The sequence below is a fragment of the Nocardia sp. NPDC046763 genome (assembly GCF_040645495.1).
GTDB lineage: Bacteria > Actinomycetota > Actinomycetes > Mycobacteriales > Mycobacteriaceae > Nocardia.
The window spans coordinates 1-114,194 of record NZ_JBEYYI010000031.1; the positions used below are offsets into that span (position 1 = coordinate 1).

Consider the following 114,194-nt stretch of genomic DNA (forward strand, 5'->3'; position numbering starts at 1 on the left):
TTTCGGGTGAATTCGTCGCGGTCGGCAGTGGTGACAGCATCGGTTGTGGGGTTGTTCGGGCACGACGGCCGATCTCCCGCAGACATACCTATTTCCGGGACTTGCCCTTTTCCGGCTCTTGCCTCGATCCGCCGGCACCGTGTCGGGCATGGCAGACGTTGTCACCCGGGAACCAGCAGCATCCTCGGAGTGCGGTCACGGCCGGTCGCGAGCATTTTTTCGCGATGGTCCGACCACCCGAGTGGAGATATTCTGGCTGGTGTCCGCTGCTGGCGATTTGCGAGTTATCGATGTCTGAAAGTGATCCGTTCGAAACGCAGCGTGATGCCGGTCCCGACGTCGTCACGGAGTTGCGTGCTGCCGGGTTCGACGACGCCCACCAGATCGGCCGGGGCGGTCTCGGGGCTGTTTACCGGTGCACCCAAGTTGCCGCTGACCGCACGGTGGCGGTGAAGATCCTCACCGGTGAACTGGAGGAGGACCGGGCCCGGTTCCTTCGCGAGCAGCGGGCGATGGGTCCTCTCACCGGGCATCCGAACATCGTCAGCATGCTGGAGGTCGGGCAAACGGGCAGCGGCCGCCCTTATCTGGTCATGCCGTACTTTTCCCGGGGCTCGCTGGGTGAACGTATCCGGGACGACGGTCCGCTGTCTCTCGCGGACACGCTTCACATCGGGGTGAAGATCGCGGGGGCGCTGGAATCCGCACATCGAGCGGGAGTTCTCCACCGCGATATCAGGCCGGCGAACATTCTGCTCACCGACTACGGCGAGCCGGTGTTGACCGATTTCGGCATCTCCCACGTCTCTGACGAGTTCGAGACGGAAGCCGAAATCACCACCGGCTCGCCGGTCTTAACCGCGCCCGAGGTGCTGGGTGGACAGGCCCCCAGCCGTGGCTCGGACGTCTACGGGCTGGGAGCCACATTGCTCTGTGCGCTCACCGCTCACGTCGCGTTCGATCGCCGCGGTGGTGGGCAGGCGGTGGCCGGGTTCGTGCGGATCACCACCCCGTCGAATCCCGACCTCTGTGAAATCGGTATCCCCTGGGACGTACGCGCAGTGATCGAGGCGGCCATGTCTCCCGACCCGCACAACCGCCCTGCCGCAGCGGTATTGGGCGAGCAACTGCGTCGAATACAGCTCCAGCACGGTTTCGCGGTCGACGAAATGGCGGTGCGCGACGAACCGGGCTCCGAACCCGAATCGTTGGTGAGTTCGGAACCATCGGTGCCGCAAGGAGTTCCGCGTATCCGCAGCGACGGATTGCATGAGGGCACCGGAAATCTGCCGCTCGAGCTGACCAGCTTCGTCGATCGACGGACCCAGTTGTCCGAGGTCGGCAATCTGCTGGCCGGGTCACGTCTGGTGACCTTGACCGGGATCGGCGGGATCGGAAAGTCAAGGCTCGCACTGCGAGTCGCTCACAAGGTTCGGCAGAAGTTCGTGAACGGGGCGTGGCTGGTCGAGTTGGCGGAGCTGCGCGATGACGCATTGCTGCCCGATGTGGTGGCTGCTGTCTTCGGACTACGAAGCCAAGGTGTCATATCCGTGCTCGACACGCTGGTGGAGGCGCTGGCGCCGTATGATCTGCTGCTGGTGCTGGACAACTGTGAGCACGTGATCGACGCGGCCGCGAAGCTGTCGGAGGCGCTGCTGCTGGCGTGTCCGAATGTGCGAATTCTGGCGACCAGTCGCGAAGCACTGGGGATCGGCGGGGAGGCCGTGTATCCGCTTCAGCCGCTCGGGATTCCCGATTCGACCAATGAGCGGGCGCTGGCTCACAGCCACGCAGTGACACTGTTCGTCGAGCGGGCTGCCGCGGCGGTGCCGGGGTTCGAGATGACCGAAGCGAACCAGCGCGGCATTGCCCAGATCTGCACCAGGCTGGACGGATTGCCGTTGGCGATCGAGCTGGCCGCGGCGCGTCTGCGCACGATGTCGGTCGAGCAGATCCAGACCCGGCTGACAGACCGGTACGCCCTGTTGACCCGGGGTGGCCGGGGAACGCCGAAGCGGCAGCAGACGCTGTGGTACTGCATCAGCTGGAGCTACGACCTGTGCACACCCGACGAGAAGCGGCTGTGGGCTTGCTTGTCCGTGTTCGCCGGCGGCTTCGAACTCGACGCCGTCGAGCAGGTGTGCGCCGATGACATGACCGAGTCCCAGGTGCTCGATACGTTGTCCGCGCTGGTGGACAAATCCATCCTGGTCCGGCAGGAAGCCGGTGGGGCGGTGCGTTTCCGGATGCTCGAGTCGGTGCACGAGTTCGGCCGGGAGAAGGCCGAGGAGTCCGGCCAGTTCCCGGGCCTGCACTGGCGGCATCGGGACTGGTGTGAACGACTGGTACGCGAGGCGGATGCCAATTTGATCGGTCCGCATCAACTGGATTGGGTTGCCCGGCTCGAGCGGGAACTGCCGAATCTTCGAAAGGCATTGGAATTCAGTTTGTCCGAGTCCGACGAGGGCGGGCTCGGGATGATCACGAACCTGTACCTGTTCTGGGGCTTGCGCGGGCGGCTCCATGAGGGCCGTCGCTGGTATGAGCGCGTGCTCGGCCATTCGGTCGACGGTCGGACCACGGATCGAGCCAGGGCGCTCTTCGCCGCCGGCAGCATCGCGGGTTTGACCGGCGACCTGCAGACCGCGAGCGACCGGTTCGCGGAACTCCGCGTACTCGCCGAGCAGACGGTGGAGCCGCTGGTCGGAGCCTTGGTCAACCACGCCGAGGCAAATCAGGCGCTCGCCCGCGGCAACGTCGGTGAGTCCGACGCGGCTGCCCTCCTGACCGATGTGGTCCGCAGCTACGAGGCGTGCGGTGAGCTCGGAATGCAGTTGGATGCCCGGCTCTCCCTCGGCTGGGCCTACGCCCTGGGGGGCGATGCTGCCCGGGCCGTCGCCTGCCACGAAAAGACGCTCGCCATGACAGCGGCCTGCGGCGAGACGATCTATCGATCATGGGCGTTGTTCGCGGCGGGCTTCGCCGTTTGGCGCTACGGCGACGTCGAACGCGCCAAGCGCCTCTTGGAGGAAGGCGTTCGACTGTCCGCTCTGCTGGCCGATCCGCTCGTCGCCGCGGGTTGTCTGGAGACGCTGGCCTGGATTGCTGCCGACGGGCACGAGGCCCGCCGTGCGGCTGTCCTGGTGGGCGCGGCGGACAAGTTGGGGCGCCTCGCCGGCACCGCGACGCTCATGGTCCCCGATCTGCTCGCATACCGCGCCGAGTGCATGCAGAGCAGCCGCAATGCGCTCGGCGTGCGTGCCTTCGATCGGGCCCGCCAGGAAGGTTCCGCGATGAGTCTCGACTCGGCCGTACGGCTCGCGCTCGGCGAACCTTCCCCCACGGCCGATACTGCGCAGCAGCAGCTGACGAAGCGTGAACGGCAAGTTGCCGACCTCGTCGCGGAAGGTCTGACGAACAGGGCGATCGCGACCCGTCTTGTGATCTCACAACGCACCGCACAGGGGCACGTCGAACACATCCTGGTCAAGTTGGGATTCACCTCGCGCGCACAGATAGCGGTTTGGGCGGCAGAGCATTCCGGCGGCAGTCCGGGATGACCGCCCGGCGTATCGCTGTGGTGTCGGTCGCGCCGAGTTGTCCCCCGAGCCGGTGGTGCAGCGAATAATTCGGCTGTGACACAAGGCGGTGAGGCCCCTCCGGACAATGCGAAGATCCTCGAACGGGTGATGGGCGCGGGTCGCCCACAGCGCGTCGGTAGCTTCCGCTTCTGGTTCGGTGACCAGCGGTGGGAATGGTCCGATGAGGTGGCCGTGATGCACGGGTACCAGCCGGGATCCGTGCTGCCGACCACTGATCTGCTGCTCTCACACAAGCATCCCGAGGATCGTGGGCAGGTCGCCGGTACGATCGCGGGTTCGGCGAACGATGCCCTGCCGTTCTCGAGCCGGCACCGCATCGTCGACACCGGTGGGAGCGTGCACGACGTGATCGTGGTGGGCGATCGGATGGTCGACGGCCAGGACCGGGTGGTCGGATCGGCCGGCTACTACATCGACGTGACCGAGGCTCTCGCCGAACACCGTCAGGAGGCCCTCGACGACAGCCTGCCCGAGCTGTATGCCGCGCGCGCGGTGATCGAGCAGGCCAAGGGGGCGATCATGCTGGTCTACGGTGTCAGCGCCGAGGCGGCGTTCCGCGTGCTCACCTGGCGATCGCAGGAGACCAATACCAAGCTGCGCACGCTGGCCGCGCAATTGATGGAGGACCTGCAGGCTCTGGCGGATGGGGCGAAGCCGATTCGCACCCACTTCGACCATCTGCTGCTGACCGCCCACGAGCGAGTACCCGGGCGATGAACCCCTGGCGGTTCCCGGGCCGCACCACGCGGTACGCGCACAATCGGTTGCTCGAACGGCGAGCGCGGGTTTACCGTCAGAGGATTCGGTGTGCGTCGATTGGCAGATCGTGGCATCAACAACGCAGCAGCGCAGGCCCTTTCGCTCGTTGACGAAGCGCCTGGCGCTGACCCGGCAGGAATCGCTGCGACTGGCGGCGATGGCCGGGGTGATCGTCGGCCTGCACGTGCTGGGCTGGTTCACGCTGGTCGCGTTCGTGGCCCCGCAGCATCTCAGCGTCGGTGACCGCACCCTCGGTATCGGAGTCGGCCTGACCGCATACACCCTGGGTATGCGGCACGCGTTCGACGCCGACCACATCGCCGCCATCGACAACACCACCCGCAAGCTCATGCACGATGGGCAACGGCCGCTGTCGGCGGGATTCTTCTTCTCCCTCGGACATTCCACGGTCGTCTTCGGGCTGGCCCTGCTGCTCTCGCTGGGCGTGCAGGTCGTCGTCGGGCCGGTCGAGAACGACTCCTCGGCGCTGCATCACTACACCGGACTGATCGGCACGACCGTATCCGGGGCGTTCCTCTACCTCATCGCGATCCTGAATCTCGTTGTGCTGGTGGGTATTCTGCGGGTCTTCGGGCGGATGCGCGGCGGCGGCCACGACGAGGCCGAGCTGGAGCAGCAGCTGGCGCAGCGCGGCCTGGTGAATCGGCTGCTCGGGCCGATGACGAGGTCGGTGACCAAGCCCTGGCAGATGTATCCGATCGGGCTGCTGTTCGGTCTCGGCTTCGACACCGCCACCGAGGTCGCGCTGCTGGTATTGGCCGGCACCAGCGCGGCGGTGGGCCTGCCCTGGTACGCGATTCTGTGTCTGCCGATTCTGTTCGCCGCCGGTATGAGCCTGCTGGACACCATCGACGGCGGCTTCATGAACTTCGCCTACGGGTGGGCTTTCGCCAAACCCGTGCGCAGGGTCTACTACAACATCACCGTCACGGCGCTGTCCGTCGCGGTCGCCCTGATCATCGGCACCATCGAGCTGCTCGGCCTGCTCGTGGGCCAACTCGGGTGGACCGGCGGCGTCTGGGATTGGGTCGGCGGACTCGACCTCGAGCTGGTCGGGTTCCTGGTGGTCGGCCTGTTCGTCCTCACCTGGGCCATTGCCCTGCTGGCCTGGCACTACGGCCGCCTCGAGGAGAAATGGACCACCGCGCGGCAACCTGGCGCCGAGGAATGAACAGCGAGGGCGCCGGTGGGCTCGGGTGGTGTGCGGGGTAAAACTCGGGAGTAGCTTGGTAGGGGTCCTTCTCGGTAGCGGTTCTTCTCGACGAGACGAGTTCGTTGTGCACGAGATGGCGATTACCCAGAGTGTCATCGATGCCGTCGGCGAACACGCGGCCGGCCGCACCGTTCACAGCGTGACGCTCGAGATCGGCGCACTCTGTGCCGTCGTCCCCGATGCCCTGCGTTTCTGCTTCGAGCTGGCCGCCGAGGGAACCGTCGCGGCGGGCGCACGTCTGGATATCCATCTCGTTCCCGGCACGGCCCGGTGCCGGGCCTGCGGCCGGGACTTCGTCCTGCCCGATCCTGTGCTGCTGTGCCGTTGCGGCAGTGCGGATGTCGAGGTGACCGCCGGGCGGGAGCTGCGAATCCGATCCATGGAGGTGAGCGACCCATGTGTGCTACCTGCGGATGCGGTGGCGAGACGGGCGGACTGATCACCGTCCCGCACCAGCACGGCCCGGGCGAAGACCACGCCCATCACGACCATGACGACCCTGCCCATCACGACCATGGGCACCCGGGGCACGACCATGCCGGCCACGAACACGGCGCGGACCATGTGCACCTGCCGATCACCGAGACCGTGACGCTGGAACAGCGGGTCCTGGCCAAGAACGACCGGCTGGCACAGGAGAACCGGGCCTGGCTGGCCGAACGCGGCATCCTCGCGCTCAATATGACGAGCTCGCCGGGCGCGGGTAAGACCACGCTGCTGGTGCGTACCATCCGGGAGTTCGGTGCGGGACCGATCGCTGTCATCGAGGGGGATCAGGAGACCCTGCTCGACGCCGAGCGGATCATGGCCACCGGATGCACGGTGGCACAGATCAATACCGGTGCCGGCTGTCATCTGGACGCGGCCATGACCCGGCGCGCCCTCGACATGCTCGCACCGGAGCCCGGCAGCCTGCTGTTCATCGAGAATGTCGGAAACCTGGTGTGCCCGGCGCTGTTCGATCTGGGGGAGAGGGGCAAAGTCGTGGTGATCTCGGTGACCGAGGGCACCGACAAGCCGCTGAAGTACCCGCACATGTTCTCGGTGGCGACCCTGGTGCTGATCAACAAGATCGACCTGTTGCCCTATGTCGACTTCGATCCGGTCCGCTTCGGTGAACTCGCGCGATCGGTGAATCCCGCAGTCCGGATCCTGGAGATCTCGGCGTCCACCGGGGCGGGTCTCGGGCAGTGGTACGAGTGGCTGTCCGGACAGCGCGTGCCGGTCCGGTGAACTCTTGAGGCGGTCTCGGGCCGGGCCTAAACTTACGTGATCAGGCTCACATCCCGGTCGGTCGTTTTCGAGAAAACGGCGACGTCCGATCGCCTGGCATTTCGCTTCGAAGGGTGGCACGTTTTCATGCCGACTAAAGAAGCAGTCAATGCGGAGCAGACGCTGATTCACGTTCTCTGGATCAACGCGGGACTCAGTTGTGATGGCGACTCGGTGGCCCTGACTGCCGCCACCCAGCCCAGTGTCGAGGAGATAGCTCTCGGATCCCTGCCTGGCCTGCCCAAGATCGCCGTTCATTGGCCACTCATCGATTACGAATGTGGCCCGGCCGGGGGAGCCGACGACTTCCTCGAGTGGTTCTTCAAGGCCGATCGGGGCGAGCTCGAGCCCTTCGTCCTGGTCGTCGAGGGGTCGATCCCGAACGAGCGCTTGCACGTTGAGGGCTACTGGTGCGGGTTCGGCAACAATCCCGAGACCGGCCAGCCCATGACCACCAGTGAATGGCTCGATCGGCTGACCCCGAAGGCGACCGCGGTGGTCGCGGCCGGCACCTGCGCGACCTACGGCGGCATTCACGCCATGGCCGGCAATCCGACCGGCGCCATGGGCGTCCCCGACTACCTGGGCTGGGAGTGGAAGAGCAAGGCCGGCATACCAATTGTGTGCGTGCCGGGTTGCCCGATCCAGCCCGACAATCTCTCCGAGACCCTGACCTACCTGCTCTACATGGCCACCGGCCAGGCCCCGATGATCCCGCTCGACGAGGCACTGCGCCCCAAGTGGCTTTTCGGTGCGACGGTGCACGAGGGCTGCGATCGCGCGGGCTATTACGAGCAAGGTGATTTCGCCACCGAATACGGCTCGCCGAAATGCATCGTGAAATTGGGCTGCTGGGGGCCGGTCGTGAAATGCAATGTCCCCAAACGCGGTTGGATAAACGGCGTCGGCGGTTGCCCGAATGTCGGTGGTATCTGTATCGGTTGCACCATGCCGGGATTCCCGGACAAGTTCATGCCTTTCATGGACGAGCCACCCGGCGGCAAGTTGTCCTCCACCGCGTCGGGTTTGTACGGCTCGGTGATTCGCAGTCTGCGGCACATCACCGGCCGCACCGTGGACAAGGAGCCGAGCTGGCGGCACAAGGGAGACAAGCTGGATTCCGGCGCGGTCCGGACCTGGTAGGGAAGGCAATCCGATGACCGAGATCATTCCCGAGCCCTCGCACCGCACGATCGAACCGGATTCTCTCGTCGAGATGGCATGGGATCCGATCACCCGCATCGTCGGCAGTCTGGGCATCTACACCAAGATCGATTTCGAGAACCGGGAGGTGGTCGAGTGCCACAGCACCTCCTCGATCTTCCGTGGTTACTCGATCTTCATGCGCGGCAAGGATCCTCGTGACGCGCACTTCATCACCAGCCGCATCTGCGGCATCTGCGGTGACAACCACGCCACCTGTTCGTGCTACTGCCAGAACATGGCCTACGGGGTGAAGCCGCCGAATCTGGGCGAGTGGATCGTCAATATGGGTGAGGCCGCCGAGTACATGTTCGACCACAACATCTTCCAGGAGAACCTGGTCGGCGTGGACTTCTGCGAGAAGATGGTGTCCGAGACCAACCCGGGCGTGCTGGCCCTGGCCGAGAAGACCGAGGCGCCGCACGCGCAGGCGCACGGTTATCGCACCGTCGCCGACATCATGCGGGCGCTCAACCCCTTCACCGGCGAGTTCTATCGCGAGGCGCTGCAGGTCAGCCGCTACACGCGAGAGATGTTCTGCCTCATGGAGGGCCGGCACGTGCACCCGTCGACGCTGTACCCCGGCGGGGTCGGCACGGTCGCCACCATCCAGTTGATGACCGACTACATGACGCGGCTCATGCGCTACGTCGAGTTCATGAAGAAGGTCGTGCCCATGCACGACGACCTGTTCGACTTCTTCTACGCGGCGCTGCCCGGCTACAACCGGGTCGGCCTGCGGCGCACGCTGCTGGGCTGCTGGGGCTCGTTCCAGAATCCGGAGGTGTGCAACTTCGCCTACAAGGACATGGAGAACTGGGGCAACGCGATGTTCGTGACCCCCGGCATCGTGGTGGACGGGAAACTGATCACCCACTCACTGCTGGACATCAATCTCGGTCTCCGAATCCTCTTGGGCAGTTCGTATTACGAGGACTGGACCGACCAGGAGATGTTCGTGAAGAACGATCCGCTGGGCAATCCGGTGGACCGCCGCCACCCCTGGAATCAGCACACCAATCCCAGCCCGCAGAAGCGCGACCTGGACGACAAGTACAGCTGGGTGATGTCGCCACGCTGGTTCGACGGCAAGGATCATCTCGCGCTCGACACCGGTGGCGGACCGCTGGCACGACTGTGGTCCACCGCCCTGTCGGGGCTGGTCGATATCGGCTATGTGAAGTCCACCGGCCACAGCGTGCAGATCAATCTGCCGAAGACGGCGCTCAAGGGTCCGGTCGAATTGGAGTGGACGATACCGGCTTTCGGCAGCAACACCATCGAGCGCAACCGCGCGCGCACCTACTTCCAGGCCTACGCCGCGGCGTGCGCGCTGCACTTCGCGGAGCAGGCGCTCGAGGAGATCCGGGCCGGGCGGACCAAGACCTGGGAGCATTTCGAGGTGCCGGACGAGAGCATCGGCTGCGGTTTCACCGAGGCCGTGCGCGGTGTGCTGTCGCACCACATGGTGATCCGGGACGGCAAGATCGCCAACTACCATCCGTATCCGCCCACACCCTGGAACGCCAGCCCGCGCGACAGTTTCGGAACCCCGGGACCGTACGAGGACGCGGTGCAGGGACAGCCGATCTTCGAGGAGAACGATCGGGAGCACTTCAAGGGCATCGACATCATGCGCACCGTCCGCAGTTTCGATCCCTGCCTGCCCTGCGGCGTGCACATGTACCTGGGTGGTGGCAAGTCCTTGGACCTGCTCCACTCACCCACCCAGGCGATGACCGCTGAGTAGCGGTCGAGCCGGTACCGGGAGGCGAGCGCGGTGAACGACCGATCCGAGGACCGCCGCGCTCAGGCCGCGGACACCGATCGCTGGCGCGAGGCCGGCGAGCGGATCGACACCCTACTGGGTGCGATTTCCGCCGCCGGGCCCGTGGCGCGGGAGCGCGCCGAGGAACTGGTCGGTGAGATCGTCGGCCTGTACGGTGCGGGGCTCGAGCGGACCATCCGGCTGCTCGATCCCGAGACCGTCGAACGGCTGGTGGCCGACGACCTGATCGCCAGCCTGCTGCTGGTACACGGACTGCACCCGCACGACACGCTCACCCGGGTGCGTGCGGCGCTGGACGGGGTGCGCCCGTACCTGGGCTCGCACGGTGGCGACGTGACGGTGGTGGCGGTGACCGACGGCGTGCTGCGGCTGGCTTTCACCGGCAGCTGCCGCAGTTGCCCGTCCTCCGCGGTGACCCTGGAGCTGGCGGTGGAGGATGCGGTGCGTGCCGCCGCGCCGGAGATCGAGACCATCGAAGTGGTTGCGTCCGAAACGGATTCGAATACCGGCGTGATTCCGGCCGAGTCGCTGCTGGCCCGCGTCCACGCCAACGGCGAGCACGGCGGACACTGGATCGGGGCGCCCGAGCTGGCACAGCTCGGCGCGGGTGAGGTGGGTGGTTTCGCGCTGGCCGGCGCGGCCGTCGTGGCCTGCCGGGTCGGCGACGAGCTGTTCGTCTACCGCGATCACTGTCCGTCGTGCGGGAATTCGATGGCGGGAGCGGCGCTGCATCGCCGGGCCGGGTTCGGGGCCGGCGCGGCCGTGCTGCGCTGCCCGGTCTGCCGGGCCCACTTCGACGTCGTGCACGCCGGCGCGCGCCTGGACGGCGACGGTCATCTGGAACCGCTCCCGGTCCTGATCCGTTCGGGCACACCGCAGGTGGCGGTGCCGATGGAGGCGGCCGGATGAATCCCGCCTTCGGCGTACTGCGCAGGCTCGCGACTTCCCGGCCCGTCCCGGCGCCGGCGGGGGAGCGGTGTGAGATGTGCGGTGAGGCCATCGCCGACACGCACGGCCATGTCGTGAATATCGAGGGCAGGCAGCTCATGTGCGTCTGTCGGGCCTGCTATCTGCTGTTCACCGACCGCACCGCGAACCTGCGGTATCGCGCGGTCCCGGATCGCTGCCTCGCCTTCCCCGGGGTCAGCATCGGCCCGGGGGAGTGGGATGCCCTCCAGATTCCGGTCGGCCTGGCCTTCTTCTTCCGCAACTCCGCCCTCGGGCGCACGGTGGCGTTCTATCCGGGTCCGGCCGGTGCCACTGAATCCGAGCTGCCGATGGACCAGTGGAGTGCGATCCTGGACCGGCATCCCGAACTCGCACAGGCCGACGACGATGTCGAGGCCGTGCTGATCCACCTGCCCGAGCATGGCGGCGCCCCGACCTGCCTGCTGTTGCCGATCGACGCCTGCTACGAATTCGTCGGGCGCATGCGGTTGCTGTGGCGCGGATTCGACGGCGGGCAGGAGGCCCGCCGCTACATCGAGGAATTCCTCGCCGCCATGACCGCCCGGGCCCGCGTCGCGGGAGGAACGTCGTGAGCCCGGCGTACTCGATCACCTTCGCGGTCCTGGGCATCCGGCCCGAACCGTATGCCGTGACGCCGACCCTGACGGCGCGGATCGGCATCGCCGCGCTGTCCGAGGAGCCCGTGCACGCCATCGCCCTGCGCGCACAGGTGCGTATCGACCCGAACCGGCGCTCCTACACCGACGAGGAGGGTGCGGGCCTGACCGATCTGTTCGGTCCCCGGGAACGCTGGTTCGACACCCAACGCTCCTTTCTGTGGATGCATTGCGCGACAATGGTTCCCGGCTTCTCCAGCGGTGGCACCGAGGTGGATCTGCCGATGCTGTGCACCTACGACCTCGAGGTCGCGGGTTCGAAGTACCTGCACGCGCTGCGCGACGGCACGATACCGCTGTCGTTCCTGTTCAGTGGCACCGTGTTCATCAGGGGCGCAACCGGTTTCGCGGTGCAGCAGGTGCCCTGGGACCGTGACGACAGGTTCGACATGCCGGTGTCGGTGTGGCGGGATCTGATGGCCGCGCACTTCCCGGACACGGGCTGGGTGCGGTTGTCGCGGGAGACACTGGATGCGCTGTCCGCCTTCAAATCCGGTCGCGGCCTGCTCGGATACGACCAGGCGGTGCGCGAGTTGCTCGCCGCGGGAGGTGCGTGATGAGCGTCGACGGCGACGCCCGGGCGGCGGCGCGCGCGGTGGCCGACGCGGTGCTCTACGAGGGGTACCTGCTGTACCCGTACCGGGCGAGCGCCCGGAAGAACGTGTGCCGCTGGCAGTTCGGTGTGCTCGGACCCGAGCGGGCGGCCGCCGACGGGCTCGGTGAGGATTCCGAGCTGGTGACGCAGTTCCCGGTCACGGCCGGCGAGTCGGCGCGGATCAGCGTCACGGTGCGGTTCCTGCACCGGCAGCGGCGCACGGTCCGCAGCCCGGACGGCGCCGCCGTCGCGGAACTCCATGCCGCCGGGCGGTCCTGGCTGAGCTGGGACGAGGCCGTCGAACATGAGCATGACATCGGCCCGATACCGCTGGTACACAGCGTTTTTCCGTTCACCGTCCCCGGCGCCGAAGAGAGTGCGGCGATCAGTGACGACACCGGCGGCGTGGTCGGCACGATGTCACGCACCCGGGAACCGCTCCGTGGCGAGCTCGAACTGTCGGTGGACGCCGTCGGCGGCTACCGCCGTGTGGGTATCGTCCTGCGCAATACCGGCGCGGCCGCCACGGATCCCGATGACGCGCTGGCCCGCTCGCTGCTGGGCGCGCACCTGATCGCCGAGCTCGACGGCGGGCTGTTCCATTCGCTCACCGATCCGCCCGCCGATGCCGAGGCTGTTGTCGAAAGCTGTTGCCAGCAACGCTGTTTCCCGGTGCTGGCGGGCCCGCCCGGCCAGCAGGAGCTGCTGCTGGTCTCCCCGATCATCCTCTACGACCATCCCGAGATCGCCCCGCAGAGCCAGGGCCCGCTGTTCGACTCCACCGAGATCGACGAGATCCTGGCGCTGCGCGTGCTGACCATGACCGACGAGGAGAAGCGGGAGGCGCGCGCCACCGACCCGCTTGCCGCCGAGATCATCGATCGCTGCGACAATCTCGACGCCGAGCAACTGGGATCCCTGCACGGAGTGCTGCGGGAGGACCCGTCCCCGCGGGTGCTGCCCACGCTGGCCGACGGTGTCGACTGGTGGGATCCGATGGCCGACAGTGCCGTCGCGCCCGACACCGACGCGGTGGCGGTGGCCGGGGTGCTGGTGCGCAAGGGCAGCCGGGTGCGGTTGCATCCCGGGCGCCGCGCCGACGCGCAGGACCTCTTCTACGCCGGCCGCACCGCCAGGGTGGTCACGGTGCACGAGGACGTGGACGGCGGGGTGCACGTCGGCGTGGTCGCCGAGGACGACCCCGCGGCCGAATTGCACGAATGGTACGGGCGCTACCTGTACTTCGCCCCCGATGAGATCGAGCCGCTGGACGGCTCGCCCGAGTGAAAGGAAGGGCCGGAGATGGCAACGGTAGGAGTGGTCGCGATAGTGATCGTCGCTGCGGCCGCGGTGGCCGCGGTCGCTGTGGGTGTCGTGTCCATCCCCGATATCCGCAGGTACTTCCGGATACGGCATATGTGAGCGGGTGATCGCACGACACGGGTGCTGGTCGCCGGGATCGGCAATATCTTCCTCGGCGACGACGGATTCGGACCGGAGGTGGTCCGGCGGCTGCCGCCGGACCACCACCCTGACGTGCGCGTCACCGACTACGGTATCCGGGGCCTGCACCTGGCCTACGACCTGCTCGACGGATGGGACGCGCTGGTGCTGGTGGACGCGATCCCCGACCGCGGCGCACCCGGACGCGTGGAGGTCCTCCGTGCCGAAACCGGCGGCGGCGCCGCCGGATTCGACGGCCACGCCATGCACCCGGAGGCCGTCTTCGAGACCGTGCGCGCACTCGGCGGCGCGGTGCCGCCGACGGTCGTGGTGGGGTGCCAGGTGTGCTCGGTCGCCGAGCGTATGGGACTGACCGAGGTGGTCGCCGCCGCCGTGCCCGCCGCGGTCGCCGCGGTCGGCGACGTACTGGCCGAACTGCTCGCCCGGCAGGAGGTGTGACCCGTGTGCCTCGGAATTCCCGGCCTGGTCGTGGAGCTCCTCGACGGCTACAACGACCAGATCGCGCTCGTCGACGTTTCGGGGGAGCGGCGGAAGGTGAATGTCGGCCTGCTGGACCAGGATCCGGTCCGGCCCGGTGACTGGGTGATCATTCACATGGGCCTGGCGGTGGAGAAGACCGACGCGGCCGGGGCGGCCGCGGCCCTGGACGGGCTGCGGCTGCTGCGCCAGGGTGACGCGCCGTGAGCGCCGGGCGCGGCCGCCGCCGCGTGGTGGTCCGCGGCGTGGTTCAGGGCGTCGGCTTCCGGCCGTTCGTGTACACCACCGCCGCCGAACTGTCCCTGACCGGATCGGTGTCCAACGACAGTTGCGGTGTGATCATCGAAATCGAGGGCGCGACAGCGGATCTGGCCGAGTTCGTGCGGCGGATGCGGTCGGATCCGCCGCCGCTGGCGGTCGTCGAATCCGTCGAGTGCCTCGAGATTCCGGTGCGCGGCGGCACCGGCTTCCATATCGCCGCGACCAGCCGGGACGGGACCGGGCGCACCCTGGCCTCACCCGATGTGGCGATCTGCGCCGAGTGCGTCGCCGATCTGTGCGATCCGGCCAACCGGCGCTACCGGCACCCCTTCGTGAACTGCACCAACTGCGGTCCCCGGTTCACCATCATCGCGAGCCTGCCCTACGACCGCGACCGCACCAGCATGGCGGGCTTCCCGATGTGCGCGCGGTGTGCCGACGAGTACGCCGATCCCGCGGACCGGCGCTTCCACGCGCAGCCCATCGCCTGCCCCGACTGCGGTCCCCGGTTGTCCTATACCGGCCCGGGCGCTGGCGAACCTGTCGCCGCCGCGCGAGAGCTGTTGCGCGACGGGGGAATTCTCGCCGTCAAGGGCATCGGCGGGTACCACCTGGCCTGTGACGCCGGGAACGAGACGGCGGTGGCCGAGCTGCGCCGCCGGAAACGCCGCGGGGACAAGCCGTTCGCCGTCATGACGCCGGATCTGGACACGGCACGGCGCATCACCGAGATCGACGAGACGGCCGCCGGGCTGCTCACCGGGCCCGCCCGGCCCATCGTGCTGCTGCCGCGCGCGGATCGCGCCATCGATACCGAAACCGGCGGGCGCACTCCGGATTTCGCCATCGCGCCGTCGGTCGCCCCGCGCAACCCCGATCTCGGTGTGATGCTCGCCTACACGCCGCTGCATCTGCTGCTCTTCGGCCTGCCCGGCGACCCGCCCGGCCCCCGGGTGCTCGTCATGACCTCGGCGAACCTCGGTGGCGAACCCATCTGCTACGACGACACCGACGCCCGGACCCGGCTGACGGGTCTGGCCGACGCCTGGCTCGCGCACGACCGTCCCATCCTGGTGCCCTGCGACGATTCGGTACTGCGGGTGGTCGACGGCACGGAACTGCCGTTGCGGCGTTCCCGTGGCTTCGCGCCGCTACCCCTGGCCCTTCCGCTGCCGGTCCAGCCCACGCTCGCGGTGGGGGCGGATCTCAAGAACACCTGTGCCGTCGGGGACGGGCGCTATGCCTGGCTCAGCCAGCACATCGGCGATATGGACGATCTGGCGACACTGCGCGCCTTCACCGAGGCCGAACACCACCTCGAGGAGCTGACCGGCGTGCGACCGGTCGTGCTGGCCGCCGACGCCCACCCGCGCTACCGTTCGACCGCGTGGGCCCGGGAACAGGCGGGCGAGCGGCCGGTGCGCACCGTGCAACACCATCACGCGCACATCGCGGCGGTCATGGGCGAACACGGACTCGATCCGGCCGCCGCCGTCCTCGGAATCGCTTTCGACGGCACCGGATTCGGGCCCGACGGCGCGATCTGGGGCGGTGAGGTGCTTGCCGCCGGGTACAAGGGCTACCGGCGGCTGGCGCACCTGCGCTACGTACCGCTGGCCGGCGGCGATGTGAGCGTGCGCCGCCCCTACCGCATGGCGCTGGCGCACCTGCGGTCCGCCGGAATCGAATGGACCGAGGATCTCCCCGCGGTGGCTGCGTGCCCGCCCGCCGAGCGCGCCGTGCTCGCCCACCAGCTGGACACCGGATTGGGCAGCGCGCCGACATCGAGCATGGGCCGGTTGTTCGACGCCGTCGCTGCACTGGCCGGGGTCCGGTTCGAGGTCGACTACGAGGCGCAGGCCGCGATCGAACTGGAATGGCATGCGCGCGGGGTCGATCCGGGGTCCGGGCGTTACCGGTTCGCGAGGCCGGATCGAGACGGGGACGGTCCGTCGGTGTTCGACGCCGCCCCGGTGATCGGCGCCGTGATCGGCGATGTGCGGGCGGGCGTCCCGGTGGGGATCATCGCGGCGCGTTTCCACGACGCGGTCGCGCGGCTGGTCCTCGGCCTCGCGGCCGACTACGCCACCCCGGCCACCCCGATCGTCCTGACCGGCGGCGTGTTCCAGAACGCGCTGCTGCTGTCGGCCACACGTGGACTGTTGTCGGACAACGGTTTTCGAGTCTTGACCGCTCATCGGTTGCCGCCCAACGACGGCGGCCTGGCATTCGGGCAACTACTCGCCGCCGAGGCGGGTTGAGCGAAGGGAGCAGCAAATGTGCCTGGCAGTCCCGGGAAGGATTCTCAGCCTGCAAGAACGCAATGGCACGCTGATGTCGATCGTGGATTTCGGCGGCGTGCAGAAGGACGTGTGTCTGCAATACATCCCCGACGCTGTGGTCGGCGACTACGTCGTGGTCCACGTCGGCTTCGCCATTCAGCGGCTCGACGAGGAATCCGCCCTGCGGACACTCGCCGAGTTCGAGCACCTCGGTGTTCTGAAGGAGGAATTCGGTAACGGATTCGCGATCGCGGCCGCGCAGGCGGGCCTGGCGAATCCCGAAACAGCGCAGGAATCGACGGGGCAGGAGTCGGATGAACCGGAGGTGGGGTCGTGAAGTACCTCGATGAATTCAGCAACCCGCAGCTCGCCCGGGTTCTCCTGGAGCGCATCCGGGAGAGCGCCACTCGCCGCTGGGCGATCATGGAAGTCTGTGGCGGGCAGACGCATTCGATCATCCGCCACGGCATCGACCAATTGCTGCCCGAGACGATCGAAATGATCCACGGCCCGGGCTGCCCGGTGTGCGTGACCCCGCTCGGCATGATCGACAAGGCACTCGACATCGCCGCGCAGCCCGGCGTGATCTTCTGCTCGTTCGGTGACATGCTGCGGGTACCGGGCAGCTCCAAGGACCTGTTCCGGGTCAAGAGCGAAGGCGGGGACGTCCGGGTGGTGTACTCGCCGCTGGACGCGCTCGAGTTGGCACAGGCCAATCCCGATCGGCAGGTGGTGTTCTTCGGCATCGGCTTCGAGACCACCGCCCCCGCCAACGCGATGACCGTCTATCAGGCGAAACGACTTGGCATACGCAACTTCTCGCTGCTCGTCTCGCACGTACTGGTGCCGCCCGCCATCGCCGCGATCATGGAATCACCGTCGTGCCGGGTGCAGGGGTTCCTGGCCGCCGGACATGTCTGCACGGTGATGGGTACCCGCGAATACCCGCCGCTCGCCGAGAAGTACCGGGTTCCGGTCGTGGTCACCGGGTTCGAGCCGCTCGACATCCTCGAAGGCATCCGGCGCACCGTGATTCAGCTCGAATCCGGACGCCACGAGGTGGAGAACGCCTACCCACGCGCCGTCGCCGAAGCGGGCAACCCGGTCGCGAAGGCGATGCTCGAAGACGTCTTCGAGGTCACCGACCGAGCCTGGCGCGGGATCGGCGTGATACCGAGCAGCGGGTGGCGGCTCTCGGATCGGTACAGCGAGTTCGACGCCGAACAGCGGTTCGCCGTCGGCGACCTGCACACCGCCGAGTCCTCGATCTGCCGTTCCGGTGAAGTGCTGCAGGGGCTGATAAAGCCGCACGAGTGCGCGGCCTTCGGCAAGCAATGCACGCCACGTAACCCCCTCGGAGCCACGATGGTCTCCTCCGAGGGCGCGTGTGCCGCCTACTACCTGTACCGACGCCTGGACCTGCCCGCGGAGGTGGCACATGCGTGAGGAGATCTCGACGCCCGTCGACCTGGCGAACTGGGTGTGCCCCATGCCATTACGGGATTCACCCACCATCGTCATGGGGCACGGTGGCGGCGGCGCGATGTCGGGCGAACTCGTCGAGCATCTGTTCCTGCCCGCCTTCGGCGCGGCCGCCGAGGCCGGGATGGGGGACTCGGCGGTGCTCACCGTCGCGGGGGCGAGGCTCGCCTTCAGCACCGACTCCTTCGTGGTCAAACCGATGGTGTTCCCGGGCGGATCGATCGGCGAACTCGCGGTCAACGGCACGGTCAACGATCTGGCCATGGTCGGTGCGCGACCGCTGGCGCTGTCGACGGCGTTCATCCTCGAAGAGGGCACCCCGCTGGCCGAGATCGCCCAGATCGCCGGGGCGATGGGTACCGCTGCCCTGGGCGCGGGCGTCACCCTGGTCACCGGTGACACCAAGGTGGTCGACGCCGGGCACGGCGACCGGGTGTACATCAACACCGCGGGTATCGGCGTGATCGACGAGGGTGTGGACATCCGTCCCCAGCGCGCGAGTGTCGGGGACGTGGTGATAGTGAGCGGCGATATCGGCTTGCACGGCGTCGCGGTGCTGAGCTGTCGCGAGGGACTGGAGTTCGGCACCACGGTGTGCAGCGATACCGCACCGCTGCACGGCCTGGTGGCTGCCATGCTGGCCACCGGCGCGGACGTGCACGTGCTGCGCGACCCCACTCGCGGCGGTCTGGCCGCATCGCTCAACGAGATTGCCCATACCGCGAAAGTCGGTGTGGCGCTGGAGGAGAACGATATTCCCATCCCGGCCGAGATTCGCGACGCGTGTGGACTGCTCGGGCTGGACCCGATGTACGTCGCCAATGAGGGCAAGCTGGTCGCCTTCGTCGCAGCCGAGGACGTGGACCGGGTGCTGGCCGCCATGCACGCTCATCCACTCGGGACGCGGGCCGCTGCGATCGGTGTCTGCGTGTCCGAGCATCCGGGCATGGTGGTGGCCAGGACCGCCCTCGGCGGTACCCGGGTGGTGGATCTGCCGGCCGGGGAACAGCTACCCAGAATCTGCTGAGGCGGACGGGGATTCGCCCGCCGCCGGGATGCCGGGAGGTGACGTCATGGTGGGCATGGGCCCGGACCGGATGGACATGGACCCGGTCCGCATGGATATGGACCCGGTCCGCATCGACGGGACCGAGATGTTCGCGCGCTACGCCTACGCGCCGAACGCGCTCGGCTACTGCGGGCCGCCCGACGCCGCCGGGCTGCGTGGCGGGTCGAGCGCGGCCGTGCGGGCGACGGCACCGCTGTTCTCCGGAGCGTGGCCGTACCTGTGCGTGATGGCCGCGCTCACCGGGATCGAGGATCCACTCGACGCCCGGCTCGTCGAATCCTATTGGCTCGGTGGCGGAGTCGGCGCGGCGCTGGATCCGGCCGAGTTCGGCGGCGCGCTGCTCGCACGCATCGGGCCGGTCGCCGGACAGTATTGGGCGCACCTGGGCGACCGTCTGGCCGCGGAGGCCGCCCCCAACCACGGCTTCCACGTGCTCGGCGTCTATCCCTGGTCCCGGCTGCTCGATGCGGCGGGTGCAGGCCCGGCTCTGCGCATTCTCGACGACTGCCGGATCAGCTGGGCGCGAGTGATCGACCGGAGCGGCTCGCAGGTTCTGGTCCGGTCCCGCCGGTTGAGCTGGAATGGCCTGAGCCTGGGCCTGTCCAGGACAGCGGACCGGAACCTGTCCGTCTGGCAGGACGGGTACGCCGCCGTGCCGGACGTCGAGGTCGGCGACATCCTCGCGGTGCACTGGAATCACCTGTGCGGGCGGCTGTCACCCTCGCAAGCCGCCGCGCTCGCTACCACGACCGTGCGCCAGATCAGGGTGACCAACGAGCGGCTGGCGTTCGACCGTTCCGCCGCGACGGTGGGCTCGAGGCCGGACGGGTGAATTCCCACCCGGACCTCGGCCACGTCGGCCTCCGTCGAAATTCGATGAGTGTCAGCGCAACTGGGACCTGATCAGAGTCGGCCGAGGCGCTCGGCCAGGATCGTGGCGCGGGCCAGCTGGACCTTGCGGGCCTGGCCGGAGGCGAAGGCCGTCAATCCAATTGGGGTGCGGAGTTGGAGCTCGTCCTCGATACGTGTGCCCTCCGAGTCGGCGGTGAACTCGAAGCGGTAGGCCATGTGAACGCCGCCGGGGCTCTCGACCTCACCCCACACCGCCTTGCCGGGTGTCCCCTGAAGCGACACCCGGATGCGGTTGTCGTATTTCAGCCCGAGGAGCCGGAACCGTTCGACGGCTACATACGAGCCCTCCTGGACGTCCTCGACCGCCACGACCAGCGGCGACAGACCGATGTAGTTCTCGGGCCGGATCAGATGCTCGAAGGCCGCTTCCACGGGAGCAGGGACGGTGAACGTGTTACGGAGAATCTTTTCCGGCATTCTCGAACTCTAGCGGTCAGGCCGGGATGGCAAGCACGGCAACATATGACACACTCATCTGGCGCGGAACCCTCTGCTGAAGTTGATATGTGGTAGGACCACTTCATAACACGGGGTACCGCGTTTCTCGTTACACCGCAACACATCCCCGACGTCGGCACACATCCGATAAGCGCCCGCCGACAGCAGCTACTCGTAAGAGTTCAGTGAACCACTGTGCTGAGTATGGTCGACACCATGAAGGTGTGATCCCCGGCCACAGGCCGGGCTCCCGAGAGGTACACAGCGGTGCGGATCAAAAACCCAGGCCCAGGAGCGCAATTCGCCGAGACACCGTGGAACGAGATCGTTCCCGGATTGTTCATGGGCGGCCATCATCGGCGAGACGAGAGTGGGCAAGTGGTCCCGGTGGTCGTCACGAACGAATTCGATGTCGTGATCAGCCTGTACTCCCGAGCCGGGCACGGCCCCGACCCCGGGGTGCAGCACCACATCGCGCACATGCCCGACGGCCCGCTGACCTCGGACCAACTCGCCGACGTGAGCCGCCTGGCTGACATCGCCTGGGCGGCGGTGATCGACGGCAAACGCGTGCTCGTCCGGTGCCATGCCGGCTATAACCGCTCCGGCCTGGTCACCGCTCAGGCCCTGCATCACCTCGGCTACTCGATCGACGACGCCATTTTTCTGGTCCGTTACCGCAGATCAAAGTACGCCCTGAACAACCCAACCTTCGTCGACTACCTGACCACGGGTGTCGACATCGCGCGCCTGCTGACCGGACTGGAGACCTGACACTGGTAGCTCAGCGCGGCCCGAGCAGCGAATGCCGCCGCCAGTAGCGGAAATACACCACCATCGCCACCCGTCAAGCAACAGATTCACCATGCAACCAGCAAGCCGCAGTCGATAGCCGCTACTCGGAAGGGCTCATTGGCCCACCGATTACCAACCGGCGCAACGAAAGACACCCTGATCAGAGCGCGAATGGGCGGGCAATTGGTAAGCGAGCTACCCAAAATGTCCACCAGAGACGGACATTCATCTCCGGGCCGAACGCCTCACGTCTGATCGCCCACACACCACATCGATGATGCAAAAGAACCCCGGGACGGATGCTGTTGGCCGAGGGGTCCTCGCGAAGCGCGCTGTCGAGAACGCGCGTGTCACCGTTGACACTGCCCCCACCAGCGCCCCGGGACATCGGCAAGATGCTCGGATAGCCGGATCTCGCCGTCTAGCCTAGATACGGCTCTGTCCGGTGCTCGGCATGATGCCGGAGTCGCAGCCGGACCGTGTCATGTACCCGCAGCGTCTCGAGCTCGTCCAAGCCGAGGAAGCAGACCGAGGTTGACTCACTACTGACCTCGATCTGACCACCGATCACCTTGCCGTAATACGTAATGGCAAACTCTTGCCGGACCTCGCCATCCGCGTATTCGATTATGTGTTCCGGGTCCGTATAGATACCGAGTAGCCCGGTGATCTCAATGTCCAGCCTGGTCTCTTCCTTGGTCTCCCGGATTACGCATTGCTCTAGCGTCTCACCGATCTCCATAATTCCACCCGGTAGAGACCAGTTGCCGGAATCGCCTCGGCGCTGCATCAATACCCTGCCCTCGGAATCTACGACAAGCGCAGAGCCGCCAGGGACCAAGCTGTTCGCTTTGGGCGCGTTCGGGTCGTTGTAGTAGTCACGCCGTGAGCCCATTGAATTCCGATCCTTGTGAGTAGGCGGTCGCATCGACAACCCGTTTCATATCCATACTCAGATTCCACGTCTGTCAAGTTTTCCCCAGGGTCATCGCTGCGATAGGGCATCCGGTAGCGGGCGCTGGTGTACACCCGGTGCCGTCGCGGTCGTGCAGCGGTCTGTTCCGGGGGTACGGTCAGAGCATGTCCGGGCGGCACGGCGGCTCGTTCGGGACCTATCGTCTCGAACGCTTGCTGGGGAGTGGCGGCATGGGCGAGGTATGGCTGGCGCGCAACCGTACCGGCAGCACCGTAGCCGTGAAGGTGTTGTCTGCCGCGAACTCGGCAGATCAGAGCTATCGGCGTCGCTTCGAGCGAGAGGCTCGGTTGGGGGCTCAGCTGCACCACCCGCATATCGTGCCCATACGCGCCTTCGGTGAAATCGACGGGCACCTGTTCCTGGAGATGGCCTACATCGAAGGCATCGACCTGGCCGCGCGCCTGCGGTCAGGCACCATGGCTCCGGCTCGGGCTGTGGAGGTCATCGCCCAGGCGGCCGAGGCGCTGGATGCCGCACACGCGGTGGGACTTATCCATCGGGATGTCAAGCCGGGCAACATCCTCGAGCACACCACCGGTTTCGTGTACCTGATCGACTTCGGTATCGCCCGCGCCGCCGACAGCACCGCACTCACAGCCACCGGTCTGGTCGTGGGTACGTTGGAATATATGGCACCGGAGCGGTTCACCGGCACGCTCGACGCGCGCTCCGATATCTATTCACTGGCCTGTGTTCTCTACGAAGCCCTCACCCGGCAGCCGCCCTTCAGCGGCAACCCGGCACAGCAGATGCACGCGCATTTGATGTCCGAACCACCGCACGCCTCGCAGTCTGCCCCTGCTGTCCCGCCCGCGCTCGACGGTGTCATCGCCCGCGGCATGGCCAAGAACCCGGACAATCGCTACGCAAGCGCGGGAGAATTCGCCGCTGCCGCGCGAGCCGCCCTGGACCTGCCTGCACCGGCACGACCGCCCCCACCGATCCTGGACTCGGCAGCCCCCGGCCCCAGCCCGCCGACCCGCGTCATCACTGCCACCGGTCCGGCGGCGACTCGCCCGGTGACGCACGCGCCCCACGCATCCTCACCTGCCCCTGCCGCACATTCCAATCCACGACGAAATCCTTTGGGACCCAGATGGATATTGGCGGCGGCCGGGATTGCACTCATCGGTGCGGTGATTGTGTGGCTGTTTACCAGCGGCCTCGATACCGGGTCGGGCCCAGGTGCGAACATCCCGGCGCAGCCCTCTTCCTCGGCGACAACAGCGTCCGGTCCGCCGCCGTCCACGATCGGCGGTCAGCCCGCAGACCCGGCGCACACGGTGTACGACGGCAGTTTCGCCTTCACCGTGAGCGACGTGGTTTCCGGAGTACTTATCACCGCCCCGGCGAATGCAGACCGCTTCTACACCATCGTGACACTGACGGTCACGAACATATCCGGACATCAGCAACTGTTCACCATCGCCGCTCAGCGCCTGATCACCGTCGACGGCCGCTCGGTAGCCCCCGATGCAACCGCCACAGCGAGGCTTCACCCGTACAACGGCGAGTCCCACCAGCTCGCTCCTGGCACCACTACCACGATTCCTCTGGCCTTCGAACTCCCCGATAAAAAAGGCAACAAGAATGACGATATGGGCAAAAAGAAAGACGTCACTCCGAGCTATCTGATCCTGCACGGGGAGCCATCATCACCCGGCGTGACAGTGCCGATCCGCTAGCCGCCGCAGATCGTAGGCACGGCCCGATCCAGCGTGTCCGAGTGCTGCGAACTGATCCAATTCTGCTGGCGTGTAAGGTCGTTCGCTGCTCGAGACCGTCCCTGTCCGGCATAGAACCATTGGTGAAGGTCGGGTTCAACCGTCTCGGCGAACGTCCAAGGAGTGCGTAATCGATATGTCACCCCGGTGAGTACGGCGGCCTCTTCCGCGCCGAAACTCGCCCAGTTCGTTGCCGGTCATCGCGGCCTACGTACCGCGCCGATCGGATCGGTCGTGACGCCACGCCACGGTTTCGATCACATGCCGGCGAGGCCGATGAATTCGTGCACGGACCGGACGCTACCGGCACCGTCGCCGACGGCGGCGGCGATGCGCTTCATCGATCCGGCGCGCATGTCGCCGACCGCGAAGATGCCCGGCACGCTGGTCTCGAACGGGAGGGGTCCGCGACCCAGCGTGTCCCACATGTCTTCCGCGGCGCCGGGGCCGAGCGCGATGTCGGTGAGAACGAATCCGTCGGAGTCGAGGCGGATGTCGGAGAGCCAGGCGGTCTCGGGGTCGGCTCCGATGAAACAGAACAGGCCGGAGCACGGGAATCGCTGCGGTTCGGGTGAGTCCTTGCCGGACACGGTGATCGCTGCCAGTCGATCGTCGCCGTGCAGCGCGGTGACCTGGGTGCCGAGCCGGACGTCGATCGCGGGGTTGGCCTCGATGCGGTGGGCGAGGTAGCTCGACATCCCGGCGGACAGGTCTCCCGATCGGACTACGAGGGCGACCATGCACCCGCGGCCGGCCAGGAACAGCGCGGCCTGTCCGGCCGAGTTCGCGCCGCCGATCACCGCCACCGGGGTGCAGGAGCAGGTTCGGGCCTCGATTTCGGTGGCCGCGTAATAGATTCCGCGCCCTTCGAAGTCCGTCCACCGTGGGAGATCCAGCGCCCGGTACTTCACGCCTCCGGCGAGAATGACCGCCCGCGAGTAGGCGACGGCGCCGTCGGACAGCGTCACCTCGAACAGCGCGCCGGTGCGTCGCACCGAGACGACCCTGCACGGAGTGTTCAGGGAGGCGCCGAACTTCTGCGCCTGCACCATGGCCCGGCCGGTGAGGTCCGCGCCGCTGATGCCGTGCTCGAAGCCGAGATAGTTCTCGATGCGGGAGCTGGAACTGGCCTGTCCGCCGACCCCGACCGCGTCGAACACGACCGTGCGCAGCCCTTCGGAGGCGCCGTAGACGGCTGCGGCCAACCCTGCGGGCCCGGCCCCCACGATGATCAGATCCGTTGCGGCCGAATCGGGTTCGGATTCGGCCGAATACGCGAGGCCGAGCGCTGCGGCGACCTTGGCCGGACTCGCGTCGGTGATCACCCCGGTCGGCGTCACCGCTGCGGGCAGCCGTTCGGCGGTGACACCGATCGTCCGCGCGAGCGCTGTGCCCGCGGTGCTGTCGATGTCGAACCAGGTATAGGCGATGCGTGCATGCGCGGCCCAGGAACGCAGCGCCAGGGACTCGCGTGACAGTTCGCTGCCGAGCATGCGCACGCTGAGCGCGGCGTCGCCGGACTGGAGTTCGCTGCGGCGGGCCAGGAATGCGGTGAGGATGAGGTCCGACAGTTCGGTGTCCTCGTCCATCAGCCGGCGGAACGCGGCCGGGTCGATCCGGATGATCGAGCCTGCGGCGGTGACACGCGCGGTCAGATATACCGACTGCCCGGTGAGCAGGTTCAGCTCGCCCAGGAACTGACCCGGCGTGCACGAAACCACCAGCGCCTCGGGCAGATCCGTGGTCGCCTGCCGGACTATCTCCGCGGCGGCGGTGGTCAGCACGATGAAGTCGTAGGTCCGCTGCCCGGTCCCGTACAGCACCGCACCCGCCTGCACGACCTCGACGCTGCCGTATCCGCGCACCCGCTCGAGCTGTTCATCGGACAGGATGGGGAAGCGGTCACCTTCGGGGTCGTGCGCGGGCGCGGCAGGGGTCATGGGGTCGACCCGTCGTTGTCGCAGAGGAAGTCGCCGACGTCGGCGGCGAATTCCCGGGCGTGCTGGAAGAAGAATCCGTGCGCTGAATCGGGGTAGATCTTGATCCGCGCCTGCGGAATCAGCCCGGCGAGCAGGTACGAGAAGTAGGGCAGGATCATCGGATCGCTGTCGCCGTTGGCGATGAACACCGGATGCGTTATCGCACTGACCCGTTGCAGCGCCGCGTGATCGGGAATACCCCACTCGCACACGGCATCGCACTGCGCCTGCCGGGTCTCCCAAGAGGTGGGCCGGTCGGTGTCGGTGGTGCGGCCGTAGATGCGGCCGAGGGTTTCCTGACCAGCTTTCCGGCTGGCGGGGGAGGGGGTGAAGAAGACATCGAGATATCCCTGCGAACAAGTCCAGCCGGTGCCGTGTCTACTCGCGCCTCGCAGCACCGCCAGTGCACGCCGCATCGGTTCGCTCCGGCCTCCCAACGGCTCGGAATGCACGGACACCGCCTTTCACCGCAGCCATCCTGGAATACCCATTTTGCGCGGCCGCCGGAACTCCGGCATCGCGAACTCGTGCAATCAGCGTTCGACGGGGCTGCCTCACCTGTTTGCGGTAGGCCGCCTCGGCGCGTCCGCAGGGCCGTGATGGTGGTTCCAGAGCCGGTGGATCGAATGCAGGCTAGTATGACCAAGCAGTTGCTTGGTTGAGGGAGAAGCGGTGAGCGATGACTTCCGGGGACGCGACGGTGCCGCGCTGGTCGCGGGTGGCACCGGCGGGATAGGTGCCGCGGTCGTCCGCCTGCTGGCGCAACGGGGCAGCGATATCGGACTCACCTATCGCGCGAATCGAGACGCGGCCGAGCTGCTGACGAAAGATGTTGAGCGGGGCGGACGTTCATGCTGCGCCTGGGCGCTGGATCTCTCCGATCCGAGTGCGGTCGCGGATATCGTCGCGCTGTTCGAGCAGCGATTCGGCAGTCTGCACACCGTGGTCTACGCCGCCGGACCCCATGTCCCGATGGTTCATCTGAGCAGCGTGTCGCCGGAGCAATACCGGGAGCAGTTGAATGCCGATGCCGCGGCGTTCTTCAACCTGTTGCACGCCACGCTGCCGCTGCTACGCCGGTCGCACGGCTCCGTCGTCGCGGTGACCACCGCCGCAACGCGACGTTACCCGGTCCGGGACGGGCTTTCCGCCGGCACCAAGGGCGCCGTGGAAGCCGTCGCCCGCGGTCTGGCGGCCGAGGAGGGTCGCTACGGCATCCGCGTCAACTGTGTGGGTCCGGGCATGCTGACCGACGGGATGGCCGAACGCCTGATCAATTCCGGCGACCTCGATCGAACCGCGCTCGACGTCGCCCGGCGCAATATTCCATTGCGCCGCTTCGGGAATGCGGACGACATCGCGGAAGCGGTCGCATTCCTCGCCTCGGACCGAGCGGACTTCATCTCCGGCCAGACACTGGACGTCGACGGCGGCTACACGGTCTGAGGGCCGCACCGACCGATAGCGGGCGGAACTACAGGGTCAGGATCGCGCCGGAGGTGACAGCGGACAGTTCGATGCGCGCTCGGCGTTCGACGAGCAGGGGCACGAATGTGCGCACCCTCGCGTCGGTCAGCGCTGCCTGGGCCCGGGCGATGATCTCGGCGATGATGCCCGGTGACACCTGCGGATAGTGCTCGGTGAGCCGGTCCCGCACGAATCGGATCTGAGTGGCCTCGTCGTTGCGCATGCAGAAATGGTCGGTCCGCGACGTATGGGCTTTGAAGGGGCGTTGTGCCCTAATCGGTCGGGAAGTCCGACACTGTTGATGACCGGTGTGTGGTTCGCGGTATCGGGCATCGCGCGGGTGGGGGAGGATGGCCCGTCGAGGGATGACGTTGTTCTCTGTGGCCGGGGTGCCCGTGCGCGATGCTCGGGGCATCGCCGAATCGGGAGACGTCATGGAAGAGAATGCTGTTCCCGCAACGGGTTTCGAGCACGGCGAGGATGCGGTCGGTCATCTTGGCGGTCGGTGCCCAATGGGCCCAGGTATCGCCACGGATTGAAACTTCGATTGTTGCAAGCGATTCGCTGCTGGTCACCCACGACGTAGGCAGATGGTGGGCCCCCGTCCAGAGGGAGCTCTCGGTGCGGGAATCGGGTGCCCACTGGACATCCGCTCATAGCCGCGTCCCGCGCTGTCCGAACCGGCCAGCGCGGTGCGGCCGGCGGTGGCCCGAGCGATACCCACGCCCGTCGCTGGGGTGGGTGGTCGTTCTGATGCGTGACTAAAACGCAAGTAGGGGAGCCGAAATGAGCCACCTATGCGGTTTTCGGACCGAAGCGCTTACTCGCCTCGAGAATCCGACGAAGGCGAATCCGGTTGTGAAATATCTCTATCGATGGCCCAGATGGAAAGCGCCAGACTATCGGGTTCTTGATTAGGGAAACGAAATTTCTGCCCCGCCGTACAGCCAAGCCGAGAAGCGCAGAGCCATAGCCACCCCGTTCCTGATGCGGAGACGGCTTGGATGCGCACCTGAGAAGTGTGGGATCCACACCGTCGATTTCGTCGATGGCGCTCGTTTCGGCGCGTTCCCCGGATCGTGTTCGACGGGCTGCTCGTCGGCATCTCGGCCCATCCGTCGCAGCTCTAGCCGACCGCCATTGTGAACTGTCACTATCAGTTGTCGACCACTCCTCCAAATATCACGTAACTCGGAGTAAACGGTTCTCGAGAATCTTGTTCTGGCTACGCTGGTGCAATAGTGCAGTTAACGGGGAGGGAAGGAAGTTCGACTATGTCCATCACCGCTCCACGCCGACAGGGACTCACCGTATCCGGTCGGCCCATATCGTGGCCACTGAAAGATGTGCGGGCCCTGTCACGGCAGATGGTCAGGCATTTCGTCGAAACCGTCGCCCCGTGCGGCACCTTGCCCGGCGACGCGATCCACGGCGACATCACCATCATCACCCGCGTGTGCTTGGAACTGGCAGTCAGCATGCTGGACGGCAGCAACATTCCAGAGAAGACCGAGCAGCTCCAGAATGCTGCGTGTCAATGGGCCCGCGAAGGCGTGCCCATCGACACCATTCACCACGCCATCCACGAGGGCTTCAAGATCGGCTTCGACCTAGTGGTGTCCGCCGCCTTGGCCCAGCAGCATGCCTCCGGCTCGGCCGAGCCGGAGGCGATGCTCACCCTCCGCACGGCCGACTATCAAAGCATCCTCGACAGCGCCAAACTCGTCGTCGAAATGCTCGACACCATGACCACGGCGGTCTCGATGGCCTATGTGCGCGAACTGCGCGCGGTCGTGTCCGAGCACCACACCGCGGTGCACACGCTCACCTCGGCGCTACTCGGGGGACATCCCACCTCCACCATGGCACGTGAATGTGGCATCGACATCTCCGACCGCTATCGCGTAGTAGCCCTCGCCATTCCGCCCCACCCGGACGAGTCCAACCCGATGCTGGACGCGAAAGTCGTTGCCCGCCGCAAACTCCGGCGCGTGCAGGCGGAGCTGGCCACCCGCTGCGGCGACGCCGTGCTGTCGCTGCTGTCGATCGACGGCGGCACCCTGCTCATCCCTGCTGACCACTTCACCGAGAGCGCCCTGAACGGACTGATCGGGCATCTGTCCAGTGCGGCCCGCGTGCCTATCACCGCCACGGTGGTCACCGCCCCCACCGACACCGTGCCTACCGCTGCCGATCAAGCCCATCAACTACTCGACATGGTCACCCGGTTGCGGGCGGTGCCGGGCCTGTATCACTTCGACGATCTGGCCCTGGAATACCAGCTCACCCGTCCCGGCCCCGCCCGCGAATACCTCGGGTCGCTGCTCGATCCGCTCGACGAGCATCCAGAACTGCTGGAAACCCTGCAGGTCCATCTCACGCACAACCTGAACCGCCAGCGCACTGCGCGGCTACTGCACGTACACGCCAACACCGTGGACCACCGGCTCAAGCGGATCGGTCAGCTCACCGGGTTCGATCCCACCCAGGCGAGCGGGCTGTGGCACCTGCGTTCGGCATTGGTTGCCCACACTTACCGCAGGTGATCCGAGTGCGGTCGAGCGGGCACGGAATTACTCCGGCTGATCGGCGTCCGCCGTTCCCTCCGCAGCACCGCGGCGCCTGCGCTGGGGAGCGCCACCAGATGCTTCCAATCACAGAACTCACAGACCCGCTACGCCTATGAATTGCGAATTTAGGGGCATGCCTGCGTTTTCGCCCCATGCCTGCACCCAACCCGACCGTCAGTACTCGCGAAATCAGAATCAGCAGGAGGTCGACATCGACAACGGTCGAAACGCTCTGGAACAAAATTCACAAGCAGGAACGAAAACATGGATGATATGCGACGAACCGAAGCCGACGGATTGTGCGCGACATGGCGGCTGTTTCAGGACGACCTGATCTCCATCGTCGCCGTCCACGACGAATCCGACGCCACGCCGATTGTATCCTTCGGCCCCAAAGAATTTCCGGATCTCGCCCAAGCGCGAGAACTCCTTCCGAAAATGAACAAGTTGTGGGACGCAGTACGCCACGACTTCTGGGCCAAACTCATTCCGCCGCAACGGCAGTGCCGACAATGGCGATGGATGTGAACTTGAAACCCCACGCCCACTGCTGCATTCGCATCCGAGCTGTCAACCAACGACCACCACCAACTGGTTTGACGCGACGCAGTCGCAGAGGGCCGGGGCTCTCAGCAACCCAACGCTGAAGAACTGGTCAGCAAGTCCGCTGATTCCGCTAAGCGCCGATATCGGCCGGAGCATGTTTCAGCGCTGCCGCTCCGGGATCAGCACGCCTGGCACGACGAACTAGCACCTGCGGCGTTGCCGCTGTATTCAGCCTCGGCGCACCGACCATGTCGATCGGAGCTCGGCCTTGCCCTTGGACCCTCCAGTTCGTGCGCATGACAGACCGATCGGAACTGCATACCGATCCAGTTCTTCCGGAATGCCCGTTTCAGGTGTGGGTGCTCGAGCCCCGCCGTCCGGCAACGCCGCCGATGACGGCCCACAATGGCGTGGACCTCGAAACGGGCCGTCGTCGTAGTTTCCCTGAGTCGACGTCATAAGCCCGCAGTATCAAATGGCCTTTACGCCTCCGCACTCGGACTCCTGATCAGATGAAACCGGTTCACGTGATGGACTACTTCTTTGTGTTTCCCTACCGTGACGGCCGATACAGGTATGCCTGCAGGTATTTCTGCCGCTGTGCACCTGCCTCTACTCGTTGAGGATCGGCCGGTGTCAGTTGTAGGCAGTGCTGCTGAAGGATCGACGTTGCGCCATGCAGAAAACCGGGGTCGTGCACCCATCCCATGCTGTTCGAAGTGTGCCCAGCGCTCGGGCGGCCTTGGTGTCCGGGCTGGATGCGAGTCGGCTTCGGCTGAGCCGGACCTGCAGGTAGCAGCGTCAACGCTGACCATCCAGCGGTTGTATCGGGCCAGTCTCGGCACCAGAATCGCTGAACCACTGCTGCGTGGCACGGTCGGGCTCGGGCTGGCGACGTGGGTGCGTGTTGTCGACCACGGTCGATTCGGGCACCTGCTGGGGCTCGGCGGCTTGCTCGATCTTCCGGCCGCGGCGCTGTCTGCTCCGAAGGGCACCAAACGACGGATGGTGCGCTTCGAGAAGTTCCGGGCGGAATGGTTGTGGCACGACGATCGTGATCCGCAGCAACGGCAGGACTCGGCGTTGCTGTATTTCCACGGCGGCGGGTTCGTGTGTGGCGGGTTGAACACCCACCGGCGTATGGTCGCCAAGATCGCGCAGGCCAGCGCGATGCCCGCGTTCAGTGTCGACTACCGGCAGTTGCCCAAGGCGCATCTGACCGAAACGCTCGACGACGCGGTCGAATCGTATCGGTATCTGCTGGAACAGGGCTTCGCGGCCGAGCGCATCATCATCTCCGGTGACTCGGCCGGCGGCGGGCTCGCTTTCCGGCTCGCGCTGGCGACTCGTGAGCGCGGGCTGCCGATGCCCGGCGGCATCTCCGCGATCGCACCGTGGGCCGATCTGGACTCGACCGTGCGCGACGCCCACCCGAATCGGCATCTCGATTCCTATATTCCGGCCCAGGCTCTGGAGCTCATCGCACGCCGGGGCTTCGCCGCCGACAGCGAACTCGACCCTGCCTGGTCACCGGTCAACAGTGATTTCACCGGCCTGCCACCGGTCCTGATCCAGGTCGGCTCCACCGAATGCCTGCTACCCGACTCGCAGATGCTGGCCCGCCGTTGCGCCGAAGCTCGGGTACCGACGCTGCTGCAGATCTGGGACCGCGCCTCCCACGTCCACCACATGGGCGCGGATCTGCTCTCGGATGCCCGCGCGGCGATCGATCACCTCGGGCAGTTCCACCAGCAGCTGATGACCGGCCCGATGTCATCGACCACACTTCCCGACGCCGGCTGATATATGGCGGATGACGTGGAGCGATACCCTTCACCCGAACGAGTGCCTGAGCGGCAGGCGTCCCGCGCAGGCGAGGAACGGTTCCGGATCATCTTCGACAACGCCGCAATCGCGATCGCCATCGCCGACACCGCGGGCACTGTCCTCGACGCCAACCCAGGCCTGGCCGCCATGATCGGCGTCCCGGTCGAAACATTGCGCGGGACCTCGGTCTTTCAGTTCGCCCACCCCGACGACCACGACGAGATCCGCACACTGATTTCCGGCACCCTGATCGCGACGCGCGAAGGCACCGCGAAACTGGAGCAGCGCTTCATCTGCACCGACGGCAGCACCGGATGGGCATCGTTCGCCATCACCTACGTGAAAGGATCGGATGGGCAGGCCGACTATCTCCTCACGGTCGGAGAGGACATGACCGAGCGCCACCGGCTACAAGCCGAACTGCACCGGCAAGCGCGCCACGATGTACTCACCGGCCTACCCAACCGGCGCCACCTTCTCGAACGGATCGAGGCGCTCACAACTACGGCCGCCGATCGCGACCGAGTAGGACTGTGTTTCGTCGATCTCGACGGATTCAAACAGATCAACGACCGCTACGGTCACGGAATCGGCGACCAACTCCTCATCGCTGTCGCTACCCGCCTACGCGACAACCTGCCCGCCGACAAAGGCATGATTGCCCGCATCGGAGGCGACGAATTCGTTGTCCTCGTCCCACCGCCGACCGACGACCTTCGCGTCACCGCCGCCGCCGACCGGCTGCTGTCCGCACTGGCCACCCCGATCGTCATCGGCGAGTACGAACTACGGATATCGGCCAGCATCGGAGCCGTGACAACCGTGGCCGACACCCCCGCCGCGGCCCTGCTCGACGCTGCCGACCGCGCGCTCTACCACGCCAAAACCAGAGGCAAAAACCAGTGGGTACTCCGCGCCCTCGACACCCCAGCAAACGAGTGACCCCAGCCGAAGCACAGGCACGTGATCCCGTCGGAGTGCAACCCCCCCAAAGAAAGAGCCGCCTGCACTCATGCCCGGGCTCGACCCGATGGTTCGCGGCGACGGGGTCGGGACAACTCACCCCCACACCCAGCCGGTCCGCGAGGTCGTCGCAGCAGGTGGTGTATCTGACCGAGCGCAAGGCGAAATCCGGTGTCGCACTCTGGGAATAGGCCACCGCGATCGTCGCCGACAACGCCGCACAACGCGGCGGTTCCCTGGCGGTATACCTCGATACCCCTGCGGGCTGCTGCTGCCCACCGACCGCGCCGACCTGACCAACACCGGATGGCAATTCGGCTACGACGACGGCGCCGCAACCCGACTCGTCTACGACCTGGCCACCCAGTAAGCCCGCCCCTACGAGCTGACCGACACCGACCACAGAGAACTGAGCGACTGGCTCGAACACCGGACCACCGGCCCTGCAACACATCTCGACATCCCTGTGGCCGACATCCGTGACTTCCTCACCAGCCCACGCCCCCGGACCCCTGCGAAGTCATCAGGATCGAGTTCGGCAGGAAGGAACAGCAGGGCTGAGGACCCGCCATCGCGGTCTATTGCCGAAACGTGAAACGCCCCCGGTTCTATGCCCGGGTGGTCTCGTCATCGGGGACCGTTGAGACATAGTCAGCAAGATATCGGCGGTGGGTTGTGAACCTGCCTAGAGCCTGGGGTGGCGGTTGCGACTGGTTACGCCGAGCCATGATGCTGCTGTTGAACTTCGATCCTCCTGTGGTCCCATCGACCGCAGCCACCGTCTGCGTACCCGAGGTGCAGCTCGCCACGGCGAGAGGGCCGTCGACGTTCCAGCACTACCCGTCCGCACGTATTTCTGGTGAACAAACATTTTGTGCACCAGATGTTTTCGGGAGGAAGAACCCTGTTGACGCAAGGCAGTTCACCGATGGCCGATCTCACAGAAAGATCTTGATTTTGAATGCGGCGTACACCGTGAAGGGTGTCGACACGAGGACCTTGCGGGCGGAGTGGCGTTTCCGTATAGGCGAGGTGACCGCCGATACCGAAGCGCTCGTTGTGTTCAATCGCGGTCGCGCGGAAGCTGTTCTGCTGTCGGGGGCCGCGTGGCTGGGTGGGTGTCGCAAAATTCCTGTTTCCGAGCGCGATCAACGGTATTGGGCGGCATCTGACGCTCGCAGCGGGTTGAGCGCTGCCCGTACGGCGGCCTATGTGTCCGGTCAGCACACGTTGATTCGGAAGCTCTACGGCACGCTGCTCGAGTCCGAGGCTGCCGCAGAGCCTGAGGCCGTGATCGCGCCTTACGAGTGGGCGTTGCGGGCGCTTCCCGAGCTGAGGGACCTCCTTGTCGAGCGGGCGAGCGCACGTCAGAAGAAGATTGCCGCCATGACGCCGTATCGACTGCGGCGGTAGCGAGCCGGGGAGCCCTGAGTGTGTTTGTGAGATCTACCAAAGAGTTCGGAGGTTTTATCCGCTGCGTCACGGAGGTGGCGGAAACTGTCCAACCCGCGAACCCGGCTCGATATCTTGGGCATCCAAGGAGTTAGCGGGAGAGGATCTGCGCCGATGACCGTCGATGTTCCACACCGGGCTGGTTTGACACTGTCCGGGAAGCCGATGTCATCGCCATTGCGCAACGTTCGTTCCCTGGCACGCCAGATGGTCGACTATTTCGTCGAAAATGTGGCGGTGTGCGGCACTTTGCCCGGCGATGCCATCAGTGGCGATATCACCGCAATTACGCGTACCAATTTGGAGTTCGCGGTCGCGATGCTGGATGGGCAGAACATTCCCGCGCAGACGAAGAAGCTCGAAGCCGCCGCGGCGCAGTGGGCGCGGGAGGGCGTTCCGATCGACACCATCCAGCATGCGATCCATGAAGGCTTCCTGATGGGTTTGGACCTCGTCGTCTCGGGCACCGCGCCCCGGCGAGCCATGCCCCGCGATGCGGCGAGCGAAGGCCCGATCGCCTTTGCCGATTACGAGAATCTGCTCAGCGGAACCCGGCTCGTCGTCGAGATGCTCGACACCATGACCACCACGATTTCCAAGGCGTACGTGCGTGAGCTGCGGGCTGTGGTCAGCGAGCACCACACCGCGGTACATACCTTGACCTCCGCGCTGCTGGCCGGCAAGTCGACCTCGACCATGGCACGCGAGTGCGGGATCGAGATCCTCGACGCCTATGTCGTTCTGGCCGTGTCGATTCCGCCTCACCACGATGAGCGCAATCCACTGATCGACGGCAAGGTGGTGGCACGTCGCAAGCTGCGCCGGATGCAGGCCAGGCTCGCCGATCTGTGCGAGGACACCGCACTGTCGCTGCTCAGCGTCGATGGCGGAACCATTCTGCTGCCGGCGGATTCGTTCGACGCCAAGGGTTTTGCCCGATTGATCGCTGAGTTGTCCGGGGCCGCGCGGACTCCGATCACGGCGGCGCTGGTCGAAGCCTCCCTGGATGCCATCCCTGACGCCGCTGATCAGGCGCACGAGCTGTTGGATATGGTGGCGCGGCTGCACTGTGAGCCGGGCCTGTATCGATTCGACGATCTCGCACTCGAGTATCAGCTGACTCGCCCCGGTCCTGGGCGGGAGTATCTGGGCGGGATGCTCGACCCGCTCGATGAACATCCCGAGCTGCTGCAGACGTTGCAGGTCCATATCGCCAACAACCTGCACCGCGCCCGCACGGCACGAATGCTGCATATTCACGCCAACACCATCGACTACCGGTTGAAACGGATCGGGCAGCTGACCGGTTTCGACCCCACCGAGCCGTCGGGCCTGTGGTATCTGCGTTCGGCGCTGGTCGCTCGCAGTTACCAAACCAGCCCGCAGCGACGCGGTCAGCGGAGCTCACCGATGCGACATGCCTGACCGCGCACGGCCGCTATCGGACAATAGTGTTCTTCTCCAACGGTCGGTGATCCGATCTGTGAAGCGCCCCAGACCATTCCGCGCCGACTCGGCCCCTGGATCGAATCGGCCATAGGCTGAGTTTGCCCGCACCTCCGCAGCGGGCTGTGGACAGCGTCGTCCGCGCCAGGTACACACCGGGTAACCCCGCCCGACTCCCTCCCGGTGTGTACCCACCCACGACGGCGAATCGACTTCCGCAGATGCGACCCGATTCGATCGGCCCGTCAGAACCGACGACCCGACCGCGGCATGAAACAACTCGGGGAAGTCGCGAAGTGGGGTTTCAATCTCGCGGGTGGATCGGATCTGAGTGGCCTCGTCGTTGCGCATGCAGAAATGGTCGGTCCGCGACGTATGAGCTTTGAAGGGCGTTGTGCCCCGATCGGCCGGGAAGTCCGACACTGTTGACGACTGGTGTTCGCGGTATCGGGCATCGCGCGGGTGGGGGAGGATGGCCCGCCGAGGGATGACGTTGTTCTCTGTGGCCGGGGGTGCCCGTGCGCGATGCTCGGGGCATCGCCGAATCAGGAGACGTCATGGAAGAGAATGCGGTTCCCGCAACGGGTTTCGAGCACCCCGAGCACGAGGATCTGGGGATTGTCGTCGGCACCGACGGGTCCGAGATCTCCTATCAGGCGGTGGCGTGGGCCGCCGTGGAAGCCGGCATGCGGGGCTGCCCGCTGCATATCGTCACCTCGTATGCGAGCCCGATCGTGCCGGGGGCCCCGGAACTCGGCCCTGACGACCTGCGTGATCTGCGGCTGCAGGGGCAACAGGTGCTGTCCGACGCCGCGAGCATCGCTGCCCACGCCGTACCGGACGAGGGCTTGCACATCGGAACCGAACTCATCTTCGACATGATCACCGGTGCGCTGATCGAGCGCTCCCGCCGGGCCCGGCTGCTGGTGGTCGGCAATCGGGGGCTCGGCGCGATTCGGCGCGCGGTGCTCGGGTCGGTGAGTACCGTGCTGGCCCGGCACGCGCACTGTCCGGTCGCGGTCGTGCACGGTGTTTCGGAGACGGACCCGGCGTCGGTGCCGAAACCAGTGGTGGTCGGGGTGGACGGGTCGCTGAACAGCGTGCCGGCCATCGAGCTCGCCTTCGAGGAAGCATCGCAGCGCAAGGTCGAACTGATCGCGGTGCACGCGTGGAGCGATACTAGCGGCTTCGACCTGCCCGTGATGGGCTGGGACGCGATCCGCGAGACCCAGGATGTGGTGCTGGAAGCGGCACTCGCCGGGTACGCCGAACGGTATCCCGATGTCACGGTGCGCCGGGTCGTCGCCTGCGATACGCCGGTGCGCGCGCTGCTGGAGCAGGCCGAGAACGCGCAGCTCGTGGTGGTCGGCAGCCATGGCCGGGGCGGATTCGCCGGGATGGTGCTGGGGTCGGTGAGCACCGCGTTGCTGCATCTGGCGCAGTGCCCGGTGCTGGTGGTCCGTCGGCCATCGCAAACCCGGGCCGAAGAACCCGCCGGACAGTGACTTTCGGCCGTCACCAACGGCCACCCATCGAGACATGCTGAACAGTACGAAGGTGCGAATCCCGAGGAAGGAATAGCGATGTCGAGGACGCATCCCGATGCCGACACCATCCGCGCGGCACTGGCCCTGGCTGTGCGCGCCCCGTCGATACACAACACGCAACCCTGGGAGTGGCGTATCGGGGAGAGCACCCTGCATCTGTACGCCGACGACACTCGCTGGCTGAAGCACACCGACCCCGACCGCCGCGAACTGGTGCTCAGCTGCGGCGCGGCACTGCATCACCTGCGAGTGGCGATCGGCGCGTCCGGATGGGAGACGATGGTGCATCGGCTCCCGAATCGCGCGGATCCGCGACATCTGGCCGCGATCGAATTTCACTCCGGGACCACCGATATCACGACGGTGCAGCTGGCGCAGGCCATCGCTCGACGCCGCAGCGACCGGCGGCACTTCACCTCTTGGGAGGTGCCCGCCGTGCACGCGGACAAAGTCATCGCCGCCGCCCGTGTCGTGGGCGTGGAAATTCGCGACGCCGACACCCTCGGGGCGCGTGAGGCACTGGAGCAGGCCTTCGAGCAAGCCTCGGCGAGCCACGCCCAAGACCCGGACTACATCGCGGAATTGCATGCCTGGAGCGGTCACCACGCCGCAGCATCCGGCGTCCCTGCCCGCAACGCCGTGGTCTCCACGGATCCGTCCGTCCGTCCGTTCTCCGACCCTCGGCTCCCCGAAGCCGTAGTCCGCGACACCGACGAATTCTCACGAATGCTGTTGCTCAGCACCGGATCCGACGATCCCCTCGCCTGGCTGCGCGCCGGCGAATCCACCAGCGCGGCCCTGCTGGCCGCAACCGTCCGCGGCCTGGCCACCTGCGCTCTCACCGAACCTCTGGAACTGCCGGCCATCCGAGAACAGATCCGCACGAACATCCTCGGCGGTTTCGGCCACCCGCAACTGATCATCCGAATGGGCTGGGCGGCGACCAGCGCCGACCCGGTCCCGCCCAGCCCCCGCCTCGCGCTGGACGAGGTGGTCCACCCGCTGCAACCGGCAGAATCGGCCGACTGATCGCACCGACCACGCCGGGATGGTCATGCCGCGCTGATCCGGTCGATCAGTGTGGGATCGACGATGTCGAATCCTGTGTCCGCGGGGCCGTCAGGGATGAATCGGAATGGTGTGCGGTGTGCGCAGATTCAGAGCCTGTGCGATGGAATCCGAAAAGGTGCTGATGGCGGTCCAGTCCCGCAGGTCGCCGTAGCGACCGCCGCCGAGCAGACGGTAGAGGATGCGTGCGCCGAGGGAGACGCCGACGCGCTCGTAGTGCCCGGCGAAGGCCTGATACCCACACGGGCTGATCGAGTCACGCACGCCGGCAATGCGTTTCGGCACCATGCGGCCGATGCGATGGCCGATCGGTCCGCGCAGCGCCGGTCCGATGCCGACACTGAAGAGCCAGACCGGCCGAGCGCTGAGTTCGTCGCGGTGGGATGCCACGTACTCCGCGACGGTGGGCAGCAGGGCCATATCGTGCACAGCGCTGCCGATGACCACGGCGTCGAAACGCGACAGGTCCGGTGCGTGCTCGACGTCGGCGACCTCGACGGTCGCGCCCCGGGCGGCGAGATCGTTGCCGATGTACTCGGCGATCTCCCGGGTCGACCCCTGAGCCGAAGCGAAAACGATGCTGACTGCAGGCTTGCGATTCTCCATATGCCGAGCGTGCGCCCCGTGGCGGTGCAGAATCAGAGGCCTCATACCCGGCCGGAGGGGACGATGGTCACCAGCCCGACGGCGGGACATGGAAGTCCCGCTCCTTCGGGAGCTTGGAGCCCTCATCGGGCGATCGAAGCAGGCACGTCGGCACCGGACCTCTGCGCACCGCCGCGTGCCCGGTGATCGTGGCGTGCCAGGGCTGACGGTCGTGGGCCGATCGAGGGCCGTGGACACATCGGCTGGGGCAGCGAGGTCCTGCTGGGCATGCACCGCAAGGCCGGGTGGGCGGCGGCATGGCGGAGGCTCGCCCCCAGCGGCACCGACCAGCGCAAACGAGGGTCCCCGCATAGGTGCGTGAGGCACCACCGCTGATTCGACGACATTGGCCCATGGCCGGTGCCGGGACCGGAGCCGAGAATGGGGGAGCATTCCATCGCTGGTCGGAGGTAAGGACCATGGGTGTCATCGAGGCGCACGCAGTTACCAAGCGGTACCAATCCACTCTCGCGCTCGATCGTCTCGAACTCGATATCGAGGCGGGGGAGATCTACGGCTTCCTCGGCCCCAACGGCGCGGGCAAGACGACGACGATCCGGCTGCTGCTGGGTCTGCATCGTCCGACCGCGGGCGCGGTGCGCCTTGCGGGCCGGGACGCCTGGGCCGATCCGGTTGCCGCGCACCGGCATTGTGCGTACGTCGCCTCGGAGGCGTTGCTGTGGCCGTCACTGACGGGCGCGGAAACCTTCGAATACCTGGAGAATCTGCGCGGCGGCTGCGATCGCGCATACCGCGACCGGCTGATCGAGCGCTTCGATTTCGATCCTGACAAGAAGGTTCGCGCGCTGTCGAAGGGTAACCGGCAGAAGGTGCAGCTGGTGGCGGCGTTCGCGACCCGCGCCGAGATTCTTGTTCTCGACGAACCGACCTCAGGGTTGGATCCCTTGATGGAGGCCGCTTTTCGCGAGACCGTCGGTGAAGCCCGCGACCGCGGGCAGACGGTGTTCCTGTCCTCGCACGTGCTCAGCGAGGTGGAGGCCCTGTGCGACCGGATCGGCATTCTGCGGGCGGGCCGGCTCATCGATGAGGGCACCCTGGCGCAACTGCGGCACCTGTCGGCGCGGACGGTGGAGGTGAGCTTCGCGCGGGACGGCGTCGATATCGCTCCGCTGCGCGCGGTCGCCGGGGTCGAGGTGGTCGATGCGGGGGATCACCATGTGGCACTGGAGGTCCGCGGTGAGATGGGACCGCTGCTGGCGGCGCTCACCAGGTTGCCGGTGACGACGATCGACAGCCGGGAACCGAGCTTGGAGGAGATCTTCCTGATCCATTATCACGATGGCGCGAGCAGCCGCACCCGGACCGGCCGGGCCGGGAGCACAGCGGAGGCACGGCGATGAACCTCGAGGCGGTGCACGGCTTCGTCGTCATGGTGCGAGCGCGATTGCGCGCCAATCGGATATCGCTGGCGGTGATGACGGTTTTGATGGCGGTGTTCTGCACGGCCGCGCTGCAAACCTATGTGGTGGTGTTCCCGAATCAGGCGACTCGGACCACGATGCTCGCGCCGCTGACGAACAATGGTGCGCTGCGCGCGCTGTACGGCTACCCCTACGACATCGCCTCGCCCGCCGGCTGGGTGGCGTGGCGCAGCATGACCAGCGTCGGGATCATCATGGCCATGTGGGCGGCGATCATCACGACCGGTGCGTTGCGCGGAGAGGAAGACGCGGGCCGAGGCGAACTGGTGCTCAGCGGCAGACAGTCCCGGCGGCGCTGGTTCGCGGCGGCGCTCACGGCCACGGCCGTCGAGACTCTCGTGATCATGGCGGTGACCGTGTCGGTGCTCGCCGCGGTCGGGGTGCCGCAGCATCTGCTCAGTGCCGCCAACACTGGCGAGCTCGGGCTGCAGCTCGCATTGCCCGCGCTGCTGTTCGCCGCGGTCGGCGCGTTGACCGCGCAACTGGCCGCCACCGTGCGCGGCGCGCGGTTGCTCGCGGCGGGAATTCTGGTGGCGGCCTTGATTATCCGCATGCCCGCCGACATCGGTGCGGGCATTCCGTGGCTGCGATGGCTCACGCCCCTGGGCTGGTTCGAGGAACTGCGCCCACCGGCCGCGCCACCGCTGCTCACGCTGGTGGCTATTACCGCCGGAACGGCTGTGCCAGTAGCGTTTTCCGCGTATCTGCTGCGAATCCGCGATATCGGCCGGGGCGTGCTCGGGGCCCGGGACAGCCGACCGCCGCGGCGACTCCTGCTCGGCTCGGCGTGGCAAGCCGCCCTGCGTGAGGAGATTCCGCAGCTGAGTTTCTGGTTCGCCGGGACCATCGCCTACACCCTGCTGATGGGCGGCCTGGTCAAGACCATTCTCGACTTCATGCAGCGCACCCCGATCTACACACAGTTCTTCGGTCGCCAGATCGCCGTCGACGGCTTTGTCGCCACGCTCTTTTCGCTGGTCCAGTTGCTGGCCGCGCTCTTGGCCGTGACATTGGTCGTGGCGGCCCGCAGCGAGGAATCGGCGGGCCGGCTGGAGGTCGTGCTGGCCATGCCGCACTCCCGGCTCCGATGGCTGTTCGGCCGCGCGCTGCTGGCGGTGTCCTTGGCTGCCGGTTTGACTGTGGTCGCATCGGTGGGCATTTGGACCGGCGCGGCGCTCACCGGCGAACACCTTCGATTCGGTTCCCTGCTGGCGGCGTCGGCGAACAGCCTCCCGCTCATCGTGACCACGGTGGGCGCCGCGACCGCGGTGCTGGCGCTCGCACCCCGAGCCGTCTCCTTCGTGCACGCTCTGGTCGCCACGGCATTCCTCTGGGACTCCGTGGGCACCGCGCTCGAAGCTCCGGCCTGGTCGCTGGAGGTCTCGCCATTCCATGCCCTCGCCCGGATGCCCCTGCAGCATTTCGCCGTCGCGCCTGTCGCCGTGCTCACCATGCTCGGCCTGGGGTTGTTCGCGCTGGCGCTGCTCATCTTCCGCCGCCGCGATCTGGCGCTCGCATGACGACCAGGCGGCGACGGAGGTCCTCACCGCGATGGACTTTGCGCACTGCCCGTCGCGGGGGTCGGCGTCGTTGACTGGCAGTGGGAGGTTTCCATGAAGACCGTCGACCACGAGAGCCCGCGGCAGTACCAGCCGATGCGCTGGGATCCGATCGACAAGTCCGCGCTCGAGCGCGCCGCGGCCAATGCCACCAACTATGAGCTGTCCTACCGGGAATTCACCTGGGAAGTGGCGCGATCGAGTCTCGCGGGATTGCCCGGCGGCGGGCTGAACATCGCGTACGAGGCCGTGGATCAGCATCTGGGCACGCCGCTGGAGAACGCGCCCGCCCTGCGGTGGCTGGCCGCCACGGGCGGTGACACCACCCTCACCTACGCCGAACTCGCCACGCTCGGCAACCGGTTCGCCAATGTGCTGCGCGGGCTGGGGGTGCAACGCGGGGACCGGGTATGTTTGCTACTCGGCCGGACCCCCGAGCTCTACATCGCGGCGCTGGGCGCGTGGAAGGCCGGATGCGTCGTCTCCCCGCTGTTCTCGGCCTTCGGCCCGGAACCGGTGCGGCAGCGCCTGGAACTGTCCGGCGCGACGACGCTGATCACCAGCTCGGATCTCTACCGCCGCAGAGTCGCGTCGAACCGCTCCGCGCTGCCGGCCCTGCGGCACGTGGTGCTCACCGACGCTGGAATCGACGACGACCCGATCGACGACACCGTTGGGCTCACCCTCGCCATGGCCGTCGCCGATGACGAATTCCCGATCGTGCGAACCGGTCCCGAGGATCCCGCCCTGTTGCACTTCACCAGCGGCACCACCGGCCGGCCCAAGGGCGTGGTGCATGTGCACGGCGCGGTGCTGGCGCACCGGATCACCGCCCACTACGCCCTCGACCTGCGACCCGGGGACGTCTTCTGGTGCACGGCCGATCCCGGCTGGGTCACCGGCATGTCCTACGGGGTCATCGCCCCGCTGTGCCTGGGTGTCACGGTGATCAGCGACGAGGCCGAATTCGACGCCCAGCGCTGGTACGACATCCTGACCGCCGAGCGGGTCTCGGTCTGGTACACCGCACCCACCGCGGTGCGCATGCTCATGCGCCGCGGCGATGAACTGCCCGCCGGCACCGACCTGTCGTGCCTGCGCTTCGTCGCCAGCGTCGGTGAACCGCTCGACCCCGAAGCGGTGGTGTGGGGCGATCGGGTGCTGGGCCATCCGATCCACGACAACTGGTGGCAGACCGAGAGCGGCGCGATCATGATCGCCAACCTGGCGGCGGAACAGATCCGCCCGGGCTCGATGGGCCGGCCGTTGCCCGGCATCGAGGCCGCCATCCTGCGCCGCGGGCCGGACGGGCGTGCGGTCATCACCGATGGCGATGTCGAGCACGCGGGCGTCGACGAGGTCGGCGAGCTGGCGGTGCGGGCGGGCTGGCCGTCGATGTTCCGCGGCTACTGGCACGAACCCGAAAGGTACGCACGAGCTTTCGCGGCGGGCTGGTATCTCGGCGGCGATCTGGCCCGCCGCGACCGGGACGGCTACTACTGGTTTGTCGGACGCGCCTGACGATGTCATCAGGTCCGCCGACCATTTGATCGGACCCTTCGAGGTGGAGAGCACGGCCGATTAGCGCGGCCCGGACCACCCCGGTTACCGGCCCTCGCACGACTCGGTGTCGGTGCATCGCAGCGCTTGGCCGGGGCGGGTGCCGGAACGGTAGACGGTGATGCCCTTCGCGCCGGCCTGCCAGGCGCGCTGGAAGGCCCGGCGTATGTCGTCCGGGGTGGCGGATTCGGGGAGGTTGACCGTCTTCGAGACGGCGGCGTCGGTGTGGCGTTGGACGGCGGCCTGCATCCGGATGTGCCAGATCGGCTCGATTTCGTGTGCGGTGACAAAGGTACGGCGGAGCTCATCCGGCAATCCGATCGCGCCGGAAGCTGTTCCGGTGGAGAGGATTTCGTCTTCCAAGACGGTGGACCACGCCCCTGCGGCCGTGGCGCGCGCCCGGAACAGGGGATCGATATGCGGGAAGTCGCGTCCGATGATGTGCCGCGTGTAGGCGAGGCCGTAGAGGGGTTCGATGCCGGCGGACGTGCCTGCGATCAGCGAGATGGTGCCGGTGGGTGCGATCGAGGTGACCTGCGCGTGGCGCATGGGGGACCCGGTGGCCCACCGGCTGTGGGGGAAGAGCGGGAACGGGCCGCGCTCGGCGGCCAGCTGCCGCGAGGCGGCGTGCGCCCAGCGGGCGATGCGCGCCATGAGCCCGCCGGTGAAGTGGACGGCGTCGGTGCTGTCGTACGGGAGGCCCAGGGCGGCAAGCATTTCCGCGAGGCCCATGACCCCGAGGCCGATCTTGCGGGTCGCACGCGCGGCGGCGGCCAGGTCGGGCAGGGGATACTCGGACACGTCGAGCACGTCGTCGAGGAAGCGGACCGCGATCGCGACGACCTGTGCGAGCCTCTGTTCGTCGAGTCCGTCGCCGGTGACGAAGTGTGCGAGATTCACCGATCCGAGCGTGCAGGACTCGTACGGGGCCAGCGGCACCTCGCCGCACGGGTTGGTGGCCCGCAGCGCGCCCAGCTCCGGCACCGGGTTGGCGCGGTTGACCGCGTCGAGGAACAGCAGGCCCGGTTCGCCTCCGCGCCAGGCGGATTCGGCGATCCGATCGAACAACTCGCGAGCCCGGGCCTCCCGGACGAGGCGGCCGGAATGCGGATCGATGAGCCGATGCGCGCGATCCTGTTCTGCGGCGTGCAGAAACTCGTCGGTGACCGCCACCGACAGATTGAACGTGGGCAGCGCCTCCGGATCGGATTTGGCCGCGACGAACTCCTCGATGTCGGGGTGATGCGCGTCGAGCACCGCCATATTGGCTGCCCGGCGCCGCCCTCCCAGCCGGACCACCTGTGCCGCAGAGTTATAGAGGCCGATGAACGACACCGGTCCGCTTGCGGTGCCGCCACTCGAGGTGCGTGCGCCGCGCGGGCGTAACTCGGAGAACGAGTATCCGGCGCCTGCCCCGCTCCGGTGCAGCAACGCGGCGGTACGCAAGGTGGCGAAGATGGACTCCAGCGAATCGGCGACGGGGAGAACGAAGCAGCCCGAGAGCACGCCGAGCGAGGTCCCGGCGTTCATGAGAGCCGGTGAGTTGGGCAGGAATTCGCGGGCGCGCAGCACCGCGGAGAAGCGCTCGGACCAGACGGCCGACTCTCCCGGTCGATATTCGTCCTCGGCGCGGGCGACATGGGCCGCAACGCGATCCATCATGCCGCCGGGGGTTTCGCGGACGACGCCGGCGTCGTCGCGGAGCAGGTAGCGCTCGGCGAGCACGGCCTGGGCCGCCGGATCGAGCCCGAGATCGTCGATCAGGGCATGCGGGTTCCCGGCTCGGAGGTCGCTCATCGCGTGACGATCCGGGGGAAAGCCGTTGCCGTATCGCGGGATACGACCTCGGTTCCGGGCGGGTCCGGGACCACCAGCACCGGGCAGGGCGCGTGGCGGACGAGATCCTGGGTGAGGCTGCCCAGACGCGCCGTACGGGCGGACTCGGGATCATGCCCGATCACCACCAATTGCGCAGTGGCGCCGAGGCGTTCGACCACCGCAGCGGCATCGCCGACCACCGTGACGGGCCGCACCTCCACATCCGGGAAGTCACGCTGATACTGCCGTAGCTGGGCGTCGGGGACGACCGAGGTCGCCGTGTGGTGATCGGGCGGAAGCCCCGACCACATCGCGTAATCGGATGGTGACGCCCACTGCCGCCCTTGCCACACCCGCGCCACGGTGACGCCTGTGCCGCGATCTCGCGCCGCACGGAACCCGGCGAGCAGGGCCGCCCGGGCGGTGTACCAGGTGCCGACCACGACCAGGATCGAACCGTGCTCGGCCGCGGGCCGTCCGACCAGCGCGACCGGGCAGCTCGCCTCCCGGGTCACCGCCAGCGCGGTGGATCCCAGCACCATGTGAGAGACGAACCCGACGTCCCGGGCGCCCAGCGCGATGAGCATCGCCGACCGCGAGAGCTCGACGAGTACATGATCGGCCTGCCCTCGCAGCACAGCGATGCTGATCTCGAGCGGGTCCGCATCCTCACCAGCGTGGTGCCGCGCGAGTATCGCGGAGCGCGCGTCCTCGAGCGCCGCGTGGGCCTCCCGGTACCGCTGCCCGCCCGGCCGGAATGCGGGCTTGTCGATCGCGGGCACGACGGAGACCAATCGCAGCGGGGCATGCCGGGCGACGGCCTCGGCCGCGGCCCACCCGGCGGCGGCGACGGCCACCCGGGAGCCGTCGATGCCGGCGACGACCGGCCCGGGTTCAGCGGTCACCGCAGTGGGGATGTTCGTCTCCATATAGCCAGGGTTCGCCGCGTTGCTCCCGTCGGCTAGGGACCCCGCACCCGGGATCGCGGGACCAAAGCCCTCGGAACCGGAGGCTGGGTGCCCCTCCGAACCGACTTTCTGACGAGGTCACCGACTGTCCCGAGTACAAGATCACCGCCGTCGCCCTGCCGCCGCCGGCCGTCCGAAGGACTTCCGTCACCGGCGAAAGGACCACCGTCCCCGGCAGCGACGACTCGATGCCCTACTAAACCGGCGGTCTGGAGCGTGAAATCTAGTGTGTCAGAACAGTTTACCTCTCGGAAAGAGGGGCCATGAGCCTGCTGTCCGTACATCGTCAGCCCGGTTCGCTGCTGCCCGACCTCGCCGAACTGTGGAACGCCGTGGCGCCGCCCGCTGTCCCGATGTTGGGCACCCACCTGCCGCATCGCCGAGCTGTACCAGCAAGAACGTGACACCCGGCCGAGGTGGTTCTCACCGGCGGTCTCGGGCAGCCCCGAAACGCCTGTTCCGCAGAGGAGGACGTGATGACATACGAGGCTTATGACGATCGGCACCAATTGGCCTCGGCCGGTGTCGTGGTCGGAGTGGACGGATCGCTCGGATCGCAGCTCGCGCTGCGCTGGGCCGCGAGCTATTCCGCCCAGCGGCGCCGGGAGCTCCAGATCGTGCACGCCCTCGATCTGGGCGGAGTCAGCAGTTCCGGAAGCCCCTCCGGGGTGGTGCCGTCGTCGGTGGTCGACGCGGTGCGGGCACGAGGGCAGCAGCTCGTTCGCGAGGCCGAGGAGATGGCGCTGCGGATCGAACCCGGATTGCGGACCGCGACACGGCTTTCGGTGACCAATGCGAGCAGACTGCTGGTGGAGCTGAGCGCGGCCGCCTACGCGGTGGTGCTCGGAGCGACCGGAAACGCCGGGACATTCGTCCATCTGGGATCCACGCTGTTCGCCGTCACCTCCCATGCCCACAGTCCAGTGATCGTGGTGCGCCCGGATCCGGATGCGCACGACACCCTCCGCGAGACCGGACCGGTCGTGGTCGGCGTCGACGGCAGCCCGGTCAGCGAGGCCGCCATCGCCACGGCCTTCGCCGAAGCCGCCGAACGCCACGCCGACCTGGTCGCCGTACATGTCTGGAGCGATTGGGATTTCGGCGAATACCTCGGTGACCGAGCCCCCGCCGACCTCGTCGAGGTGGACGGACTCGAGGCAGCCCTCCTGACCGAACGACTCGCGGGCTTCCAGGAGAAGTACCCGGACGTGCAGGTGACTCGCCGCATCTATGTCTCCGCCCCGGCCGAGAAGCTGCAAGGGTGGTCCAAACACGCGCAACTGGTCGTGGTCGGCAACCGCGGCCGCGGCGGCTTCACCGGCATGCTCCTGGGTTCGACGACGCACACGCTGGTGCAGCACGCCCATTGCCCGATCATGGTCGTCCATCCCGCGGAGCGAGCCGAGTAGCCGCCGAATCAGGAGACGTCATGGAAGAGAATGCTATTCCCGCAACGAGTTTCGAGCATTCGGATCACGATGATCTGGGAATCGTCGTCGGCACGGATGGATCCGAGATCTCCTATCAGGCGGTGATGTGGGCCGCGATCGAAGCCGACATGCGGGGCTGCCCGCTGCATATCGTCACCTCGTACGCGAACCCGATCGTGGCGGGGGCCACGGAACAGAACCCCGACGACAGGCGTGACCTGAGGCAGCGAGGACAGCAGGTGCTCGCCGACGCCGCGCGTATCGCTACCCACGCCGTGCCGGGGGCGAGTCTGCACATCAGGACCGAACTCATCTTCGACATGATCATCGGCGCGTTGATCGAGCGCTCGCGGCGGGCGCGGCTGCTGGTGGTCGGCAATCGGGGGCTCGGCGCGATCGGGCGGGTCGTGCTGGGGTCGGTGAGCACCGCGCTGGCCCGGCAGGCGCACTGTCCGGTCGCGGTCGTGCACGGTGTTTCGGAGACGGACCCGGTGTCGGCGTCGAAACCGGTGGTGGTCGGGGTGGACGGATCGGCGAACAGCGTGCCGGCCATCGAGCTCGCCTTCGAGGAAGCATCGCGGCGAAAGTCCGACTTGATCGCGGTGCAGGCGTGGAGTGATACGGGTGGCTTCGACCTGCCCGTGATGGGGTGGGACGCGATTCGCAAGACCCAGGATGTGCTGCTGGAAGCGGCCCTCGCAGGCTACGTCGAGCGCTGTCCGGAGGTCACCGTGCACCGGGTCGTGTCCTCGGATACGCCGGTGCGCGCGCTGCTGGAGGAGGCCGAGAACGCGCAGCTCGTGGTGGTCGGCAGCCACGGCCGGGGCGGATTCGCCGGGATGGGGCTGGGGTCGGTGAGCACCGCGCTGCTGCATCTGGCGCAGTGCCCGGTCCTGGTGGTCCGTCGGCCACCGCAAAACCGGGCCGAAGAACCCGCCGGACAGTGACTTTCGGCCGTCACCGGCGGCCTGTCGCACGGGCCATGCTGAGGGCACGAGAATTCCGAGGAAGGACAGGCGATGTCGGCTCTCCCCGATCACGACACCATCCGCGCCGCCGTGGCGCTGGCGGTGCGGGCGCCGTCGGTGCACAACACCCAGCCGTGGCTGTGGCGGGTCGGCGACACCACGGTGCACCTCTACGCCGATGACAGCCGCCGGCTGCCTTACACCGACCCCGACAGCCGGGAGCTGGTGGTGAGTTGTGGTGCGGCGCTGCATCATCTGCGCGTGGCATTGCGCGCGGTCGGCTGGGATACGGTCGTGCACCGGTTCCCGAACCCCGATGAGCCGAGACATCTCGCCGCCCTGGAACTCCACCACGCCGAGCCCGACGTATCCGCCACGCGTCTGGCGCGCGCTATTGCGCGGCGGCGCAGCGACCGTCGCCGGTTCACCTCGTGGGAGGTGCCGCCCGCGCAGGTATCCGCGGTCGTCGCCGCGGGCGCGGCAGTACCGGGGGTGCAGGTCCGGGAGATCGACACGACCGGGGAGCACGCGCGATTGATGCGCGCTTTCGTCGACGCCGCGACCGCCCACCGCGGTGACGCCGGCTACAACGCCGAGCTGGCGCAATGGAGCGGTCACCACGCCAGCGCGCAGGGCGTACCCGCGCGTAACGCGGTTGTCCCCCCGGATGCGACGGTCCGGCCGTTCGGTGACCCCCGCCTGCCCGAGGCGGTCGTGAGTGACACCGAGGAGGCCGCGCGAATGCTGTTGGTGTGTACCGCCTCGGATGATCTGTGGGGCTGGCTGCGCGCCGGCGAGGTGGCGAGCGCGGTATTGCTCGAGGCCACCGCGCGGGGGCTGGCCACCTGCGCGCTGAGCGAACCTCTCGAAGTCACCGGTGTGCGGACCCGGATCCGCCGGGATCTGCTGGGCGACTTCGGCTATCCGCAGCTGATCATCCGGATGGGCTGGGCGGCGACCAGCGCCGCACCGGTACCCACCACACCCCGGCTCCCGCTCGAGGACATCGTTCGTCCGGCCGAATCCCTGAGCCTGTCGGGTGAGCAATAGCGAAGACACCAGAGTCAGGAGCGAAAAAATGACTGAAAACCTTGTCCCGCAGGTGGATCCGAATCCACCGATCGTCGTGGCCGCGGACGGTTCGGCCGTCTCCTACCAGGCGGTGGCCTGGGGGGCGCTGGATGCCGCGCGGCACGGGACCCCCTTGCACATCGTCACATCGATTTGCACGCCGGCCGGGCCGCCGCCGACCGCCGTGCTCGATGCCCCCGACATGGCTTCGCTCGAACTGGACGGCGAACGCATCGTGGGTGAGGCGACCCGCATCGCGTCCGAGACACTGCCCGGCGAAGGGGTCGAGATGTCCTCGGAAGTCACCGTGGAGCCGATCATCGCGCGCTTGATGGACCTGTCGCGGGACGCCCGGATGGTCGTGCTCGGCAGTCGCGGGCTCGGCGCGCTCCGGCGTGGGCTGCTGGGATCGGTCGCCACCGCGGTGACCCACCACGCGCACTGTCCCGTTGCCGTCATCCATTCGACCGCGGCGGCGGACCCGATATCGGCGCGGCAGCCGGTCCTGGTCGGTGTCGACGGCACGTCGAACAGCGTTGCGGCGCTGGAGCTCGCGTTCGAGGAGGCGTCGCTGCGCAAGACCGGCCTGACCGCACTGCACGCCTGGAGCGACGTCAGCGGACCCTACCTGCCGATGTCGGGGTGGGAGACCATCGAGGAGCAGGAGCGGGCGACCTTCGGTGAGGAGATGGCCGGATACGCCGAGCGGTATCCCGATGTCCCGGTGCGGCGGATTCTGGTGAAGGATCGTCCGGTTCGCTCGCTGGTGGAGGAGGCCGAACACGCGCAGCTGGTGGTCGTCGGCAGCCATGGACGGGGCGGCTTCACCGGCATGCTCCTGGGTTCGACCAGCAGTGCCCTGCTGCACAGCGTCGACTGCCCGATCGTCATCGTGCGTGGCCAGTGACCGGATCACTCGGCGGCCGCCGCCGGTTCACCCCAGCGGTACCGCCCAGTGCAGCAAGGTTCCCTTTCCCTCGGGGTTGCGGCCGAAGGAGAAGGTTCCGCCCATCTCCTCGGCCCGGTGCTGCAGGTTCCGCAGCCCGCTCGGGGTGATGTTCGCGGGGATCCCGCAGCCGTCGTCGGCGACCAGCACGGTCAGATCGTCGGAGACGTCGATGGACACCGCGACCGTATCCGCGGCGGCGTGCCGCACCACGTTGGAAACCGCTTCGCGCACCACGGCTTCGGCATGGTCGGCGAGTTCGGCCGCCACCACCGACAGCGGCCCGGTGATGCGCAACGAGGTGCGCAGGCCGGTATCGGCGGTGTGCGTGCGGATCACCTCCTCGATCCGCTGCCGCAGCCGGGTACTGTTCGCCGCGCCGCCGTGCAGGTCGAAAATCGAGGTGCGGATCTCCTGGACCACGTCCTGCAATTCGTTGATGACGTCCGAGATCCGGTCGCGCACTTCGGCCGAGCGGGCGCGGGCGACGGTGCCCTGCAGGCTCAGGCCGGCCGCGAAGAGCCGCTGGATGACATGGTCGTGCAGGTCGCGGGCGATGCGGTCGCGATCGGTCAGCACGTCGAGTTCGCGCATGCGCTGCTGGGCTTCGGCCAGCTGGATCGCCAGCGCGGCTTGATCGGTGAAAGCGCCTGCCAATTCCTGTAATTCGTCCGCGAACGGGGGAGCGCCGGCCGGGCGGACCATGACCAGCACCCCGAAGGTCGACTCCTGGGCGTTGAGCGGCAGGATCAGCGCGGGTCCGGCGTCGAGCGCGGTGTCGAGGCCGAGTTCGTCGCTGTCGTCGAGGCGCAGGGCCACACCCTTGCGGAACGCCTGTCCGATCGCCGTCCCGGACGTGTGGACCATTCCGGTGTGATGGTGACCGTCCGGCCCGGCGCACTTGCTGATCCGCAGCCCCTCGGCGTCGGTGTGGTTGCTGTCGGGTTCCTCGTCGACGGCGAGGAATGCCCATTTCGATTCGGTGAGTGTGCGCGCGTGCGTGACCATGTGGGCGAGCACCTGCTCGGGATCCGTTCCGGCCAGGAATTCGGTGGCGATATCGCGGGTGGCTTCGATCCAGGCTTGGCGGGTGCGGGTGGACTGATAGAGCCGGGCGTTGTCGATCGCGGTTCCGGCGGCCGCGGCGAGGGCCTGCACGATGACCTCGTCGTCCTCGGTGAACGGCAGTCCGCCGGACTTCTCGGTGAGATACAGGTTGCCGAAGATCTCGTCGCGGATCCGGACGGGCACGCCGAGGAAGGTCCGCATCGGTGGATGGTGGTCGGGAAAACCGACCGACGCGGGATGGTCGGCGATATTGTCCAGGCGGATCGGCTTGGGCTGGCTGATCAGCAGGCCCAGCACGCCGCGGCCCTCCGGGAGATCGCCGATCCGGGCTCGCATCTCCTCGTCGATGCCCTCGTAGATGAACTGTTCGAGCTGATCGTCCGCGCGGACGCCGAGCGCGCCGTAGCGGGCGTCGACGAGGCTGATGGCGGTGTGCACGATGGTGCGCAGGGTTTGGTCCAGATCGAGCCCCGAGGTCACCGACAGCATCGCCTCGACCAGGCCGTCCATCCGGTCGCGAGCGTCGATGATCTGTTCGACGCGGTCCTTGACCTCGGTGAGCAATTCCCGCAGCCGCAGCTGGGAGAGGGTGTCACGTACCGAGTAGGAGCCGTCGGGAGGCTCAACGGTCATCTCGTGTTTTCCTGTACTCGTGTCGGGCGTGCGCGACTTGTTCTGTTACGGCTGTTCCAGTTTAGGCGCGCGCCCGAGAACGATAGTGCAGGTGAGTGGCCGGCAGCGTCACCGCCGGTCCGGCTGGGCAAGTGCGCGGTCCAGGAGCACGCGCCGTTCGGCGGCTGCGATGGCGTGCCGGGTGCGCTGGATCGCATCGGGCGAGACGGACACCGACGTGATACCCGCGCGCACCAGATGCGCCACGAATTCCGGATGGGTGGAGGGCGCCTGGCCGCACAGCGACGAGGTGATGCCGAGCGACCGGGCGGTGGTGACGATCTGCTCGATGGCGTTCAGCACCGCCGCATCGGATTCGTCGAACAGTTCGGCGCACTCCTCGGAATCGCGGTCCACGCCCAGCACGAGCTGGGTCAGATCGTTGCTGCCGATGGAGATTCCGTCGATCCCCAGTTCGACGTACTCGGGTAGCCGGTAGATCACCGACGGCACCTCGGCCATGATCCAGCGGTGCAGGCCGCGCTGGCGTCCGAGCGGGCTCGCGTCGACGAGCTCGAGGCACTGCTCGAGTTCCCAGCGGGTGCGGACGAAGGGGATCATCAGGTGCACGTTCGGGGTCTGTTCGCGCACGCGTGCGAGCGCGGCCAGTTCGAGCCGGAACATCTCGGGCTGGCGTATGTAGCGGTAGCAGCCCCGGAACCCGATCATCGGGTTGTGCTCCTGGGGCTCGTAGCGGCTGCCGCCCTCGAGTGCGCGGAACTCGTTGCTGCGCATATCGCTTGCCCGGTAGACGACCGGGCGCGGCGCGAAGGCGGAGCTGATCCGGTGGACGGAGGCGGTCACGCTCTGGATGAACTTCTCGTCCTCGCCGCGGGCGATGAGATCGCGAGGATGGCGGCCGCCGAGCGCCTGGGTCAGCAGGACCTCGGCGCGCAGCAGGCCCACTCCGTCGGCGCCGGTGGCCGCGACGCGTTCGGCGGCTTCGGGCAGCCCCAGATTCGCGTAGACGCGGGTCCCGGTGGCCTCGGGTGCGGTGGTCTCGGGGACCGGGCGCGGCACCGCGGTGATCGTGGCCGGAAGCGGGTTTCCGGCGTACACCTGGCCCGCGGACCCGTCGACGGTGACCTCCTGACCCGTGGCCAGTTGCGCCGTGGCCGTGCGCGCTCCGACGATGCACGGGATACCGAGTTCGCGGGCCACGATGGCCGCGTGGCAGGTCATGCCGCCGCTGTCCGTCACCACCGCGGCGGACCGCGAGAGGGTGGGCAGCCAGTCCGGGTTCGTCATGGGCGCGACCAGGATCTCGCCGTTGCTCAGCGTGGATCCCTCTGCGGGCGAGTGCAATACGCGCACCGGACCGGTGGCGCGGCCGGGCGCCGCGCCCAGGCCACGCACCAGTGCCCGACCTTCGACGGTGTGCGCCACCGGAGCTTTCGCCGTGGTGTCGCTGGGCAGCGTGGTGATCGGCCGCGCCTGGACCAGCCAGAGGTGCTCGTCGTCGAAGACCCATTCGACGTCCTGGGGGCGGCCGTGGTGCGCCTGCACCTCGAGCGCGAGCCGGGCCACGGCGACGGCCTGGTCGTCGGTGAGCGCCGGCGCCTCGGCCTCGGATTCGGAGAGCTGAATTCTCTGATCGCCGTCCGCGCCGGGCACGATGGCGAAGCTCTGGCGGCCGACCTGGGTGGTGAGCAGCGTCGGTCCGTCCGCGTCGAGGACGTAGGTGTCGGGTGTGACGGCGCCGGACACCACCACTTCGCCCTGACCGCGCGCTGCGTCGATGACGATGTGATCGAGCGAACCGGTGGCAGGGTCGGCGGTGAAGGCCACGCCGGCCGTGCGGGCGGCCACCATCCGCTGCACCACCACGGCCATCTCGGGTCGATTGCGCATGCCGCGCCGTGCCCGATAGGTCAGCACGCGCGGGGAGAACAGGGATGCCCAGCAGTCGGTCAGCGCGGTGATCAATTCTTCGTCGCCGTGAATATTGGTGTGGGACACGTTCATTCCCGCGAACGACGCCGTCGCGCTGTCCTCGCCGACGGCCGAGGACCGCACGGCCACGGTAACCGCGTCGCCGAGCCGGTGGTAGGCCGACAGCACGGCATCGCGGACGGCCGGCGACATCGGGGTGTCGTGCACGAATTCCCGCATGCGACGGCACAGCTCGTCGAGCTGCTGTGCCTCGTCGCGGGTCGCGCCCTGCGCTGCCGCGAGCCCTCGGGTGTGCAGATCGTCGAGTTCCGGGCCGCGCGCACCCGCGCAGATCACCTCTTCGTAGGCGGATTTGAGCACGACGAACCCCGGCGGCACGGGCAGGTGCGCCGCGACCAGTTCGCCGAGATTGGCGCCCTTGCCGCCGGCGCGGTCGGCGTCGGTCAATCGCAATTCATCGAAGGTGGCGACATAGTCACCCATGACGGCTCCAGTTCTTTTTCGACCCGGGCAGCATGAGCAGCAGCAGGATCGGGAAGGCGAGGATGAACAAGGCGGACAGCATCGTCAGCGGCGCCGCGCCGCTGAGCTCGAGGCCGGTGACCACGCAGGGGAGTGCAATGACGAACAGGGGAGCGTGCCGGATCGTCACTGCTGTGCCTCCGGAGTCTCGAAAATGCCTGCGGAGGTGAGAATGTCACTGAAATCGGTACCGAGTAGCACGCGCCGCAGGGGTACGGGAAGCTGTGCCAGCACGTGGTCGAGCTGGCCGGGGGAGAACAGCTGGGCCAGCGCGTCGGTGACCGCCGCCGACATCCGCCTCGCTTCCTCCGGCGACACGTCCGCCGTGCGGGCGAACTGGTGCAGGAACGACGGCGGATCATGGCGCACCGGAACACGTCCCGGCGTCCAGCCCTCGTAGAAGACGCCGCGCAGCAGCGTGGGCAGCTGGGCGCTCAGGTGTGCGGCCGCGCCGATGTCGAGGCGGTCGCGCACGGTGTGCAGCCAGGCGCGCAGGGCCCGATGCGCCTCCATCCGGTCGTCGGTGTCGAGCCGGTCGGCGACGGTGCGCAGCCAGATGTGGCCGGTATTGATCGCCGGGGCGAACGGATCGGTGTGATGGCTCATCGGCGTGCCTTTCGCGAAGACGGGATGACCGGGGGTGCGGGTCAGGGGTGGGTCGGAGTGGCCTGTGCCTGCTGCAGGTGTAGGGCCTGGGCGATGGTGTCGGTCCAGATCGTGATGTCGGACCAGTCGCGCAGGTCCCCGTAACGGGCGCCGCCGAGCAGGCGGTACAGGGCGCGCGCGGGCAGCGAGACCCCGGCGCGTTCGTAGTGGCCGGCGAACGCGTGGAAATCACGCGGGGTGATCGAATCACGCAGGGCGGCGATCTTTCTCGGGACGACATGGCCGATGCGGCGCCCGGCCGGACCGACCAGGGCCGGCCCCAGCCCGACGCTGAACAGCCACAGCGAGTGTGTCTGCAGTTCGTGGCGATGCGAGCGGACGAATTCGGCCATCTCCGGCAGCAGGGCCAGATCGTGCACGGCGCTGCCCAGCACGATGGCATCGAAGGGTGTGAGTTCGGGAGCGTGTTCGACGTCGGCGACTTCGACGGCCGCGCCGCGGGCCGTGAGGTAGGCGCCGATGAAATCGGCGATCTCACGGGTGGATCCCTGGGCGGTGGCGTAGATGACGGCGACGCGTGGAGTGGTGGTTCCCATGAATCGAGCCTGCTCGCGTGGCCGGATTTCGGTGAGAGGACTCCTACCCGTGGTGATCGGGACCATGGTCCTCGACCGCCTCAGCCGGCCGCCGCGGCGGGATGGGACAGGTCGGCCAGAGCGGCGGCGAGCAATCGACGGGCCTCCTCGGCCGGTCCGGCGAGCTCGGGCCTGGCCAGGACTTCGGTGAGCAGCGTGGGATCGGTGGCCTCCACGAGCACGCCGGTCCGGTCGGCCCGCACGACGACGTTGCAGGGCAACAGCAATCCTGCCTCCCGGTCGATGTCGAGGGCGCGACCGGCGAGCTGCGGGTTGCAGGCTCCGAGGACCAGGTACTCCTCGATGTGCTCACCGGCCCGCTCCCGGAGGGCGGCCTGGACATCGAATTCGGTCACGACGCCGAATCCGTGCTCCCGCAATGCGATCCGGGTGCGGTCCACGGCGTCCGGGAACGTCGCGTCGAGGTGGACGGCAATGGCCGCGGCGGGCGCCACCGGAATGCGGATCTCGGTGATCAGCAGACGGGGATCGCTCACCTCGTCGGGGCCGATGAGATACGCCTCTGTTGGCGGTCCGATGGGGCGATAGCCGTTGCTCTGCAGCCATTCTCGTAATGCGCGGTACGCGGCGTCGATGGCGTGATAGCTGCCGCGATGGCAGGTGCGGGCCACCAGCGCCGGCGACTGGATGGTCAGCTCCGCACCGGAACTCGGGCCGAGGGCGGGCGCGGCCTCGATGGGGAGCCCGAAATCGACGACGATGGCGTCTTCGGCGGGCAGTTCCCGATGGAAGGTGATCGTCGGTGCGCCGTTCGCGACGAGCCCGGCCTGCTCGGCGACCTCCGACAGCCGGTTCATGCCGCCGACTATGCCGTCGCTCAACAGGTCCGGGCGGATCTCCAGCGGTATGCGCAACACCGCCTGCGGCGGCGTCTCGCACACATTCACCCGGTACTCCATGACGCGCCTCCTTCGATAGTTCGTGCGTTCAGCGTGCGTCCGGCCGTGCGGGTGCCACAGAGGACAAGGTCACGGTGGTGGAGGAACAAACGCACAGCCGTATGGGGCGATCGGCAGGGAGGGGACCAAGGTCCCGAGATCGTCCGTCCATCGCGGCGTCACAGGCAGGGTCGAGGGAGACAACCGCGTCGTCCCAGCGAGTGGTCCCGCCACAAAAGTGAACCCCCGGCCCGGTCGGAGGCGGTCGGGAGGCCGGGTCATGATCACCGCCGTTCGTCGGCGGCGAGGGCGAAATAGTTCTCCTCCTCCTGCACGAAGTGCAGGCGCAGCACGGCGTGCAGGCCGTAGAGGCAGGCCAATAGGTCGTCGATCTGATCCGGGTCGAATTCGCCACGCGCGTGGGCCAGTTCGAGATGGGTGCCGATGCGGGTGGCCAGTCGCTGGATCTCGGCGTGCGCGCGGCTCATGGTGGCCGTTGCCTCGGAGCCGCCGAGCGGCCCGGCGAGCGCGGGATAGAGCTGGGTCTCCTCGGCCACCTCATGGGGCAGCAGGTCCTCGATCAGGAAGCGATGCACGCTGTCGAGTGCTGCGAGTGCAGCGTCATCGGGGCGGTCCGCGACCCGGTCGGCGACCGCGCGGAGCCTCGCGAGTGCGTCCTGCATGACATGGTGTTCGGTGGCGAAGCGGTGGAGCAGCTCTTCGGTGTCCGCCGGCAGGTCCAGACGGGCGGCCGGATTGGCGCGCAGTGCTCGCAGCGCGTTCAGGATGACGGCGACGTCGATGGCCTCCTGAAGCAGCGCGCCCGGCGCGGGCGGCAGCCAGCCGACGGCCGCGACGACCATGGCCGTCAGCGACAGGGTCATGCCTACGGTCGCGCTCTGGACCGCGATGCGCCGCGACCAGCGGGCGATGTCCATGGCGTCCGCGAGCCGGTCCAGCCGATCGGTGGTGAGCACGATATCGGCGGCCTCGGACGAGGCGGTCGAACCTCGCGCTCCCATGGCCACCCCGACCGTGGCGGCGGCCAGGGCGGGCGCGTCGTTGATGCCGTCGCCCACCATGACGGTCACCTGCTGCCGGCTCTCCCGGCGCACCGCCTCGACCTTGTCGGCCGGGCTCTGACCCGCGTAGACCTCGTCGAGGCCCAGCACCGTCGCGACCTCGCGCGCGGGCTCGGGGCGATCACCGGTGAGCATGACGAGGCGGTTCAGCCCGGCCTCACGCAGCCGGCGCAGGGTACGGGGCGCCTGCCGCCGCAAGGGATCACGCAGCAACACGACACCCCGGGGGTCATTGTCGACGACGATCCAGGCGACGGCGGCGGAGTCCAGCCGCGCCCGATTCATCACCGGCCGCGCCCATTCCGGGGTGATCATCGACTCCGGCAACTTCCCCACCTGCACGCGATGACCGTCGACCGTGCCGGTGACGCCGCGACCCGCCTGCTCGGAAACCGCTGTGGCAACGGCGAGCTGGAGCTTGCGGGCCAGCGCCTCGGTCACGATCGCTTCGGCCAGCACGTGCGGCGACAGCTGATCCACCGAGGCGGCCATCTGCAACAGCCACGCTTCATCCGCGCCCGGAGCGGCGGCGACCTCCGTGACCACGGGCTGCCCGGCCGTGACGGTACCGGTCTTGTCCATGACCAGAGTTGTTGCGCGACCGAGATTTTCCAACGCCCCGCCGTCGCGCACCACCACGCCGACCCGCGATGCGCGTGACAGCCCCGACACGATGGCAACGGGCGCGGCCAGCAACAGCGGGCACGGTGTCGCGACCACGAGCACGGCCACCGCGCGCACCAGCGATCCGCTGAACCAGTACGCGGCACCCGCGACGATCAGGGTCAGCGGGAGAAACCACACGGCATAGCGGTCCGCCAACCGGACCGTCGGCGCGGTGGCGGCTCCCGCCTCGCGTGCCAGCCGCACGATCCCGGCGTAGGTGCTGTCGTCGGCCGTCGCGGTGGCCCGCATCTCGAACACGCCGCCGGCATTGAGCACGCCGCTGCGCACCGGCTCCCCGGGGGCGCGCTCGACCTGGAGCGGTTCTCCCGTCAGCGCCGATTCATCCAGCGCCGCAACGGTATCCATGATCCTGCCGTCGGTGGGAACCACCTCGCCGGCGGCGATCACCAGGATGTCGCCCGGAACGATCTCATCGAGATCGACGACCCGCACCACGTCCCCTCGCCGTCGCCGTGCCGACCGCGGCGCCCGCTCGAGCAGGGCCCGCAGATCCCGGGCCGCGCGCCGCTCGGCGGCGGCATCGAGCGCGTGCCCGCCGCTGAGCATGACCGCGATCAGTGCGCCCGCGAGGTACTCGTGCACCCAGAGCGTGCCGGCCAGCGACAACACCGCGATGAGGTCGACTCCGGCGCGCCCGCGCCGCAGCGCCGCGACAACCCACCACACCGCCGGGACCATGGCCACCACCGTGCCCGCGGCCCAGCACCAGTCGGCCACTTCTGTCGCCCCGGCGGCCCATGCGACGCCACCGGCGACCAGCGGTGAGATCGTCCCGGCCAGCAGCGCCGTTCCGAGGATGCCGCCGACTCGATCCAGCCAGGCGTGGAAACGTGAATCGACCACCATGGCTCTCGTCCTTTCGCCGGGTCATTCCCGATCAGTGCATCGCAGTTGTCCGAGGAGCGGCAGGGCCACAGTCCCCGAACACCACTGCCCTTCGTCCCGGTCGTGGGCGGCCCACGGCTCCTGATGCGGTGTGCCGGACAGGGCAATCCGAGGATCTCGCTTCTTGTGGGCTGTGCCCTGTCCGAAGGATGTCCGAGACAGGACCTTCGGCCCTGTGGGGGCGATGGTGCGGGTGTTGACATGGATCGAGGGATGCAGTTCCGGGATCAGGTGAGAAGGGTTTGCAGTTGAAACATGGGTATCAGTTCGTTCCGCGCGCCACCGTGAGTCTGGGGCGTGCGGAAGCACTGCGGCTGCTGGGCAGCGTCCCGTTCGGGAGGGTCATCTTCACGCGCGACGCGCTGCCCGCTGTCCGGCCGGTGAACCATCTGGTCGACGAGGGCCAGATCATTGTCGTGCGGACCCGGCTCACGTCTCGGCTGACATCGACCGTGCGTACGGATCCGAATGTGGTGGTGGCGTACGAGGCTGACGATATCGACCCCGTCGCGGGGCTGGGATGGTCGGTGGTGGTGACGGGGATCGCCCGCACCGTGACGGATCCGGAACGGGTCGCACGGTACGAGAGCCTGCTGCAGCCGTGGGTCGACGGCGCGATGGACACCATCGTCGCCATCGAGCCGACCCTGGTGACCGGGGTGCGGCTCGTGGCGAAGCAGGCGGGTTAGCCCGGTCAGGCGTACGGGTCGTCTGCCTCCCAGTCGGCATCGTCGGCGCTGTCGGCATCGGCATCCTCGGCGCCGGCCCCGTCGTTCTCGGTGAAGCGAAGCCGGGCGACGAGTTTGATGTGATCGTCGTTCTTGCCGTGGGTGATCACCAGTTCGCTCCGGAGTTCGTCCGGGAGAGCGAGCGCGCCGGCGGTGCCGTCGCTGTCGTAGGTGATCACGCCTCCGGTGTCGAGTTCGTCTGCGAGACCACGTAATTGGTGGGCGAGTTCGGCCCGGTCGAGGGTGCGGTGTACTTCGTAGATCTTCTTGTGTGTCATGTCTGGAAGCACACCGCACCCGGGGGAGAGGCTCTAGGGACCAAATGCCTGTGCCGGTTGTGCGGAAGTCCCCTCCGCCGGGCGCGTTCCGATAGTGAAACGCGCAGCGCGACGGCGCAATCGATGATCGGGGCGACGGTCGCGGGCGGCCGGGACGGCGGGGGGTGTCCGGAAGAACCAGTGCTTCGCCGTTTCCGCCAGCGCCAGATACGCGACGATCATGACGAGCAGCGCGACGAAGAAGGCGCCGGGCAGCGGCTGGAAGCCGAGCGTGGCGGCCAGCGGCGTCACGGGTAGCAGTGCGCCGATTCCCACCGCGGCCAGCGCGGCGGTGAGCAGGGCGACGCTCGGGTGGCTGCGGAAGAAGGGCGTTCTGCGGGTTCGGATCACGAACAGCACCAGAGTCTGGGTGGCCAGCGATTCGACGAACCAGGCGGTGTGGAAGAGGGCTTCGCCCGCGTGGAAGATCCACAGCATGATGCCGAAGGTCGCGAAGTCGAACACCGAGCTGATGGGGCCGAACACCAGCATGAAACGCCGGATCAGCCCGATGTCCCAGCGCGCGGGCCGGGCCAGCTGCTCCTCGTCGACCGTGTCGGTGGGAATGGCGAGCTGGCTGGAGTCGTAGAGCAGATTGTTGAGCAGAATCTGCGAGGGCAGCATGGGCAGGAACGGCAGGAACGCGGAAGCGCCTGCCGCACTGAACATATTGCCGAAATTGCTGGACGTGCCCATCAAGACGTACTTCATGGTGTTGGCGAACACGCGCCGGCCCTGGGTGACGCCGTCCGCCAGGACCTGCAGGTCCTTCTCGAGCAGCACGACGTCGGCGGCGTCCTTGGCGACGTCGGTGGCGGCGTCCACGGAGATTCCGACATCGGCGGCGTGCAGGGCGAGCGCGTCGTTGACGCCGTCGCCGAGGAACGCGACATCGACGCCGAGCGAGCGTTGCGCGCGGACGATGCGCGCCTTCTGTTCTGGATCGATGCGGGCGAAAACGGTTGTGGTGGCGAGCTTCCCGGCGAGCTCGGCGTCGGTGAGCCGGTCGAGCTCGGTGCCCGACAGGGTGTCGCCCGCCGGCAGGCCCAGCTGTTCGCAGACCCGCGCGGCCACCGTCGGATGATCGCCGGTGATGACCTTGACCGCGACGCCGAGCGTGGCCAGGCGGCTGATCGCCTCGCGCGCAGAGGCTTTCGGTGGGTCGAGGAACACGAGGAACCCGGCCAGTCGCAGGCCGGTCTCGTCGGCGGCTGTCAGCGACGTCCGCCCGGGCGCCGGACGGGTCGCGACGGCGACCACGCGGTGCCCGGCCGCGAACTCGGCACCGAGCGCCCGGGTGGCCGCATCCGGCACGTTCTCGCAGCAGGCGAGGACGGCCTCGGGAGCTCCCTTCGTAATGATCGTTCCCCCGGTGCCGGGCGCATCGACGAGGACCGAGACCATGCGCCGCCGATGATCGAAAGGCAGTGTGGCGAGCCGGGTGTGCCGCTCGGCGCCCTCCCGCGGTGCGGGCGGCGCAGCCCACAGTGCCGTATCGAGCGCGTCACCGCCGGCGAGCTGACCGTTCTGGATCACGCCGTCGGTGCAGGCCATGCCCAGCTCGATGACATCGTCGCCGGCGTCCAGGTCGGCGGCGACCGCGCGCATGAATTCGATCCGCCCCTCGGTCAATGTGCCGGTCTTGTCGGTGAACAACACCTCGATGTCGCCGAGATCCTCGATGCAGACCAGCCGCTTCACCAGCACCTTGCGCTGCGCCAGGATTCGTGAGCCGGCCGCCAGGCTGGTCGACACCACCGCCGGCAGCAGTTGCGGCGAAATGCCGACCGCGATCGCCAGCGAGAACATCAGCGCGTCCAGCAGCGGCCGGTGCAGCACCAGGTTCACCGCGAAGATGCCGATCGTCAGCACGGCGGCGACGCGCACCAGCAGCATCGAGAACCGGCGCAGCCCGGCCTGGAACTCGGTCTCGGGCTCCCGGCGCGCCAAACCGACGGCGATACGGCCGAATTCGGTGTCGCCGCCGGTCGCTGTCACGACGCCGCGGCCGGTTCCGGCGGCGACCACCGTGCCCATGAGTGCGCAGCACGCCAGCTCGGACACCGGGCTGCCCGCCGCAACCGGGTCGGTCGATTTGACCACCGGTTCCGACTCGCCGGTCAGCACCGATTCATCGCACTGCAGTCCGGTCACGGACAGCAGCCGCAGATCCGCCGGCACCAGCTCGCCCGGGCGTAGCTGGACTATGTCGCCCGGAACCAGCTCCGCGAGGTCGACCGATCGGGCCTGTCCGGCACGGGTCACCACGACTCGATGCCGGATGCGCTCGTGCAGCGCGGCCGCCGCCTGCTCGGCGCGGAATTCGTTGACGGTGCCCAGGCCGACGGACATCGCCACGATCACCCCGATGACCACCGCGTCGCTGCGCTCGCCGAGGAAGAACGACACCAGAGCGGTCACGGCGAGCAGCAGCAGGAGCGGCGAGCGTAATTGCCGCAGGATGACCGGCCCGATGCGCGCGCGATGCGCTTGAATGGCGTTCGGCCCGAAAAGGCGTGCCCGTCCGGCATATTCGGATTCGGTCAGCCCTTCGTCGCCGGTGGCCAGCGCGGTCAGAATCCGATCGATGGGCTGCGCGGCGGCGGTCGTGGCGGGTACGGGCCGAACCGTGTGCGGCAGCGTGCGATTCGTGGCCGAGGCCAGCGCGTGAACGTGCATACCGTCGAGGGTTCCGCTGTCCGGGCCGGGACGATAGGGCCTGCTCGCATCCAGGGAGGGGACCAAAGACCTTGTAGCCGAGGACTTGCCGCCGCTGTGGGCCGTGATGCGCAGCGGCAGACTGAAGGTGTCGGCCCCCGAGTCCGGGGGTGATTCCAGCAGCGGATGACGAGTGAATGGTATTCCCGATCACGCTGTGTGCCAGTCGATTCGAGCTCCGCCGCGAAACGTGACACCTGCAGTCACGGGAGCCCTTCGTTGGCTCGGCGCATTCGGGTCCGGACGCCCGCTATCGCCGCGGCTGGATAGCCCGGGCCTCGGGGGTCGGCCTGTCGGGTCGGTGCGGGCGCAGGCGGAACGCAACCGCCGCGGCTCCGGACGAAGACGCGGCGGGGAGCGCGGTTCGCTCTACATCGGACGCGGATGCTCACCACGCAGCTTGGACGCGTAGACCGCCGCCTGCGTGCGCCGCTCCATGCCGAGCTTGGCGAGCAGCCGCGAGACGTAGTTCTTGACTGTCTTCTCCGCGAGGAACATTCGTTCGGCGATCTGCCGGTTGGTCAGCCCGTCGCCGAGCAGGTCGAGAAGTTTGCGCTCCTGGTCGGTGAGCCCGGCCAGCGGGCCGTCGGACTGCGTGCTGCGGCGCAGTCGATCCATCAGCGCCGCGGCGGCACGGTTGTCCAGCAGCGAGCGGCCGGCGCCGACCTCCTTGATGGCCTTGGCCAACTCCATGCCCTTGATGTCCTTGACCACGTAACCGCTGGCTCCAGCGAGGATCGCGTCCATCATGGCCTGCTCGTCGGTGAACGAGGTGAGGATGAGGCAGCGCAACCCATCGACGCGCGAGAGCAGATCACGGCAGAGTTCGATGCCGTTGCCGTCCGGCAGCCGGACATCGAGGACCGCGACATCCGGTTTCAGCGCCGGGATTCGGGCCAGGGCCTGGGCCACATCGGAGGCCTCACCGATGACGGTGAGCTCCGGGTCGCTCTCGAGCAGGTCGACGAGTCCCCGGCGGACGATCTCGTGATCGTCAACGAGAAAAACCTTGATCATGGCCGGTTCCCATTCTGTAGGTCGTCGTGTTCGAACATAGCTCTCCGGGGCGCATTATCGGGGATGGCCGGAAGGAGCCGGGCCGCCGGGGGTGGCGGGAGCGGTGACCTCCAAGATCTGTTCGAGGGGCAGCCGCGGGGTATGGGTCGGCTGCCGGTCGGAGGCGGGAACCGTGCCGACCCGCACCAGCACCTGTGGCTGCTCCACGCGGCCGGTGAGCTCGCGGATGACCGCTCGGCTCCGCGGCACTTCGGTGACGTGGGTGATCGTGCAGGTCGCATAGCCCGCGACCGTGCATTCGAGCAGGATGGTCGACAGCGCCTCACCGCAGCGCAGCAGTTCGGCGAAGCTGTTGCCGCTGGACACGACGAGCACCACGGACTTGTCGTCCTCGATCTCGGTCCGGCGCGGCTCGTCCTCGACGGCCGGGAGTATGCGGCTCAGATCGACCCGCTCGCGCTCCTCGGCGGATATCCGGGCCGTCGGCGGGATACCTTCGGCGGGGAGTGAATGCCCTGTCCACCACTGCAATTCGGCTTGATAGCCGGAATCGTAGCGGCGTATCGCCGCGGTCAGCCGCGAGGCGCGGGCGAGCTCGGCGCGGGCCTCGGGCGCCAGCACGGTGATCACCGCGTCGAAGGGGTCGACGATGACCGGCAACACCGGTTCGAATTCGCGCCAGTGCGCCGGTTCGGCGAAGGGGAGCCGGTCGGTGTAGCGAACCGCGATGGCGGCGGCTCGGTCCCGGTCGGCGTCGGTCACGATCCGCGCCGGCTCGAAGGTCACCGTCGCAACCTGATCGTGCCGGGTGGGGTCGGGGAAATACGTGACCTCCGTCTGCCACCCGGCCGCGGCCAGCGCGGCGCGCAGATGTCCCAGCACGAGACCACAGCCGATCAGCATCTGCCGCCCGGAGTGGTCGGTGGCCGGAAGCATGCGCGAGCGCACCGAGAACAGGTGCAGGGCATCGCCGTCGAAGACCCAGCGCCACGGCTGGCTGTTGTGCAGGGAGGGCGCGCGACCGGCCAGCCGGACAGCCTGCTCGATCGTGTCGCCGCTGGGTAGTGGGCTCATGAACTCACGCTAGGACGGGTGGTGGGTGCGCTACAGGGGCCGTTGGTCCTCGTTACGGTGCTACAGGACCCTTGGCCCGGCGCCCGGCCGGACGCACGCTGAAGCGGTGGACGACAACATGCAGCCCGCGCCGTTGATCGACGCACGGCGTCACGACGCGGTGATCTTCGATATGGACGGCGTGGTGACCGACAGCGCCCGCGTCCACGCGGCGGCCTGGAAGGAGATGTTCGACGACTTCCTCGCGCATCGGGAGCCGGCCCCGGGCGAGAACCTGTCGCCCTTCACCGACGACGACTACCTGCGGTGGGTGGACGGTGAACCGCGCTACCGGGGAGTGTCCGATTTCCTTGCCGCACGCGGTATTTCACTACCCGACGGCGATCCCGCCGACGCCGAGGACGCCGCAACGGTATGCGCGCTCGGCAACCGCAAGGACCGGTTGTTCCTCGAACGGCTCGCCCGCGACGGCGTCCCCGCGTTCGACTCCACCGTGGCCCTGGTGCGGCGCCTGCAGACCGCGGGTATCGGTGTCGCGGTGTTCTCCGCCAGCCGCAACTGCGCCGACGTGCTGCGGGCCGCCGGCATCGGAGACCTGTTCGGGGTGCGGGTGGACGGCATCGTGGCGGCGGAGCTGGGGCTGGCGGGCAAGCCCGACCCGGCGATGCTGCTCGAGGCCGCGCGCCGGCTGGGTGCGGAGCCGGAACGGACCGTCGTCGTCGAGGATGCGGAGGCCGGTGTCGCGGCGGGCCGGGCCGGCGGATTCGGTCTGGTGATCGGCGTCGACCGGGGCGGGCACGGCGATCGGCTGGCCGAGCGTGGGGCCGATGTGGTGGTGCCCGACCTGGTTCGGGTACGGCTGCGCAACGGTTTCCGGCGGATGTCGGAGGTGCCGGATACGGTCGCGGGGCGGCTCGGTGACCTGCTCGACACCGAAAAGGCCTCCGTCCTGCTCGATTTCGACGGCACGCTGTCGGCCATCGTCCCCGATCCGGCGGCCGCGACCCTGGTGGAGGGTGGCGCGGCGGCCCTCGCGCGGCTCGCGGCGCAGTGCCCGGTCGCCATCGTCAGCGGGCGCGAGCTGGAGGATCTGCGCGGCCGGGTGGGCGTCGACGGACTCTGGTACGCCGGGTGCCACGGCTTCGAGTTGCAGGCCCCGGACGGCACGACGTACGTGCACGATGCCGCCCCGGGCGCCGAGCGCGCGCTGGCGGCGGCAGCGGAGGAGCTGACGAAGTCGTTGAGCGCCGTCGAGGGGATTCTGGTGGAGCACAAGCGCTTCGCGGTCGCCGTGCACTATCGGCGGGTCGCCCCGGAACAGGTCGGCGCGGTGACGGCCGCCGTGCACGCGCAGGCACACCAGCGCGGTCTGCGCGTGACGGGCGGCCGCAAGGTGGTCGAACTGCGGCCGGACATGGACTGGGACAAGGGCACCGCGCTCCAGTGGATCCTCTCCCACCTCGTCACGCCGAGGCTGCCGATCTACGTCGGCGACGACCTCACCGACGAGGACGCCTTCGATGCCGTGGAGGCCGAGGGTATTTCGATCGTGGTCCGGCACGACGAGAACGGCGACCGGCGGACCGCCGCCCGCTTCGCGCTGCCCGGACCCGAGGGCGTGCGCTCCTTCCTCGACGATCTGGCCGTCCTGCTGGCGGCCGAATCCGCTGGGGCCGTATCGGATTCATGGGTGTTCGCCTTCGATGGGTACGACCCGGCGCACGAGCGGCTGCGGGAGGCGCTGTGCACCGTCGGAAACGGATATCTCGCCACCCGCGGAGCCGCGCCGGAGTGCGCGGCGGGGCAACACCACTACCCGGGTACCTATGTCGCCGGGATCTACAACCGGCTCTTCGATCGGATCGCGGGGCGCACGGTCGACAACGAGAGCCTGGTGAACCTGCCGAACTGGCTGCCGGTCACCTTCCGCATCGGCGACGGTGACTGGCTCGACATCGACGCCATCGAATTGCTGTCCTATCGCCAGGAATTCGATCTGCGCCGGGCGGTCCTGCTGCGGCACTTCCGCTTCCGGGACGCCACCGGTCGCATCAGCGCGGTGCGGCAGCGGCGGTTCGCGGCCATGCACGCGCCGCACCTGTGCGCGCTCGAGACCGCGGTGACCGCCGAGAACTGGTCGGGGACGGTGGTCTTCCGCTCGATCGTGGACAGCGCGGTGAGCAACGGTCTGGTGGCGCGGTATCGGGACCTGTCGGGGGAGCACCTCGAGCGGGTTTCGACGCGGGAGCTGTCACCCGAATCGGTGCTGGTGGTGGTGCGCACCGGGCAATCCGGGATTCCGGTTGCGACCGCGGCGCGCGGCACGCTGCACCGAGAGGGTGTGAAGCTGTGTCCCGCCACGGAACTCGTCGAGAGCGGCGGGTCGATCGGGCACGACCACGGCGTCGCGATGACCGCGGGCGACACGGTCGTGCTGGAGAAGATCGCAGCCGTGGTCACCGGCCGCGACCACGCGGTCTCGGCCCCGGACGACGAGGCCACGCGTGCACTGCGCAGTGCCGCCGGGTTCGCCGACCTCCTCGAATCGCACACGGCCGCCTGGGAACACCTCTGGGAGCGGCTTCGCATCGACCTGGGCGGCGGTGAGCACGCGACCCGGGTGCTCCGGTTGCATCTGCTGCATCTGGTGCAGACCCTCTCGCCGCACACCGCCGATCTGGACGTCGGGGTCCCGGCGCGGGGTCTGCACGGCGAGGCCTATCGGGGCCACGTCTTCTGGGACGAGCTGTTCGTGTATCCGGTTGTGAATCCACGCTTCCCGCGACTCGCGCGTGGTCTGCTGCGGTACCGATACCGGCGGTTGCCGGAGGCGCGTCGGGCGGCGGCCGCCGCCGGGTTGTCCGGCGCGATGTTCCCGTGGCAGTCCGCCTCCGACGGCCGCGAGGAAAGCCAGCTCATGCATCTGAATCCGCTGTCGGGGCATTGGAATCCGGATCCGAGCCCGCGCGCCCACCACATCGGCAGTGCCATCGCCTACAACGTCTGGCAGTACTACCAGGCGACCGGTGACCTCGAATTCCTCACCGATTACGGCGCCGAGCTCATGGTGGAGATCGCCCGGTACTGGGCGAGCCTGGCCGACTACGACCCCCGCCACGACCGGTATCACCTGCGCGGGGTCATCGGGCCCGACGAATTCCACACCGGTTCGCCGAGTGCCCCCGGATCCGGCGTGGACGACAATGCCTACACGAATGTGATGGCGGTGTGGACACTGCTGCGGGCGCGCGACGCGCTGGACCGGCTGACGCCCCGCGCACGGGCGGAACTGCTCGAATCGCTGCGGGTCTCACCGGTGGAACTGGCGCGGTGGGAGCATGTCGGGCGGCGGATGTACGTGCCCTTCCACGACGAGGTCATCAGCCAGTTCGACGGTTACGAGCAACTGGCCGAACTCGATTGGGACGGCTACCGGCAACGCTACGGCGAGATCCAGCGGCTGGATCGCATCCTCGAAGCCGAGGGCGACGACGTCAACCGCTACCGGGCCGGCAAACAGGCCGATGTCCTGATGCTGTTCTATCTGTTCTCCGCCGACGAATTGCGGGAAGTGTTCGACCACCTCGGCTATGACCTTCCCGGGGAGATGATTCCGCGGACGATCGACTACTACCTGGCCCGCACGTCGCATGGTTCGACGCTGAGCGCGCTGGTCCACGCCTGGGTGCTGGCCCGCGCGAACAGAGCGCGGGCGATGGAATTCTTCGACCGGGTCCTGGAATCCGATATCGCCGATATCCAGGGCGGGACCACGCAGGAGGGAATCCACCTCGGCGCCATGGCCGGAACGATCGACCTGGTCCAGCGGTGCTTCACCGGAATGGAGATCCGGGCCGATCGCCTCATCTTCAACCCCTGCTGGCCCGACGAGCTGGGGGAGCTGCGGTTCTCGATCGTCTACCGCGGGCACCGGCTCGCGATCAGGGTCAGCGCCTCCGATCTGGAGGTCGCCGCCGATCCGGGCGTGGCGGACCCGGTGGAGATCCATTACGACGGGTACACCGAGCTGCTGCCGGCGGGAGCGACGATCCGAATGCCGGTGAGCCGCAAGGCATCCGATCCGGATCCGCTCACGACCGCAGCTGACTGACGCCCCATCGGGCCAGCCCGATCGCGACGGCCAGGTATTCGACGAGCGCGAGATACACCAGCACCGCGCCGTACAGCCGAGCCCAGAGGGCGATGTAATCGGTGGCGGCGGGAACCGCGACCACCATCGCCGCGCCGAGGACCATGGCCACGGTCGCCACGGCATGCGGTGTTGCGGGAGGATTCATGCCAGCAAGTTTTGTCGCGGCTCGCGCGAATCAGCAGGGCCGATGTTCCCGACACCGATGGGACCAACGGCGGCCGAAGTCCCACACGCCCAACCCGGCCGCCGCGCAGAGGTCTTTGGTCCTCACACCGAGGACGATCGCCCGCAGAGGGCGGTCAGGTCCCATTTCTACCGTGAGAGTACGAGCCCCTCCCCGGGCGCCGACGATTTCACCTCACCCCGGAGGTCAGGATGACACACCAGGAACTCGACGATCCGCATCGGCTGGCCTCGGCGCCCGTGGTGGTCGGCGTGGACAATTCGGAAGGTTCGGCGCGGGCGGTGCACTGGGCCGCGAACTACGCCGCGCAGCGGCGGCGGCGACTGCACATCGTCCACGGCCTGGATCTGGTGGCGGTCAGCCGGGGTGCCGGTCCCTACGCGGTGGCGACGCCGTCGCTGGTCGAGGCCGTCAAGGCCGCCGGTGCGGCGGCCATCGCCCGGGCCCGGGTGGCCGCAGGCGACTACGAGCCGGAACTGACGGTCTCGTCCGCGGTGTCGACCGACACTCCCGCCCAGGTGCTGATCGATCTCAGCGAGTCCGCCTTCGCGGTGGTGATCGGGGCGACCGGGACGGCCGGCACGCTCTCGCATCTGGGATCCACCCTGTTCTCGGTGACCAGTCACGCCCGGGGCGCGGTGGTCGTGGTGCGGCCGGATCCCGACGCGGCCAATGCGGTTCGCGGCTCGGGTCCGGTCGTCGTCGGCGTGGACGGCAGCCGCGTGAGCGAGGCCGCGATCGCCGCGGCGTTCGCCGAAGCCTCCGCGCGGGAGGTGGGATTGGTCGCCGTACACGTCTTCACCGATTGGGACACCGGGCAATTCGCCGGCGAGGTGATCCCGGTCGCGACCGCGGAGCTGGCCGCCGTCGAGGAGGCCGTCCTGTCCGAGCGGCTGGCCGGCTGGCAGGAGAAGTATCCGGATGTCGAGGTGACCCGGGAGGTGTTCGCCTCCGGGCCCGCCGGGCGGCTGGGGGAGCTGTCGAAGACCGCGCAGCTGGTCGTGGTCGGCAACCGTGGTCGTGGCGGATTCATGGGAATGCTGCTCGGATCCACCACCCATTCCCTGGTGCAGCACGCGCACTGCCCGGTGATGGTCGTGCACGCCGATGACGAGGAGACGAAGCGATGACGCTGACCATGCCCGGCGCCGGAACCGGAATCCGGGACGACCTGATCGATCTGGACGCGTGGTGGCGGGCCGCCAACTATCTGGCCGTCGGGCAGATCTACCTCATGGACAACCCGCTGCTCACCGAGAAGTTGCGGCCCGAGCACATCAAGCAGCGGCTGATCGGCCACTGGGGAACCGTGCCCGGGGTGACCCTGACCTACGCCCACCTCAATCGGGTCATCATGCGGACCGGGCAGCAGATGCTGTTCGTGCTGGGCCCCGGTCACGGTGCAGCGGCGCTCACCGCCGCGACCTGGCTCGAGGGCACCTATTCGCTGCGGCACCCCGAGGTCGGTCAGAACCTGGCTGGGATGCGAGAACTGTTCCGGCAGTTCTCCTTCCCGGGCGGCGTGCCCAGCCATGCCTCACCGCATCTGCCGGGTTCCATTCACGAGGGCGGCGAACTGGGCTATTCGCTCGCCCATGCCACCGGTGCGGCGCTGGACAATCCGAATCTGGTGGTGGCGTGCATGATCGGTGACGGCGAGGCCGAAACCGGTGCCCTGGCCACCAGCTGGCACGGGTCGCTGTTCCTGGACCGCGTCACCGACGGCACCGTGCTGCCGATCCTGCACCTCAATGGCTACAAGATCGCGAATCCGACCCTGCTGGCGCGTATGTCGCGCCGCGACCTCGACGCCATGCTCAGCGCGCAGGGCTGGGAGCCGATGTATGTCGAAGGCGACAATCCGGCGGAGGTCCACGAACGGTATGCGACCGTGCTCGACGAGGCGATGGAGCGGATCCGGGAGATTCGCGAGTTCGGCGAGCACGGCCTGGGTCCGCGCGACCCCTGCCGTCCGATGATCGTGCTGTCGACTCCGAAGGGATGGACCGGACCGATGACGGTGGACGGCGTACGCGTCGAGGGCACCTTCCGGTCGCACCAGGTGCCGTTGCCGGGCGTGCGGGAGAATCCGGAACGCCTTGCGCAACTGGAGGACTGGTTACGGTCCTATCGGCCCGAGGAGCTGTTCGACGACGAGGGCCGCCCGGTGGACCGGATCGCGCGCCTGCATCCCGAGCAGCACCTGCAGATGAGCGCCGATCGCGCCGCGCACGGTCACGACAGCGTCGACCTGCAGCTGCCGTGCCCGACCGACTACGCCCTCGAATTCCCCGCGCCCGGAACCGAATTAGCGGAGGCGACCCGGGTGCTGGGCGGGTACCTGCGCGACGCGCTGGTCCAGAATCCGCACAATCTGCTGTTCTTCTCGCCGGACGAGCACACCTCCAATCGCTTGGACGCCGTCCTCGAGGTCACCGGCCGGCGCTGGCGCAGCAGGCGGATCGCGGGCGATGATCGGCTGTCACCGGACGGCCGCGTCTTCGAGGTGCTGTCGGAGCATCTGTGCCAGGGCTGGTTGGAGGGCTATCTGCTGACCGGCAGGCACGGTGTGTTCTCCACCTACGAGGCCTTCGCGCACATCATCGACTCGATGGTGGTGCAGCACGCCAAATGGCTGCACATGGCGGCGGAATTCCCCTGGCGCGAGCCGATTCCCAGCCTGAACTACCTGATCACCTCGCACGTGTGGCGGCAGGATCACAACGGCGCGTCCCACCAGGATCCCGGCTTCATCGACCATGTGCTCAGCAAGCGGCCCGAGGTCAGCCGGGTGTACCTGCCGCCGGACGCCAACTGTCTGCTGCACGTCTTCGACCACTGCTTGCGCAGCCGCGGCCGGGTCAATGTCGTGGTAGCCGGGAAGCAGCCCGCGCTGCAGTACCTCGATCACGAGGCGGCGCGGCTGCACTGCGACCAGGGTCTCGGCGTCTGGCACTGGGCGAGTTCGGATTCCGATCGGCCCGCCGAGGTCGTGCTGGCCTGTGCCGGGGATGTCCCCACCCAGGAAGCTCTGGCCGCGGTGGCGCTGTTGCGGGAGCTGGTGCCGGACTTGGCGATCCGATTCGTGAACGTGGTGGACCTGGCTCGCCTCTTCCCGCCTGATCGTCATCCGCACGGCGTCTCGGACGAGGAATATCGCGCCGTCTTCACCGACGCACCGGTGATCTTCGCCTTCCACGGCTACCCCTGGCTCATCCACCGCATCGCCTACCGGCGCCCCGGCCACGACGTCATGCACGTCCACGGATTCACCGACAACGGCACCACCACAACACCTTTCAGTATGTGCGCCATGAACGGAATCGACCGCTTCACCCTGGCAGCCGCCGCCCTCGCCGAGGTGCCGCGCCTGACCGAGCAGCTGGCCCCGCTCACCGAAGAGCTCACGGCACGCCGTGAGGCCGCCGACGCCTACGCCCGCCGCTATGGCATCGACCCACCGGAGATCGCCGACTGGCGCTGGCCCGCTTAGCGCGGGACGACCGAGGCCACCCACTGCACCATCGACAAGGGTTGTGCAGCGGGGCCCGCGGGAGGTGCGGCTCCGAGCGTCCTCCCGTGCTCTGAAGATGCCGTTGACGAGACTGTCCGGTGGCGCACTAGGGTACTGATCGGTTGCCCAGTCGGTTTTTCCCGCTTCGAATGATCGGTTGGTCTCATAATCCCCCCGGTGGGTTTTCTTGCCGGCTCGCAACAATGCGCTGATCAGGTATGTTAATTGAAGTAACACATATCACCCCCTAATCGAGGCTGAGCTGGTGGATATTGGCGGCCCGCTCGATAGGGTTCCAATCATCCACTACAGCAGGAGTTTTCGATCCCGGGTCGTGTCACGCGGAGAGGATCGAGGAGGCGTGAGCCGCTCACCCCCTTCGCGGCGGCTCACGGTCGTCCCGCGGGTTGCCTGCAACGATCCCGGTGACGACGTCGAGGTCGACGCCCGGGTGCGGTCGGTTTGCTACCTGCCCGGGCATCGGCCCCGACCGGCGCCGGGGAACTCCTGAAGGTCAGTGGTTTCGCCGATCCGGAGGTGCCGGGGCAGCCCGGCCGGTGAGGGTGAGTATGTCCGCTACCGGGCGGCGAGGCGTGAGGAGAGGTAGGTGCGTGTCGGCCGGTGGGGTGCCGATACGCACTACCACCTGCGGAATGCCGGGGCTGGAGATCATGCCGGTGAGCAGGTCCCGCCCGGCGGGTAGCTCGGTGATGTTGGTCAGGGTGCAGGTGCCCAGCCCGGCTACCGTGCACTCCAGCAGCACCGCGGACAGCGCCTCGCCGACCCGAACCCACTGTGGTACCGAGTCCCGCACGGCGCTGAGCACCACGAGCTGAGCGCGATCGGCGAAGTGATCGCGGCGGGCGGTGCGCGGACCGGGGGGAAAGACGCGGCCGACGCCGACCTGTGCGAACTCCGCCTCCGATGCCAGCGCGGTGCGCGGAATGCCTTCCTGGACATCGGAATGTCCTGCCCACCAGTGCAGTTCGGTGTCGTAGAACATGTCGTGGCCGCGCAGTGTCGCGAATTCCCGGGAGAGGGCCGCGAGCTGCGGCCGGACGGATTCGTCGAGCACGTCGAGCCGCACATACTGTGCCGCTGTCAGCGCGCGCAGGCCGGGCAGGATCTCGGCCCACCCGTGCGGCTCGTGCAGGGCCAGCCGATCGGTGCGGCGGTGTTCGACGGCACGGGCCAGGGCGCGGATGCTCGCCGGGGGATTGCTCCACGGTCGGAACTCGATGGCGGCCAGTCGATCCGGGTGGCGTTCATCGGGTACATGCAGGATGTCGGTGTGCCAGCCATGGTCGGCGAACACGGTTCTGATGTGGTGCAGCATCGCGCCACAGCTGATCACCAGCTGGCGGCCGAGCGGATCGGTCGAGGTCAGCTGCCGTTCGGCGTCGGCATACAGGAAGAGGCGTCTGCCATCGAAGCGGCAGCGCCACGGCTGAGTGTTGTGCAGCGACGGCGCGCGCGCCGCCGCCTCGACCATCGCCGTGATTGTCGCCGGATCCGGCACCGGCCGACCGCGTACACCTTCGTCGCCGCTCATACCGAAAGTCTGCGGTTTCCATCAGCTCGGACATACGGCCGTTGCTCCTGTGGCGCAGGGTATTTGGTCCCTGCCGTGCGCCTACGCACACGGCGCCGTGATCGCCGAGGCCGGATACCTAGGGGAAATGGTCATTTCAACTACGACCGGTCGACTCTGCTGAACCTGCCGGTGGCTGCGCGAGGCTCGGGAAGGCCCGCCGGATCGATGGCGGGCGCGAGCTGCGACATGTGGATGAGGGGCCTGATGATGACAACGGCACATGAGCCGGCGGAACCGAAAGTCGCGTCGGCTCGGCGTGGTGCTCACGGGGATCGTGAACCGGGCGCCGGGCGGCGTGTCCTGATGCTGGTCCTGGCCACCGCCGGATTCGCGGTGAACTTCTGGGCCTGGGCGCTGTTGAGTCCGCTGGGCCCGCGGTTCCAGGAATCGCTGGGGCTCACCGCCTTCGAGCAGGCGCTCGTGGTGGCGGTGCCGGTGGTGGTCGGGTCTCTGGGGCGGATCCCGGTGGGGGCGTTGACCGACCGGCTCGGTGGGCGGGTCATGTTTCCGCTGGTCTCGGCGGCCACCATTGTGCCCGTGCTGTTCGTGGGCCTGGTCGGCCACGATTCACTGGCGGCGTTGCTGGCCGGCGGAATCTTCCTCGGCATCGGCGGCACCGCGTTCGCGGTGGGAGTGCCGTTCGTGAATGCCTGGTTCCCACCGGAGCGGCGCGGGCTAGCGATCGGAGTGTTCGGCGCGGGGATGGGTGGCACCGCGATCAGCGCGCTCACCACCGTGCGACTGGTGAAGGCGGGCTCCCTCGCCACACCGTTCCTGGTGACCGCGGCGGCACTGGCGCTGTACGCCGTGGTGGCGGCGGTGATGCTGCGCGATGCCCCGGACCGGGTTCGCCCCGGAGAGTCGTTGCCGCGCAGGCTGTCCGCGGTCGGCCGGATGGCGGTGACCTGGCAGGCGGCGGCACTGTACGCGGTGGCCTTCGGCGGATACGTCGCGTTCTCGGTGTACCTGCCGGCCTATCTGAAGACGGCCTACGGCCTGTCACAGTCGGACGCCTCGATGCGCATGGCCGGATTCGTGCTGTTGGCGGTGGTCATGCGCCCGCTGGGCGGGTGGGCGTCCGATCACGCGGGGCCCGTGCGGGTGTTGTCCGCGGCGATGACGGTGGTCGCTATGGCCGCTGCGGTTCAGGCGACGACGCCGGTCCTCGTGCCGGTCGCGACGTTCGCGTTCCTCGCCATGGCCGCCGCGCTCGGCGCCGGCACGGGCGCGGTGTTCGCGCTGGTGGCGCAGCTGGTTCCGGGCCCACGGGTGGGCGCGGTGACCGGTGTGGTGGGCGCGGCCGGCGGGCTGGGCGGCTTCGTGCCGCCGTTGGTGATGGGTGCGGTGTACGGCCACTACGGTTCCTACGCGGCGGGTTTGGCGGCCCTGGCCGTCGTGGCCGCCGCGACCGGACTGTTCACCCTCACAACGGTTCGGCATCGCGTCCACCTCGCCCTTCCGGTGCGTGCGGCATGAGGCGGCGCACACAGCGCGATGACGTGCCCGCGCCCGCCGAGTCGGGCAGCGGGACCCCCGGACTGGACGACAGCCTGACCGACGCGCTGGTACGGACGCGCCGATTCTTCACTCGCGCCGACATTTCCGACGATGGGCGCACCCTGTTCCAGATCGGCGGCCGCCGAGCCGACGCGTTCTACCGCGACCGATGGGCGCACGACAAAGTGGTGCGCTCCACCCACGGTGTCAACTGCACGGGGTCCTGCTCCTGGAAGGTGTACGTCAAGGACGGCATCATCACCTGGGAGACCCAGCAGACCGACTATCCGACCGCGGGACCCGATCGGCCCGATTACGAACCGCGCGGATGTCCGCGGGGTGCGGCCTTCTCCTGGTACACCTATTCGCCGACCCGGATCCGCTATCCCTACATCCGCGGTCTGCTGCTCGAGATGTATCGAGAAGCCAAGGTGCACACCGGAGATCCGGTGCTCGCCTGGGAGCGGATCGTGACCGACCCCGAGGCCGCGCGCCACTACAAGTCCGCGCGTGGCAGGGGCGGCCTGGTGCGGGCCACTTGGGAGGAGGCCACCGAACTGATCGCGGCCGCGCACGTGCACACCATCAAAACCTATGGCCCGGACCGGATCGCGGGCTTCTCACCGATTCCGGCGATGTCGATGGTGTCGCACGCCTCCGGTTCCAGATTCGTGTCGCTGCTGGGCGGGACGATGCTCTCGTTCTACGACTGGTACGCGGATCTGCCGGTGGCCTCGCCGCAGGTGTTCGGCGACCAGACCGACGTGCCCGAGTCCGGAGATTGGTGGGACGCGGGCTATCTCATCATGTGGGGCTCCAACGTGCCGGTGACCAGGACACCGGACGCGCACTGGATGGCCGAGGCACGCTATCGCGGGCAGAAGGTGATCGCGGTTGCGCCGGACTATGCCGACAATGTGAAGTTCGCGGACGAATGGCTCGCCGTGCATCCCGGCACCGACGGCGCACTTGCCATGGCGATGGGCCACGTCATCCTGCGGGAGTTCTTCGTCGACAAGCGCACCGGCTACTTCGACGACTACGTCAAGCGCTACACCGATCTGCCCTTCCTGGTGCGGCTGGTGCCCGACGGCGACACCTACCGGCCCGGAAAGTCGCTGACAGCGGCCGACCTGGACGGCTTCGCCGCCGAGGAGAACGCCGCATTCAAGACCGTCGTGCTCGGCGCGGACGGGCGCGTCGCGATCCCCAACGGGTCACTGGGCTTCCGCTACGGCGATCAGGGGGCGGGGAAGTGGAACCTTGACCTCGGCGACGTGGATCCCCTGCTGACCCTCGCGGGTGGCGAATCCGTCGAAGTCACGTTGCCCCGCTTCGACATTCCCGACGCCACGCTGCGGCGTGGCGTTCCCGTGCGCCGTATCGGGGGTCACCTCGTGACGACCGTGTACGACCTGCTGCTCGCGCAGTACGGCGTGCACCGGGCCGGCCTGCCGGGCCGATGGCCGACCGGCTACGGCGATCCGGCCGAACCCGGCACGCCCGCTTGGCAGGAACCGATCACCGGTGTCCCCGCCGCCGCGGCCGCCCGCATCGCCCGTGAATTCGCCGCCAACGCCGAGGAATCGCGAGGGCGGTCGATGATCCTGATGGGCGCGGGCACCAACCACTGGTTCCACTCGGACACCATCTACCGGGCCTTCCTCGCGCTGACCACCCTCACGGGCTGCCAGGGTGTGAACGGGGGCGGCTGGGCGCACTACGTGGGCCAGGAGAAGTGCCGTCCGGTGACCGGCTGGGCGCAACTGGCTTTCGCGCTGGATTGGGCGCGGCCGCCGCGGCAGATGATCCAGACCGCCTACTGGTACCTGCACACCGATCAGTTCCGTTACGACCGGTTCGGTGCGGAAACGCTGGCCGTACCGGGCTCTGGCGGCGCACTGGCGGGGATGACGACCGCCGATGTGATCGCACAGGCGGCGCGGCTGGGATGGATGCCGTCCTATCCGACCTTCGATCGCAACCCCCTGGATCTGGCCGACGACGCGGACCGGGCCGGACAGCCGATCGGGGAATACGTGGTGGCCGAGCTGAAGTCGGGCCGGTTGCGCTTCGCCTGCGAGGACCCGGATGCGCCGCAGAACTTTCCGCGCGTGCTCAGCGTCTGGCGCGCCAATCTGCTCGGCTCCTCGGCCAAGGGTAACGAGTACTTCCTGAAGCATCTGCTGGGGGCCGATTCCTCGCTGCGCGCCGACCAGGCCGAGCCCGGGACGCGTCCCCGGGATGTGGTGTGGCGCGAGGACGCACCGGTCGGAAAGCTGGATCTGCTGCTGAGCGTGGACTTCCGGATGACCAGTACCACGATGTTCTCGGACGTGGTGCTGCCCGCGGCGACCTGGTATGAGAAGCATGATCTCAACACCACCGACATGCACCCGTTCGTCCACTCGTTCAATCCCGCCATCGCGCCCCCGTGGCAGACCCGGACCGACTGGGCGGCGTTCCAGGCGATCGCCGCAGCCTTCGCCCCGCTGGCCCGCCGCCATCTCGGCGTCCGCCGCGACGTGGTGGCCACGCCGCTGCTGCACGACACCCCGGACGAGCTGGCGACTCCGCACGGTGTGGTACGCGATTGGAAAACCGGTGAGTGCGAACCGATTCCGGGTCTGACCATGCCTCGGCTGACCGTCGTGGAGCGTGACTACGGGGCCGTCGCGGCGAAGCTGTCCGCGCTCGGGCCGCTGCTGGACACCCTCGGCGCCACCACGAAGGGCCTCACCTACCGGGTCGAGCGGGAAATCGACTACCTGGCCCACAAGAACGGCGTGGTCCGCGGGGGACCCGCGGACGGGCGGCCTGCCCTGCGCCGGGAGATCGACGCATGCGAGGCGATCCTCGCGCTCTCGGGCACCACCAACGGCCATCTCGCCACCCAGGGATTCCGGACACTGGAGCAGCGCACCGGAACCCGGCTCGCCGACCTGGCCGCCGAACACGAGGGCAAGCAGATCACCTTCGCCGACACCCAGGCCGCGCCGGTCCCGGTGATCACCTCGCCGGAGTGGTCCGGAAGCGAGTCCGGCGGACGCCGGTACTCGCCGTTCACCATCAATGTCGAGCGCCTCAAGCCCTGGCACACCCTCACGGGCCGCCAGCACTTCTATCTGGACCACGACTGGATGATCGAACTGGGCGAACAGCTTCCGGTGTTCCGGCCACCGTTGAACATGACTGCGCTCTTCGGCGAGCCGAAAGTTGGGCAGAGCGGCGAGCCGAAAGTTGGGCAGAGCGGCGAGCCGAAAGTTGGGCAGAGCGGCGAGCCGAAGGTTGGGCAGAGCGGCGAGCCGAAGGTTGGGCAGAGCGGCGAGCCGAAGGTTGGGCAGAGCGGCGCGAGTGAGATCACTCTCCGCTATCTGACACCGCATTCGAAGTGGTCGATCCATTCCGAATATCAGGACAACCTGTTCATGCTCAGCCTCTCCCGCGGCGGCCCGACCATCTGGATGTCGGACCGTGACGCCGCGAAAATCGGGGTAGCGGACAATGATTGGATCGAGGCGGTGAACCGCAACGGTGTCGTCACTGCCCGGGCGGTGGTTTCGCACCGCATGCCAGAGGGCACCGTGTACATGCACCACGCCCAGGACCGGCTGATCGACGTGCCGCTCACCGAGACCACGGGCAAACGCGGCGGTATCCACAATTCGCTCACCCGGCTGCTGATCAAACCCAGCCACCTGATCGGCGGCTACGCCCAGTTGTCGTTCGCCTTCAACTATCTCGGCCCGACCGGAAATCAGCGCGACGAGGTCACCGTGATCCGTCGCCGCAGCCAGGAGGTGACCTACTGATGCGTGTCATGGCTCAGCTGGCGATGGTGATGAACCTCGACAAGTGCATCGGTTGCCACACCTGCTCGGTGACCTGCAAACAGACCTGGACCAATAGGTCCGGCACCGAGTACGTCTGGTTCAACAACGTGGAAACCCGTCCCGGACAAGGATATCCGCGCGGCTACGAGGACCAGGATCGGTGGCGGGGCGGTTGGATGCTGAATCGCCGCGGCCGACTGCGCCTGCGCGGCGGCGGGCGTTGGCGCAAGCTGGCCACCATCTTCAGCAACCCGGCCCTGCCCGGCCTCGACGATTACTACGAACCCTGGACCTACGACTACGCCGAACTCACCACCGCGCCATTGCAACCGAACACCCCGGTCGCGCGGCCGCGGTCGTTGATCAGCGGCCGACCCACCAAGATCACCTGGTCGGCCAACTGGGACGACGATCTCGGCGGCGCACCCGAACACGGTCGGGACGACCCGATACGCAAAGGCATCGAGGACAGGGTCCGCTTCGAGTTCGAGCAGACCTTCATGTTCTATCTGCCGCGCATCTGCGAGCACTGCCTCAACCCCGCGTGCGCGGCCTCCTGTCCCTCCGGCGCGATCTACAAGCGTTCCGAGGACGGCATCGTGCTGGTCGACCAGGACCGCTGCCGTGGTTGGCGCATGTGCGTGTCCGGATGCCCCTACAAGAAGGTGTATTTCAACCACCGCACCGGCAAAGCGGAGAAATGCACCTTCTGTTTCCCACGTGTCGAGGTCGGGCTGCCGACGGTGTGCGCGGAGACCTGCGTCGGCCGGCTGCGCTACATCGGACTGGTCCTCTACGACGCCGACCGGGTCCTCGAGGCCGCCACCACTCCCGACGACACCGATCTCTACGACGCCCAGCGCGCGCTGCTTCTCGACCCGAACGATCCAGCCGTCGTCAGTGCGGCCGAACGATCCGGAATTCCGGCCGACTGGATCGCGGCCGCCCAGCGGTCACCGATCTACACCCTGATCAACACCTATCGGGTGGCACTGCCGCTGCATCCGGAATACCGCACCATGCCGATGGTCTGGTATATCCCGCCCCTGTCCCCGGTCTCCGACATCCTGCGCGATACCGGCCACGACGGCGAGGATCACCACAACCTTTTCGCCGCCATCGAAGCCTTGCGTATACCGGTGGAATATCTCGCCCGATTGTTCGCCGCCGGCGATCCGGCGCCGGTGACGGCCGTGCTGCGGCGGCTGGCCGCCATGCGGTCCTACATGCGCGACATCACCCTGGGTCGGGAACCCCGCGAGGAGATCGCCGCGGCCGTGGGCATGAGCGGCGAGCAGATCCACGACATGTACCGGCTGCTGGCCATCGCGAAATACGAAGAGCGATATGTGATTCCGCCCGCGCACGCGGAACAGGCGCACAGCCTCGAGGAACTCGCCACCGATTGCAGCCTCGACTACGACGAAGGCCCGGGCATGGGCGGCTCCGGACCGTTCGGCGAGAGCTCCGGGGCTGCGTCGCCGTTGGCGGTGGAGAACTTCCGGATGCTGCGCGCCCGGCAGACCGCCGACACCATCGCCGCACCGGTGGACAAGGGAGCACGGGTCAACCTGCTCAACTGGGACGGCAAGGGTCGGCCCGCGGGCCTGTTCGCGCCCCGCCGCACTCCGACCGAGGACACGACATCATGACCGACACCTCCCGCGCGACGGCCCGGCAGCTCCAATCCCTGCTCCTGAGCTACCCGGACGAGGCACTGACCGGCCGGCTTCCCTTGGTGCGCCGTGGCATCGGGACCTTGCCCGCGAGCTGGCGGCCGTCGCTGGAGTCCTTCGCCGACCATGTCGCGGCGACACCGCCGTTGGATCTGGCCGCCGGGTATGTCACCGCGTTCGACCACCACAAACGGCTCAGCCCCTACCTGACCTACTTCACCCAAGGCGACACCCGCAATCGCGGCATGGCCCTGCTGCGCCTCAAGAACACCTATCGCGGCGCCGGATTGGTCCTCGACGGGGGCGAACTACCCGACCACCTGTCGGTCGTGCTCGAATTCGCCGCGACCTGCCCCGTCGCGGGGGAGCGCGTGCTGGGGGAGTTCCGGCCGGCGATCGAACTGCTGCGCGCAGGTCTGGCCGACGCCGGTTCACCGTGGGCGAGCGTGCTCGACTCGATCACGGAAACCCTGCCTGCCCTGAATTCCCGTGAGCGCCGACGAGTTGCCCGGCTCGCCGCCGCCGGCCCGCCCCTCGAGTCCGTGGGACTCGCGCCTTTCGCCCCGCCCGGCCACACCTGCGACGGAGAAGCCCGCCCATGACCGCCCCGCTCTGCGCGCCCGCCACCGATCCCGTGAGCACGCTCGACCTGCTGCTGTGGGTCGCGGCGCCGTACGCGGCTCTCGCGATCTTCGTCGTCGGCCATGCCTGGCGCTACCGCTACGACAAGTTCGGCTGGACCACCCGCTCCTCGGAACTCTACGAGCACCGCCTCCTCCGGCTGGGCAGCCCGCTGTTCCACTACGGCATTCTGCTCGTGGTTCTCGGGCACATCGGTGGCCTGCTCGTGCCCGAGTCCTGGACCGCCGCAATCGGAATCACCGAGTTCGCCTATCACAGCGTCGCGGTCGGGCTCGGTACCGTCGCGGGCGTCATGACCCTGGCGGGCGCGGCGATCCTCCTCTATCGCCGCCGCACCGTGCGACCGGTGTTCTCCGCCACCACCCGCAATGACAAGGTCATGTACGTGCTGCTGATCGGTACCGTCGCACTCGGGCTCGGCACCACGGTGCTCGGCAATCTCACCGGCCACCCGCACGACTACCGCCAGACGGTGTCGCCCTGGTTCCGGTCCCTGTTCTATCTCCACCCGGATCCGGCGCTGATGGCAGCCGCCCCGATCGGATTCCGGCTGCATGCCCTGTCGGCGCTGCTTCTGTTCACGTTCTGGCCGTTCAGCCGACTGGTGCACGTCTTCTCGGCCCCGCTCGGCTACCTGACCCGCCCCTATATTGTGTATCGCTCCCGTACCGACCGACTCGGTGCCCGCGTCCCGCGCCGGGGCTGGCAGCGATCATGATCACCGACCGGAGAGGACCGATCCCATGACCACCGCCCGTGCCTTCATCACCGCCGCCATCTTCCTCTGGCTGGGCATGGTGCTGGCCATCTCGTTCATCGAGGCGCCACTGAAGTTCCGCGCCCCGAATGTCACGCTCGCCATCGGACTCGGTATCGGCCGCCTGGTCTTCCGTGCCCTCAACGGCGTCGAATCCCTGCTCGCCGTCCTCATCCTCGCCGCCGTCTGGTCCGATCCCCCTGGTGTTGCGACGACCGGGGTCCTCGCAGTCGCGATCGGCGCACTGGTCGTGCAGGTGGTGTTCGTGCGCCCCCGGCTGACCCGGCGCAGCGACGCGGTGCTGGCGGGCCACGAGGGGCCGCGATCGCGCAGCCACTACGCCTACGTCGCCCTCGAAGCCCTGAAGGCGATCGCCCTCCTCAGCGCCGGCGTGCTCGTCCTGGACAGTGCGATGCGCTGACTTCGCGCGCTACGGTGCTCTGATGGTGACGCCACAGGGCGGTGGCTGCCCGGGACACGACAGTTCCGGGGTTACCGGCGCGGTGACCCGGCTCGGGGTGCTGGCCGACCTGCTGTCCAAGCCGGTACTGGTCGGCAACCTGGCCGGGACGGCAGGAATCATGATCGTGGGCCAGCTCTGCCGGGTGAGCCGGGTAAACGTGGCGGGGGAGTCCATCCCCGACCAACTACGGTCCTTCGCCGCGCATGTCGACGAATTGCATTGGCCTACCGTGTGTCTGGCCGGCGGTACCCTGGCCGTCGATACAGCCGCCGCGACGGTCCCGGTGCGCTGGTTCGTCCTCAACGCCGAGGCCAATTTCGAGGTCGATGTCACCGCACTGGACGCCGTCGACCAGCTTCGCGCCGAATTGGCCTCCCGCGGAGTGGTTTTCGCGATCGCGAGGGTCGAGAAGGATCTACGGGCGGCGCTCGACGCTGCCGGGCTCACCGCCCGCATCGGCGCCGATCGCCTGTTCCCGACGCTGCCGACGGCGCTGGCGGCCTATCGGCACCAGACCGGCGACCTCGGACCGGCGGATCGGTGACTTTCGGCCGTCACCGAGCGGCTGCGGAAGCGAGATGCTGAACGGGCAGACAAGAAACTCCAGGGATGAGGTGCAAGCCCATGTCGCACAATTGCTCACTGCCGTGGCGGGTGTGGCGGATGCGGCCGTGGAACACGAATCCGCTCATGCGGGCATCCGACCGCTGGGAGTCGGTGCTGCGCGTGCTGGCGGTGGTCCTGTTGCTGCTGGCCGTGCCGGTGGCCGCCGCGGTCGGCACCGAGACGTACACCCGCAGCGCCGACCACATCAGCGTCGCGAACGCTTCGAAGACCACGGTCCACGCGACGGTTCTGACCGTGCCGAAGGAAATCCAGCCGGCCGGGCCGGTGCAGCCGGCGCGTTTCGAGTCACAGGTGCAGTGGCAGCGCGACGACGGGAACCTCGCGACCGGAACGATCGAGATCCGGCACGATACGAAGGCCGGTGACACGGTGCAGATCTGGGTCGGGCCCGACGGACTGGTCACCGATCCGCCGCGGCAACCCGAGATGGCGATGTGGGACGGCGTCGGCACCGGTGTCGCGCTGCTCATGGGAGCCGGATTCGGAGTACTCGCGCTGCTCTGGTGCGTCGCGCAGCTGCTGGAACGACTGCACGCCGTGCGCTGGGAGGCGGAGCTGCGCGGGCTCGGCCGTCCCATCGGTACGTAGTCACCACAGACCATCGGGAGGATACCGATCATGAGCGCGGATCCCAGTTCTGTTGCCGGGCAACCGATGTCGCAGATCATTGCCGCCGTCGACGGCTCGGCGACCTCGTACCAGGCGGCGGTGTGGGCCGCGGTGGCCGCGGATCTGCACGGCTGCGGACTGCACCTCGTCACCTCCATCTCGTTGCCCGTCGGCGAAATCCCTGGCGAGTTGCTCGGAGACACCGACCTGGCGCTGCTGGACCGGGACGGTCAGCGAATCGTCGACGAGGCCGGCCGCGTGGTGCGCGCCGCGGCGACGGGTGCGGGCGTGCCGATCACGACCGAGGTGATTCGCGAACCCATCATCGGCCATCTCCTCGATCGGTCCCGGCACGCTCGTGCGATCGCCATGGGCAGCCGTGGACTGGGCGCGATCCGGCGCGGACTACTCGGCTCGGTGGCCGGCGCGGTCACCCGGCACGCGCACTGCCCGGTAGCGGTGATCCACGCGACCGCGGCGGCCGATCCGCTGTCGGCGGAGAAGCCGGTGCTGGTCGGCATCGACGGCTCACCCCACAGCGTGCCCGCAGTGGAATTCGCGTTCCAGGAGGCCTCGGTGCGCAAGGTCGGGGTGACCGCGCTACACGCCTGGACCGACGTTCTCGGCTCATACGTGCCGCTGATCGGCTGGGAGCCGCTGCGCGCGCAGGAGAACGAACTGCTCTCCGAGCGGCTCGCCGGGTTCGGTGAACGCTATCCCGACGTGCCGGTCCGTCGCATGATGGTGACGGAACGCCCGGGTCAGGCTCTGCTCCAGGAATCCGAGCACGCGCAACTGGTCGTGATCGGCAGCCGCGGCCGCGGCGGCTTCACGGGCATGCTGCTCGGTTCCACCGGTTCCACCGTGTTGCACAACGTCGAGACCCCCACAGTCGTCGTGCGCGCGTAATCGAAGATCAGGTGTGGTCATGACCGAATTGCAGCCGCTGGACGTGGGATTCATCGAACTGGAGGACTCCGACCGGCATATCAGCCTCGGTATCGCCGCCGTCGCGATCCTGGCCGGTGCGCCTCCCGATCGTGCGGAGTTCACGACGGCGCTGGCCGCGCGGGTCTCGGCCAACGACCGTCTGCGGCAACGTGTCCGGCGTGCGCCACTGGACCTGGCCGTACCGGTATGGGAGGACGACCCGAATTTCGATCTCGCCCACCATATCCGGTGGAGCGCGCTGCCCGCGCCTGCCGACGAGCCCGCCTTGCGCGAATTCGTCGCCGGTGAGCTGGTGGAGCGCCTGGACCGCGATCATCCGATGTGGGAGTGCGTCGTTATCGACCATCTCGCGGGCGGGCGCTGGGCCGTGATCGTGAAGGCGCACCACAGTCTGGTCGATGGTGTCTCCGGCGTGAACCTGTTCGAAAGCTTCTGTGATGAAACGGAAGTGGAGAGCCGGGAGGAGAGGGCGCCGGACACCGATGCCGACGGAGGCAGGAATTGGTTCGACTGGGCGGTCACCGGGCTCCGATTGCCCGTGGAGGTGCCACGCTATGCGTTGGGCCTGGTCCGCAGCCTGGTCCCGGTGGCGGCCGCTCTCGTCTCCACGCCCGCGGCCTCCTCGCTCAACGGTCCGCTCGGCAGGCAACGGCGCTATGCGATCGCGCGAGCCTCGCTCAGCGAGATCCGAGAGATCGGCCACGGCTTCGACGCGACGGTCAACGACGTCGTGCTGGCCGCGGTGACATCGGCGTACCGAGCTGTCCTGCTCGGGCGCGGGGAAGAACCCACCGGGAACAGCGTGCGGATCCTCGTCCCGGTGTCGATGCGCGCTGCCGATGCGAAAACGTTTCTCGACAACCGTGTTTCGGCGGTGCTGTCCCTGCTGCCCCTGCATCTGGACGACCCGGTCGAACGGCTCACCACCATCCACCGGCGGATGGCCCGACACAAGTCCAGCGGGGCGGCGCAAGCCGAGAAGTCGCTGCTCGCCCTCGCCGGCCTGCTCCCGTTCGCTCCGGTCGCCTGGGGCATGCGGCTGTCGTCGCGTCTGCCGCAGCGCGGCGTGACGGCCGTGGCGACCAACGTCCCGGGCCCGCGCCGCACCCTCACCATGCTGGGTCGCGAGGTCCTGGAGCTGATACCGGCCATTCCCATCGCCATGCGTGTGCGCACCGGCATCGCGGTCCTGAGCTACGGCGATCAGCTCACCTTCGGCATCACCGGCGACTACGACTCCACCCCGGACCTCGAGGTGCTCGCCGACGGAATCCACAGCGCCATAGCCGAACTGCTCACCGCGGCGCGAGCCCGGCAGCAGCACCCGGCCGAGTAGGTCTGCGGTGCTCGGGGCCACGGTCGGGCAGCCGGCCACCCGCGGGACCAAGGTCCTGCCCACGGTGCCGCCGGCGGTGGACCGGCAGCGGCGAAAGGCCGTCGGGCGTGGGACTTCGGCTTCTGTCCGCGGTGCCCGGTCGCGGCGGACGATCGGATCGGCGGGCGGATCGACGCGCTCGCGGACGGAGGACACAATGGTTACCGAGTACGGGGGTCACGGCATCGGGGCGGCGGCCGCGCGGCTGCCGAACGGACTGCGACATGCGCTGGGGGCGTACAGGACACGGCCTTCCGGCGCGGTGATCGAGCCGGCGGTGCCCGCGGCGCGCGAGGTGCGCGAAGTGCGCGAAGTGCGCGCACGGTGGTTCGCCACGGTGACCGCCGGAGAATTCCTCGGGTTCCTCGTACCGGCACTCGCGGGTGCGCTCATCGCACACGCGAGTGGGGCGACGGTTGCCGCCGTCATGCTGACGGCGGGGGCCGCCGAAGGCGCCGTCCTCGGGTACTTCCAGGCCCGGGTATTGCGAATACTGTTGTCCTGTCTGCGAATTAGCGAATGGATAGCGGTCACCTCGACCGGGGCGGTGGCGGCGTGGTTGATCGGTGTGCTGCCCATGCTCTACGGCGAGCGATTCGGCGCGTGGCCCACATGGGCACAGATTCCGGTGGCCGTGGCGGGCTCGCTGATCGTGGTGTCCTCGATCGGCGTCGCGCAGTGGACGGTATTGCGCCGCTTCAGTGATCGGTCCGCACTGTGGATCCTGGCCAACGCGGTGGCATGGATCGGTGGGCTCATCGCCTTCACGGTGGTGGCGCCGCCGTTGTGGCAGCCGGGTCAGCCGCCGATTCTCACCGCCGCCATCGGAGCGCTGGGCGGTGCGGCCATGGCCGCTGCCATGGCGTGGGTGACCGGCGCCTTCCTGACCCAGGTACTGGCCGACGGGCATCGCAGGACGCCGCGTACGGAGCGCCGATCCTGAAGTCCGGCAACGGATTCCCTATCGAGACCGTGCTCGACCCTTTGTTCCGAACAGGAGACCGACATGAACCCCGAACCCTCGACCGTCCGCTCCGTCCGACTGCGCGGCGACCTGGACGAACCGCTCTCTCGCTGGCTGTGGCTGGTGAAATGGATCCTCGCGATACCCCACTACATCGTGCTGTTGTTCCTGTGGATCGCCTTCTGGGCGGTCACGGTGGTGGCGTGGTTCGCGATCCTGTTCACCGGGCGCTACCCGCGCTCCCTGTTCGACTTCAGCGTGGGTGTGATGCGCTGGTCCTGGCGGGTGCAGTTCTACACCTACGCGGCACTGGGCACCGACAGGTATCCGCCGTTCACCCTGCGGCAGACCGACTACCCGACAGATCTGGAGATCGATTACCCCGAACAGCTCTCGCGCGGGCTCGCTCTCGTGAAATGGTGGCTGCTCGCCATCCCGCACTACTTGATTCTGGCCGCCCTGTTCAGCGGTGGCGTGGTACTGGGTAATGGCTCGGGCAACGGCAACAACACGATTCCGCTGATCGGCGTGCTGGTGCTGATCGCCGCGGTCGCCCTGCTGTTCACCGGCCGCTACCCGCGCGGGCTGTTCGGTTTCGTCCTCGGTGTGAACCGGTGGTTCTACCGCGTCCTGGCGTATTCGGCGCTGCTGACCGACGACTATCCACCCTTCCGGCTCGACCAGGGACCGCGGGAACCGATCGAGGATGTCGTGCCGTGACAACGAGATTCCCTCGGGTGCCGGACCGCTGGGCAATCATTGCCGTGCTGCTCGCGGTCGCGGTGGTGCTGGCCGCCGCGGCGCTGGTGGCGATCCTCTTCGATCGCAACGACCAGTCCGCGCCGCCACCACCGGCCACCGTTATCTCATCGGCCCTGGCCGGGCCGAGTGCGACCACGGCAACGGCGCTCCTCGCGACCTCGTCTCGCCACCAACCCCTCTGGCCCTTCCACAGCCTCGCCGAAGCCGCGTCCTGGCAGCAGGACACCGGCCCGGGCGGTGCCGCTCAACCGCACAGCACGACGGGGCAGGGGGAGTGATGCAACAGATCCCGGCTCGTGGAGCCGAACAATGCGGCGGTCGCTGAGTTGCGGGGGCGGGTGCCGACGACCAGCAGCTGGGAGTCGCGTCCCGCCTCCGCCAGAACGGTGGCGGGTACGCCGGGAACGGACACCTCGGTGACATCCACGTCCGGGTGAGCCAGGCGATGCGGGGTCAGCGCACTCGTCAGGACGGCATTGTCCGCGGCCGTGTGGTCGGCTGCCGGACCGATCGCCGCGATCCGGCTCCCCGGCCGGCAGTGCACGGCGGTCAGCGGCACCGAAAGTGCCTCGGCGAGTTCGAATCCCAGCACGAGGGCCGCAGTACTGAGCGGGGTGCCGTCCACTCCGACCGTGACCGGCTTCCGCCGCGGAATGCGACGGCCCGCGGTGCCGCGCCATACCGCGACCGGGCACCGCGCGTGCCGTGCGACCTCCATGGTCGTCGGGCCGACCAGCCGCCCATCCCAGGCGGTCCGGGCCCCGACCACCAGGATCCGGGCGTCCGTGCTGCGCGCGACGAGCGCGGGAGCGGCCGCCTCGGGGGTGACCTCGGTGGTGACGGGCAACTCCGGTGCGCAGGAATGGACCAGTGCCACAGCGTGTTCGGCGGTCCGCGCGGCGATCTCGTGCCAGCGCACCACCCGGCCGCGCTGGGGAGCGTGCTCCGGCTCGCCGTCGCCGTGGGGAAATTTCGGAGCGCAGGCGATCACGAGCGGTTCGTGGATGGCCGTGGCGAGATATGCGGCCCAGCGGACCGCATTGAGTGAAACCGTCGAGCCGTCCACCCCGGCCACCACGGCATGGCGATCATGGTGCGCGTCCATCGTTCCCTGCCTCCCGCCCGGCGTATCTGCTCCGACCCTCCGAGAATGACCCGTCACCGTCGATCGCACACGATGCGAGAGACCCTGATCGTGGTGACGTAAGACCATCCGCTCGCGGGATCAGCCGGGCGACAGCTCGGTGACCCGCCACCAGGCTCGCGCGTGGTCACCGGTGTCCCGAGCCGGGACGGCGAACGGCTCGGCCCTGTGCCGGCCGGGGATGATCTGGTACCGGATGGAGCCTGGGATGCTGACCAGGGCCAGGATCGGCCAGAGGGCGCGAGCGTACAGGATCGGTGGCGCTCATGGCGGACCTACTCTGCGGTGATCACGACCTTGAGCGCTCCGGTCTCGCCGGCGCGCGCGAAGGTGTCGTACGCGGAGGGGAATTCGTCCATCGTGAAGCGGTGGGTGATCATCGCGGCGGGGTCGAGGCGGCCGCTGGCCACCAGGTCGATGAGCCGGGGTGTGGAGTAGGTGTCGACCAGGCCGGTGGTGATTGTCAGGTCCCGGATCCAGATCTTCTCGAGGTGCAGGGTGGCGGGCTTGCCGTGCACGCCGATATTGGCGACGTGACCGCCCGAGCGGACAAGATCGACTGCGGTCTCGAAGGTTTCGGGGACTCCTACCGCCTCGATGGTGACGTCCGCGCCGAGGCCGCCGGTCAGCCGCGCGATCACGTCGGAGGGATTGTCGCGACCGCTGTTGACGATCACATCCGCGCCCAGTTTCGCGGCGGCGTCGAGCCGGCTGTCGGCCAGGTCGATGGCCACGATGTGGCCGGGGCTGTAGAGCCGCGAGGTGACGATCGCGGCCAGCCCGATCGGACCCGCGCCGATGATCGCCACCGTATCGCCCGGCCGCACAGCGCCGTTGAGGACACCGACCTCGTAGCTGGTGGGCAGAATGTCGGCGAGCATGAGCATCTGCTCGTCGGAAATGCTTTGGGGGATAGGATAGGTCGAGGTATCGGCGAAGGGGACGCGCACCAATTCCGCCTGCGTGCCGTCGATGAGATGGCCCAGGACCCAGCCACCGCCGCCGAGGCACTGCCCGTAACGGCTCTCCCGGCAGAATCGGCATGCGCCGCAAGCGCTGATGCAGGAGACCAGAACCCGCTCGCCGACCTTGCGGGTGTGAACTCCGGCACCCACCTCGACGACGGTGCCCACGGCTTCGTGACCGAGAATCCGGCCGGGCGCGAACTCGGGTACGTCACCCCCGAGAATGTGCAGATCGGTGCCGCAGATCGTCACCGCCTCGACGCGGATGATCGCATCGGTCGGTTGCGTGATGATCGGGTCGGGGACCTCATCCCAGGATTTCTGTCCGGGTCCATGAAAAACCATTGCTCGCATGGGAATACCTCCTGTGGGCGGGCATTTCGACCGTATTCCCGCTCAACAGCCCGAGACTGGTGCCATAGGTCCCGAATCCCAGGGTCGAAGGCAGCGTTGCGGGTTGCGGGTCGGACTAACGGTCCGGTGTCGCGGCAGTGCGTGATCGGCGGCTGTGCGTATCGGTCGCGGCATCGAGAGAATCGGCGAAGTCCATGAGCTGGTGGACCTGTTCGCCATGCCGGGCCAGGAAGTCCTCGCGGGCGCGGCCGCGGCGGAAGGTGAGGAAGGAGCGGCCGGTCTCGAGCTGCCAGGTGTACCAGAACAGGTAGGGGATGGTGAGGACGAAATTGACTACGCCCCAGACGATCCAGACATCATTGTTGAACCACCCGTCCGAGGGCATCACCTTCGGGAAGATGTTGTAGATCGCGATCACCAGCATGAGCACGGGCAACGTGTAGATGCGGGCCATGATGTAGAGCTCGGGGCGGCGCTTGACCAGCGGATAGATCTCCGCGACCGCGAGAATGCAGATGCTGGCTGCGAAATGCTCTTCCTGCGGGGGATATCCGCCGAAGGTGAAGCACAGATTCCAGGTGGTGTAGAGGAAGTTCCACGCCATGGTCGTGTAGGCGACGAGCTCGGCGTTGCGGCCGGGCAGCACTTCCCAGAAGCGCGGGCAGTAGGGGATCGTGAGGCACAGTCCGAGCCCGACCGCGGCGTTCCAGTAGTTGCCGATCTGGGCGTCGCGCAGGGTGGCCTCGGCGATATTGAGGAACAGGATCGCGTACGGGAACCACAGGAATCGCGGATTGCGCAGGATCTCCCACACCCGCCCGGGGCGTTGCTCGGCCACGGAGATCCGCATCGCGCCGACCAGGGTCAGCGGGATCAGCACCGACAGGATCTTGGCCCACGAGAACCAGTTGATCAGGCCGATATCGCGGCCCGGTCCCCAGATCCACAGCGGGAAGGTCAGCAGCGACAGTCCCCACACCCACATCGCGGGCCGTGGACGGGTGCGCATGTAATCGACGATGAGCCACAGGATTCCGCAGAACACCAGCATCGAGACCGCCGTCACCCAGGTGAAGGGGGCCGGGTTCCCGGACACCGCCTGCGACGCCGCGCTGATCATGGTGGATACCGCCTTTCGCTGGCTTCGGAAGAGAGAGCGATCGGGCAACCGACGAGCAGGCTGATTCCGCCGCTCGGGTCAGCCCTGGTCGATCGTGAGGATGTCGGCCAGCGGGCGCCGGGGAGTCGGCGGCAGGGGCGGTTCCCCGTCCGGCACGGTGCCGATCCGCACGACGATCTGTGGTGTGCCGGGATGCTGCAGCAGATTGGTGAGAATATTCCGGCCCGTGGGCAATTCGGTGATGTGGGTGAGCGCGCAGGTCGCCAGCCCGGCTACCGTGCATTCGAGCAGGACCGCCGAGAGGGCCTCGCCCGTCGCCAGCCACTCGGGTAAGGAATCGGCCTCCGAGCTGAGCATCACCATCTCGGCGTGGTCGTCGGTCTCCGCGCGCCGCATTGAGTGCGGCGCGGACGGGAAGACCCGGCCCACCCGGACCCGGGCGAATTCCGCGTCCGAGACCAGCGATGCGGCCGGAACGCCTTCGGGATCTCCGGAATGCCCTGCCCACCAGCCGATCTCGGCCTGGTACATCATGTCGTGCCGGCGCAGCGCCGCAGTCTGCTGGGATACCGCGGCCAGCCTGGCCTGGACCGCGTCGTCGAGCGTGTCCAGCTCCAGATAGTGCGGCGAGACCAGCATGCGCAGCCTGCGCTGGAGGTCTTCCCAGTTCTCGGGCGCGCCCAGCGGCAGCCGGTCGGTGCGGCGGTGCTGGATGGCGCCCGCGCGGGCCACCAGACCCGATGGGGGTTCGGGCCAGGGCCGGAAGCTGATCTCGGCCAGGCGGCCGGGATCCAGTGGGTCCGGGACCCGGGTGGTGTCGGTGTGCCAGCCGTGCGCGCCGAACGCGGTGCGGACGTGGTGCAGCATGGCGCCGCAGCTGATCACCTGCTGGCGGCCGTGCGGGTCCGCGGCGATGAGCAGCCGGTCGGGATCGGTGTGCAGGTGCAGCCGCGCGCCGTCGAAGCGCCAATGCCAGGGCTGGGTGTTGTGCACGGAGGGCGCGCGCGAAGCCAGCAGCATCGCGGCCGTCAGCGTGCGGTGGTCGGGTACGGCGAGCGGGGTGGCGTTCATTGCGGTCATACTTCGAGTGTTCGCGTCGGCCAGTTCGGAACATACGGGCTTTCCGCCTGCTGACCAGGGACGTTGGTCACCAGGGTGAGCGCCGGCACGGTGCGTTCGGCACGCTCCTTGATGCCGTGCAGCATCTTGGCCTCCATGATGAGGCTGCCGGGCTCCATGATCAGCATGTAGAAAAGGCGTTGCAGCAGACCGGCATCCGGGAGCGCGATGCGGTTGCGGCTGATCAATCGGGTGCCCTCGGCGGTCGGGTAGAGGCCGAACGCCCACACCCAATGTTGGTCGGTCGAGGCCAGTACGAGGGCGCGCGGACGATCGAGCACAGCCACCCGCATTGCGGGACCGGACTTGCCCATCGGCAGCACATCGTCCACGGCGAGTTGCTGATACTGCGGCAGGATCTGGTCGGCGCTGTGCATGTCCAGCCCGAGCAGGTTCTCGATCCAGTCATAGGTGTAGGCGCCGGCCCGGCCGGGTCCCATCTGAACCAGCCACGGCCAGATCTGCTCCGGCGTGGCGGCGACGGTGATCGCGCGCGTGGTGACCGTGGCGGCCTCGGCCAGCAGGTCGTCACCGGGCATCGTCCGCCCGACCTCCTCGGCGGTCGAGCCCCAGGTCACGCACTTGGTGCGCGCGAAGAGCCGGTATCCGGCGGCCAGTCCGGTGAGGGCCGAGGCCACGCCGATCACGGTCGCCAATGGTGCCTTCATGGGTTCTTCCTCTCGGTAGGACGTCGATGTCGATCCTCGGCCGCGCGGCCGGATTTCCGCAGGGACCGATGGCCCGACATCCGCCCTCGGAACCGGTGACTTTCGGCCGTCTCGCCGCGGCTCGCCCGCGCGGGATGCTGTGAACGAACAGCGGATTCGCACGGATCGGAGGACAGGCCATGACGGAGTTCGCGGACAGGAGCGCGATCGTCACCGGCGGTGCGCGCGGAATCGGCGCGGCGGTGGTCGCGGAACTGGCGAAGGCGGGCTTCGGCGTCGTCATTGCCGACCTGCGCACCGAAGCCGGGACGAAACTCGCCGAAATCCATGGGCCGCAAGCACGATTCCATCATCTCGACGTCACCGACGAGGATGAGTGGCAGCGGGTGCTGGAGAAGGCCGAGCGGGAATTCGGCCCGCTGGGCGCACTGGTGAATACCGCCGAGATCCTCGACTTCGGGACCGTCGAGTCCGAGTCGCCCGCCTTGTTCCGGCACGTGCTGGACGTCAACCTCTACGGGCCCTGGCTCGGGATGCGGCTGGCCGCGCCGCGCCTGCGTGCCGCGGGCGGCGGCACGATCGTCAATATCTCCTCGACCGCGGGCCTGATGGGCTACGCGGGCATCAGCGGATATGTCGCCAGTAAGTGGGGACTGCGTGGATTGACCAAAGCCGCGGCGCTGGAACTGGGTTCGTCCGGCATTCGCGTGTGCTCGGTGCACCCTGGGCCGATTCATACGGCGATGACCGCCGGCCTGGCCGAGTCGATCGCCGCCACCCAGCCGCTGTCGCGATTCGGCGAACCGGAGGAGGTCGCGGCCATGGTGCGGTTCCTCGTCACGGAGGCGACCTTCTCGACCGGGTCGGAATTCGTGGTCGACGGCGGCGCGACCACCGGTCAGGCCGGGCTGGTCGAAACATCCGGTGCCGACCAGGGGTAATGGCGACACGAAAGAACTGGAGGCATCGCCATGATGTATTGGTACGGCCACGACATGAGTGGCTGGGGCTACGCCTGGATGGGCGTGGGCATGTTGGTCTTCTGGGCCCTGCTCATCGTCGGGATCGTGCTCGCGGTGCGGTTCGCGGTATCCGACCCGGGCCGCTCGGGCCGCTATGAATCCCCGTCCCCGCAGGAACTGCTGGCCCAGCGTTTCGCGCGCGGTGAGATCGACGAGACCGAATACGCCAATCGCCTTGCCGCACTGCGGGCCTCGGGCGCGCGGCAGTAGAACGACGGGAGTGTGAGCATGTCGGAGATTTCCGAAACCCCTGGCGGGCAATTGAATCCGCCGGTCGTCGTGGCAACCGACGGGTCGGCCGTTTCGTACCTGGCCGTGGCCTGGGCGGCCGTGGATGCGGGATTGCACGGCTCGCCGCTCGAGATTGTCACCTCGGTGGCGGTCCCCGGCGGATGGGGACCCGGTGCGATGCTGACTGATACCGACACCGACTGGCTGCGCCTCGACGGCGAACGGGTGGTCACCGAAGCGAGTCGCGTGGCGCGCACCGCGGCCGTCGGCGACGGCCTCTCCATTCGTACCGACGTCACCTTCGACACGGCGATTCCGTCTCTGATCGAACGGTCGAGGCACGCTCGACTGCTCGTCGTGGGCAGCCGCGGGCGCGGCGCGATCCGGCGCGGCCTGCTCGGATCGGTCAGTACCGCGGTGACGCGACATGCCCACTGCCCCATCGCGATCGTGCATTCGACAGCTGCGATCGACCCGGTCTCCGCGGAGAAGCCGGTGCTCGTCGGCGTCGATGGCACACCCAACAGCGTGCCCGCGCTGAGGCTGGCTTTCGAGGAGGCATCCCGCCGCAAGGTCGGGCTCGATGCGCTGCACGCCTGGAGCGACACCAACCAGGCCGGGCTGCCAATGTCGGGATGGGATGCCGTCCGCGAACGCGAAACCGAACTGCTCGCCGAACGGCTGGCCGGATTCGGGGAGCGCTATCCGGACGTCCAGGTCCGCCGGATTCTGGTCCGCGACCGCCCGATTCAGTCCCTGCTGGATGCGGCGGAGAACGCCCAGCTTCTGGTGGTCGGCAGTCACGGCCGCGGCGGTTTCGCCGGCATGCTGCTCGGCTCGACCAGCAACGCGCTGCTGCACAGCGTGGAATGCCCGATGATCGTCGTGCCGACCCGCTGACCGGGCCGACCGACATGGTCTGGGCGCTGTGTGCCGCCCCCGGCAGGGGGTGCGTGCTCGCATTGATTGCAGGTTTTCTAAACTAATAACCTAGTTTATTAGTGAAGGAGAACGTTGCCATGGGCGATCAGACCACTGCGGAACCGCCGGCGTCTGTGCGGGAGCAGTCGGCAGTGTTGAAATCGGCTCTGGCGCAAGAACTGTGAGCGTGCGGGCACTGTTGCCGGTCTGGTCGGACTGGCGTGCGGGCGTGCGTGCTCCGGGGGCCGATCTGCTGTCCGGGCTGATCGTCGCCCTGGTCGCGCTGCCGTTGGCGCTGGGCTTCGGGATCTCCTCGGGCCTCGGGGCGGCCGCCGGGCTGGCGACCGCGGTGATCGCGGGCACGGTTGCGGCGGTCTTCGGCGGATCGCGGTTCCAGGTGTCGGGGCCCACGGGGGCGATGACCGTGGTGTTGGTGCCGATCTTCCATCAGCACGGTGCGAGCGGGGTGCTGGCCGTGGGGCTGCTGGCCGGGCTCGTGCTGGTGGTGCTCGCGGTCGCCGGGGTCGGGCGTGCGGTGCGCTACATGCCCGCCCCGGTGATCGAGGGCTTCACCGCCGGAATCGCGGTGGTCATTGCGTTGCAACAGGTCCCGGCCGCGCTCGGTATCGCGCACGTGCACGGGGACAAGGTGTGGCAGGCCGCCGCTGACGCCGTGCGCCAGTACCTGGGGCATCTCGACCCGCTGCCGATCGCCACCGCCCTGCTGGTGGCGGCACTCATGCTGGTCGGTGGCCGCTATCTGCCCCGCTGGCCGTTCGCGCTGCTGGCCGTGGCGCTGGCGACAGCGGCTGTGGCGGTGTTCGATCTGCCATTGGCCCGGATCGGCGCCGTCCCGTCCGGATTGCAGGCTCCCTCCCTCGGTTTCCTTCATGTCGACCAGCTCGGTTCGCTGCTGGCGCCGGCGTTGGCGGTGGCCGCGCTGGCGGCATTGGAGTCGCTGCTGTCGGCCACGGCCGCCGACGCGATGGCGGTGGGTACCCGCCACAACTCCGACCGTGAGCTGTTCGGCCAGGGGCTGGCCAATATCGCCGCACCGCTGTTCGGAGGTGTCCCGGCCACCGGCGCGATCGCGCGCACTGCGGTGAACGTCCGCTCGGGCGGTCGCACCCGGCTGGCCGCACTCGCCCACGCGATCGTGCTCGCGGCCATCGTCTTCCTGGCCGCTCCGCTGGTCGGGCAGATTCCCCTCGCCGCGCTGGCGGGGGTGCTGCTGGCGACCACGGTGCGGATGGTCGAGACGGCGTCGCTGGCGGCGATCGCCCGCGCTTCGAAGGGGGACGCGGCGATCATGGGCGTCACGTTCCTGGTCACCGTCGCCGCCGACCTGGTGACCGCGGTGGCGGTGGGCGTGGGGATCGCGGTGGTACTCGCCTTGCGTGCGGTCGCGAAAGAGGCACGCCTGCAGCAGATTCCGCTGGACGAGGGAGATCATCTGGCCGAGGAGCACGAGCTGCTCGACGAGCACATCGTCGCCTACCGGCTCGACGGGCCGCTGTTCTTCGCGGGCGCGCACCGATTCCTGCTGGAGCTGGCCGAGGTATCGGATGTGCACGTGGTGATCCTGCGCATGTCGCACGTCACCGCGCTGGACACCACCGGTGCGCTGGTGCTCAAGGACGCGATCGGCAAACTCGAACACCGCAACATCATCGTGCTCATGTCCGGGCTTCGCCCCGATCACCAGCGCCGCCTCACCGCGATCGGGGCCCTGCCCGCGGGCGGCGCCGACCACCTGTTCACCCACACGCCCGATGCCATCACCCGTGCGCGGCAGCTGGCGCCCGCGGTGGCCGGGGACGGTCATCGAGCGAGCGCCTGACACCCTTTGCCCGCGTGGTTCAGTGCGTGTTGGTCGAGGGGTGGGTCGGGAGCCCCAAGGCGGAGCGGTTGCAGGCCAGGGCGAGGTCGGTAGCGGTCACGAGGCCGGTGAGGCGGCCGGTGGGGTCGGTGACGGCGACGGCATCGAGGTTGGGGCGCAGGACGATTCGGGAGATGACGTCGGCGAGCAGATCGTCGGCGCGAGCGATCGCGGCCGGGGGGAGTGGGCGGGCGATGTCCGCGACCCGGAGACCGGGGTGCGGACGTGTGCGGGTACGCAGGAGATCGGCCCAGGCCAGTACGGCGCACGGGTGGCCGTCCTGGTCGACGACCGGGAAGACGTGGTGGTGGGTGTAGACGAGGTCGGATCGGAGGAGCTGGTCGAGGGTCCATGCGGCGTCGGCCATCCGCGGTGCGGGGGTCATGATGTCGCCGATGGTGGTGGCGTCCAGACCATGTCGCAGGCCCGCCAGGGTCAGCTCGCTGTTGGCGGCGCTGTAGAGGAACAAGCCGAGCAGTATCAGCCACAGGCCGCCGAAGTCGCGGAACGCGATGATCTCGGCGCTGCCGATGCCGCCCAGGGTCATGCCCAGGACCTGGCCGGTGCGGGCGGCCGCGGTCTCGGCACGCAGGCGGTCGCCGCTGCGCCGCCAGATCACCGCCCGGACGACGCGCCCACCGTCGAGGGGCGCGCCCGGCAGCATATTGAATACGGCGAGAACCACATTCACGGTGCCGAGCCAGACGAGAGTTTCGGTGACCGGGCCGCCGGGGGAGAAGACCGACGACACGACCGCCGCGCCGTAGATCATCACGCCGAGAATCAGGCTGGTGGCGGGGCCGACCAGCGCGACCCGGAGGTCGGTCCGGGCATCCTTGGGCTCGTCGGTCAGCTCGGACGCCCCGCCGAGCAGCCACAGCACGATGCGTTCGACATGAACCCCATTGCGGGTGGCCACGATCGAGTGGGCCAGCTCGTGTGCGAGCAGGCAGGCGATCAATCCGAGCGCGCCGATGATCGCCGCCGCCCAGATGACTCCGGCGCCGGCGGTGCCACGGAGGAAGGTGGCGAGTATCCACGTGAAGAGCGCCACGGTGACGGCCGCCGACCAGTGCGCGCCGATGCGGATGCCGGCGATTCTTCCGAGTGGGACAGTGGATCGGATCTGCATGGTGTCCTCGTCTGTCGTGCCGGTCGGATCAGTGTTCGGACCCGGTCAGCCCCTGGGCGAGCAGGATCCGGTGGGCCTGTTGTGCGGCCGAGAATCCGCCGTGGTCGTCCGGTCCGGCGTCCGCGGGAAACTCGAGACCGTGCACGAGTGCGGTGACGGCCTCGGTGAGCGCGGTCAGGCGCCGTTCGAAGTCTTCGGTCTGTGTCCGGTCCGGCTGTGTGAGGGCCGCCGCCAGATCGGTGCCGAGCAGGACGAAGCGCAGCGCCACCGGCAGCTGCGCCAGCACATGGTCGAGCTGACCGGGAGAGAACTGGTCGGCGAGGGCATCGGTCACCACCCCCACCAGCGACACGGCCTCCTCGGGAGTGACGCCTGCGGCATGGGCGAATTGGGCGAGGAATGACGGCACATCGCGAGGGACCGGCACGTGAGCCGGCATCCAGCCCTCGTAGAACATGCCGCGCAGCAGCTCGGGCAACTGGGCACTGAGATGCGCGGCGGCATTGACGCCCAGGCGGTCGCGCACGGTGTGCAGCCACGCGCGCAGGGCGCGATGGGCGAGGAATCGATCCTCGGTGTCCATGGCCTGGGCAACGGCCGCCAGCCATTCGTGTGCGGTGTGCACGCTCGGTGCGAGCGGATCGGTGTGATGGCTCATGGCGACACGACCTTTCGGGAGATGAGTGGGCACTCGGGTGATAGGTCGAGCCTGCGCTCTCCGCAGGCCCGATGGCAGAGGACTGGTGCCACCGCGCCGACGACAGAGGTCACCGCCGCGATGGTCTTTGCGCCCTGCCGGTTCCGGGGTCGCGATCGCCGGATCCGGCGGACCTGCCGACGCTGGTCACGTTGCCGGGCGTTCCGGCCGCGCGAGCATCGGTGTCGGTTCTCATGCGGATCAGCCGCCACGGTTCGGCAGATCGATGGAATCCGATTGCGCGTCGGGTGAACTCGCGGAACGTCCTACCGCGTTCCACCCGCGCAAGGCCTGGGCGATAGTGGCATCGATCGGGGTGGTCGTATCCACGGTTGTCGCGTCCGGCCATGGAGAGCTGGTCGTGGCCAGTGCATGGGCGATATCGGGGGTGGCCTCGGAATCGCCGGGGCGGCGCGTGCGGATGCGCGTGGCGGACAGCTGTGGCGGGCACTCACAGCGCAGCGGGATCATCTCGGCGTGGGCCCGCGCCGCGAGTGCGTGGGCGCGGGCCCGTTCGGCGGCATCGATCCAGGAGGCGTCGAGTATCACCGAGACGCCGAGCGCGAGGCGCTGCCGTGCCAGTTCCAGCATGTGGGTGTACACCAGTGCTCTCGCGTCGGGCCGGTAGGCCCCGGCGTCGAGGACGCCGCGCGCACCGGTGATCGCTCCCGAGGCGCGGAGCCGGGCTCGCACGGTGTCGCTCGAGATCACCTCGGCGTCGGTGATCTGTGCGAGACGAGTTGCCACGGTTGACTTTCCGGTCCCGGGCAGGCCGCCGACAAGTGCCAGCCGTACCGCGCCGACCGCCAGGTGCCGCACCGCGAGATCCAGGTGCCGGACAGCGTGACCGACGAACCTCTCGTCGCCCTGCGCAGCCCGGATATGGTCCGTCTTGGCCCGCACCATGGCCCGGTAGGCGATGTAGTGGTGACGCAGCGAGGCCGGCGGTGAATCCCCGGCCGCGTTCAGGTAGTCGGTGAGAAAGTCCTCGGCGAGCTGCGGTCGGCCGAGGAACTCCAGATCCATCGCCAGGAAGGCGGCATCGTCGAGGCCGTCGACAGCGCGGAGGGAATCGTCGAAGTCGAGGCAGTCCAGGATCCGGAAGCCGTCGGGAAGCGCGAAGATGTCTTCGGCCAGCAGATCGCCGTGCCCATCCAGAATCCGGCCGCCCACGATGCGTTCGGCCAGCAGCGGCGCCCGGCCGTCGATGAAACGCATGGCCAGCCGCTCGATACGGTCGACCAGTAGGGGATCGAGCGCGCTGAGCGGATGGGATCGAGGTCCGCGCAACAGGATTCGCCAGCGCTGCCGCAGGGCCGGTGCCGTTCCCGCCTGATCGATCGTGCTGCTCCGGATGGCGGTGCGATGGAATTGGGCCACCACCGTCGCCAGCTCGGACAGTTCCGCCCGGCCGATCTCGCCGCAGGTGGCCAGCGTGCTCAACCGCCGAGATTCCGGCATACGCCGCATGATCAGCACGGGTTCACCGGGACCGTCGAGCGGACCGGTGAGATGGGCCAGGCCGAGGTAGACATCGGGCGCCCAGCGCCGATTCAATTCGAGTTCGCGGCGCAACGCATGTTCCCGGGCCTCGGTCGTTGCGAAATCGAGGAAGTCGGTGACGACGGGCTTCTTCACCTTGTATGCCCGATCCTCGAACAGCACTACCAGCCCGGTGTGCGTTTCCCGCAGCTCCGCGGCGAGCGCACCGTGCAGGGTCCCCCTGTGCGGGTGCTCGGCGGCCACGGCGCGGCTCGACCGCTGTCGCATGTCGTCGGGCTCGACGACAGGACGTGAGGTGGCGGCGTTCGTGTCCATGCCTCCAACGCTCCGCGCGCCGGGCCGGGGAAAACAGAGGACTTCGGTCCCCACCGTGACGACAACGGTCCCGCCGCCGGACTACCCGATGCCCTATCGAATGGCGCCCGATGCACGTGAAATCAGCTGTGTCAGAACCTCCTACCGAACCGAGGCCGCCGATGTCGATCGTGGCGTCGACGACGAACCCGGCGATACCAGGGAGAACATCATGAAAGGCCGGATTCTGGTCGCCTACGCGACCCGCTATGGCGCCACCGAGGAGATCGCCGAGCAGATCGCGAAGACACTGCGCGAGTCGGGATTCGACGTGGACTGCCGCGCCATGCGCGACCTCCGCACCATCGACGACTACCGCGGCGTCGTCCTCGGCGCCCCCTTCTACTACGGCCGCTGGCCGCGGGCGGCCCGCCACTTCCTCAGCCGATTCGGTCCGATACTCGCGCACCGTGATGTCGCCGTCTTCGCGATCGGGCAGGTCGAACCGAGTCGGCCCGAAACCGAGGTCCGTTCGCAGCTCGACAGCTTGCTCGCACGCTACGACTGGCTCAAGCCCTTCGGCGTCGCGTTGTTCGGCGGTCGCTGGGACCCCGGAGCCCTGCGCGGCCTCGACCGCTTGATGCGGAAACTGCCCGGCTCGCCCTTGCACGTGCTCCCGCCCACGGACCTGCGGAATTGGGACGACATCGGCAAATGGGCCGCCGACGTGGCCGCCGGATTCCATGCGCGTTCCGCACAACCGAAGCCGTCCGCCGCCGAGCCCTCCCGGATCTCGCGAGCGGGCGCCTCGCTGGCGATCATCCGCGACTACATAGCCGATCAGCAACAGCCGCGGCGGTCATAGCGCTGCGGCGGTCATAGCGCACGGGCACGTGGTGTCGCGATCACCGCCTGGCCGACGACGCTCGGAGGGACTCGATCGCGTGCATCAAGCGGGTGTTCTCGGCTGCGGGTGCCGGTAGGACGATGCCCTGGACGAGGCCGGCGTAGCGGTCGGACACGAGGTCCGGCAGGGCGTCGTAGTCGCCGCAGACGAGCAGTGCATCGAGGACGTCGTCGGTGACCACGTCGGGGAATTGTTCCCAGCGTTGCGCTTTCGCCAATTCGCGTAGGCGGTCGAACAATTCGGGCAGACCGAGGCGGATGAGCGTTGGCCGGTACGAAGGGGTGGAATAGAGGAAGGCGAGCAGCCGTCGCTGCCGCTCACGGTCGCGTGCCACCTCGGCTGCCGTGGCGCCCGTGGCGATCGGGACCGCGGCGATGATTCCGGGGACTTGGCGTGAGCGTTCCGCGGCGCCCGCCTGCAATGCGGGCTGGACGATGTCGCGCAGATACCCCGGATCGGAGTTGGTGGAGTGGGTGATCACGCCGTCGGCGAGTTGTCCTGCGACGCGGCACATGCCGGCATTGACCGCACCGAGCAGGATCGGTGGCGGGGCGATGTCGTCGGGACCCGGGTTGAAGTAGGGCTGCAACCGGGTCAGCCGGTAGCTGTCGCCCTCGAAATGGATCGAATCGCCGGATGCGAACGCGGCGAACAGCTCTCGCAGCACGGTCAGGTACTCCCCGATCCGGGCGACGGGTTCGGTCCACGGCATCCCGAAACGGCCTTCGATGTTCTGCTTGATCTGGGTTCCGAGCCCCAGTTCGAAGCGTCCGCCGGAGAACTTCGCGAGATCCCAGGCGTTGTACGCGACCAGGGTCGGGCTCCGGACGAAGGCCAGCGTGATCGCGGTGCGCAGGGTGATCCGGCTGGTGTGCTCCGCCGCCAGCAGCGCGACTGCGAACGAGTCGTGGATCGTCTCGGGGATGTGAAGCCCATCGAATCCGAGGTCCTCCACCCGCCGCGCCACCCGTGGCACTTCGGACAGCGGCAGGCGCGGATCCAGGGCTGCATAGACTTTCATCGACCGTCTTCCTCGGCGTCGGTGCGTTCTCACCGCAGACGGTAGCGGGCGCATTGCTTCAACGGTCCTCGGGCCGGGCCGTCGAAGTCCCCTCGAACGATTCCGGCGGCGAGGCCACCAAGTGGAACCGCGCAGGTCAGCACCGGCACATACTGTCGCATGAGCGGCACCGTGCGTCATCGATGGAATGCGACTGCCGCGATAGGTTTCTCGGTGCCGACACTCCCAACAACACCGCGTCGGCGCGCAAAGGGTTAGCGCCCGCCCGGGCGGCACTTTCTTTCAGCGCGGCCCGGGCGGGCATTTGCTATCCGCGGATGATGGTCTCGATCGCTTCGGGATTCACGCCACCGGTGGCCAGCGCGGACGGCACGAGTGGCGCACGAGGGAATGTTCGCGTTCGAACGCCTCGATCGCTTCACGAACCCAGCGCAGATGATGCCGCCCGGACGGACGGGGTTCTTTCCCACACTTGGCACTGATCGGCCCTCAGGCCGGGCCGTTGAAGTCCCCTCGAATGATGCCGGTGGCGAAGGCATCCCATTCGCCGGGGGCGAAGACGAGGGCGGGGCCGGTCGGGTTCTTCGAGTCACGAACTCCGACCGTGCCTCCGGTCAGCCAGGCCACTTCGACGCAGTCGGTTTGTCCGCTGCTGCGGCTGCTCTTGAACCAATGGGCTCCGGACAGGTCGATGTTCATGTGGTGTGACTCCTTGCTACCCGTCTGAGCAGGTCTCGCGTTGCTGTCTCATTCAATGCGGTTTCTCTTATGGCGGAGGCGATTTCATGGTAGCGCCGCACATCATCGTTGTTCTCCATGTAGATGTCCGGTTTGCCGGCTCCTTCGAGATAGACGAGGGGCGGTTCACTCGGGTGAGTGTTGACGTCCCCGAATTCGAGAATTACGAAGGGCCCGTGTAACAGACCTCGGCTGCATCCGCTCGTGAACGGGTGAACGCGCAGCGAGACGTTGGGCAGCTTGCTGATCTCGGCCAGGTGCTGCAACTGCGCGGCCATAATGCGCGGGCCGCCGATCATCCGGTGCAGTGCCGACTCGTGAATCAGCAGCTCGAGCTTCACCGGGTCGGCTTTGCGGGTGATGATCGTTTGCCGTTTGAGCCGCAACTCGACTCGGCGTTCGATGTCTTCCCGGCTGCTGTCGTTATAGAACGTGCTGATCAACGCACGGGCGTAGTCGGCGGTTTGGACCAGCCCAAGAACGATCTCGTGGTAGGCGATCAGCTGCCGCGCGGAGGCGGTCAGTCCCACGTACATGTTGAACGTCGAGTCGCTGTAGAGACCGCCGAATGCGGTGTACCAGGAGGTGACCTGCGCTTGCTTGGCAAGTTCGACGGCCCGATCGGTGTCGGCAGGCGTGACCTCGTACAGCTCGCACAAGGCTCGGATGTCGCGGATGCGAAGCTTTTTCACGCCACCGGTCTCGATGCGGTGCAACGCGGTCTTGCTCAGCTCTACCAGGCGAGCCGCCCGATCCATCGAGAATCCACGGCTGTCGCGGGCCTCGCGCAGGAACCTGCCCAGTTGCCGCCTGGGCAGTGTCGAGGGTTCGTCATCGCTGGTCATGTGTGCATCCTGGGAATTTTCGGAACGGAACACGCGCCATCGCGGAACAGACTGTACACCGGGCGCGGACCCCGTCCTGGCCAATCGAAACAATCGTGATCGGAACGTCCGAATTCGCTGTCTCGCCAGCACATCGGTGGTGTCCTGATCTCATGCCCGCCAAGGAACCACACCCTTTGGTTCTCCAAATGCATGGCGCGCCATAGCCGCCCGACGAGCAGGGGGTCGATGATGTCCAGAAACAATTTGTGGTCGGTGCAGGCGATCATCGACCGCATCGAACGTGAGAAGCAGCAAACCGCTGACACAGAGCACGCCGAGGCCGATGTCGCCGCGGCCGGGTATGCGGTGCGTGGGCTGTGGTCGTGCTATGACGATCCCGGCACATTGACTGCCGGACAAGCGCATACCGCAATGCAGCTGCATCTCGGATGCGGGGTGGACAGCTGCTGGGTGCGGTGGCGGGCGCGGACCGCGCTGGTCGTGGCCGGGCGCATGGTTCTCGACCCGCGTGCGGCACGGGTGCCGGTCGGTCATCGCAGGTCGCTTTTCACCGTGTTGCGGATCGCCGTGTTCGGGTGTGGCGCACTGTTTTTCGGAGGTCGCCATGCCCTGCGATGACCCCGACCGGATCGAGATCCAGGTCATTCAGGATGTGCTCGACACCGTCGAAGCCCGGCTGCGCGACCGCGAGCGCTGCGGCTGGCGGTTGACCGCGCCCCGTTCGCTCATCTACGCGGCCGTCCTGCACGCGGTCATCGTCAGCGCCCGTGCCTCCCACCGCATGCCCGCCACCCTCGACCACGCCTCAGTCCTCGACGCCATCTTCGACGGCGCCGAACCGTCGGATTCCGGTGAACGCGGCCGCCCGGTCGAGGACGTGATCGAACGCCACACCATGAACATGAACTGAGCCGGTTTCGCCGACGAGGCGGCTCCCGCGGCGAGGCCGCCATCACGGTCGGCAACCGGTCCGGCGTCTTTCGTGTCGCGGGCTTGAATCTCCATGCGTCCGTGCGGATTCCCAGCGCACCCTACGGGCACGGTCGCCTCCCTCGGGACCGACAACAGGCACACTCGCAGCCGGGCGACCTGCCGAAGCGTTCGCCCCCGATCAAACTCCCAAAACCCGTGGGCCCGTGTCCCTGGCGCTGTCCGGCGCAGCCGCTTGGATCCGCGCGGGAAGCGGTGCGGGTGTCGGAGCATGTTTGCGCGGTCCGATGAGTGTCGGTCGCGGATACATTCCAACGTCTGAAAGCTACCGACAGGAGTGCAGGAATGCGTTGTACCGCTGACTGCTTCGTCGTCACCCGCGGCGGTTCGGCCCGCGGATACCTCACCAGCCGCCGTTGAAGAAGGCGGACAACGCTGAGGTCGAGTGCATTGCCGATGTTGTGTTTGCTGTCAGCAGGACGATCGAGGCCAGTGACAACAAGGCGGTGACGATGCCGGACCCGCACAGGATGCGTCTTGTCCGGGTGTCGGCGGACCGTGCAAACCGTTTCCACGACACCGCGGTGAGGCCGAGGGCGGTGGTCGCCAGAATTGCGGCGATGATGGCCATAGTGACGTGGTAGCGGGTGAAATCGCTGACCATGTCGTTCACTGGTGGCGCGGCGCCGGTGGCCTCGGTCAGCTGCTGCCGGATCTGGTCGAAGGTGGCGGCGAGCTGTGGGTCGTTCGCGCCGGACGGCAACATCGGCAGCAGGGAGGAGAACGGTGCTACTGCCCCTTGGATGTTCGCGATCACGGTCAGCAGCGCCGCCAGTGCGAATAAGCTGACCAGGGTGCCCGCTGTCACCAGGGCGTACTGCTGAGCTGCGCCGAGACCACCGGCGCGCAGGTACGCCTTCCAGAGCAGCGTAGCCAAAGCGATGAGCACGATGAGCAGGACAGCCGCGATCGCGCCCTTGGCCACGTGGTAGCGGAACCAGTAGTTGATCACGCTGATCAGGGCGGGCGGGTGAGTCCGGTTGCCGGAATTCCAGTACGCGACGAAGCCGTCACGTAAAGCTCGGCGGAGCTTGTGCTGGTCGGCGAAGTCGCTCGGACCGCTGTCGGCCAGCCAGGCCGGGGCGAGAACGAGGGCGGTGGTGAGGACCAGTGCGAGGGCGGTCAGCACGGCGAGGGCGCGACCAGGAATGATGCTTGCGGATCGTGTCAGGGCGACGGAGCTGGGCACGGAGGTTCCTTCGACTCGAGTCCGACAACCCTTTCCATTCTGTGTGCGATCCGGCGGCCCCGCTATGGCCGGCGGGTGGAAATCGGGCCAGCCAGCGAATGCCGTGTGCAGGCGCGATAAACGACCGGACCCGCGTGCGTCTGCAATGCGCGCATGAAATGCTCTCTCATCGCCGGACGTTCTGCGCCGCACCAGGTTCCGGCCGCCGGTGCGCGCCGCGCGGTGGCCGGTTCGGTCAGGCGCTCTCCCGCGTCGATCAGCGCCCGGGCCTTCGAGCGGAACAACGTTGCCGGCGAAATGCCTGTCTCCGAGGCGATCTCAGCGACGGGTTCGCCGCTACGCGTTGCGCAGACATCTGACGACGCGAGGACGGCGAATATGACTTCGGCACAGTGACCTCCCATGGGTCACTCTGCCTCCGCTCTCGCGAGTGTGGACCGGTCCCAGCGGCCACATCACCCGGACCGAAATCATGGGGCCAGGTCATCACGTCTACAACTGAAGGTCAGTTCCCGGTCTCGCCCGGTACGAGCGACGAGATCTCCAGCAGGTGGACATCGGTGTTGGTACAGGCGCTTGTCTCCCAGGTCAGGAAGAACGACTCCGTGTTGTCCGGCGGGTAGATCCGCAGGCCGGCGGCAGTGACCTGCTGGCATTTGTCGCCGTAATTCCCGGCAGCGGTGATGCGGAGTACGGCGGAGGCTTTCTCGTTGATCCCCAGGGTGACCGTCGGCTTCGGCTTGTCTCGATCGGCAGGGGCTCCGATCGGGTCGCCGGTGCGGCTGTTGGCGAACGAGACGCCGGGGAATCCGGTCAGGGTGCAGGGATGCATGCCGGCATTCTTGAAGATGAGCGGGGTGTACGAGCTACCCGCTGCTCCGTCGGACCGGCCCTTGGACAGCTTCAGATCGGCGGCGCGGCACAGCGCGGGGCCGGTCGACGTACCGCCGGTGTCTGCGGAAGTGGTGGTGCCCGGGGCAGGTGTGCCGCCGTCGGCCGCGGTGGGTGTCGCAGTTGCGGTTTCAGACACGGTGACAGTCGACGGGGAGGCACCGGTGTTGTCGGTCCCACATCCCGCCAGTGCCAGTGTGCCGACCGCCAGCAGCGCTGCGGTGGTGGTCTTCAGGGCTGTCATCGGTCCCTCCACATCTGATCCCAACCACCACAACGTGATTCGGATCCCATGTACCGTCAGCACCGCGAATGACGGTGCTGTACCTGGCTATCGGATGATGCGCCCGCGAACGTAACACCGTGTCGGCGAAATGGGGACGCAGGCCGGCGGCGATTCGACCACCCGCACTCCGTCGACCAGCGGGCAGGCTTCGGCCAGACGGAGTGGCCGAAATCGCGCACCGGACGAAGCGACCACGGCCACGCCCCAAGCCTGTGCACTCGCGCTCGTCTTCCCGGTCGCTGGCCGACCACGCCCGATCGGCACGGTCTATCCATTCCGCCAGGCGAGCACGCTCGGCCCACCAGCATCGGATCAGCTCCAAGGTCCAGTGGTCGTCACTGCTGTGCCAGGACGACGACAGGCCGAGACACCGACCGAACCGCTTGCCACAAAACGCCTTACGCTGATTACAGCGCGTTTCGTGGATCTTGTTGAAGCCTGGATGGCAACCAGACCCGTTAGGTCGTGACAACCAGCGACGAGTGGGAACAGGCGTGTCGGCCCAGGGGAGCGGCCATGCCTCGCCGGGCACCGTGCCTACCCCATTCTGCGCGAGATGACCATGATGTATTCGCAGGGAGTGTTCGTTCGGTTGGCGAAGCCGTGGTCCGCGTCGGCCTGGAGGAACAGGGAGTCGCCGGTGTTCAGTGTCTCGCTGATTCCGCCGATCGCGACGGTGAGGGTGCCTTCGAGCACTACGAGTTGTTTCTCCGTACCCGGCGGATACGCGGGCAGCAGCCCGGTAGAGACCTGTGCGGGGAGGTAGTGGACGACCATCTCGCCTCCTCCCGCGCCCGGGGCCGCTGACACCATGTGCCGTTCGAAGCCGGTTTCCGGGTCACGGAAAACGGGGCGATCGTTCTTGCGCAGGACAACGGCCACTCCAGACGCGGCAGCAGTTGCCCCACCGATCAGGTCCGAGAGCGATGTGTCGAGCGCGTGGGCGATCCTGGACGCGACGCCGATCGTCGGGCTCTTCTCACCGCGTTCGACCTTGGACAGCATCGCCCTGCTGACCGACGACCGTGTCGACAGCTGCTCCAGCGTCAGGCCCGCCTCCTCGCGGCGTCGCCGCACGTTAGCGCCGAACGCGCCGGCCAGGTCGTCACTGTGCTGTGGTTCGGCCGCGTTTCCGTCTTGCTCGACCACCCTGCTCCTCGATCGATGGATACCTTGCTGCCCACAGTGTAGGGTTCTCCTAAAGAAGATCTAAGTCTTCTATCAGAGAAGCACGCGAAATGCGCCGACACGACGGAGGTTCCATGCGTTTGATCTCGAGTGGCCAGCACCATGCCACGTTCGAATTCGGTGACCTGCGGGTGATCTCGTTGCGAGACGGGTACATCGACATGCCGCCGACACGGCTCCGCGACGAGCATGGGTGCGTACTCGGTGAGCTGCCGGCCGCCGTGCCGCTGGTCGGCGACAACTTGCGGCTGTCGGTCAACGCCTTCTTCGTCACCGACGGCACGCGATCGGTTCTCATCGACACCGGCGCGTCCGACAACTGGCACGACCCCACCATGGGATTGATCTACGACGCGCTCGACGAAGCCGGCATCGACCGCGCGCACATCACCGACGTGGCCATCACCCACAACCACGAGGACCACGTGAGCGGCCTGATCGCGCCGGACGGCTCACAGGCGTTCCCGAAGCTCGAACGCGTCTGGATCGGCGCGGGCGACACCACGGTGTTCACCGGACGACTCGAGCCGATCCGCGAGCGGGTCATCCCCGTCTCGGAGCAGGTCGCGATCAACGACTGGACCACCGCGATCCCGACACCGGGCCACACCCCCGGCCACACCGTCTACGACATCGGCAGCGCCACCGGGCATCTGCTCGTCTGGGGCGACACCGTCCACGTCCCCACGCTCCAGTTCGATCAGCCGAACGTGTCCTGGGAGTTCGACGGCAACCAGTCCCAGGCCCGCGCCGCCCGCGCGGCCCTCCTCGAACAACTCACCCGCCCAAACCATTTCGTAGCCGGTGCCCACCTCGACTCGCCCGGCATCGCCCGCATAACCCCCTCCGGCGATGGCTATGCGCTGGAATACCTCGCACCACCGATCGGCTGACCGAGCCTGTCGGCTCCGGGCCGCGCTCGCGATGGCGGCATCGAAAACACTTGCCGCAAAAGGGAACCCGACGACCACGCTGAAGACGCTGGCGACGCCGCCGCCAGCACCAAGCCCGCCTCAACCACTACCGCCGCCCCGGTCCAAGGCGGGCCTACATTCTGATCGCTCACCGGCAGCCGCGGACGTTCTGCGCCGCAACAGGTTTCGGCCGCCGACGGCGGCGCGCTGACCGGTTCGATCAGCGGGATCAGCGGCATGACCGGATATTCGAAGGTCGACGTCAGTGGAGGTCGTGCGCTGCCCTCAGGTGATCGGAAGTGCGTGGCGGGCGCGTCGGCGCACATCCCACAGGAGCAGGTTGAAGGGGAACAGCTTCACCACTGAGGGAAGCGGGCGGGTGGTGAGGTCGATGATGTGCAGGATTCGCTCGAATCGCCGCTGTTGGCGATCGGACCAGTCGAGGCGCATGGCTCGCCGGAAGCGAGGCGGCAGGAACCCGGTGGTGAAGAACAGCACGATCGGACCGAATAGCGCTCGGATCGGCAATGGAAGGTAGCCGATGGTCGCCAAATCGTAGAGCCATTCGCGAGCGGTGTCGTCGACCACGATCATGTCTTGCCCTGTGGCCCAGTATTTTTCGAATGTGACCCGGTCCGGCGGCCACATTCCGGGGCGGACCTGCAGGGTGGTGCCGAATCGGGCGCCGAGGCGATAGAACGCTTCGGCTTCGGCATCGGTGAACGGCCCGCAGATCTTGGTGATCGCGTCCGCGGCTCCCCAGTACAAGCATGCCGCGACCCACAATTGCAGCTGCGGATCGAACGCGTTGTATTTGACCGGGCTGTCCGTGGTCGAGCGCACCATCCGATGCTGGCGGTCTATTTCGGCCCGCATGTATTCGCGGTCGTTGTCGGTGCCCAGAATGGCGACCGCCAAGAACGACAGGGTGGTGCGGGCTCGTTTGATCGGGTGCCGCTTACCCTGCCCACCTTCGACGCGGCTTTCCATCACCCCGTAGGCGACGGGGCGGTGCGATAACTGCATGATGACGTTCGCGTTGCCGCTGAGCAGGGCAGCGATCCCGGCTGGGCGGCTGCCCAGATTGAACTCGGCGGCGGTCTCGTTCGAGGTCGGGTCGGGTGGGAACGCGGGCGCGGTCATGGGGTCTCCTCATCGAGAACCGTCTTGATAGTGCGAGAAGATTTTGCACTCATCTTCTCATCGTGATCGGTATCGAGCAACCCCGCCGCCCCCTGCGAACGCATGCGGTAGTGAGGTCGCCGACGACTTCGTTCGACCGGAAAACTGCACGTTCATCGGCAGTAGCGGACGTTCCGCCGGCGTCGGATCGGTACGGTCAGTTGATCTTCCGATGCCCCGCGCTGGCCGGTTCGGTCAGCGCGGTATGCGCCAGGAGAGTGCGCTGCCATGCGGGCATGAACGGCCAACCCAACTGTTCTAAATGTGCACTACAGCTGAGGAATTGGCGTGAAATTGCTGCTCTACGCCGGATTGTGAGGGATTGCACCGGTCGCACGGAACTCGGCATGAGCGCGCACAGCCGACGGCCGTACGGCAGTCTGCCCGTTGATCTTCGGTTGCCCCGCGCTGGCCAGTTCGGTCAGCGCGGTATGCGGCAGGAGCGGATGTTCATCTGTGATCCAATGGCGCGCAGTTCCGTATGTTCTCCGAGGATTCGACGATGCGTGCTGATCTTGATCGGGCTGCGGATGTCGTGCGGTTGGCCACCAGGTTCGATTGGTCGTGGACGCTGGCTGATCTGGACAGGTTTTGCGAACTGACGGGCTGGACGGTCGAGGAGCGCGGATCCCGCCGCGTCATCATGACAACCGATCTCGCCATCGATCGTCCTGAATCGCAGGCTTATGTCGACGGCGAACGGGTCAGGTACATCAGTATTGATGTGACAGACCGGCTCGGTAAGCAAGAAGCTGCAACCAGCCCGCTGCCCGGGATGTGGTTCACCCAGCTGTGCGACCGTCTCCGGGCGCACTTGTATGCACCGAATCAACGCAAAGACGGCCGATTCCGCGAACTACGTTGGGACCTGCCGACCGTCGTAGTCAGTGTGTGCGGCTCTGCACGTGATTGCCATGTGCTATTGGCCAGTCCCTCTTATCAAGCGGAGCAGGACTACATCGACGAGTACATCATCGCTCAACGTGACCACGACCTAGATACTCCGTGAGGTCATTGAGCGGACTGACGCTTTCGCGACGATGTTTCCACCCAGGTGGCAACATTCGGCTCCTCACCGTCATGTAATCGGCAATTACGCCCCACACATGACGAAAAGCGTCCTGACGTCGGTGATTACAACGACCAGGCCAGACCGCGTATGTCACGGCGCACAGCGATTCCGCCGAGGCTCATGCTTCTCTGTCGCAAATCCGGAAGGTGCCGTCGCAAATCCGGTAGCCCCGAATCTGCCGACGCACTTAGCCTCGATCCATGGACCCGGGTTTCGGGCTGGTCTGCGCGCCGGAGGCGTGCAGACCAGCGGGTTTCGGGTATGAGGTAGCCGCTGGTCTGCCC

Annotated in this window: 98 protein-coding genes; 62 read left to right on the top strand and 36 right to left on the bottom strand. The window is 67.8% G+C overall.

Going from position 1 to position 114,194, the window contains the following annotated elements; genetic code table 11:
- Nucleotides 1–224 precede the first annotated feature (224 nt).
- The 18 genes from ABZ909_RS35795 (at nucleotide 225) to ABZ909_RS35880 (ending at nucleotide 19,946) form a co-directional block, all read left to right on the top strand.
- Nucleotides 225–3,560 (top strand): protein kinase, encoded by a 3,336-nt coding sequence (locus ABZ909_RS35795; protein WP_357008961.1) that lies wholly within the window; start codon nucleotides 225–227, stop codon nucleotides 3,558–3,560.
- 129 nt (nucleotides 3,561–3,689) lie between these two features.
- The gene (locus ABZ909_RS35800) at nucleotides 3,690–4,319 is read left to right on the top strand and encodes a PAS and ANTAR domain-containing protein (protein ID WP_357009213.1); all 630 of its coding nucleotides are present in this window, start codon (nucleotides 3,690–3,692) and stop codon (nucleotides 4,317–4,319) included.
- A gap of 160 nt (nucleotides 4,320–4,479) precedes the next feature.
- Entirely contained in the window at nucleotides 4,480–5,553 is a 1,074-nt protein-coding gene (locus ABZ909_RS35805) for a HoxN/HupN/NixA family nickel/cobalt transporter (RefSeq protein WP_357009215.1), read from the top strand.
- Between the two features lie 106 nt (nucleotides 5,554–5,659).
- Nucleotides 5,660–6,034, top strand: coding sequence for a hydrogenase maturation nickel metallochaperone HypA (hypA, locus tag ABZ909_RS35810; RefSeq protein ID WP_357008964.1), 375 nt, complete (start codon nucleotides 5,660–5,662; stop codon nucleotides 6,032–6,034).
- On the top strand, nucleotides 5,992–6,828 hold the full coding sequence (hypB, locus tag ABZ909_RS35815; protein WP_357008967.1) for a hydrogenase nickel incorporation protein HypB: 837 nt from the start codon (nucleotides 5,992–5,994) through the stop codon (nucleotides 6,826–6,828). Before hypA ends, hypB begins: the two co-directional genes overlap by 43 nt.
- 126 nt (nucleotides 6,829–6,954) lie before the next feature.
- Complete coding sequence (locus ABZ909_RS35820) at nucleotides 6,955–8,010, top strand: hydrogenase expression protein HypE (protein WP_357008970.1); 1,056 nt, start codon at nucleotides 6,955–6,957, stop codon at nucleotides 8,008–8,010.
- 13 nt (nucleotides 8,011–8,023) lie between these two features.
- The gene (locus tag ABZ909_RS35825) at nucleotides 8,024–9,820 is read left to right on the top strand and encodes a nickel-dependent hydrogenase large subunit (protein ID WP_357008973.1); all 1,797 of its coding nucleotides are present in this window, start codon (nucleotides 8,024–8,026) and stop codon (nucleotides 9,818–9,820) included.
- 30 nt (nucleotides 9,821–9,850) lie between these two features.
- Nucleotides 9,851–10,768, top strand: a complete 918-nt coding sequence (locus ABZ909_RS35830) for a NifU family protein (protein WP_357008976.1) — start codon at nucleotides 9,851–9,853, stop codon at nucleotides 10,766–10,768.
- Nucleotides 10,765–11,400, top strand: a complete 636-nt coding sequence (locus tag ABZ909_RS35835) for a DUF5947 family protein (RefSeq protein ID WP_357008979.1) — start codon at nucleotides 10,765–10,767, stop codon at nucleotides 11,398–11,400. Before ABZ909_RS35830 ends, ABZ909_RS35835 begins: the two co-directional genes overlap by 4 nt.
- Entirely contained in the window at nucleotides 11,397–12,041 is a 645-nt protein-coding gene (locus tag ABZ909_RS35840; protein WP_357008982.1) for a DUF6084 family protein, read from the top strand. The genes ABZ909_RS35835 and ABZ909_RS35840 overlap by 4 nt, the downstream gene beginning before the upstream one ends.
- The gene (locus ABZ909_RS35845) at nucleotides 12,041–13,366 is read left to right on the top strand and encodes a hypothetical protein (protein WP_357008985.1); all 1,326 of its coding nucleotides are present in this window, start codon (nucleotides 12,041–12,043) and stop codon (nucleotides 13,364–13,366) included. The genes ABZ909_RS35840 and ABZ909_RS35845 overlap by 1 nt, the downstream gene beginning before the upstream one ends.
- A gap of 156 nt (nucleotides 13,367–13,522) precedes the next feature.
- Complete coding sequence (locus ABZ909_RS35850) at nucleotides 13,523–13,981, top strand: hydrogenase maturation protease (protein WP_357008988.1); 459 nt, start codon at nucleotides 13,523–13,525, stop codon at nucleotides 13,979–13,981.
- A 3-nt stretch (nucleotides 13,982–13,984) separates the two neighbouring features.
- Nucleotides 13,985–14,227 (top strand): HypC/HybG/HupF family hydrogenase formation chaperone, encoded by a 243-nt coding sequence (locus tag ABZ909_RS35855; RefSeq protein ID WP_357008991.1) that lies wholly within the window; start codon nucleotides 13,985–13,987, stop codon nucleotides 14,225–14,227.
- Nucleotides 14,224–16,542: a carbamoyltransferase HypF gene (gene hypF, locus ABZ909_RS35860; protein ID WP_357008994.1), complete on the top strand. Its 2,319-nt coding sequence runs from the start codon at nucleotides 14,224–14,226 to the stop codon at nucleotides 16,540–16,542. Before ABZ909_RS35855 ends, hypF begins: the two co-directional genes overlap by 4 nt.
- Nucleotides 16,543–16,558: 16 nt before the next feature.
- Complete coding sequence (locus ABZ909_RS35865) at nucleotides 16,559–16,900, top strand: HypC/HybG/HupF family hydrogenase formation chaperone (RefSeq protein ID WP_357008996.1); 342 nt, start codon at nucleotides 16,559–16,561, stop codon at nucleotides 16,898–16,900.
- Entirely contained in the window at nucleotides 16,897–18,009 is a 1,113-nt protein-coding gene (hypD, locus tag ABZ909_RS35870) for a hydrogenase formation protein HypD (RefSeq protein WP_357008999.1), read from the top strand. The genes ABZ909_RS35865 and hypD overlap by 4 nt, the downstream gene beginning before the upstream one ends.
- Nucleotides 18,002–19,072, top strand: coding sequence for a hydrogenase expression/formation protein HypE (gene hypE, locus ABZ909_RS35875; RefSeq protein ID WP_357009002.1), 1,071 nt, complete (start codon nucleotides 18,002–18,004; stop codon nucleotides 19,070–19,072). The genes hypD and hypE overlap by 8 nt, the downstream gene beginning before the upstream one ends.
- Before the next feature lie 127 nt (nucleotides 19,073–19,199).
- A complete protein-coding gene (locus tag ABZ909_RS35880) occupies nucleotides 19,200–19,946 on the top strand; it encodes a DUF6390 family protein (RefSeq protein ID WP_357009218.1) in 747 nt (248 codons plus the stop codon).
- A gap of 71 nt (nucleotides 19,947–20,017) precedes the next feature.
- On the opposite strand, the gene ABZ909_RS35885 is transcribed toward ABZ909_RS35880, so the two are convergent.
- Nucleotides 20,018–20,443: an SRPBCC family protein gene (locus tag ABZ909_RS35885; RefSeq protein WP_357009005.1), complete on the bottom strand. Its 426-nt coding sequence runs from the start codon at nucleotides 20,441–20,443 to the stop codon at nucleotides 20,018–20,020.
- A gap of 399 nt (nucleotides 20,444–20,842) precedes the next feature.
- Between ABZ909_RS35885 and ABZ909_RS35890 the strand changes: the two genes are divergently transcribed.
- Nucleotides 20,843–21,238, top strand: coding sequence for a hypothetical protein (locus ABZ909_RS35890; RefSeq protein WP_357009008.1), 396 nt, complete (start codon nucleotides 20,843–20,845; stop codon nucleotides 21,236–21,238).
- A gap of 442 nt (nucleotides 21,239–21,680) precedes the next feature.
- Here the strand turns inward: ABZ909_RS35890 and ABZ909_RS35895 are convergent, their stop codons facing one another.
- The gene (locus tag ABZ909_RS35895) at nucleotides 21,681–22,154 is read right to left on the bottom strand and encodes an NUDIX domain-containing protein (protein ID WP_357009011.1); all 474 of its coding nucleotides are present in this window, start codon (nucleotides 22,152–22,154) and stop codon (nucleotides 21,681–21,683) included.
- 185 nt (nucleotides 22,155–22,339) lie between these two features.
- Between ABZ909_RS35895 and ABZ909_RS35900 the strand changes: the two genes are divergently transcribed.
- Nucleotides 22,340–23,920 (top strand): serine/threonine-protein kinase, encoded by a 1,581-nt coding sequence (locus tag ABZ909_RS35900; protein WP_357009014.1) that lies wholly within the window; start codon nucleotides 22,340–22,342, stop codon nucleotides 23,918–23,920.
- Between the two features lie 296 nt (nucleotides 23,921–24,216).
- On the opposite strand, the gene ABZ909_RS35905 is transcribed toward ABZ909_RS35900, so the two are convergent.
- Nucleotides 24,217–25,899 carry an FAD-dependent oxidoreductase gene (locus ABZ909_RS35905; RefSeq protein ID WP_357009016.1) on the bottom strand — a complete coding sequence of 561 codons (1,683 nt, stop codon included), beginning with the start codon at nucleotides 25,897–25,899 and terminating at the stop codon, nucleotides 24,217–24,219.
- Nucleotides 25,896–26,354 (bottom strand): alpha/beta hydrolase, encoded by a 459-nt coding sequence (locus ABZ909_RS35910; protein ID WP_357009018.1) that lies wholly within the window; start codon nucleotides 26,352–26,354, stop codon nucleotides 25,896–25,898. Before ABZ909_RS35910 ends, ABZ909_RS35905 begins: the two co-directional genes overlap by 4 nt.
- A 256-nt stretch (nucleotides 26,355–26,610) precedes the next feature.
- Here ABZ909_RS35910 and ABZ909_RS35915 point away from each other — a divergent pair, with 256 nt between their 5' ends.
- A complete protein-coding gene (locus tag ABZ909_RS35915) occupies nucleotides 26,611–27,384 on the top strand; it encodes an SDR family oxidoreductase (RefSeq protein ID WP_357009021.1) in 774 nt (257 codons plus the stop codon).
- Between the two features lie 28 nt (nucleotides 27,385–27,412).
- Here ABZ909_RS35915 and ABZ909_RS35920 read toward each other — a convergent pair whose 3' ends face one another.
- Nucleotides 27,413–27,628, bottom strand: a complete 216-nt coding sequence (locus ABZ909_RS35920) for a three-helix bundle dimerization domain-containing protein (RefSeq protein WP_357009024.1) — start codon at nucleotides 27,626–27,628, stop codon at nucleotides 27,413–27,415.
- A 1,051-nt stretch (nucleotides 27,629–28,679) separates the two neighbouring features.
- On the opposite strand from ABZ909_RS35920, the gene ABZ909_RS35925 reads away from it, so the two are divergent.
- From ABZ909_RS35925 to ABZ909_RS35960, 8 genes are all read left to right on the top strand, one after another.
- Nucleotides 28,680–29,951, top strand: a complete 1,272-nt coding sequence (locus ABZ909_RS35925; RefSeq protein WP_357009027.1) for a helix-turn-helix domain-containing protein — start codon at nucleotides 28,680–28,682, stop codon at nucleotides 29,949–29,951.
- 288 nt (nucleotides 29,952–30,239) lie between these two features.
- Nucleotides 30,240–30,503 carry a hypothetical protein gene (locus ABZ909_RS35930; RefSeq protein WP_357009029.1) on the top strand — a complete coding sequence of 88 codons (264 nt, stop codon included), beginning with the start codon at nucleotides 30,240–30,242 and terminating at the stop codon, nucleotides 30,501–30,503.
- 840 nt (nucleotides 30,504–31,343) lie between these two features.
- Nucleotides 31,344–32,324: an alpha/beta hydrolase fold domain-containing protein gene (locus ABZ909_RS35935; protein WP_357009032.1), complete on the top strand. Its 981-nt coding sequence runs from the start codon at nucleotides 31,344–31,346 to the stop codon at nucleotides 32,322–32,324.
- A 42-nt stretch (nucleotides 32,325–32,366) separates the two neighbouring features.
- Nucleotides 32,367–33,290 carry a diguanylate cyclase gene (locus ABZ909_RS35940; RefSeq protein WP_357009035.1) on the top strand — a complete coding sequence of 308 codons (924 nt, stop codon included), beginning with the start codon at nucleotides 32,367–32,369 and terminating at the stop codon, nucleotides 33,288–33,290.
- A gap of 747 nt (nucleotides 33,291–34,037) precedes the next feature.
- On the top strand, nucleotides 34,038–34,724 hold the full coding sequence (locus tag ABZ909_RS35945) for a hypothetical protein (RefSeq protein ID WP_357009038.1): 687 nt from the start codon (nucleotides 34,038–34,040) through the stop codon (nucleotides 34,722–34,724).
- 153 nt (nucleotides 34,725–34,877) lie between these two features.
- On the top strand, nucleotides 34,878–36,188 hold the full coding sequence (locus ABZ909_RS35950; RefSeq protein WP_357009221.1) for a helix-turn-helix domain-containing protein: 1,311 nt from the start codon (nucleotides 34,878–34,880) through the stop codon (nucleotides 36,186–36,188).
- A 578-nt stretch (nucleotides 36,189–36,766) separates the two neighbouring features.
- Nucleotides 36,767–37,714: a universal stress protein gene (locus ABZ909_RS35955; RefSeq protein ID WP_357009040.1), complete on the top strand. Its 948-nt coding sequence runs from the start codon at nucleotides 36,767–36,769 to the stop codon at nucleotides 37,712–37,714.
- Between the two features lie 78 nt (nucleotides 37,715–37,792).
- Nucleotides 37,793–38,785, top strand: a complete 993-nt coding sequence (locus tag ABZ909_RS35960; protein WP_357009043.1) for an NAD(P)H nitroreductase — start codon at nucleotides 37,793–37,795, stop codon at nucleotides 38,783–38,785.
- 90 nt (nucleotides 38,786–38,875) lie between these two features.
- On the opposite strand, the gene ABZ909_RS35965 is transcribed toward ABZ909_RS35960, so the two are convergent.
- On the bottom strand, nucleotides 38,876–39,430 hold the full coding sequence (locus tag ABZ909_RS35965) for a flavodoxin domain-containing protein (protein ID WP_357009045.1): 555 nt from the start codon (nucleotides 39,428–39,430) through the stop codon (nucleotides 38,876–38,878).
- A 458-nt stretch (nucleotides 39,431–39,888) separates the two neighbouring features.
- Between ABZ909_RS35965 and ABZ909_RS35970 the strand changes: the two genes are divergently transcribed.
- The 3 genes from ABZ909_RS35970 (at nucleotide 39,889) to ABZ909_RS35980 (ending at nucleotide 43,991) form a co-directional block, all read left to right on the top strand.
- Nucleotides 39,889–40,830, top strand: coding sequence for an ABC transporter ATP-binding protein (locus tag ABZ909_RS35970; protein WP_357009048.1), 942 nt, complete (start codon nucleotides 39,889–39,891; stop codon nucleotides 40,828–40,830).
- Nucleotides 40,827–42,431, top strand: coding sequence for a hypothetical protein (locus ABZ909_RS35975; protein ID WP_357009051.1), 1,605 nt, complete (start codon nucleotides 40,827–40,829; stop codon nucleotides 42,429–42,431). The genes ABZ909_RS35970 and ABZ909_RS35975 overlap by 4 nt, the downstream gene beginning before the upstream one ends.
- Nucleotides 42,432–42,524: 93 nt before the next feature.
- Nucleotides 42,525–43,991, top strand: coding sequence for an AMP-binding protein (locus tag ABZ909_RS35980; protein ID WP_357009054.1), 1,467 nt, complete (start codon nucleotides 42,525–42,527; stop codon nucleotides 43,989–43,991).
- 84 nt (nucleotides 43,992–44,075) lie between these two features.
- Here ABZ909_RS35980 and ABZ909_RS35985 read toward each other — a convergent pair whose 3' ends face one another.
- Both ABZ909_RS35985 and ABZ909_RS35990 read right to left on the bottom strand, forming a co-directional pair.
- On the bottom strand, nucleotides 44,076–45,827 hold the full coding sequence (locus tag ABZ909_RS35985; RefSeq protein WP_357009057.1) for an adenosylcobalamin-dependent ribonucleoside-diphosphate reductase: 1,752 nt from the start codon (nucleotides 45,825–45,827) through the stop codon (nucleotides 44,076–44,078).
- The gene (locus tag ABZ909_RS35990) at nucleotides 45,824–46,777 is read right to left on the bottom strand and encodes a universal stress protein (RefSeq protein WP_357009060.1); all 954 of its coding nucleotides are present in this window, start codon (nucleotides 46,775–46,777) and stop codon (nucleotides 45,824–45,826) included. Before ABZ909_RS35990 ends, ABZ909_RS35985 begins: the two co-directional genes overlap by 4 nt.
- 515 nt (nucleotides 46,778–47,292) lie before the next feature.
- Here ABZ909_RS35990 and ABZ909_RS35995 point away from each other — a divergent pair.
- The 4 genes from ABZ909_RS35995 (at nucleotide 47,293) to ABZ909_RS36010 (ending at nucleotide 51,192) form a co-directional block, all read left to right on the top strand.
- Nucleotides 47,293–48,225, top strand: a complete 933-nt coding sequence (locus ABZ909_RS35995) for a universal stress protein (protein ID WP_357009062.1) — start codon at nucleotides 47,293–47,295, stop codon at nucleotides 48,223–48,225.
- A 20-nt stretch (nucleotides 48,226–48,245) separates the two neighbouring features.
- Nucleotides 48,246–49,193: a universal stress protein gene (locus ABZ909_RS36000; RefSeq protein ID WP_357009065.1), complete on the top strand. Its 948-nt coding sequence runs from the start codon at nucleotides 48,246–48,248 to the stop codon at nucleotides 49,191–49,193.
- Between the two features lie 72 nt (nucleotides 49,194–49,265).
- Complete coding sequence (locus ABZ909_RS36005) at nucleotides 49,266–50,264, top strand: NAD(P)H nitroreductase (protein ID WP_357009068.1); 999 nt, start codon at nucleotides 49,266–49,268, stop codon at nucleotides 50,262–50,264.
- Nucleotides 50,265–50,292: 28 nt separating this feature from the next.
- Nucleotides 50,293–51,192, top strand: a complete 900-nt coding sequence (locus ABZ909_RS36010) for a universal stress protein (protein ID WP_357009071.1) — start codon at nucleotides 50,293–50,295, stop codon at nucleotides 51,190–51,192.
- Between the two features lie 27 nt (nucleotides 51,193–51,219).
- On the opposite strand, the gene ABZ909_RS36015 is transcribed toward ABZ909_RS36010, so the two are convergent.
- The 7 genes from ABZ909_RS36015 to ABZ909_RS36045 form a co-directional block, all read right to left on the bottom strand.
- Entirely contained in the window at nucleotides 51,220–52,932 is a 1,713-nt protein-coding gene (locus ABZ909_RS36015) for a GAF domain-containing sensor histidine kinase (protein WP_357009074.1), read from the bottom strand.
- Nucleotides 52,933–53,040: 108 nt separating this feature from the next.
- Nucleotides 53,041–55,347 carry a phosphoenolpyruvate synthase gene (gene ppsA / locus ABZ909_RS36020; RefSeq protein ID WP_357009077.1) on the bottom strand — a complete coding sequence of 769 codons (2,307 nt, stop codon included), beginning with the start codon at nucleotides 55,345–55,347 and terminating at the stop codon, nucleotides 53,041–53,043.
- The gene (locus ABZ909_RS36025) at nucleotides 55,340–55,516 is read right to left on the bottom strand and encodes a hypothetical protein (protein ID WP_357009080.1); all 177 of its coding nucleotides are present in this window, start codon (nucleotides 55,514–55,516) and stop codon (nucleotides 55,340–55,342) included. The genes ppsA and ABZ909_RS36025 overlap by 8 nt, the downstream gene beginning before the upstream one ends.
- Nucleotides 55,513–55,992 carry a DUF2267 domain-containing protein gene (locus ABZ909_RS36030; RefSeq protein ID WP_357009083.1) on the bottom strand — a complete coding sequence of 160 codons (480 nt, stop codon included), beginning with the start codon at nucleotides 55,990–55,992 and terminating at the stop codon, nucleotides 55,513–55,515. The genes ABZ909_RS36025 and ABZ909_RS36030 overlap by 4 nt, the downstream gene beginning before the upstream one ends.
- A 41-nt stretch (nucleotides 55,993–56,033) precedes the next feature.
- A complete protein-coding gene (locus ABZ909_RS36035) occupies nucleotides 56,034–56,588 on the bottom strand; it encodes a flavodoxin domain-containing protein (protein ID WP_357009084.1) in 555 nt (184 codons plus the stop codon).
- 80 nt (nucleotides 56,589–56,668) lie between these two features.
- Nucleotides 56,669–57,547 carry a DUF302 domain-containing protein gene (locus ABZ909_RS36040; RefSeq protein ID WP_357009086.1) on the bottom strand — a complete coding sequence of 293 codons (879 nt, stop codon included), beginning with the start codon at nucleotides 57,545–57,547 and terminating at the stop codon, nucleotides 56,669–56,671.
- Between the two features lie 263 nt (nucleotides 57,548–57,810).
- Entirely contained in the window at nucleotides 57,811–60,141 is a 2,331-nt protein-coding gene (locus ABZ909_RS36045) for a heavy metal translocating P-type ATPase (protein WP_357009088.1), read from the bottom strand.
- 281 nt (nucleotides 60,142–60,422) lie between these two features.
- On the opposite strand from ABZ909_RS36045, the gene ABZ909_RS36050 reads away from it, so the two are divergent.
- Nucleotides 60,423–60,869: a pyridoxamine 5'-phosphate oxidase family protein gene (locus ABZ909_RS36050; protein ID WP_357009090.1), complete on the top strand. Its 447-nt coding sequence runs from the start codon at nucleotides 60,423–60,425 to the stop codon at nucleotides 60,867–60,869.
- Nucleotides 60,870–60,874: 5 nt separating this feature from the next.
- Here the strand turns inward: ABZ909_RS36050 and ABZ909_RS36055 are convergent, their stop codons facing one another.
- The 4 genes from ABZ909_RS36055 to ABZ909_RS36070 form a co-directional block, all read right to left on the bottom strand.
- Entirely contained in the window at nucleotides 60,875–61,186 is a 312-nt protein-coding gene (locus ABZ909_RS36055) for an amphi-Trp domain-containing protein (RefSeq protein ID WP_357009092.1), read from the bottom strand.
- 33 nt (nucleotides 61,187–61,219) lie between these two features.
- A complete protein-coding gene (gene mgtA, locus ABZ909_RS36060) occupies nucleotides 61,220–63,904 on the bottom strand; it encodes a magnesium-translocating P-type ATPase (protein ID WP_357009095.1) in 2,685 nt (894 codons plus the stop codon).
- A gap of 408 nt (nucleotides 63,905–64,312) precedes the next feature.
- Entirely contained in the window at nucleotides 64,313–64,960 is a 648-nt protein-coding gene (locus tag ABZ909_RS36065) for a response regulator transcription factor (protein ID WP_357009097.1), read from the bottom strand.
- Nucleotides 64,961–65,014: 54 nt separating this feature from the next.
- A complete protein-coding gene (locus tag ABZ909_RS36070) occupies nucleotides 65,015–66,034 on the bottom strand; it encodes an NAD(P)H nitroreductase (RefSeq protein WP_357009100.1) in 1,020 nt (339 codons plus the stop codon).
- A 118-nt stretch (nucleotides 66,035–66,152) separates the two neighbouring features.
- Here ABZ909_RS36070 and otsB point away from each other — a divergent pair, with 118 nt between their 5' ends.
- Complete coding sequence (otsB, locus tag ABZ909_RS36075; protein ID WP_357009224.1) at nucleotides 66,153–70,145, top strand: trehalose-phosphatase; 3,993 nt, start codon at nucleotides 66,153–66,155, stop codon at nucleotides 70,143–70,145.
- Here the strand turns inward: otsB and ABZ909_RS36080 are convergent.
- On the bottom strand, nucleotides 70,126–70,332 hold the full coding sequence (locus tag ABZ909_RS36080; protein WP_357009103.1) for a hypothetical protein: 207 nt from the start codon (nucleotides 70,330–70,332) through the stop codon (nucleotides 70,126–70,128). The genes otsB and ABZ909_RS36080 overlap by 20 nt on opposite strands.
- A 230-nt stretch (nucleotides 70,333–70,562) precedes the next feature.
- Between ABZ909_RS36080 and ABZ909_RS36085 the strand changes: the two genes are divergently transcribed.
- Together ABZ909_RS36085 and ABZ909_RS36090 are read left to right on the top strand one after the other, a co-directional pair.
- Nucleotides 70,563–71,501 (top strand): universal stress protein, encoded by a 939-nt coding sequence (locus ABZ909_RS36085; RefSeq protein ID WP_357009105.1) that lies wholly within the window; start codon nucleotides 70,563–70,565, stop codon nucleotides 71,499–71,501.
- Nucleotides 71,498–73,864 (top strand): phosphoketolase family protein, encoded by a 2,367-nt coding sequence (locus ABZ909_RS36090; protein ID WP_357009107.1) that lies wholly within the window; start codon nucleotides 71,498–71,500, stop codon nucleotides 73,862–73,864. The genes ABZ909_RS36085 and ABZ909_RS36090 overlap by 4 nt, the downstream gene beginning before the upstream one ends.
- 535 nt (nucleotides 73,865–74,399) lie before the next feature.
- Here ABZ909_RS36090 and ABZ909_RS36095 read toward each other — a convergent pair.
- Nucleotides 74,400–75,437: a hypothetical protein gene (locus ABZ909_RS36095; RefSeq protein ID WP_357009109.1), complete on the bottom strand. Its 1,038-nt coding sequence runs from the start codon at nucleotides 75,435–75,437 to the stop codon at nucleotides 74,400–74,402.
- A 345-nt stretch (nucleotides 75,438–75,782) separates the two neighbouring features.
- Between ABZ909_RS36095 and ABZ909_RS36100 the strand changes: the two genes are divergently transcribed.
- The 13 genes from ABZ909_RS36100 to ABZ909_RS36160 all read left to right on the top strand — a co-directional run bounded on the left by ABZ909_RS36100 (nucleotide 75,783) and on the right by ABZ909_RS36160 (nucleotide 89,913).
- The gene (locus ABZ909_RS36100) at nucleotides 75,783–76,955 is read left to right on the top strand and encodes an MFS transporter (protein ID WP_357009111.1); all 1,173 of its coding nucleotides are present in this window, start codon (nucleotides 75,783–75,785) and stop codon (nucleotides 76,953–76,955) included.
- Entirely contained in the window at nucleotides 76,952–80,788 is a 3,837-nt protein-coding gene (locus tag ABZ909_RS36105) for a nitrate reductase subunit alpha (RefSeq protein WP_357009113.1), read from the top strand. Before ABZ909_RS36100 ends, ABZ909_RS36105 begins: the two co-directional genes overlap by 4 nt.
- The gene (gene narH / locus ABZ909_RS36110) at nucleotides 80,788–82,461 is read left to right on the top strand and encodes a nitrate reductase subunit beta (protein WP_357009115.1); all 1,674 of its coding nucleotides are present in this window, start codon (nucleotides 80,788–80,790) and stop codon (nucleotides 82,459–82,461) included. Before ABZ909_RS36105 ends, narH begins: the two co-directional genes overlap by 1 nt.
- Nucleotides 82,458–83,087 (top strand): nitrate reductase molybdenum cofactor assembly chaperone, encoded by a 630-nt coding sequence (gene narJ, locus ABZ909_RS36115; protein ID WP_357009118.1) that lies wholly within the window; start codon nucleotides 82,458–82,460, stop codon nucleotides 83,085–83,087. The genes narH and narJ overlap by 4 nt, the downstream gene beginning before the upstream one ends.
- On the top strand, nucleotides 83,084–83,845 hold the full coding sequence (gene narI / locus ABZ909_RS36120; protein ID WP_357009121.1) for a respiratory nitrate reductase subunit gamma: 762 nt from the start codon (nucleotides 83,084–83,086) through the stop codon (nucleotides 83,843–83,845). The genes narJ and narI overlap by 4 nt, the downstream gene beginning before the upstream one ends.
- Nucleotides 83,846–83,870: 25 nt before the next feature.
- Entirely contained in the window at nucleotides 83,871–84,305 is a 435-nt protein-coding gene (locus tag ABZ909_RS36125) for a hypothetical protein (RefSeq protein ID WP_357009124.1), read from the top strand.
- 22 nt (nucleotides 84,306–84,327) lie between these two features.
- On the top strand, nucleotides 84,328–84,891 hold the full coding sequence (locus ABZ909_RS36130) for a SulP family inorganic anion transporter (RefSeq protein ID WP_357009127.1): 564 nt from the start codon (nucleotides 84,328–84,330) through the stop codon (nucleotides 84,889–84,891).
- Nucleotides 84,892–84,971: 80 nt separating this feature from the next.
- The gene (locus ABZ909_RS36135) at nucleotides 84,972–85,562 is read left to right on the top strand and encodes a hypothetical protein (RefSeq protein WP_357009130.1); all 591 of its coding nucleotides are present in this window, start codon (nucleotides 84,972–84,974) and stop codon (nucleotides 85,560–85,562) included.
- A gap of 30 nt (nucleotides 85,563–85,592) precedes the next feature.
- Nucleotides 85,593–86,492, top strand: coding sequence for a universal stress protein (locus ABZ909_RS36140; protein ID WP_357009133.1), 900 nt, complete (start codon nucleotides 85,593–85,595; stop codon nucleotides 86,490–86,492).
- A gap of 19 nt (nucleotides 86,493–86,511) precedes the next feature.
- Nucleotides 86,512–87,870, top strand: a complete 1,359-nt coding sequence (locus tag ABZ909_RS36145; protein ID WP_357009136.1) for a wax ester/triacylglycerol synthase family O-acyltransferase — start codon at nucleotides 86,512–86,514, stop codon at nucleotides 87,868–87,870.
- 196 nt (nucleotides 87,871–88,066) lie between these two features.
- Nucleotides 88,067–88,852, top strand: a complete 786-nt coding sequence (locus ABZ909_RS36150) for a hypothetical protein (RefSeq protein WP_357009138.1) — start codon at nucleotides 88,067–88,069, stop codon at nucleotides 88,850–88,852.
- Nucleotides 88,853–88,915: 63 nt separating this feature from the next.
- Nucleotides 88,916–89,593 (top strand): DUF4389 domain-containing protein, encoded by a 678-nt coding sequence (locus ABZ909_RS36155; protein WP_357009141.1) that lies wholly within the window; start codon nucleotides 88,916–88,918, stop codon nucleotides 89,591–89,593.
- Nucleotides 89,590–89,913, top strand: coding sequence for a hypothetical protein (locus tag ABZ909_RS36160; RefSeq protein WP_357009144.1), 324 nt, complete (start codon nucleotides 89,590–89,592; stop codon nucleotides 89,911–89,913). Before ABZ909_RS36155 ends, ABZ909_RS36160 begins: the two co-directional genes overlap by 4 nt.
- Here the strand turns inward: ABZ909_RS36160 and ABZ909_RS36165 are convergent.
- From ABZ909_RS36165 to ABZ909_RS36185, 5 genes are all read right to left on the bottom strand, one after another.
- Nucleotides 89,880–90,740, bottom strand: coding sequence for a universal stress protein (locus ABZ909_RS36165; protein ID WP_357009147.1), 861 nt, complete (start codon nucleotides 90,738–90,740; stop codon nucleotides 89,880–89,882). The genes ABZ909_RS36160 and ABZ909_RS36165 overlap by 34 nt on opposite strands.
- 314 nt (nucleotides 90,741–91,054) lie before the next feature.
- Nucleotides 91,055–92,098 carry a zinc-dependent alcohol dehydrogenase family protein gene (locus tag ABZ909_RS36170; protein ID WP_357009150.1) on the bottom strand — a complete coding sequence of 348 codons (1,044 nt, stop codon included), beginning with the start codon at nucleotides 92,096–92,098 and terminating at the stop codon, nucleotides 91,055–91,057.
- 115 nt (nucleotides 92,099–92,213) lie between these two features.
- A complete protein-coding gene (locus ABZ909_RS36175) occupies nucleotides 92,214–93,218 on the bottom strand; it encodes a hypothetical protein (protein ID WP_357009152.1) in 1,005 nt (334 codons plus the stop codon).
- 78 nt (nucleotides 93,219–93,296) lie between these two features.
- On the bottom strand, nucleotides 93,297–94,298 hold the full coding sequence (locus ABZ909_RS36180) for a hypothetical protein (RefSeq protein ID WP_357009155.1): 1,002 nt from the start codon (nucleotides 94,296–94,298) through the stop codon (nucleotides 93,297–93,299).
- Nucleotides 94,295–95,005: an SRPBCC family protein gene (locus tag ABZ909_RS36185; RefSeq protein ID WP_357009157.1), complete on the bottom strand. Its 711-nt coding sequence runs from the start codon at nucleotides 95,003–95,005 to the stop codon at nucleotides 94,295–94,297. Before ABZ909_RS36185 ends, ABZ909_RS36180 begins: the two co-directional genes overlap by 4 nt.
- A 179-nt stretch (nucleotides 95,006–95,184) precedes the next feature.
- On the opposite strand from ABZ909_RS36185, the gene ABZ909_RS36190 reads away from it, so the two are divergent.
- From ABZ909_RS36190 to ABZ909_RS36205, 4 genes are all read left to right on the top strand, one after another.
- On the top strand, nucleotides 95,185–95,946 hold the full coding sequence (locus ABZ909_RS36190) for an SDR family oxidoreductase (protein ID WP_357009160.1): 762 nt from the start codon (nucleotides 95,185–95,187) through the stop codon (nucleotides 95,944–95,946).
- Nucleotides 95,947–95,976: 30 nt separating this feature from the next.
- Nucleotides 95,977–96,237 (top strand): SHOCT domain-containing protein, encoded by a 261-nt coding sequence (locus ABZ909_RS36195; RefSeq protein ID WP_357009163.1) that lies wholly within the window; start codon nucleotides 95,977–95,979, stop codon nucleotides 96,235–96,237.
- A gap of 18 nt (nucleotides 96,238–96,255) precedes the next feature.
- The gene (locus ABZ909_RS36200; protein ID WP_357009166.1) at nucleotides 96,256–97,158 is read left to right on the top strand and encodes a universal stress protein; all 903 of its coding nucleotides are present in this window, start codon (nucleotides 96,256–96,258) and stop codon (nucleotides 97,156–97,158) included.
- Nucleotides 97,159–97,339: 181 nt separating this feature from the next.
- Nucleotides 97,340–99,019 (top strand): SulP family inorganic anion transporter, encoded by a 1,680-nt coding sequence (locus ABZ909_RS36205; RefSeq protein ID WP_357009227.1) that lies wholly within the window; start codon nucleotides 97,340–97,342, stop codon nucleotides 99,017–99,019.
- A gap of 19 nt (nucleotides 99,020–99,038) precedes the next feature.
- On the opposite strand, the gene ABZ909_RS36210 is transcribed toward ABZ909_RS36205, so the two are convergent.
- The 3 genes from ABZ909_RS36210 to ABZ909_RS36220 all read right to left on the bottom strand — a co-directional run bounded on the left by ABZ909_RS36210 (nucleotide 99,039) and on the right by ABZ909_RS36220 (nucleotide 102,705).
- Nucleotides 99,039–100,190, bottom strand: coding sequence for a site-2 protease family protein (locus tag ABZ909_RS36210; protein ID WP_357009169.1), 1,152 nt, complete (start codon nucleotides 100,188–100,190; stop codon nucleotides 99,039–99,041).
- 28 nt (nucleotides 100,191–100,218) lie between these two features.
- Nucleotides 100,219–100,848 (bottom strand): DUF2267 domain-containing protein, encoded by a 630-nt coding sequence (locus ABZ909_RS36215; protein ID WP_357009172.1) that lies wholly within the window; start codon nucleotides 100,846–100,848, stop codon nucleotides 100,219–100,221.
- Between the two features lie 240 nt (nucleotides 100,849–101,088).
- Complete coding sequence (locus ABZ909_RS36220) at nucleotides 101,089–102,705, bottom strand: AAA family ATPase (RefSeq protein ID WP_357009175.1); 1,617 nt, start codon at nucleotides 102,703–102,705, stop codon at nucleotides 101,089–101,091.
- A gap of 55 nt (nucleotides 102,706–102,760) precedes the next feature.
- Between ABZ909_RS36220 and ABZ909_RS36225 the strand changes: the two genes are divergently transcribed.
- Nucleotides 102,761–103,549, top strand: a complete 789-nt coding sequence (locus ABZ909_RS36225; protein ID WP_357009178.1) for a flavodoxin domain-containing protein — start codon at nucleotides 102,761–102,763, stop codon at nucleotides 103,547–103,549.
- A 40-nt stretch (nucleotides 103,550–103,589) separates the two neighbouring features.
- Here ABZ909_RS36225 and ABZ909_RS36230 read toward each other — a convergent pair whose 3' ends face one another.
- The 3 genes from ABZ909_RS36230 to ABZ909_RS36240 form a co-directional block, all read right to left on the bottom strand.
- On the bottom strand, nucleotides 103,590–104,612 hold the full coding sequence (locus ABZ909_RS36230) for a TIGR03617 family F420-dependent LLM class oxidoreductase (RefSeq protein WP_357009182.1): 1,023 nt from the start codon (nucleotides 104,610–104,612) through the stop codon (nucleotides 103,590–103,592).
- A gap of 489 nt (nucleotides 104,613–105,101) precedes the next feature.
- Nucleotides 105,102–105,311 (bottom strand): DUF397 domain-containing protein, encoded by a 210-nt coding sequence (locus ABZ909_RS36235; RefSeq protein WP_357009185.1) that lies wholly within the window; start codon nucleotides 105,309–105,311, stop codon nucleotides 105,102–105,104.
- On the bottom strand, nucleotides 105,308–106,195 hold the full coding sequence (locus ABZ909_RS36240; RefSeq protein ID WP_357009188.1) for a helix-turn-helix transcriptional regulator: 888 nt from the start codon (nucleotides 106,193–106,195) through the stop codon (nucleotides 105,308–105,310). The genes ABZ909_RS36235 and ABZ909_RS36240 overlap by 4 nt, the downstream gene beginning before the upstream one ends.
- A gap of 231 nt (nucleotides 106,196–106,426) precedes the next feature.
- On the opposite strand from ABZ909_RS36240, the gene ABZ909_RS36245 reads away from it, so the two are divergent.
- Nucleotides 106,427–106,816 carry a hypothetical protein gene (locus ABZ909_RS36245; protein ID WP_357009191.1) on the top strand — a complete coding sequence of 130 codons (390 nt, stop codon included), beginning with the start codon at nucleotides 106,427–106,429 and terminating at the stop codon, nucleotides 106,814–106,816.
- Nucleotides 106,803–107,108, top strand: coding sequence for a hypothetical protein (locus tag ABZ909_RS36250; RefSeq protein WP_357009193.1), 306 nt, complete (start codon nucleotides 106,803–106,805; stop codon nucleotides 107,106–107,108). Before ABZ909_RS36245 ends, ABZ909_RS36250 begins: the two co-directional genes overlap by 14 nt.
- Before the next feature lie 423 nt (nucleotides 107,109–107,531).
- Here ABZ909_RS36250 and ABZ909_RS36255 read toward each other — a convergent pair whose 3' ends face one another.
- The 3 genes from ABZ909_RS36255 to ABZ909_RS36265 all read right to left on the bottom strand — a co-directional run bounded on the left by ABZ909_RS36255 (nucleotide 107,532) and on the right by ABZ909_RS36265 (nucleotide 110,703).
- Nucleotides 107,532–108,377: a hypothetical protein gene (locus ABZ909_RS36255; RefSeq protein ID WP_357009196.1), complete on the bottom strand. Its 846-nt coding sequence runs from the start codon at nucleotides 108,375–108,377 to the stop codon at nucleotides 107,532–107,534.
- 505 nt (nucleotides 108,378–108,882) lie between these two features.
- Nucleotides 108,883–109,512 carry a DUF4232 domain-containing protein gene (locus ABZ909_RS36260; protein WP_357009198.1) on the bottom strand — a complete coding sequence of 210 codons (630 nt, stop codon included), beginning with the start codon at nucleotides 109,510–109,512 and terminating at the stop codon, nucleotides 108,883–108,885.
- Between the two features lie 579 nt (nucleotides 109,513–110,091).
- Nucleotides 110,092–110,703 carry an XRE family transcriptional regulator gene (locus ABZ909_RS36265; RefSeq protein ID WP_357009201.1) on the bottom strand — a complete coding sequence of 204 codons (612 nt, stop codon included), beginning with the start codon at nucleotides 110,701–110,703 and terminating at the stop codon, nucleotides 110,092–110,094.
- Nucleotides 110,704–110,816: 113 nt separating this feature from the next.
- Here ABZ909_RS36265 and ABZ909_RS36270 point away from each other — a divergent pair, with 113 nt between their 5' ends.
- Nucleotides 110,817–111,635, top strand: a complete 819-nt coding sequence (locus tag ABZ909_RS36270; protein WP_357009204.1) for an MBL fold metallo-hydrolase — start codon at nucleotides 110,817–110,819, stop codon at nucleotides 111,633–111,635.
- Nucleotides 111,636–111,941: 306 nt separating this feature from the next.
- On the opposite strand, the gene ABZ909_RS36275 is transcribed toward ABZ909_RS36270, so the two are convergent.
- Nucleotides 111,942–112,799 carry an oxygenase MpaB family protein gene (locus ABZ909_RS36275; RefSeq protein WP_357009207.1) on the bottom strand — a complete coding sequence of 286 codons (858 nt, stop codon included), beginning with the start codon at nucleotides 112,797–112,799 and terminating at the stop codon, nucleotides 111,942–111,944.
- Nucleotides 112,800–113,340: 541 nt separating this feature from the next.
- On the opposite strand from ABZ909_RS36275, the gene ABZ909_RS36280 reads away from it, so the two are divergent.
- A complete protein-coding gene (locus tag ABZ909_RS36280; RefSeq protein ID WP_357009210.1) occupies nucleotides 113,341–113,847 on the top strand; it encodes a DUF6301 family protein in 507 nt (168 codons plus the stop codon).
- The last annotated feature ends 347 nt before the right edge of the window (nucleotides 113,848–114,194 follow it).

Bases quoted from the DNA above. Each gene is read 5' to 3' on its own strand.
- ABZ909_RS35980 (WP_357009054.1), top strand. From the start codon at position 42,525: ATGAAGACCGTCGACCACGAGAGCCCGCGGCAGTACCAGCCGATGCGC.
- ABZ909_RS35930 (WP_357009029.1), top strand. From the start codon at position 30,240: ATGGATGATATGCGACGAACCGAAGCCGACGGATTGTGCGCGACATGG.
- ABZ909_RS36080 (WP_357009103.1), bottom strand. From the start codon at position 70,332: ATGAATCCTCCCGCAACACCGCATGCCGTGGCGACCGTGGCCATGGTC.
- ABZ909_RS35970 (WP_357009048.1), top strand. From the start codon at position 39,889: ATGGGTGTCATCGAGGCGCACGCAGTTACCAAGCGGTACCAATCCACT.
- ABZ909_RS35960 (WP_357009043.1), top strand. From the start codon at position 37,793: ATGTCGAGGACGCATCCCGATGCCGACACCATCCGCGCGGCACTGGCC.
- ABZ909_RS36070 (WP_357009100.1), bottom strand. From the start codon at position 66,034: ATGAGCCCACTACCCAGCGGCGACACGATCGAGCAGGCTGTCCGGCTG.
- ABZ909_RS36130 (WP_357009127.1), top strand. From the start codon at position 84,328: ATGGTGACGCCACAGGGCGGTGGCTGCCCGGGACACGACAGTTCCGGG.
- ABZ909_RS35955 (WP_357009040.1), top strand. From the start codon at position 36,767: ATGGAAGAGAATGCGGTTCCCGCAACGGGTTTCGAGCACCCCGAGCAC.
- ABZ909_RS35825 (WP_357008973.1), top strand. From the start codon at position 8,024: ATGACCGAGATCATTCCCGAGCCCTCGCACCGCACGATCGAACCGGAT.
- ABZ909_RS36030 (WP_357009083.1), bottom strand. From the start codon at position 55,992: ATGAGCCATCACACCGATCCGTTCGCCCCGGCGATCAATACCGGCCAC.
- mgtA (WP_357009095.1), bottom strand. From the start codon at position 63,904: ATGCACGTTCACGCGCTGGCCTCGGCCACGAATCGCACGCTGCCGCAC.
- ABZ909_RS36245 (WP_357009191.1), top strand. From the start codon at position 106,427: ATGTCCAGAAACAATTTGTGGTCGGTGCAGGCGATCATCGACCGCATC.
- ABZ909_RS35880 (WP_357009218.1), top strand. From the start codon at position 19,200: ATGTTCGCGCGCTACGCCTACGCGCCGAACGCGCTCGGCTACTGCGGG.
- ABZ909_RS36150 (WP_357009138.1), top strand. From the start codon at position 88,067: ATGGTTACCGAGTACGGGGGTCACGGCATCGGGGCGGCGGCCGCGCGG.
- ABZ909_RS35835 (WP_357008979.1), top strand. From the start codon at position 10,765: ATGAATCCCGCCTTCGGCGTACTGCGCAGGCTCGCGACTTCCCGGCCC.
- otsB (WP_357009224.1), top strand. From the start codon at position 66,153: ATGCAGCCCGCGCCGTTGATCGACGCACGGCGTCACGACGCGGTGATC.
- ABZ909_RS35910 (WP_357009018.1), bottom strand. From the start codon at position 26,354: ATGCGGCGTGCACTGGCGGTGCTGCGAGGCGCGAGTAGACACGGCACC.
- ABZ909_RS35820 (WP_357008970.1), top strand. From the start codon at position 6,955: ATGCCGACTAAAGAAGCAGTCAATGCGGAGCAGACGCTGATTCACGTT.
- hypE (WP_357009002.1), top strand. From the start codon at position 18,002: ATGCGTGAGGAGATCTCGACGCCCGTCGACCTGGCGAACTGGGTGTGC.
- ABZ909_RS36040 (WP_357009086.1), bottom strand. From the start codon at position 57,547: ATGGAGTACCGGGTGAATGTGTGCGAGACGCCGCCGCAGGCGGTGTTG.
- narI (WP_357009121.1), top strand. From the start codon at position 83,084: ATGACCGCCCCGCTCTGCGCGCCCGCCACCGATCCCGTGAGCACGCTC.
- ABZ909_RS35920 (WP_357009024.1), bottom strand. From the start codon at position 27,628: ATGCGCAACGACGAGGCCACTCAGATCCGATTCGTGCGGGACCGGCTC.
- ABZ909_RS36000 (WP_357009065.1), top strand. From the start codon at position 48,246: ATGGAAGAGAATGCTATTCCCGCAACGAGTTTCGAGCATTCGGATCAC.
- ABZ909_RS35985 (WP_357009057.1), bottom strand. From the start codon at position 45,827: ATGAGCGACCTCCGAGCCGGGAACCCGCATGCCCTGATCGACGATCTC.
- ppsA (WP_357009077.1), bottom strand. From the start codon at position 55,347: ATGGGTGACTATGTCGCCACCTTCGATGAATTGCGATTGACCGACGCC.
- ABZ909_RS36190 (WP_357009160.1), top strand. From the start codon at position 95,185: ATGACGGAGTTCGCGGACAGGAGCGCGATCGTCACCGGCGGTGCGCGC.
- narH (WP_357009115.1), top strand. From the start codon at position 80,788: ATGCGTGTCATGGCTCAGCTGGCGATGGTGATGAACCTCGACAAGTGC.
- ABZ909_RS36235 (WP_357009185.1), bottom strand. From the start codon at position 105,311: ATGAACATCGACCTGTCCGGAGCCCATTGGTTCAAGAGCAGCCGCAGC.
- ABZ909_RS36165 (WP_357009147.1), bottom strand. From the start codon at position 90,740: ATGGACGCGCACCATGATCGCCATGCCGTGGTGGCCGGGGTGGACGGC.
- ABZ909_RS35905 (WP_357009016.1), bottom strand. From the start codon at position 25,899: ATGACCCCTGCCGCGCCCGCGCACGACCCCGAAGGTGACCGCTTCCCC.
- ABZ909_RS36230 (WP_357009182.1), bottom strand. From the start codon at position 104,612: ATGAAAGTCTATGCAGCCCTGGATCCGCGCCTGCCGCTGTCCGAAGTG.
- ABZ909_RS36100 (WP_357009111.1), top strand. From the start codon at position 75,783: ATGCTGGTCCTGGCCACCGCCGGATTCGCGGTGAACTTCTGGGCCTGG.
- ABZ909_RS36270 (WP_357009204.1), top strand. From the start codon at position 110,817: ATGCGTTTGATCTCGAGTGGCCAGCACCATGCCACGTTCGAATTCGGT.
- ABZ909_RS35795 (WP_357008961.1), top strand. From the start codon at position 225: ATGGTCCGACCACCCGAGTGGAGATATTCTGGCTGGTGTCCGCTGCTG.
- ABZ909_RS35995 (WP_357009062.1), top strand. From the start codon at position 47,293: ATGACATACGAGGCTTATGACGATCGGCACCAATTGGCCTCGGCCGGT.
- ABZ909_RS36260 (WP_357009198.1), bottom strand. From the start codon at position 109,512: ATGACAGCCCTGAAGACCACCACCGCAGCGCTGCTGGCGGTCGGCACA.
- ABZ909_RS36275 (WP_357009207.1), bottom strand. From the start codon at position 112,799: ATGACCGCGCCCGCGTTCCCACCCGACCCGACCTCGAACGAGACCGCC.
- ABZ909_RS36180 (WP_357009155.1), bottom strand. From the start codon at position 94,298: ATGACCGCAATGAACGCCACCCCGCTCGCCGTACCCGACCACCGCACG.
- ABZ909_RS36045 (WP_357009088.1), bottom strand. From the start codon at position 60,141: ATGGTGGTCGATTCACGTTTCCACGCCTGGCTGGATCGAGTCGGCGGC.
- ABZ909_RS36155 (WP_357009141.1), top strand. From the start codon at position 88,916: ATGAACCCCGAACCCTCGACCGTCCGCTCCGTCCGACTGCGCGGCGAC.
- ABZ909_RS36140 (WP_357009133.1), top strand. From the start codon at position 85,593: ATGAGCGCGGATCCCAGTTCTGTTGCCGGGCAACCGATGTCGCAGATC.
- ABZ909_RS36035 (WP_357009084.1), bottom strand. From the start codon at position 56,588: ATGGGAACCACCACTCCACGCGTCGCCGTCATCTACGCCACCGCCCAG.
- ABZ909_RS36240 (WP_357009188.1), bottom strand. From the start codon at position 106,195: ATGACCAGCGATGACGAACCCTCGACACTGCCCAGGCGGCAACTGGGC.
- ABZ909_RS35900 (WP_357009014.1), top strand. From the start codon at position 22,340: ATGTCCGGGCGGCACGGCGGCTCGTTCGGGACCTATCGTCTCGAACGC.
- ABZ909_RS36125 (WP_357009124.1), top strand. From the start codon at position 83,871: ATGACCACCGCCCGTGCCTTCATCACCGCCGCCATCTTCCTCTGGCTG.
- ABZ909_RS36215 (WP_357009172.1), bottom strand. From the start codon at position 100,848: ATGAGCCATCACACCGATCCGCTCGCACCGAGCGTGCACACCGCACAC.
- ABZ909_RS36065 (WP_357009097.1), bottom strand. From the start codon at position 64,960: ATGATCAAGGTTTTTCTCGTTGACGATCACGAGATCGTCCGCCGGGGA.
- ABZ909_RS36005 (WP_357009068.1), top strand. From the start codon at position 49,266: ATGTCGGCTCTCCCCGATCACGACACCATCCGCGCCGCCGTGGCGCTG.
- ABZ909_RS36175 (WP_357009152.1), bottom strand. From the start codon at position 93,218: ATGATCAGCGCGGCGTCGCAGGCGGTGTCCGGGAACCCGGCCCCCTTC.
- ABZ909_RS36210 (WP_357009169.1), bottom strand. From the start codon at position 100,190: ATGCAGATCCGATCCACTGTCCCACTCGGAAGAATCGCCGGCATCCGC.
- ABZ909_RS36280 (WP_357009210.1), top strand. From the start codon at position 113,341: ATGCGTGCTGATCTTGATCGGGCTGCGGATGTCGTGCGGTTGGCCACC.
- ABZ909_RS35990 (WP_357009060.1), bottom strand. From the start codon at position 46,777: ATGGAGACGAACATCCCCACTGCGGTGACCGCTGAACCCGGGCCGGTC.
- ABZ909_RS36250 (WP_357009193.1), top strand. From the start codon at position 106,803: ATGCCCTGCGATGACCCCGACCGGATCGAGATCCAGGTCATTCAGGAT.
- ABZ909_RS36220 (WP_357009175.1), bottom strand. From the start codon at position 102,705: ATGGACACGAACGCCGCCACCTCACGTCCTGTCGTCGAGCCCGACGAC.
- ABZ909_RS35885 (WP_357009005.1), bottom strand. From the start codon at position 20,443: ATGCCGGAAAAGATTCTCCGTAACACGTTCACCGTCCCTGCTCCCGTG.
- ABZ909_RS36145 (WP_357009136.1), top strand. From the start codon at position 86,512: ATGACCGAATTGCAGCCGCTGGACGTGGGATTCATCGAACTGGAGGAC.
- ABZ909_RS36170 (WP_357009150.1), bottom strand. From the start codon at position 92,098: ATGCGAGCAATGGTTTTTCATGGACCCGGACAGAAATCCTGGGATGAG.
- ABZ909_RS35865 (WP_357008996.1), top strand. From the start codon at position 16,559: ATGTGCCTGGCAGTCCCGGGAAGGATTCTCAGCCTGCAAGAACGCAAT.
- hypB (WP_357008967.1), top strand. From the start codon at position 5,992: ATGTGTGCTACCTGCGGATGCGGTGGCGAGACGGGCGGACTGATCACC.
- ABZ909_RS35895 (WP_357009011.1), bottom strand. From the start codon at position 22,154: ATGGGCTCACGGCGTGACTACTACAACGACCCGAACGCGCCCAAAGCG.
- ABZ909_RS36090 (WP_357009107.1), top strand. From the start codon at position 71,498: ATGACGCTGACCATGCCCGGCGCCGGAACCGGAATCCGGGACGACCTG.
- ABZ909_RS36085 (WP_357009105.1), top strand. From the start codon at position 70,563: ATGACACACCAGGAACTCGACGATCCGCATCGGCTGGCCTCGGCGCCC.
- ABZ909_RS36010 (WP_357009071.1), top strand. From the start codon at position 50,293: ATGACTGAAAACCTTGTCCCGCAGGTGGATCCGAATCCACCGATCGTC.
- ABZ909_RS36095 (WP_357009109.1), bottom strand. From the start codon at position 75,437: ATGAGCGGCGACGAAGGTGTACGCGGTCGGCCGGTGCCGGATCCGGCG.
- ABZ909_RS35965 (WP_357009045.1), bottom strand. From the start codon at position 39,430: ATGGAGAATCGCAAGCCTGCAGTCAGCATCGTTTTCGCTTCGGCTCAG.
- ABZ909_RS35800 (WP_357009213.1), top strand. From the start codon at position 3,690: ATGGGCGCGGGTCGCCCACAGCGCGTCGGTAGCTTCCGCTTCTGGTTC.
- ABZ909_RS36200 (WP_357009166.1), top strand. From the start codon at position 96,256: ATGTCGGAGATTTCCGAAACCCCTGGCGGGCAATTGAATCCGCCGGTC.
- ABZ909_RS35925 (WP_357009027.1), top strand. From the start codon at position 28,680: ATGTCCATCACCGCTCCACGCCGACAGGGACTCACCGTATCCGGTCGG.
- ABZ909_RS36135 (WP_357009130.1), top strand. From the start codon at position 84,972: ATGTCGCACAATTGCTCACTGCCGTGGCGGGTGTGGCGGATGCGGCCG.
- ABZ909_RS35950 (WP_357009221.1), top strand. From the start codon at position 34,878: ATGACCGTCGATGTTCCACACCGGGCTGGTTTGACACTGTCCGGGAAG.
- ABZ909_RS35975 (WP_357009051.1), top strand. From the start codon at position 40,827: ATGAACCTCGAGGCGGTGCACGGCTTCGTCGTCATGGTGCGAGCGCGA.
- ABZ909_RS36195 (WP_357009163.1), top strand. From the start codon at position 95,977: ATGATGTATTGGTACGGCCACGACATGAGTGGCTGGGGCTACGCCTGG.
- ABZ909_RS36055 (WP_357009092.1), bottom strand. From the start codon at position 61,186: ATGACACACAAGAAGATCTACGAAGTACACCGCACCCTCGACCGGGCC.
- ABZ909_RS36105 (WP_357009113.1), top strand. From the start codon at position 76,952: ATGAGGCGGCGCACACAGCGCGATGACGTGCCCGCGCCCGCCGAGTCG.
- ABZ909_RS35945 (WP_357009038.1), top strand. From the start codon at position 34,038: ATGATGCTGCTGTTGAACTTCGATCCTCCTGTGGTCCCATCGACCGCA.
- narJ (WP_357009118.1), top strand. From the start codon at position 82,458: ATGACCGACACCTCCCGCGCGACGGCCCGGCAGCTCCAATCCCTGCTC.
- ABZ909_RS35845 (WP_357008985.1), top strand. From the start codon at position 12,041: ATGAGCGTCGACGGCGACGCCCGGGCGGCGGCGCGCGCGGTGGCCGAC.
- ABZ909_RS36185 (WP_357009157.1), bottom strand. From the start codon at position 95,005: ATGAAGGCACCATTGGCGACCGTGATCGGCGTGGCCTCGGCCCTCACC.
- ABZ909_RS36015 (WP_357009074.1), bottom strand. From the start codon at position 52,932: ATGACCGTTGAGCCTCCCGACGGCTCCTACTCGGTACGTGACACCCTC.